This window comes from Nonomuraea sp. ZG12 (assembly GCF_052068115.1).
Taxonomy (GTDB): domain Bacteria; phylum Actinomycetota; class Actinomycetes; order Streptosporangiales; family Streptosporangiaceae; genus Nonomuraea.
Map to the genome: position 1 here is coordinate 390,287 of NZ_JBQHCW010000004.1, position 90,038 is coordinate 480,324.

Sequence of the window (90,038 nt, forward strand, 5' to 3'; positions counted from 1 at the left end):
CGCTCACCGCCCCGCTCCAGCTCACCGGCAGCGCGACGGCCAAGATCAGGGTGTACGGCAGCGGCGAGGTGACGTTGTTCGCCAAGCTCTTCGACGTCTCCGACTCCCTCCAGCCGCCCGTTCTGCCCGCCGGCCTGGTCTCCCCGCTGCGGGTGACCGTCCCCGACGGGGCGGAGTCCGTCGAGGTCGACGTCAAGCTGCCGGTCGTGGACCACCGCTTCGCCGTCGGGCACCGGCTCAGGCTGGTGGTGGCGACCACCGACATGGGGTTCGCCACGCCCGCCGAGCCCGCCTCCTACCGGATCGGCCTGGCCTCCCCCGCGCTGGCGGTCCCGACGGTGGCCACGCTGGCCGCGCCGGTGACCGGGATCGCGTGGTGGGTGTGGGCGATGCCGCTGGCCGCGATCGTGGTCGCCGCCGTCCTGCTGGCCACCGGCCGCAGGCGGACCGCCACGCCGTCCACCGCCACACCGTCCACCGCCATGCCGTCCGCCGCCGCACCGGACGAGCCGGTGGCTCCGCTGGAGATCAGCGGGCTCACCAAGGCCTACCGCAACGGCGAGCTGGCCGTCGACGGGCTGTCGTTCCGGGTCGAGCAGGGCGAGGTGCTGGGGCTGCTCGGGCCGAACGGCGCCGGTAAGACGACCACGATGCGGATGATGCTGGGCCTCATCCGCCCCGACGACGGCCAGATCCGGATATTTGGTGAAACGGTCACTCCGGGGGCGCCGGTGCTGTCCCGGCTCGGCGCGTTCGTCGAAGGGCCCGGGTTCCTGCCCCACCTGTCCGGCCGCGACAACCTCCATCTCTACTGGGCCGCCACCGGCCGCCCCGCCGCCGACGCCCGGTTCGACGAGGCGCTGGCGATCGCGGGGCTCGGCAAGGCCCTGGACCGGGCCGTACGCACCTACTCGCAGGGAATGCGCCAGCGCCTGGCGATCGCGCAGGCCATGCTCGGCATGCCGGACCTGCTCGTCCTGGACGAGCCCACCAACGGCCTCGACCCGCCCCAGATCAGGGAGATGCGCGAGGTGCTCAAGCGCTACGCGCGTGACGGCCGTACGGTGATCGTGTCCAGTCACCTGCTGGCCGAGGTCGAGCAGACCTGCACGCACGTGGTCGTCATGCACCGGGGCAAGCTGGTGTCGACCGGCACGGTGTCGGCTCTGCTCGGCTCCGCCACCGCCACCAACGGGCAGGGCGATGGGCAGGGCAACGGGCACGGCAACGGGCAGGGCTCGCGCCTCGAAGACGTGTTCCTGGACCTGATCGGAGACAAGGCATGACCGTCGCGACGGGCTACGCGCCCGGCCGCACCCTTCCGCTGAGGGTCGAGATCGTCCGGCAGTTCAAGCGGCGGCGCACCCTGGTCATGTTCGGGCTGCTGCTGGCGCTGCCGTGGATCCTCGTGGTGGCCTTCCAGTTCGGCCCGCAGGGCAGCGGCAACCAGCAGTCGGCGCTGCGCATCTCCGACCTGGCCACCGCCAGCGGCCTCAACTTCGCGGCGTTCGCCCTGTCGGTCTCCGCGAGCTTCCTGCTGGTCGTCGCCGTCGCCCTGTTCTGCGGTGACACCGTGGCCAGCGAGGCCGGCTGGTCCTCCCTCCGCTACCTTCTGGCGGCGCCGGTGCCACGCGACCGGCTGCTGCGGCAGAAGCTCATCGTGGCACTCGGCTACTCCGCCGCCGCCGTGATCTGCCTGCCGCTGATGGCGCTGCTCGCGGGCACGCTGGCGTTCGGCTGGGCCGACATCCAGGTGCCCGGTACGGGGGAGACCATCCCGGCGTTCGACGTCCTGCCCCGGTTCGGCATCGCCATCGGCTACGCCCTGGTCAGCCAGCTCGTCGTGGCGGCCCTGGCCTTCCTCATCTCCACCACCACCGACTCGCCGCTCGGCGCGGTGGGCGGGGCGGTGGGCCTGTGGATCATCTGCACCATCCTGCAGGCGGTGGAGGCGCTGGGCGCGCTGCGCGAGTTCCTGCCGACCTTCTGGAACAACGCCTGGCTCGACGCCCTCGCGCCGGAGCTCGACTGGAGCGGCATGGTCAGGGGCGCGTCACTGTCGATCACGTACTCGGCCCTCCTCATCGCCGTCGCCTTCGTCCGGTTTCGCCGTAAGGACGTGGTCAGCTAGATACTGGCGTCCATGCGGTTCGGCGTCCTGGGTCCTTTGGAGGTGCGCGGCCCCGGCGGGGAGTTGATCCCCGTCGGCGGGCCGCGGCCGCGCGCCCTGCTGGTGATGCTGCTGCTGAACGCCGGACGGGTGGTCGGCGTCGAGGCCCTGATCGACGGCCAGTACGGCGAGGACCCGCCGGCCGGCGCGGCCAACGCCGTGCAGGCCCAGGTGTCCCGGTTGCGGCGCGCTCTGGGGGCCGGGCTGATCGAGTTCCGGGGCGGCGGCTACCTGCTCGCCGTGGACCCCGACACGGTGGACGCGCACCGGTTCGAACGGCTGGCCGGGCAGGGGCGGCAGCTGCTGGCGGCGGGCCGGCACGACGCCGCCGCCGTGACGCTCCGCCAGGCGCTCGGGCTCTGGCACGGGCCCGCCCTCCCCGACCTGCCGTTCGGGCAGGCGCAGGCGGCACGGCTGGAAGAGCTGCGGCTGACCGTCAGGGAGGATCTCGCCGAGGCGGAGCTCGCCCTGCCCGCGGGCGCTTCGGTGGCGGAGCTGCGGCGGCTGGTGTCGGCCCATCCCTTACGCGAGCGGTTCAGGGCCCAGTTGATGCGCGCGCTGCACGCGGACGGGCGGCAGGCGGAGGCGCTCGCGGTGTTCGAGGAAGGCCGCCGCCTGCTTGCCGCCGAACTCGGCGCCGACCCCTCCCCCGAGCTCGCCGCCGCCCACCTCGCCGTCCTGCGTGCCTCCCCGCCCGCGCCGGCGCCCCGGAAGCTGCCGGCGCAGCTGACCAGCTTCGTGGGGCGCGAACACGACCTGGGCCTCCTCGCCTCGCACGGCTCCCGGCTACGCACGATCGTCGGGCCCGGCGGCATGGGGAAGACCCGGCTGGCCATCGAGGCCGCCACTCGGGCCGACCACGAGGCGTACTTCGTCGACCTGTCCTCCCTCCCCCCGGACCTCACACCGGCCCTGACAGACGGCCCGGCGACCACCCGGCACGCGCCGGACGCCTGCGGACATACACCCTCCGCCGCCGGAGCGAAGGACACCACGGCTGCCGGTCCTCCCGGGAAGAAGCAGGTAGAGCAGGTAGAGCAGGTGGCGCGGACGGTGCTGGAGGCGCTGGGGCTGCGGGACAGCGGGCTGCGGACGCCGCGGCTGCGTGACCCCGTCCGGCGCCTGGTGTCGGCGCTCGCGGAGCGGGACACACTGATCGTCCTGGACAACTGCGAACATCTCATCGCCCCCGCCGCCGAACTGGTCCGCACGCTGCTGACCGAGTGTCCCCGGCTGCACGTCCTGGCCACCAGCCGGGAGCCGCTGGGCCTCACCGGCGAAGCCCTCGTGACGCTGACACCGCTGGCCCTACCCCCCACCGACCCCACCGATCCCCCTGCCTCCACAGCCCCCAAGGACCACCCGGCGGCGGTGGAGGCGCTCCGGTATCCCGCCGTGCGGTTGTTCGCCGACCGGGCGGCGGCCGTGCGGCCGGCGTTCGAGGTGCGGCAGGACAACGTGGACGCGGTGGTGCGGATCTGCGCCGCGCTGGACGGGCTGCCGCTGGCCATCGAGCTGGCGGCGGCGCGGCTGCGGTCGTTCGACGTCGAGGAGATCGCCGCGCGGCTGACCGAGCATGGGCGGTTCAGGTTGCTGTCCCGGGGGGATCGGACCGGGGCGCCGAGGCATCGGGCGCTGCGGGCGGTGGTGGAGTGGAGCTGGGACCTGCTCAGCCCTGAGGAGCGGATCCTGGCCAGGCGGTTCTCGGTGTTCGCCGGAGGGGCGACGATCGCGGCCGTCGAGGCGGTGTGCGCACGGGCCACGGTCGGGCCGGCGGTGAGCGAACCCGCCGGGATCGGGGAGACGGCAGGCGGGTTGGGGGACGTTGCCGGGGTTTTGGCGGACTTGGTGGACAAGTCGTTGATCGGGGTCGATGGCGGTCGGTATCGGATGCTGAACACGATTCGGCTGTTCTGTGCCGAGCGGCTGGCGGAGGCCGGCGAGGAGGACGGCGTCCGCGGGCGGCATGCCCGATGGTGCGAGGAGCTGGGCCGGCGGGCCGATCCGCGGCTGCGGCGGGGGGATCAGCTCGAGTGGCTGGCTCTGCTGTCCGCTGAGCACGGGAACCTGATGGACGCGCTGCGCTGGGCCGTGCGGCACGACCGGGAGACGGCGCTGCGGATGGTGATGGCGCTGGCGACCTACTGGTGGCTGAGCGGGCGGCAGAGCCAGGCCGGGGAGGTCGCCGCCGAGCTGCTGAGGGCGACCGGCGGGCCGGTCCCAGGGCTGGAGGAGGCGTACGTCATGTGTGTGTTGCATGCCGTGCCCCGAGCAGCGCCCGAGCACTGGGCACGGGCGGAGGCGTTCATGAGCGGGCTGGATCAGCCCCTGCGCCATCCGTTCACCGCCGCGCTGTGGGGGATGACCGTGGGGCCGCCGGCCCTGCCGGTGGGGCCTGACCGGGACTGGGTGCTCGGCTCTGATCCGTGGGGCGTGGCGCTGGGGCGGTTGAGCCGGGCCCTGCTGAGGTTGCTCGACGGCGAGCCGGCCGTGGCCGAGGCGGAGCTGGCGGAGGTGCTGGCGCTGTTCCGGGCGCTGGGCGAGCGGTGGGGCATCGCGCAGGGGCTGGACTGGCTGGCGGTCATCGCGAGCTGGCGCGGGGAGTGGGACCGGTGCCGGGTGCTGTGGCGGGAGGCGCTGGAGCTGCTCGAAGAGCTGGGCGCGCTGGAGGAGACGGCGGACGTACTGGCTCGTCGCGGGGAGGCGCTGATGCGCGCGGGTGATCTCGCGGCCGCGAGCGCCGACTTCCGGCGTGCCGGGGAGGCCGCCGGGCGGGCGGGCCGGTCGGAGCCGCCTGTCATGGCCGGGCTGGGGCTGGGAGAGCTCGCCTGGGCCGCCGGTGATCCGGCCGAGGCCCGCCGGCGGCTGGAGGCGGCACTGGCAGCCACCCGGAGTGGCGCTTTCGGCGCTCGGCAGGTCCAGGCCCACGTCCTGGCGGCCCTCGCCCGGCTGTCCGACGGCACAGCCGACTCCACAGCCGACGGCGCAACCGACGAAGCCGGCAGCGAAGCAGGGGGCGGCCACGGCGCGTCGGCGCTCTACAGGCGGGCGGTCGCCGTGGCGCGCAGGTCTCCGCTGGCGTCGGACCTGGCCGACGCCGCCGAATGGCAGGCCGAGGCCGTCCTGGCGGCGCTCGCAGGGAACACGGCCCGCCGGGGCGCGGGCGGGGTCTCCCCGGCCGGTCCGGAGGAGCGGGCCGGGCGGCGGGTCGCCGCGCTGCTGGGGGTGGCGGTGGCCTTGCGCGGGTTCGCGGTGGCCGGTGACGCCCAGGTCGCCCGCAGCGCCGGGGAGGCCAGGCGGATGGCCGGGGCGGCGGGGTTCGCGGGCGAGTTCGCGCGGGGGGCTCGGATGGGCCGGGAGGAGGCGCTGACGGTGCTCGACCAGGCGGAGGCGTGGCTGTCAGCCGACGGGAGGTGAGCTGTCAGCGGGTCCCGGCACAGTCGTGACCATGCAGAACACGAAGGTCCTCATCTCGGGCGCGAGCATCGCCGGCCCCGCGCTCGCCTACTGGCTCGACCGTTACGGCTGCGACGTGACCGTGGTGGAGAAGGCGCCGGGCCTGCGCACAGGCGGGCAGGCGGTCGACTTCAAGGGGGCGACGCACCTCACGGTGCTGGAGCGCATGGGCATCCTGGAGGAGGTACGGCGACGTCAGACGGGAGGCACCGACCAGGTCATCGTCGACGCGGACGGCAGGCGGCTGGCGGTCATGCCGGGAGAATTCACCGGCGGGGACATCGAGATCCTGCGCGGCGATCTGTCGGCCCTGCTGTTCGAGCGGACCGCGGGCACGTGCGAGTACGTCTTCGGCGACTCCATCGCCTCGCTGACGGACACCGGCGACGGCGTGCGCGTCACCTTCGATCGGGCCGCGCCGCGCACCTTCGACCTGGTGGTGGGCGCGGACGGCATCCATTCGAACGTGCGGCGGCTGGCCTTCGGCCCCGAGGAGTCGTACGTGCGCTTCCTCGGCCATTACTACGCGCTGGCCCAGATCGACGCCGGAGACGGCAACCGGATGTACAACGAGCCCGGCCGGATGGTGACGCTGGGCGGGCCGAAGGCGCCGTCGTTCTTCGTCTTCGCCTCCGAGCCGCTGGACTTCGACCGCTACGACGTCGAGCAGCAGCGGCGGATCCTGATGGACGCCTACCGGGGCGGGGGCTGGCGGATCCCCGAGATCCTTGCCAGGCTGCCGGAGGCGCCGGACGTCCATCTCGACTCGATCAGCCGGGTGGAGCTGGACCGTTACGCCGAGGGCCGGGTGGTGTTGCTGGGGGACGCCGCCTACGGCAACACCCTGGGCGGATTCGGCACCGGGCTGGCCGTCGTGGGGGCGTACGTGCTGGCGGGAGAGCTGCTGGCCGCGCGCGGCGATCATCGGGCGGGGTTCGCGGGCTACGAGCGCGAGTTTCGCGGCTACGCCAAGGTGGCCAAGCAGGGCAGCGCCGGGCCGTTCCTCGCACCCCGCTCGCACGCCCGGATCACCATGCGCAACTGGATCTTCAAGCGCAGGCTGCTGCTCGGCGCGATGCTGAAGATGACCGACCGGTTCGCCACGGACATTCGGCTCAAGGACTATTGATCAGCCCCAGTGGGGTGGTTTGTTCTCCCGGTAGAAGTCGTCGGGGTCGGCCTCTCGCCATTCGCCCCAGCCCTTGTCGGTGTCATCGGAGGTCTGCTCCGGGAGAAATTCCGTCACGGCATACATACTACTCAGTGATACAAAGCCGACCCCGGCGGCTTTTCCCGTGCCGGGACAGGGGGCAAAGGCGGGGGTACGATGCGTACGCAGATTTGTCGCCTATCCCCCCGTGAGGCTACCCATGGCCACCCCGACAGGATGGCGGCGAGACGGCAATCTTCCGGCGGAGTTGACCAGCTTCGTGGGGCGGACGCGGCTGCTCGCCAACCTCAAGCGGCACCTCGCCGAGTCGCGCCTGGTGACCGTCACGGGGATCGGCGGGGTCGGCAAGTCGCGGACGGTGCTCCGGCTGGCGCACCAGATCCGGACGCAGTATCCCGACGGCGTCTGGTTCGCCGATTTGGCGCGGCTGCAGGACGCCGGGATGGTCAAGCACACGATCGCCTCCGCGCTCGGCATCGCCGACCAGTCCTCCCGCAACGAGACGGACTCGCTGGCGGAGTGGGTCGGCGACCGCGACATGCTGCTCATCATCGACACCTGCGAGCATCTGGTGCAGGGCTGCGCCGAGCTGATCCACGAGCTGCTGGAGGCCGCGCCCAACCTCAAGGTGCTGGCCACCAGCCGCCAGTCGTTGCAGCTGCCGTACGAGCACGTGGTGCCGGTGCCGCCGCTGCAGGTGCCCGGCGACGATCCGGTGGAGAGCCTGTTCACCAACGAGTCGGTGCAGTTGTTCTCGGCGCGGGCCGGGGCCGTGGTGCCCGACTTCGTGCTGGAGGAGCAGAACATCGCCGCGGTGGCCGAGCTGTGCCGCCGCCTCGACGGCATCCCGCTCGCGATCGAGCTGGCGGCCGTACGCCTGCGGGCGCTGTCCGTCGAGCAGATCCTCGGCCTGCTGGCCGACCGGTTCAGCCTGCTGGCGGGCGCGAGCCGGACGGCGCTGCCGCGGCACCAGACGCTGCGCGCGGCCATCGGGTGGAGCCACGAGCTGTGCGAGCCCGCCGAGCGGCTGCTGTGGGCGCGGCTGTCGGTGTTCTCCGGCGACTTCGAGCTCGACGCCGCCCGTTTCGTGTGCGCCGACGAGCGGCTGCCGGCCGAGGAGATCACCAACCTGGTCACCGGGCTGGTGGAGAAGTCGATCCTGATGATCAGGAGCAACCACGCCGGAGTCCGTTACAAGCTGATCGACACGCTCGCGGAGTACGGCGAGGAGTGGCTGGACAAGCTCGGCCAGACGCAGGATCTGCGGCACCGGCATCTGGCCTACTACCTCAATCTGGCGCAGCGCAGCGAGGACGCCTGGTCGGGGCCGAGGCAGGTCTACTGGTTCATCCGCATGCGCCAGGAGCACGACAACGTGCGGCTGGCGCTGGAGCACGCGCTGCGCACGCCCGGCGAGTCGGTGCTGGCGCTGAGGCTGCTGTCGTCGCTCTGGTTCATGTGGGTGTGCTGCGGCTTCCAGCGTGAGGGCCGGCTGTATCTGGAGCGGGCGCTGGAGGCCAACCGTGCCGTGAGCAAGGAGCGGTGCAAGGCTCTGTGGGTGCTGTCCTACGTGCGCAGCGCCCAGGGCGACAGCGTGGGCGCGCTGGACGCGGCCGAGCGCTGCAGCAAGGAAGCGGTCAGGGTGGGCGACTCCCGAGCCGTCATCCTCGCCTCCAAGATGCAGGGCACCGCCGCGGTCCTGCAGGGCGACCTGCAGAAGGCCAGCGCGCTGCTGGGGGTGGCGATCGAGTTCAACACCGACAACAAGGAGCTCAACCCGGGCCTGCTGCCCGCGATCGTCGAGCTGTCGCTGGTGCTGTCGGCGCAGGGTGAGTTCAACGAGGCCGAGTCCCTGCTGCAGGACTGCCTGCAGGTGTGCAAGGAGCGCGGTGAGCTGTGGGTGGGCTCCTACGCGCAGTGGGCCATGTCCCTCACCAAGCTGGCGACCGGCCGCGCCGGGGATGCGCTGCAGAGCGCCAGGGAGGCGCTACGCGTCAAGCGCCACTTCCACGACACGCTCGGCACGCTGCTGGTGCTGGAGACGACGGCGAGGATCTTCACCGCTCTGGGGCGGGAGCCACTGGCCGCCCGGCTGCTGGGAGCACTGCAGCAGAACTGGAAGACCGCCGGCCTGCCCATGCTCGGCGCCCCGTTCATGACCAGCGACCATGATCAGTGCGTCAAGGAGTGCCAGAAGGCGATGGGGGAGCGTCTTTACGCGCAGGCGTTGGGGGACGGCGCCAGGCTGGACCTCGACGAGGCGTCCGCGCTCGCGCTGGGCGAGCTGGACGCCTCGGAGAACGACCCGGCTGATCCGCCGGGAGCGGCTTCAGGGCCCGGGACCTGAAGAGCAGTGCGGGGGCCTGACGTCGCCGGAGGTCCTATCCGGCCTGCGGCCAGCGGGTGCCCGTCGGCCAGGCGTGCACGTAGCGGGCGCTGCCGAGCGAGAAGGCGATGTGGCCCCGTACCCAGTGTTCGAGACCCTGCACGTACCTGCGGACCGGCATGGAGGCCCAGCTGTCGAGTGCCGCGCGCCGCGCGATGAAGGCGGCGATGGCGGCGTTGTGCATGTTCGAGACTTCTTGGAGCGCCTCCTGGAGGGGCAGCGTCCGGTGGGTGGCCAGCACGGTGACGAGGTTGTGCCTGGCCTTGTCCTTGTCGCGCTCCTTGGCGTACGAGAGCAGGTCGTTGTCCCACCCGATGAGGTCGCACGCGAGGTCCGACAGGGTGCGCACATCGGGATGGTGCCACTCTTCGGCTTCGACCCGATAGCCGCCGGCGATGTCGATGAGCGCGAAGCAGGTGAAGGTCGCGCCGGTGATGCGGCGCATCAGCACGTAGTCCTCGGGGGTGGGGATCAGGTCGGCTTCGCGGTTGGCGGCCTCCCAGATCTGGGCGAACAGATACTCCTTGACCGTGGTGCGCCACCGGTCGACCTGGGCGGGGCTGCCTAACTCCGTGATCCGGTCGAGCAGTTCACGCAGGGTGAGACCGAACGGGTCGGTGCTGTCCGGCTCTCTGCGCCTGTCGAGGATCTCCAGGAGCGGCGGGAGGGCGCGGGCGAGCGAGGCGGCCCGGTGCCCTACCCGTTCGCCCTCGCAGATCGCGTCGTCGAAGGCGAAGAGCCAGTTGTACCAGTCGTTGATCAGCCTGAGATTCTCGCGTGGCACGGTCGGATTGGTGCGTGCGGCGAGCATGCCGATCTTGGAGCGCCGGAAGTGCTCGATCGTGTCGGCTCCGGCGAGCAGGTTGCGGGCGGCCAGCCAGGTGTGGCTCTCTGCGTCGACCTCCGTGGCGTTCCCGTTGATCTCATTGGGGAACGGACAGGGCAGCGGAGGGATGTGGAGTGGTCGCCTACTGAAGGGATGCGAAGGATTAGCCACTCATCCAGCATGACGAGGGACCGTTCGAAAGGCCACAGTTGGCTACTTCCAGCCCATTCCCCTTCATTTCATACTATGAGCCACTTTGGTCGAACCATTGAAGAAACTGCTCGTTCGCGAACATCCGGGCCGTGTCGATCGCCGAGGGAGTGCCGGCGCTCGGCTCGGCCCCTGCGTCGAGCAGCGCCCTGACCACGTCAGACTCCTTCTTGAACACCGCCCCCGCGAGCGGCGTCTGGCCCCGGTCGTTGGCCCGGTCCGGATCGGCGCCCAGCTCGGTCAGCATCCGGACCGTCGCCGCATGACCGTGGTATGCCGCCAGCATCAGCAAAGTGTCACCTTTGCCGTTGGTGAGATCGGCTGGAACCCCGGCTTCCACATAAGCCCGCAAGGCGTCCGTCTCACCCGCCCTGACCAGGCCGAACAGCCTCGTGGCGAACTCTTCGAGCTCCGGATCCCCGTCCATGCCTCCCATTGTGCCTCGATAGGGTGCCCTGCACGGAATCGTTCCGGCTCGCCGTAGGTTCTGGATGAGAGTACCTAGGGAAAGGCTGTCCAACCGTGTTCGACCCGACGGATCTATATGAGCTCGCCGATGACGTCCCCGAGCTGGCCGATCCGGTGTTGCTGTACCACTTCGACGGTTTTGTCGATGCCGGCTCCACTGGGCGCCTCGCGCTGGGGCACCTGCTGGCCGAGCTGGAGCACCGGGTTGTCGCGACGTTCGACGTGGACCGGTTGATCGACTATCGCTCGCGACGGCCGATCATGACCTTCGACACCGACAGATGGGTGGAGTGTGAGAGCCACGAGCTGATCGTCCACAGCGTCAAGGACGCCACGGGCACTCCGTTCCTGCTGTTCAGCGGCCCGGAGCCGGACGGGGAGTGGGAGCTGTTCACCCGGGCGGTCGGCACGCTGGTCAAGCGGCTGGGCGTGAGCAGGCTGGTGACTCTGCACGGCATCCCGATGGCCGTGCCGCACACCCGCCCGCTCGGCGTCACCGTGCACGCCAGCCGGCCCGAGCTGATCAACCCGCAGACCAGCGCGTTCGGCCGCGTCCAGGTGCCGGGCAGTGCCGCCGCGCTGCTGGAGTTCCGGCTCGGCGCCGCCGGGCACGACGTGGTCGGCTACGCGGTGCACGTTCCGCACTATCTCTCGCAGGCCGAATACCCGAGCGCGGCGGTCGCCGCGCTGGAGGCGATCACGCGCAACACCGGCCTGGTCTTCCCGATGGACGGACTGCGTGAGGCGGCTCAGCGCACCACGGCGGAGATCGAGGAGCAGATCCAGTCCTCCGCCGAGCTGTCCAGCGCGATCACCGGGCTGGAGCAGCAGTACGACGCCTTCGCGGGGGGCTCGGACCGTGAGAACCTCATGGCCGACAGCACGCCGATGCCCACGGGGGACGAGCTGGCCGCCCAGTTCGAGCGGTTCCTCGCCGAACGCGACGACGAATAGGCCTAGCCTGGGGCGATGGATGAGATCCGGGTGGGGTTGGTCGGCTATGGGACCGCTGGGTCCGTCTTCCACGCGCCGCTGATCGAGGCGGCCGACGGGCTGCGGCTGACGGCCGTGGTGACGCGCGATCCGGAGCGGCAGGCCGAGGTGCGCGCCCGTTACGGGGCGGCGGGCGTGGACGAGGTGGCGCGGTTGTGGGGGCTGTGCGACCTCGTCGTCGTCGCGTCCCCGAACCGCACCCACGTGGCCGTGGCCACCGAGGCGCTGGCGCACGGCAAGGCGGTGGTCGTGGACAAGCCCTTCGCGCGGACCGTCGAGGAGGCGCGCGGGGTGGTGGAGCTGGCCCGGGAGCGGGGGCTCATGCTGAGCGTCTTCCACAACCGGCGCTGGGACGGCGACTTCCTCACCGTGCGCCGGCTGCTCGACGAGGGGGCACTGGGCCGGGTGCTGCGGCTGGAGTCGCGGTTCGAGCGGTGGCGGCCGGCGCCCAAGGGCGGCTGGCGCGAGGCGGGCGGCGCCGAGGAGGTCGGGGGCCTGCTGTACGACCTCGGCAGCCATCTGGTCGACCAGGCGGTGCGGCTGCTGGGGCCGGCGCGGGAGGTCTACTGCGAGAGCGACGTACGGCGCGAGGGGGTGGCGGCCGACGACGACACCTTCATCGCGCTCAAGCACGACGGCGGCGCCCGCTCGCATCTGTGGGTGAGCGCCATGGCGGCCAGGCTCGGGCCGCGCTTCCGGGTGCTCGGCAGCGCCGGGGCGTACGTCAAGGAGGGCCTGGACGTCCAGGAGGAGCGGCTGCGCGCGGGCGCGTCGCCGCTGGCGGCGGGCTTCGGCGACGAGGGCGAGGAGCGGTGGGGCGTCGCCGGCACGGACGCCGACTCGCGCCGGGTGCCCACCGAGTCCGGCGCCTACCTCGACTTCTACCGCGGCGTCGCGACGGCGTTGCGGACCGGAGCGCCGCCGCCGGTGAGCGCGGACAGCGCACTGGAGACGCTGGCGGTGATCGAGGCGGCGAAGCTGTCGGCGACGCAGGAAATCGTGGTGCGGACGGGCTGAGCCGGCGGACCGGCTGGATCAGCGGATCTGCTGGATCAGCGGATCTGCTGGATCAGCGGATCTGCTGGGTCACTCGCGCAGGCGGGCGTGCATGGCGGCGGTGTCGTCGGCGGTCCAGCCGTTGCGCGCCAGCCATCCCTGCGGCCCGCCGAAGCGCTCGTCCAGCACGCTGAGGAACTGCTCGATGTAGCGCGGCCGCGGCATGTGGTCGTCGGCCGGGCGCGAGTCCAGGTCGTCACGGTAGGTGCGGCTGCCGCGCAGCCGCCGCAGGATCAGCTCCAGGCGCTCCCCGGTGGCCGCGTAGTCCTCGACGATCGCCTCCCGAGTGACGCCCGCCACGTCGAGCGCGAGCGCCGACAGCACGCCCGTACGGTCCTTGCCCGCCGCGCAGTGCACCACGGCCGCGCCGTCGTCCAGCGCCATCGCCCGCAGCGCCGCCACCACCGCGTCGGGCCGGTCACGCAAGTAGCCGTAGTAGAAGCCGGTGACGCGCAGCTCGGTGTCCTCCTGGCGCTCGTGCCAGGGCAGCACCCGGTCGCCGTCGATGCTGTCGGCCTCGACGTCGGTGTGCCTGCCCCTCTCGGCGAACAAGGTGAGGTGGTGGTGGGTCACCTCGGGCACCGTGGTCAGCGGGCCGGGGCCCTCCAGGGTGACCTCGGCCGTCGAGCGGAGGTCCACGACGTGGCGGAGTTTGAGGTCGCCGACCAGCCGCGACACGTCGGCTTCGGTGAGTCCCTGGAGATTGTCAGCGCGCATGATCCGGCCACTTCGGGTGACGCCGCCGTCACGGGTGGGCAGCCCGCCCAGGTCACGTACGTTGACGGCGCCTGCCAGATCGATCCATCTCGTGTTCGCGTTCACCAGGTTGACCCTATATGTCGGCCAAAATCTCAGCGGATTCGAGGTTCATAACGCAGCATGAACGTATGGATCCGCGAGCTCTGCCCCCTCGGCTGGTTGTCGATCCATCCCTGCCCCCGGATGTCGCGGTCGAGTTGCGGTCGAACCCTCATGTGCTCCGCATGGCACGCACGGGCCGGCGGATGGAGTCCCCGCACAACCCCACCTGGCTGTTCGTCTTACCCGGCTTCCTGCTGTTGATCTGGCTGGTGACCTACAGCCCGGCCGCAGTGGTCGTCGCGGGGACGGGCATGGGCATGATCGCCCTGATGCGCTGGGTGGTGACCGACAACTCCAACCGCACCGCCAAGCGGCGGCTCGGGCTCGCTTACGAGTACGCGGACCGGTACATCCTGCCCGAGGACCTCGACTACCCCTGCCAGGTGCTGCTGCGCCGCGCGCAGGACGCCTGCGCCGCCGTCCTGAGCTCCCAGGTGCACCAGGCCGGGCTGATCGACACGGTCGGCAACCGGGTGTCGCTGCCGGAGGAGGTGTGGCAGATCGCGCAGCGGCTGGCGAAGCTGTCGGCCATGCACGCCGAGCACGGCAAGCTGGTCCCCCGCGACCTGCCGTCGGGCCTGGAGGACGCGTTCAAGCCTTACAGCACGGCCCTCGACGCGGCCTGGACATCGCTGTCGAAGCGGGTGCGCCACCTGGAGCGCTACGCCAAGCAGGTGGTGAAGGCCGACAAGGTCTTCCACGCCCACCGCCGGCTGGAGGCGCTGGCCGAACGCACCCCCGACTATCAGCGGCTGATCGCCGACACCGTCCGCGACGACCTGGCCCACGCCCACATCAAGGAGCTGGCCGACCAGGCCACGCACGTGCGCATGCTGTTCGAGCGGAGCATCCACGAGGCCAGGCAGGCTGCGGGCGAGCTGCTCAGGTCCCCGCTCGTCTGAGCAGCTCCAGCGTCCTGCGCATGCCGGCCTCGTTGCCCAGGCTCCGGTAGATGTCCCTGGCCTGCGTGAGCGGGGGCACGGCCGCGCCGCGTCCGCCGTTGTCGAGGTACGTCTCGCCCAGGTAGAGCAGGCTGCGCGCCATCCACCAGCGGTCGCCCAGCTCCTCGAAGGCGCGCACGGCCCCGCGCAGCTCCTGCTCCGACTCCGCCATCCGGCCGAGCCGGCCGAGCACCCTGCCGAGGGAGACGGCGCTGCGGGCCACTCCCCAGGAGTCGCCGAGCGCCTCCAGCATCTCCTCGGCCCGCCGCGCCATGTCCAGCTCGCGCAGGCCGTTGGACGGGTCGCCGACCTCACCGGCGGCGCGCAGGCAGCGGGCCTCCTCCCACAGCTCCCCGCGCTGCTTGAACATCTCGCCGGCCCGGTCCAGGCTGAAGCTCGCTTTGATGAAGTCGTCCCTGGCCGACCGCTGCTCGCCCGCGCGGTGCAGGCCGCGGGCCTGGGCGGCGAGCACCTCCCCGTAGACGCGCAGCGTCTGCGCCTCGGAGTAGCGGTTGCCCATCCGCTCGAACACCTCCAGCGAGTCCTCCAGCAACTGCCTGGCCTCCTCGGGGCGCCGCTCCGCCAGCCGCATCTCGGCCAGGTTGCGCTGGGTGCGGGCCATCCACCAGAAGTCCTCCTCCCCCTTGAACGCGGTGATCGCGCCGATGAGGTACTCCTGCGCGCGGTCCAGGTGGCCGTCGCTGAACAGCGTCATGCCGACCGCGCGCATCGCCCTGGCCGCCCACCACGTCTCGCCCAGCTCGGTGAACACCTCCAGCGCCCACTCGGCGTCCGCGCGCCCCCGCTCCTGCCCGCCCTGCCCACCCTGTACGGCGGCGCGGTCGAGCATCGAGATGGCCTGGGCGCGCCGGTCCCCCGCCTGGGCCGCGGCCTCGCAGCCGAGGTCGGCGACCGCGTGCCAGTCGGCCCAGTAGGCGCGCAGCGAGTGGCACAGCGAGCAGAACGCCCTGGCCAGCCCCCAGGTCAGCTCCCACATCTCCAGCTGCCTGGCCAGATGGACCATGGACATCAGGGTGAGCCGCTCGGCGTTCAGCCAGTCGCCGGCGTGGGTCTGGCCCTCGGTGTCGGAGCGGCGGCCGGCCTTGCTCCAGTCCTGTGGCCAGCGGTTCTGGGCGGCGGCCTCGGCGCGGCGGCGGTAGCCGTGCAGCACGCGTTCGATGGCGTCGCGGCGCCGGTCCTGGTCGTCGCCGACGGCCAGCTCGGCGGCGAACAGGGAGACCAGGTCGTGCAGCCGGTAGCGCAGCGTGCCGGTGCCGTCGGTGCCCGAGCACTCGGCCAGCTGCGCGTCGATGAGCGCCTCCAGCTGGTCGGCGCCGTCGAGCCCGGAGATGTCGAGCAGCTCGCCCGCCACCCAGCCGGGCACGTCGGGGGCCGAGCTGAGCGCGCTGAGCTGGCGCAGCAGGCGGCGCTGCATGCCGGTGCAGTCGTCGTAGCTGAGCTGCACCGAGGCCCGCACGCTCTTGTCCACCGTGGGGGCCAGCTCCAACTGGTCGAGGCGGCGGCGCACGTCGGCCAGCCGGTCGGCCATCTGGCGCAGCGTCCACTGGGCCCGGGTGGCCAGCCGGCCGCCGCAGATGTTGATCGCCAGCGGCAGGTGGTCGCACTGCCGGACGATGCGCTTGGCCGAGTCGAGGTCGTCCACCACCCTGGCGCCGCCGGCGAGCCGGGCCAGCAGCTCGACGCCGTGCGCCTCGCTGAACACGCCGAGTTGGGTGTCGTAGGTGCCGTTCAGGAACAGCGGCTGGCGGGAGGTGACCAGCACCGCGCAGCCGCGCTCGGCCGGGATCAGCGCCTTGACCTGCTCGGCGCTGTGGGCGTTGTCCAGCCCGATGAGGATCCTGCGGCCCTTGGTCCAGGTCAGCCAGAGCTTGCGCAGCTCCTCCAGTCCGCCCGGGTCGGTCGTCAGCCGGACGCCCAGCGCCCGCAGGAACCCGATCAGCACCTCGTCAGGGCGCACCGGGGCGTCGACGCCGCCGCGCAGATCGGCGTAGAGGCGGCCGTCGGGGAACCGGTCGGCGACCTCCTCCCCGAACCGGGTGATGAGGGCCGACTTGCCGACGCCGCCCCTGCCGTACACCGAGACCACCAGCGGCGGCGAGCCGACGGTGGCGGACTTGCGGCGGGCGGCGAAGACCTCGCGCAGCTCGGCGAGCGCCTCGACGCGCCCGGTGAAGTGCTCGGGCACGGGCGGCCACTGGTCGGGCGGGCGGGAGGACGGCTCGGCGGGGGTGACGGGCTTGGGGCGCGTCGTGGTGGTGGCCCAGGTGGCGACGCCCACCAGGAGCGCCGCCGCCGCCGTCACGCCCACCTTGGCCATCGGCGGGATCTCCCATTCGAGTGACGCGGCGAGGATGCTGGCCGCGGCCGCCGCGATCCCCGCGGCGGCGGGTGCGGCCACCCCTAACTTGCCGCGCCGTGGCCTCCCGCGCCGTGGCCTGTCCACCTCGTCTGACACCTACCGCGTCCCCCTTCCTGGGGGTGATTCAAGCCGATGGGGCACGGCCCGCGCCGACCGTACCCCATCGTTCACCTACAAGCCGATCACGTGACAGGTGGCCGTCACCGTCTTGTCGGGATCGCTCTCCGAGGTCGCGGTCAGCTTGACCCGGCCGAGCCGGGCGCCGCCCGCGTCGCGCACGGCGTTGACGGTCACCGTCGCGCGCTCGCCGAAGTCGACGGCGGCCAGGGCGTTGGGCGTCTGGGCGGTCCAGCCCTTGCCGGAGACCTCCGCCTTGAGCCGGTAGACGTCGGAGTTGAGGTGGGCGCTGACGTCCTCCGGGTGCTGCCCCTGCGCGGGGGCCGCCCTGCCGGTGTTGAACAGCGGGAACTTGCAGGTGGAGGTGTTCTTGCCGGACGGGACGCCGGCGGCGGGCAGCAGCCTGACGCCGCGCCGCTGCGGTCCCGCGCCGTCCAGGGAGCGGATGGCGACCGTGTAGGAGAGCACGCCCTCGCGGTCGCGCTTCACGTCGGTGACGTAGAAGTGCAGCCGGTTGGCCTCGTCCACGTACTCGTACTCGCTGCCGGAGTCGGTGCCGGCGTGGAAGAGGGCGTCAGACAGCTGGCGGTAGTCGCCGACCGTGATCGGCACCTTGGTCCCGTCGGGCATCACGTAGTCGGTCATGCCGATGTCCTGCGGGTTGGCGTCGATCACCCACTCGAAGGGGGCCCGGTCGGCGTTCTTGGTCTTGGCCAGCAGCACGCCGGAGTCGGGGGTGAAGGAGTCGGTGCCCATCCGGTCCACGACCTCGACCGTGTAGTTGTCGTACCCGCCGCCGTCACAGAGCGGGTCGGTCCGCGTGTCGCAGGACGGGGCCTTGTCGCCGGTGTCGAAGGCGATGTTGACGCCGGTCAGCCCGTTCCTGCCCGGCTGCACGGCGCGGGCCGTGACCCTGGCGGTGACCAGACCGGACTCGTCCAGCGCCTCGCGCGACAGGCGCAGGACGTGCTGCTCGTCGACCATCTCCAGCTTGATCTTGTTGCGCAGCATGTGCTGGGCGCCCATGGACGCGCCGGAGGTGGGCGGGATCAGCCAGCGGGAGTGCGGGCCGCCGGGGCCGTTGAAGCTGCCCCGGCTGAGCATCTCCCAGATGCCGGTGTACGCCCGTCGCGGCGGCACGCCGTACGGATTGTTGTAGTTGTCGGCGATGCCCATGATGTGGCTCAGCTCGTGGGCGTAGACGCCCATACCCGAGCTCTCGGCCTGGACGGAGTCGACGCCGAAGCGGGCGTTGGGCCAGAAGGTGGATCCGGCCTGCCAGGAGGTCCACTCGACGTAGCGGGTCCTGGACCAGTTGGGCAGGCTGGCGTCGCCTTCGGGGCCCCACTCGTCCGGCACGTCCTCCTTCGTGGGGAACTTCATCATGCCGAACTCCTGCCAGGTGGACGACTCGTCCTGGCCGGCGCTCAGGTAGAAGACGAAGTCGAACTGCCCGGCGACCTCCTCGCCGACGTCGGCGAGCCAGGCGGCGTTGCCGTCCGCGCGCAGGTTCTTGTCGCAGGCGTCGCCTGACGGGCAGCCTTCGCCGGCCTGGAACTCCATGGCGTACTCATGGTCCTTGCCCGGCATCGTGTAGGGCCCGAACCCGGTCAGCTCGACGCCGTAGCGCCCGCCGGAGTCCTCCATCCAGTACTCGTGGATGGTGTGGCCCTTGTTGATCTCGTTGGGCGTGTTGAGGAAGTCCTGGTAGAACTTCGCCACCTGGTCACGGGGCACGTCGTGGGCCTGGGCGCTCGGGTTGGCGAAGATCGTCGAGCCCTGCGGCTGGGTGACCACGAACGGCTGGTTGGGGTAGTCGAGCAGGACCAGCGCGCCCTTGAAGGTGCGCTTGGAGCCCTTGGCGCTCGGGTCGTTCCAGTTGGCGCCGGGGATCTTCTTGTAGTCCGCCCACGTCATGTGGTCGGGGTTCTCCCAGTTCTGCGGGTCGATCGGCGCGATGCCGCCCTTGGGACGGCCCTGCCTGAGCTGGGCGTCCCCCTCGGGCGCGTCCTGCTGCCAGGGCTGGGTCCGCGGCCAGTGCTCGTGCCGCCAGGGGTGCTCGGGATCGTCACCGGGGGGTGCTGCGGAAGCGGGGGTCGCCATCAGGCTCAGCGGGATCACCACGAGGGCCGCCAGCAACCCTTTTAACAGCTTCTTCGGGGCTATCACGGATTGACGGTATAGAGCTTATTGACCGAGATCACCGGACAACTGTAGGGAAGACGTGTAGTCCTGGTTCCGACACTTGTCGAAACACCCATATGGGGGCATCTGTGGCAGACCTTCAGCGGATCGTCGACGAGCTCGCCGCTCGGCTCGACCGCCCGCTGCTGCTCGAGGACCGAATGCAGCGCGTCGTCGCCTACAGCGAGCAGGACGGCGCCATGGACGACGCCCGCCGCGACTCCATCCTGCGCAGGCACACCGCACCCGAGGTGCGGCAGTGGCTGCGCGCGGCGGGCGCGCACGACTCCCCCGTCCCGCTGCGCACCCCGGGCGCGCCCCACCTCGGCCTGCTGCCGCGCGTCTGCGTTCCCGTACGCCATGAGGAGGGCCCTCTCGGATTCCTCTGGTTCATCGACGCCGGGCCGGCCATGTCCGCCGCACAGATCGACGAGGCCGCCGCCGCGGCGCCCGCGCTGGCCCTGGCCCTGCTGCACGAGAGCCTGGCCAGCGGGCTGGCCTCCCATCGGGAGCTGGAGGCCGTCACCGGGCTGCTGCTCGGCGAGCGCGACGCCGCCCGCCGGCTCATCGAGGCGGGTGCCTTCCCGCAGGCGCGGGCGGTGACCGTGCTGGTGGCCAAGCCCCTGTCGGGCGAGGCGGACGAGGCGCTGCGGCTGGCGCTGGAGCAGGGGCTGCTCGCGCTGCGCCGGCGGCTGAGCGGCCACCATCCGCTCCACCTGGTCCGCTACGACCACGCGGCGCTGCTCGTCGCGGGTCCCCCGGTCTCCCCCGACGACCTGCACGCGGCCCTGTCCGTGTCGCTGTCCGTCCCGGTGGTCGTCGGCGTCGGGCGGCCCAGGCCGGCGCTGGCCGAGGCGGCCGGTTCCTACGCGGAGGCGCGGCACGCCGCCGAGGTGGCGGCACGGGTGCCCGAACTGGGCCGTTCGGTGCCGTGGGAGCGGCTGGGCGTCTACCGGATGCTCAGCCAGTGGCCCGACCACGAGATGCACCCCGGCCTGGCGCCGCTGCTGGGGCAGGAGCAGCACCTTCCGCTACTGGAGACGCTGGAGACGTACCTGGACCTGGCGGGCAGCGCGGTCGCCACCGCCCGCGTGCTGCGCCTGCACCGCACCTCGCTCTACTACCGCCTGCAGCGGGTGGAGGAGCTGGCCCGGACCGACCTGAAGGACGGCGGCGAGCGCCTGGCGCTGCACCTCAGCCTCAAGCTCGCCCGCCTGGCCGGCAGCTACAAACCCCGCAGCGCCCCTTAAACCTCCTTATATGGTGATTTAGTTCACTTTCCGGGCAAATCGGAAATTCGGTCCTGTGAGCAGCGTGTTCAGAGACTCGTCCGCACCTTCAAGCACAGGACAAGTCTTGTCACTCGGTTCCTCAACCTTCCGCGCGTTGCGTCATCACAACTACCGCCTCTGGGCAGGTGCGGACCTCGTCTCCATCACCGGCACCTGGATGCAGGTGCTCGGCGTCAACTGGCTCGTCCTGACCCTGACGGGCTCGGCGGCGAGTGTCGGGCTCAGCCTCGTGATGCAGGCGCTGCCCACGCTGCTGCTGGGCATGTGGGGCGGAGCGCTGGCGGACCGGCTGCCGAGCCGCCCGTTGGTGATCGTCTCCCAGCTCGCGCACGCCGCGCTCGCGGCCGCGCTGGCGGCCATCGCGTTCTCCGGTACGGAATCCGTCCTGCCCATCTACGCCGTGGCCCTGGCCGGCGGGGTGGTCTCGGCGCTCGGCGGGCCCGCGCTCGGCCGGTTCGGCGCCGAGGTGGTGCCACCGGCCGACCTGCCGAACGCCATGGCCCTGGGCTCGATCATCAACTCCGGGGGCCGCATCCTCGGCATGTCGCTGGCGGGCATGCTGCTGCCGTTCACCGGCCAGGGCGGCCTCTTCCTGGTCAACGCCGTCACCTTCTTCGCGGTCATCGCCGGGATCGCGGCCATGCGCCCGGCGGAGTTCCACCGGCTGGCCGCCGCCGAACGGCAGCCCGGCGCGATCAAGGAGGGCCTGCGGTACGTGCTGCGCACGCCCTGGCTGCTCGCGGTGCTCGCCCTGTCCCTCGTGCTCGGCAGCCTGGGCCGCAACTACCAGGTGACCATGGCCGCGATGAGCGCGGGCCCCCTGGCGGCGGGCGCGGGCGGCTATGGCCTGCTGTCGACGGTCTTCGCCGTCGGCACCGTGGTCGGCGGGTTCATCACCGCCTCCCGGCCGCGGCTGTCGATCCGGCTGCTGCTGATCGCCGCGTTCGCCATCAGCGCGCTGCAGGCGCTCAGCGGGCTGATGCCGTCCCTGGCCACGTTCGCCGGAGCCATGCTGCCGATCGCGGCGGGCGCCATCCTGGTCGACACCGCGGTCTCGGCACGGGCCCAGCTCGACAGCCCCGACGCCATGCGCGGCCGGGTCATCGCGGCGGTCGGCATGGTCGGCGCCGCCTCCGGCGCGCTCGGCGGGCCCGCGCTCGGCTGGCTCAGCGACGCTTTCGGGCCCAGGGCGGCACTGCAGGCCGGCGGCATCGCGTGCGTGGCCGCGACCCTGCTCGCGGCCGTCACGCTGGCCAGACTCGCCCGCCGTCCGGTCAGCCGGCCGATCCCCCTGAGCCCGGTGCTGGAGAACGCCTGATCTTCGCGATCGGGGGTAGCGACGGACCTCATGGCTACCGACGTCATCACTTTGATCACCCGTGACCACCGCAAGGTCGAGGAGCTCTTCGCGCGCCTCAAGTCCGGAAAGGGCGACCAGAGCGCCACCGTGGCCGAGCTCCACGCGCTCCTCACCGCCCACGCCCGCGCCGAGGAGGACCGGGTCTACCCCGGCATCGACGCCCACCACGGACTGGAGGAGCACAAGGAGGCCGAGGTGCTGCTCGACGCCCTCGTGCGGGCGCGGCCCGGCACCCAGGAGTTCCGCGAGACGCTGGAGAAGCTCGCCGACTCCGTCAGCCACCACGTCGAGGAGGAGGAGAGCGAGCTCCTGCCCAAGCTGGCCCGGCAGTCCGGCGCCAAGCGGCTGGAAGAGCTCGGCGAGGCCTTCGCCCAGCGCCGCGACGAGGAACTGCGGGCCCTGGACGGCCCGTTGAGCGGGGCCACCAAGGCCGAGCTGTACGAGCAGGCGCAGAAGGCCGACATCCCCGGCAGGTCGCAGATGGACAAGGAAGAGCTGGAGCAGGCGCTACGCCAGTCCGCGTCCTAGGGTTTCGGCCCGTCCCCTGGGTAGGGGGCGGGTATGAGCGAACTTCCTCCGGACCGATTCGGATACAGCGACGAGCAGGACATCGAGGTCTCGGAATGGACCGACGACCAGGGCTTGAACCACGAGATACGCGAGGACGACCCGCAACACGTGGACACGCTGGACGAGCGGCTGAGGCGGGAGGCGCCTGACAGGCAGCGGGTACGACGGCCCGGGTACCGGCTCACCCAGCCGGACGAGGGCCTGGAACCCGACTCCGAAGGCCGGGAGCTCGGCCAGGACTGGGGCGCGGACGGCGGCGACCTGTCATCGGAGGAGCGGGCGATCCACATCGAACGCGACGACGAGATGGGATAGTCCGCGCGGCCCGTCGGTTGTCTCAGGCCATCCCCCTCAGCACCGGGAGCAGGCTGTGCAGGTCGTCGACGATGACGTCGGCGACCTGCGCCGCCTTCGGCCGCTCCGCGTGCAGGAACCCCCACGGCCCCCGGCGCAGCAGAGCCGTCCGCATCCCGGCCGCCGAGGCGGGCAGCACGTCGTTGTCCAGCCGGTCCCCCACGTACAGGACCTCGCCCGGCTCCCTGCCCGCGACCGCCGCCACCTTCGCGAAGAACTCGGGCGCCGGCTTCGACACCCCCCACCCGTCGGAGGTGTGCACCGAGTCCACCGGCAGCTCCATCTCCACCAGCGCGTCATAGGCCCTGGTCGGCTGGTTCCCGGCCACGATCACCTGGTATCCGGCCGCCCGCAGCCCCGCCAGCGCCTCCCGCACATCCCCGTAGAGGTCGTCGGCGTCGAAGTGGTTGCGCAGATCGTCCGGCTCGTCCCGCTCCCACGCCGCCAGCTCCTCGCCGATGTCGAGACCCGGCCGCACCAGCTCGAACGCCTCCCGATGCGAACGGTCCAGCGCCGCCATCCCCCCGAGCGCCCCCATCAGCACGAACGGGCTCACCCCCAGCCGGCGCGCCCACCGCGTCCAGATCCGCGTCTCATCGATGAGCGTCTCGCCGACGTCGAACACCACTGCCTTGATCATCAATATCTCCCTTGATACAGACAACCCCTCAACTGTACGGACCCGCCTCCGACACTGGACCAGCCCCTGGCGAACCTGGCCGCCCAGCCCGCCGCGGACAGGTGTGCTCGGCGGCAGGGCGTGGAATACTGAGCGTGCCCGTTCGAATACGAAGGGACAGATTCATGGTGGCCATGATGACCCGGCATGACGAGCACACCAAGTTCGCGCCGACCAGCACGAAGCGGATGCCGGAGACCGCTCGCGAGCTGTTCGACGCACTTCCCGAGCTGCCCGGTTTCCGGGCCGACGTCATCGAAGGGAACCTGATCGTGAGCCCTGTCGGCACCCCCGAGCATGGTCGTCACGCGATGCGCCTCAACCGCGCGCTCCATGCGATCATGGATGAGAAGGGCTGGGAGGCATGGGCCGGCAATGTCGATGTGTGCATCGAAGGGCCCCGTGAGCCGGTCGAACCCGACTTCGTGCTGGCCCCCCTCGACTGCCCGCTCTGGGGAACCCGCGAACTGCGTTCCGCAGCGTTGATCATGGTCGCCGAAGTGGTCTCGCACGGCAGCGCCCGCAGGGACCGCACGGAGAAGCCACTGCTCTATGCGACCGGCGGCATTCCGATCTACCTGCTGATCGACCCGATCGCCAAGTCCCCCTCGGTCACCGTCTACAGCGACATCGACGACGGTGTCTATCGCGCGGTCAACCAGGTGGCACTCGGCACCCCCATCCAGTTGCCCCAACCGATCGGTGTCGAGCTCGACACTTCCATCTTCAAGACAGTGGCGTAGGCCCGAGGCGTCCACACCGTGGGCCGAGCGCCGCCCGGCCCCGTACGGTGGATCCCGTCAAGGCATGAGGCGTTCCATCGCCTTGCCGATGCGCTTCTCCGACACGGGGGTCGACGTGCCCAGCGTCTGGGCGAAGAAGCTGACCCGTAGTTCCTCGATCATCCAGCGGATCTCCCGCACGTCCGGATCGGCGCGCCGCGCCGGGTGCAGCCGGTCCAGCAGGTCCTGATAGTCGTCCTCGACCTTGTGGACCCGGTCCATCCACTCCTCGTCGCGCCAGGGCTCCTCGGGCAGCTTGGTGAGGCGGCGCTCGATGGCCCTGAGATAGCGCAGCACGTCCGACAGGCGGCCGTGGCCGGTCGCGGTGACGAAGCCCGGGTAGACGAGCTTGCCGAGCTGCTCGCGTACGTCATCGGTGGAGGCGCCGGCGCGCAGGCCGTCGAGGCGCGCGCCGATCGCGTGCCAGACGCTGAGGATCTGCTCCACCCTGGCCAGCACCTCGGCCGCCGTCTCGTGCAGGCCGGCGCGGACGTGCTGATAGAGGCGGTCGTAGCCGACCGGGTCCCAGGCGGGGCCGCCGACGTCGCGCATGAGCTTGTCCACGGCCGCGTTGACGACGTCGTCGAAGAGGGCGACGGCGCCGCCGTGCGGGCTGCGGGACAGGGCCAGCTTCGCCTGGTTGGACAGGCCGCCCAGGAGGGACCTGGCGGGGTTGGTGACGTTGAGCAGGAGCAGGCGGCGGGTGCCCGGCCAGTGGGCGCGGCGCTGCTCCGCCTCCGTCTCGAAGATCTTGATGGAGACGGACTCGCCGGCGTCGACCAGCGCCGGGTAGCCCTTCATCCGGCCCTGCTCGAACACCTTGGGCAGGGTGCCGAAGCTCCACGAGTGGAGGCCCGTCCGTTCCAGGTCGTCGGCCGCCGCCGAGAGGGTCTTGCGCAGGCGGGGGGCCAGGCGGCGCTTGAGCGCGTCGAGGTCCTTGTCCTCGGCGACGGTGCGCTTGCGCTCGTCGATCACCCGGTAGGTGATCCGCAGGTGGTCGGGGACCTGGTCGAGCTGCCAGGCGTCGTGCGGCACGCGTACGCCGGTCAGCCGCAGCAGCTCCCGCTCGACGGCCTCCAGCAGCGGCTCGGCGCCCTGCTTGACGGCGGCGAGCACCTGCTTGGCGTAGTTGGGGGCGGGCACGAAGTTGCGCCGCAGCTGCTTGGGCAGGGATCTGATCAGCGCGGTGATGAGCTCCTCGCGCAGGCCGGGGATCTGCCAGTCGAAGCCGTCGGAGTTGACCTGGTTGAGCACCTGCAGCGGCACGTGCACGGTCACGCCGTCGGCGTCGGCGCCCGGCTCGAACTGGTAGGTGAGCTTCATCCGCTGGCCGAGCTGCCGCCAGTTGTCGGGGTAGTCGCGGACGCTGACGTCCGCGCCCTCGTTGACAAGCATCTCGGGCGAGTACGTGAGCAGCTCGGGCTGCTCGACCCGGGTCTTCTTCCACCAGGAGTCGAAGTGGCGGGCCGACACCACGTCGGCGGGCAGCCGCTGGTCGTAGAAGTCGAACAGGGCCTCGTCGTCGACCATGATGTCGCGGCGGCGCGCCCGGTTCTCGAGCTCCTCGACCTCTTCGAGGAGCTTGCGGTTGGCCTTCAGGAAGGTGTGGTGGCTGTCCCAGTCGCCCTCGACCAGGGCGTGCCTGATGAACAGCTCGCGGGACAGGTCCGGATCGATCCGCCCGTAGTTGACCTTGCGCCCGACCACGAGCGGCACGCCGTACAGCGTGACCTTCTCCAGCGCGATCACCGCGCCCTGGTTCTTCTCCCAGTGCGGCTCCGAGTAGGAGCGCTTGACCAGGTGCTGGGCCAGCGGCTCCACCCAGTCGGGCTCGATCTTGGCGTTGACCCGCGCCCACAGCCGCGAGGTCTCCACCAGCTCGGCGGACATCACCCACTGCGGTTGCTTCCTGGCCAGGGCCGAGCCGGGGAAGATGGCGAACCGGGCGTTGCGGGCGCCGATGTACTCCTGGATGGGCCTGCGGCCCTCGGACGGCCGCTGCTTGTCCATGACGTCCTTGACGCCGATGTTCGACAGGAGCCCGACGAGCAGCGCGGCGTGCACCTGACGGGGGTCGGCCGTCTCGGTGCCCGGGTGGGCGCCGAGCGCCTGGCGGAGCTGGCTGTAGATGTCCTGCCACTCGCGCACGCGCAGGTAGTTGAGGAACTCGGCCCTGCACAGGCGGCGGAAGGCGCTGGAGGACAGCTCTTTCTGCTTGTCGCGCAGGTGGTTCCACAGGTTCACGTACGACAGGAAGTCGGACTCGGGGTCGGCGAAGCGGCGGTGTTTCTCGTCGGCCTGCTGCTGTTTGTCCGAGGGGCGCTCGCGCGGGTCCTGGATGGACAGCGCGGAGGCGATCACCATGACCTCGCGCAGGCAGCCGTTCTTCTCCGCCTCCAGCACCATGCGGCCCAGGCGCGGGTCGACCGGCAGGTTGGCGAGCTTGCGGCCGGTGGCGGTGATGGCGCCCTGGGCGTCGAAGGCGCCGAGCTCGTGCAGCAGGCTCACGCCGTCCTTGACCTGGCGGCGGTCCGGCGGCTCGACGAACGGGAACCCCTCGATGTCGCCCAGCCCGATCGCGGTCATCTGGAGGATGACGGAGGCGAGGTTGGTGCGCAGGATCTCCGGGTCGGTGAACTCCGGCCTGGCGAGGAAGTCGTCCTCCTCGTACAGGCGGACGCAGATGCCGTCGGAGGTGCGGCCCGAGCGGCCCTTGCGCTGGTTGGCGCTGGCCTGGGAGATGGCCTCGATGGGCAGGCGCTGCACCTTGGTGCGGTGGCTGTAGCGGGAGATGCGGGCATAACCGGGGTCGACGACGTATTTGATGCCGGGGACGGTCAGCGACGTCTCGGCCACGTTGGTGGCCAGCACGACGCGGCGGCCGGTGTGGCGCTGGAAGACGCGGTGCTGCTCGGCGGCGCTCAGCCGGGCGTAGAGCGGCAGGATCTCGGTGTTGCGGAACTCTGCCTTGGCCAGCGCGTCGGCGGCGTCACGGATCTCCCGCTCGCCGCTGAGGAAGACCAGGATGTCGCCCGGGCCCTCGCTGATGAGCTCACGGCAGGCGTCGACGATGCCCTGGGTCTGGTCGTCCTCGTCGTCGAGCGGGCGGTAGCGGACCTCGACGGGGTAGGTGCGGCCGGAGACCTCGATGATCGGGGCGTCGTCGAAGTGGCGGGAGAACCGCTCGGGGTCGATGGTGGCGCTGGTGATGATGACCTTGAGGTCGGGGCGCTTGGGCAGGAGCTGCTTGACGTAGCCGAGGATGAAGTCGATGTTGAGGCTGCGCTCGTGAGCCTCGTCGATGATCAGGGTGTCGTACTGCTCCAGCAGCCGGTCGGTCTGCAGCTCGGCCAGCAGGATGCCGTCGGTCATCAGCTTGACCAGGGTGCGATCGCTCGCCTGGTCGTTGAAGCGGACCTTGTAGCCGACGGCCTGGCCGAGCTCGGTGCCGAGCTCCTCGGCGATGCGCTCGGCGACGGTGCGGGCGGCGATGCGGCGCGGCTGGGTGTGGCCGATCAGGCCGCGGACGCCGCGGCCGAGCTCCAGGCAGATCTTGGGGATCTGGGTGGTCTTGCCGGACCCGGTCTCACCGGCGATGATCACGACCTGGTTGTCGCGGATCGCCGCGAGGATGTCGTCGCGGCGCTGGGAGACCGGCAGATTCTCCGGATAGGTCACCACGGGCATGCCGTCACGGCGGCGGGCCAGCCGCCGCTCGGCCCGCTCGACGTCGGCGAGGATCTCCGCGGTGATCTTCTCCCGCGCCTCGCGGGAGCGCACCCGGCGCACGCCGTCGAGCCTGCGCCGCAGTCGCCGCTGGTCGCGCGGCATCAGGTCGGGCAGGCGGGAATGGAGGTCGGAGAGCGGAGAGGACAACGCAGGAGTTCCCATACTGCTTTCAGGATAATCAAGCCCCGCGTGCCGGGAGCCAACGGCCTATCGTGCCCCAGCGCCGCCACAGGCCGCATCCCAATATCTGACCGTGATCGCTCACGACCGGCCCACTCTCCCCAGAGTGTGTCCTGAGCGACCACGGTCACCTAATGAGACACCAGGAAATGCCTTCTGGTTGTCTCCGCGCAGCGCTTTTTTGATCACCTTTTGGCATGGCCGTACTGCCGTGTTCACGCATCGTGCACGGTGACCACGTAACCCTCGGGGTCGGCGAAGGAGAACGTGCGGCCGAACGGCCCGTCCACCGGCGCCGACGTGATCGGCACACCGGCGCCGGCCAGCTCGTCGTGGAGGCGCTGCGCGTCGTCGGCCTTGAGCCAGAGCGCGACGCCGGCGCCCGGGCGCTCGGGCAGGTGCACGCCGGGCAGCGGCTCCCGGACGGCGAACGGGATCGGCGCGGTGTCGAACACCACCGCGTGCGGCGGGCCCGCCGGGGTGCGCTTCAGGCCGAGGCGCTGCTCGTAGAACGAGGCCGCGGCCTCCAGGTCACGCACCTGCAGGGCGACGAAGTCGACTCCGGTGACGGTCATGGCGCACTCCTCTTGCATGTCAGGACTTTGACAAGGAGAGCCTATGTCAAAATACTGACATGAAGCAAGAAGACCTCGGCCGCCTCGTCGGCTACCAGCTCAAGAGGGTCCAGGCGGCGCTGCGCTCGGCCATGGACGCCACGCTGCGCGAGCACGACCTCACCACACCCCAGTACGTCTGCCTGGAGCTGCTCGACCAGCGCCCCGGCCTGTCGAACGCCGAGCTGGCCAGAGACGCCTTCGTCACCAGGCAGTCGATGAACGTGGTGCTGCGCAATCTGCAGGGCGCGGGCCTGGTGACCCGGCCCGCGACCGCCTCTCAGGGCAGGGCCCTGCCGCTCCGGCTCACCGAGCAGGGCACGGCCAGGCTGAAGGCGGCCAGGGCGGGCGTCCTGGCCATCGAGCGCCGCCTGACGGCGCGCCTGGACGTCCGTGAGACCGAAGTGCTGCTGGCCCAGCTCTCCGACATGGCGGAGTCGCTGCCCGGCTGACTCAGGCGCGGGCGGCGGCGTGGGCGACGCCGATGATGCCCGCCTGGTTCTCCAGCTCGGCGGGGATCACCCGGGTGTCCAGCCGGAGGTGCGGCAGGAACTTGTCAGCCTTCTTGCTGACCCCGCCCCCGATGATGATCAGCGACGGGGAGAACAGCATCTCGACATGCTGGAGATACTGCTGCACCCGCTCGGCCCACTCGTGCCAGCCGAGGTCGTGCTCCTCGCGGGCCCGGTCGGAGGCGCGATGCTCGGCGTCCTTGCCATGCAGCTCCAGGTGCCCCAGCTCGGTGTTGGGCACCAGCGTGCCGTCGACGAACAGCGCGCTGCCGATGCCGGTGCCGAACGTCAGCATGAGCACCGTGCCGCGCTCGCCGCGCCCCTTGCCGAACGTCATCTCCGCCATGCCCGCCGCGTCGGCGTCGTTGAGCACGGTCGCGCCGCCGAACAGCTCGGAGGCGTTCACCCCCACCCAGGCCGGGTGCAGGTTGACGGCGGTCCTCACCACGCCGTCCAGCACCACGCCGGGGAACGTCACGCCGACGGGGCCCGTCCAGGTGAAGTGGTCGACGATCTCGGCCACCACCTCCGCGACCGGACCGGGCTCGGCGGGCCTCGGCGTGGGAATGCGCAGCCGCTCCTGGGCGAACTCACCCGCCTCGACGTCCACCGGAGCGCCCTTGACCCCGGACCCGCCGATGTCGATGCCCAGAACCTCCATACGTACCCACTCCCCCAGCCTCGGCAGAAAAACACTTTACTGAACCCCGGCCACGGCTCTCGCGTATCTCGCGTCACAAGCGCTAACAAGGAGGTACAGATGCGGTTACGCATCATCACACTCTGCGCTGTCGCGGTGGCCATGGGAGCTCCTCTCACTGCCCCCGCACAGGCCACCACCAACACCAGGACGAAGTTCGACGTCGTCAACCTCGTGTCGGACGTCAGCGGAAAGGCAGCGGCCACCGATCCGAAACTGGTCAATCCCTGGGGTCTGGCCATGGGCAAGACGCTGTGGGTCTCCAACGCGGGCACCGGCAGCGCCACGGTCTACTCAGGCGAAGGCAGGAAGCAGCAGACGGAGGTCTGGATCCCGGGTGGCGCCCCGACCGGCCAGGTGGTCAACCCCGGCGAGGGCTTCACCGTCAAGGGCAAGCCCGCCACGTTCCTGTTCGCCAGCCCCAGCGGCGCGATCACCGGCTGGAACGCCGAGGTCGACCCGAAGAACGCGATCATCGGCGCGTTCACCCGCGGCGCCGACTACAAGGGCCTGGCGCTCGCGGAGACCGACGACGGCGACTTCCTGCTCGCCGCCGACTTCGCCGGCGGCCGGATTCACGCCTTCGACGAGGACTTCGAGAGGGTACGCCTGTCACGCTCGGCGTTCAGGGACCGGAGCGTCCCCCGCACCTACGCACCCTTCAACGTGGAGGTCATCAACGACAACGTCTGGGTCGCCTACGCCCTGCGCGACCCCGAGACCGGCAAATCCGTGGCCGGCGCCGGCAAGGGCTTCGTCAGCCGCTTCGACCTGCAGGGGCGCCTGACCGGCCGCATCTCCCGCGTCGGGCTCAACGCGCCGTGGGCGATCGTCAAGGCCCCGCGCGGGCTCGGCCAGTACGCGGACTCGCTCCTGGTCGGCAACTTCGGTGACGGCACCATCCAGGCCTATCGCAACAACCGTCACCTGGGCGCGCTGCGCGACAACAACGGCAGGAAGATCGCGCTGCCCGGCCTGTGGGACCTGGAGCCCGGCACCGCCACCAACGGCGGCGCGAACTCCCTGTGGTTCTCCGCCGGCGTCGACGGCGGCAAGCACGGCCTGCTGGGCGTGATCCGACCTGCGGGTTCGCGAGGCTCGTCGCCGTCGGCGACCACGTCGCCCACCCACAGGCCCTCCCACAATCCCACCAAGTCCAGCCAGTCGCCTTACGGCGGTTACTAGGAAGGGGGCCGGGGTTTCCGGCACGGTCGCGCGAGCCGTGCCGGGACCGGGGCCCTACAGTCGTGGCCGTGAGCGAGCAGAGATTCAGCGATTGGCTGCGCGAGCAGTGTGAGCCCGGGTGGACGGCGGTGGTGACGCACCCGTTCGCGATGGCGATCACCACGGGCGAGGCCGCCGACGACGACATGCGGCGCTATCTGGAGCAGGACTTCCAGTTCGTCGACTCCTTCACGGCCCTGCTCGGCGCCGCCGTGGCGAGCGCCGACAGCTTCGAGGTACGGGTCCCGTACGGGAAGTTCCTCGGGCAGGTGGCGACCACGGAGGAGAAAACGTACTTCCACCGGGCGCTGGCGGCGCTCGGCGGCCGGACGGAGGTGACGCCCGAGCCGGTGACCGTGGCGTTCAGGCGGCTCATGGACGAGGCCCGCGCCTCCCAGGACTACCCGCTGATCGTCGCGGTGCTGTGCGTGGCCGAGTGGACCTATCTGGGCTGGGCGTCCAGGGCGGTCGAGCCGCCGCCGGAGAGCTTCGTGCACCGGGAGTGGATCGAGCTGCACGAGGGCCCCGAGTTCCGGGAATGGGTCGGCTTCCTGCGCGGGGAGCTGGACCGGCTGGGCGCGGCGATGGACGAGGACGGCAGGCGGCGGGTGCTGGAGGTGTTCGGCCAGGCTGTGGAGCTGGAACGGCGCTTCTTCGACATGGCGCTCGGCTAGGCGAGCGCGCCCAGGTCGTGCTCGGTCAGGCCAGCGCCGCCGCCAGGTCGGCGACGCCGCGGAAGTGCACGCCGGTCATGCCGAGCCCGATGGCGGCCGTGACGTTCTCTAGGCGGTCGTCGACGAACAGGCAGCGCTCGGGCGCGACCCCGGCCAGCTCGGCGGCGATCTCGTAGATGCGCCTGTCGGGCTTGGCCACGCCCACCCGGGCGCTGCTGACCACGGCGTCGGCGAAGTAGGTCAGCCCGAGCTGGTCGAGGTGGCCTTCGAGGGTGTCCATGGCGTTGGTGACCAGCACCACCGGCACCCGCTCCTGGGCCCGGGCCAGCAGCGCCCGGACCTCCTCGTCCACCCGGAACGGCACCGCGGCGAACTCCGCGGCGGCGGCCCTGGCGCGCTCGTCGCCGCCCAGGGCCGTCGCGATGGACGCCACCCACTGCGCCTCGGTGACGTGGCCGAGGGTGGCCGGCAGGATCAGGGCCGGGTCGAAGGCCGTCTTCCTGAGAGGCAGGCCGTAGCGGGCCTCGATGTCCGCCTGGACCGCGTGGTCGAACTGCCGCAGCACGCCGTCGAGGTCACACAGGATCGCGTCGAAGGTGGTCACAGCCACCCATTGTGCCGGGCGAGCCGGCCCGCCTCGATCCGGTTGCGGGTGTGGGTCTTGCCGATGGCCGACGACAGGTGGTTGCGTACGGTGCTCTCCGACAGGTGCAGCCGGGCGGCGACGTCGGCGATCGTGGCGCCGTCCAGCGCGGCGGTCAGCACGTCGCGCTCCCGTTCGGTCAGCGGGCTCGGCCCCGCGTGCAGCGCGGCGGCGGCCAGCGCCGGGTCGATGATCCGCTCGCCGGTGACGGCCCGGCGGACGGCCGCCGCCAGCTCCTCCACGGGCCCGTCCTTGACCAGGAACCCGGCCGCCCCGGCCTCCATGGCCCGGCGCAGGTAGCCGGGCCTGGCGAAGGTGGTCAGGATCAGCACCGCGCACTCCGGCAGCGCCGCGCGCAGCTCGGGCAGCACGTCAAGCCCGCTGCGGCCGGGCAGCTCGATGTCGAGCAGCGCCACGTCGGGGCGGTGCGCCGCGGCGGCGGCCACGATCTCGTCCCCGGCGGCCACCTGGGCGACGATCTGCAGGTCGTCCTCCAGGTCGAGGAGGAGCGCCAGGGCGTCGCGCATCATGCCCTGGTCTTCGGCGATCATGATCCTGATCACGGCCGTCTCCGTCTTCCCGCAACCGTCTTTTCCGTAACCCGTTACTTCCAGAAGCCCAGTCGGTGCCTGGCAGCGTAGTCGACGATCCGGACGGCGCCGGGCTCCAGGGACAGCGTGCCGGACGACAGGCGCGGCCAGGAGGGCAGGCCGGGACCGTTCGGGTCGCCGCCGCGGGCGAAGTTCGTCCAGTAGCCGATCATCTGCCCGGACAGCTTCCGCTGTCCCGCCGACAGCGCGGCCTTCTCGTCCTCGAAGAGGTACGGCAGGTCGGCGGCGTGGTAGGCGCCCCACGCGAAGTCGGTCTCCAGCGGCAGGAACATCGGCGCCTTCCGGTCGGCGAACTCGTAGCCGTACACGGGTACGTGGCGAGCCAGGAGCGTGTTCTGCTCGTGGGTGGCACGGGCCCACATCCGGTCGGTCAGGACGGCGGCCCACGCCATGCTGGGGGACTTATACCGATTTATCGGATATTTCCGGAGAATGTGCGGTGCCTTCTTGCCGAACGCTTCCCGTACCAGAGCCGAATAATCCGGAGTTTTGCCCTGCATGTCGTAGTTCATCGCGACGAACAGCCGGTGCTCGTCCCGCGTCGCCCCCGCCAGCACCGGCACCCGGTGGAAGCGTCCCTCCCGGACGGCCGTGGCCGGCGAGTCCGGCAGCACGCCGTTGCCGTAGGCGTAGCTCTGGAAGGCGTTCATGATCTGCGGCACGTCGAGGATCTTCTTCACCGGCAGCCGCCGCAGGCACTCCAGGTCGGAGCAGCCGAGCTGCCCGGCGAAGTGCTCACCCATGGCGATCGTCTCCGCCTCGCTCCGCCAGGCGAACGACGGCTGGGCGGGCAGGCCGGGCACCATGCTGCCGGCGGGCATGTCCATCATGGTCTCACCGCTCTGCATGATCGCCCGGTCGAACAGCCCCTTCGCGGCCGGCGCGGTGAGCAGCCCGCCGATCGCCAGCGCGCCGTAGGAGACGCCGAAGACCGTCACGTTGCGCGGGTCGCCGCCGAAGGCCGCCGCGTTGCGCCGTACCCAGCGCAGCGCCTCCATCTGGTCCTGCAGCCCGTAGGTGCCGGAGTCGCGCAGTCCCGGATGGCCGAAACCGCTGAAGACGCCCAGCCGGTAGTTGATCGTCACGACCACCACGCCCCGCTCGGCCAGCTTGCGCGCGTCGGAGAAGTGCCCGGCGCCCAGCGCGCCGTCGCCGTGCACCCAGACCATCACCGGCCGCCGGGTGCCCGGCTCGGCGGGCGTGGTCACGTTCAGGAACAGGCAGTCCTCCGTCTCGCTGCGGATCGGCGCGTAGGCGGAGCCCACCTGCGGGCACATGGCTCCCGGCTCGGTGGCGTCCTTGACGCCCCGCCACGCGGGCGCCGGCTGCGGCGCGGCCCAGCGCGCCGCCGTGGCATAGCGGATGCCCTGGAACAGCCGGTGCTGTCCGCCGAGGGCGCCGCGGACGGCGCCGGCGTCCGTCGTCACGACCGCGGGATCGGGCCGGGATCCGGTCCCGGCGTCGGTGGTGGCGCACGCTGTGAGCAGTACGGCCATCGCCAGCAGAATTCTCATGCCCTCACCGTCGCCGACCCCGGCGGTGGCCCGGAAGATTCGTGGATACGGGATCGGCTAGGACAAAAGTCCTGAAGCCAGTGGCGGCATTACCATCTCCGAGACAGGATTCGGTATCGGAACGGTAGGGCATGAACGATCATCAGCTCCCGCGCGAGCTGTGCCGGCTGTTCGCCGACGGTGGCAGGGGGCGTTCCCTGTCGATCGGCCTGCCCGAGGGGGACGTGGTCTGGCCCGACCCCGGCTACACGGAGCAGGGGCAGTCGCCGCGGCCCGCGTTCTGGATGAGCGACGAGCCCGTCAGCGCGGACGAGTGGCGCCGCTTCCGTGCCGAGCACCGCCGCAGCGGGCTCTGGCCGATCCTGCTGGACGAGTCCGCCCAGCCCTGGTCGGTGGGGCAGGTGGTGCCCGACGAGCCGATGCTGATCGAGCACTTCACCGCCGAGGGGTTCATGACCGAGGTGTGGCAGGAGTGGGTGTCGAAGATGCCGCAGGACGCCCTGGACGAGCTGTATCCCTACGGCGCGCTCTGCCCGGGGCCCGCGCCGCCCGGCGTGCCGGTGGCCGATCCGGACGCCGTCGCCGACTGGTACGCCGGGGAGCTCGCGGACCGGGGCATGCCGCTCGGCCTGGTCGCCGCTTCCCGCAGCGCCGACGCGCTGGCGGTGATGGGCTGGCAGGGGGCGCTGCACCACAACGAGTGGATGGTGCCGCTGGCGGCGGTGGTGCGCAGCTGGGAGGACCGGTTCGGTGTCCGGGTGGTGTGCGTGGGCTTCAACACCCTGGAGCTGAGCGTGGCGGCGCCACCGGTCGAGCCGGAGCACGCGCTGCACGTCGCGGCCGAACACTGGGCGTTCTGCCCGGACAACGTGGTGCAGGGGCCGGGAGATCTTCAGGGGTACGCCGAGCAGATCATCGGCGGGCACACCTGGTCTTTCTGGTGGGACTGACGTCTTCCGGTGGGACTGACGTCTCTAGGGGGAGAATGACGTCTTTCTGGTGGGGCTGACGCCCGCGCCGCTCAGGGCAGGCGGGCGACCGCCGCGTAGTTGCCCGAGGCGGCCGGCTGGTCGGCGCAGTCGGTGGTGTCCCGGTCGGGCCGCCACTGCGGGACCCACACCAGTCCGGGCTCCAGCAGGCCGAGGCCGTCGAGCAACGCCTCCACCTCCGCACGGGTGCGGACGGCGTGCCCGGGCAGCGTCATCGCCAGCAGGTCGTTGATCGCCGGCAGCAACTCGGCGGGGATGCCGTCGAAGGTCGTCTGCAACAGGGCCAGATAGCTCCCCACGGGCACGGACTGACGCAGCCGCTTGATGATGTAGCGGGCCTGCTCGTCGTCGCTGAGGCTGTGCGTGGAGACCAATAACCAGGCCATGGGCCGGTTCCAGTCCACGAAGGTGCGCACGATGCGGTCGTCGAGGATCTCGTCGAACTCCCGCACGTCGCCTTCGACCACGCGCACCAGATCGGTGATCGGCTCGATGGTGGCCTGCGCGTTCGCCAGCACCATCGGATCACTCTCGACGTACACGACCCGCGCGCAGGACTCGCTCGGCCTCTCGCGGGCGATGTCGTGCAGCTGACGGCCCTGCGGCAGGCCGCTCGGCACCCCACTGCCGACGACCAGGAACTGGTCGATGCCCACCAGCGCCAGATGACGCACGACTCGCGACAGATAGCCCTGGATCGCCCGCGCTGCCGCCGTGGTCACGGCGGCGGAGACGTCGTAACGGTGCACCGCGTCTCTGTCCGCCCGGAAATTGTTCTTGCCGCCGGTGGCGGCGTCGAGTATCCGCGTGACCCTCGCATGCGCGGTGTCCAGATTGGCCAGATTACGGATGGCACGTTGACGCATTCAGTCTCGCCCCTTTCCCCTCGCCACTTTCATGGGAAAGATACTTCCGGTCTCTGACCCCACTTCGGACAGCCAAGTCAATAATGATCCCTAAAAGCCCCTATAAAACAACACATGCCGAAGTTGTTTCAGGAAATATGGCTTTTCACTATCAGCGGTCGCGAATGATCTCATTCGCCGGGGCGTGGGATAGCCGCTCCCGATGGGAGTAGAGCAGGTCAAGCGTCTCGTCGCGGGTCGTCGTGGTGACCGAGAGCTTGGCGAACGCCTGGTGGTAGCCCTCGACGATCACCGCGTCGGTGATCAGCTCGTCCGCTTCGAGCGCGTGCGAGCAGGCGATGTCCGGCTCGAACGCCTCGGGGAAGCGCCACAGGGTGAACGGGCCGGTGCGGGGCACGTAGGCCGGATCCTCCATCGGCACGATGTGCAGCGAGATGTTCGGCCGCTTGGTGTACTCGATCAACTGGTCGAGTTGGTCGAGCATCACCTGCGGGGTGGCGATCGAGCGGAGCAGGACGCCCTCGTCCATGACCGCCCACACGACCGGGCCGCCCGGGCTGCCGATCAGCTTCTGGCGGGCCACCAGGATGTCCACCGCCGCGTCGGCCGTGGTCTGCCGGAACGAGCCCATGTCCATCGCCGCGATGGCCGCCAAGGCGTAGGTCTCCGTCTGCAGCAGCGGCGGGACGAAGTGGGTGTGGTAGGTGCGGATGACCGAGGCCCTCGCGTCGATGGCGCAGGTCGTGGCCAGCCAGACGGGAACCCAGTCGGAGTCGTACCACTCCAGCTCGCGCTCGCCCCGGGCCAGCGACAGAACGTACTCACGGGCCGGCATCGCGGTGACCCCGTAGAGGGTGAGCAGGCGCTCGACGGTGGCCGGGGCGGGGGCGAGCCTGCCCTCCTCGATCGCCTCGACCGCCACGGCACCCCGGCCGAGCGCGGTCTCCACCTTCTCCGGTGACAGCTGCGTGGCCAGGCGGAGGGAGCGGAGCCGCTCGCCGAGCGCCTGACGCATCGGCTCCTCCAGCGGCGCGGCCGCGTCGGGGATCTCCATGGCGGGCTCCGGGTGCTCGGGCAGGCCCTCGGCCTTGCGCGCGAGCTCGATCACCCCCCGCAGCACAGCCATCGACTCCTCGGAGAGCCCGGAGGCGGTCAGGCCGATCCCGCCCGCCCGCAGTTGCAGATCGTCAACCGTGCCGGACTCCACATAATCCTCACCCACCAGCCACCCCACGCTCACCTGGAGGGAAGCGGCCAGCGCCCGGAGCACCTGGAGTGTCGGGTTGGTCTGCTTGCCGGTGCGCAACTGGCTGACGTACGCGCGGGTGATGGGGATGCCGGCCTCGGTGAGGGCGGCAGCGACTTGAGCACCTGTGAAGCTCCGCTTGTTCAGCGCGAGATCCAGCCGCTCAGCGAACTTCGCCACGCGATCCTCCTGCTACCCGTGAACGCTCTTCCGGCGTTGGCCTGGTCGGGCACGCAGCTGCCTGCCCGCTTCAGGTCATTGTCCCCGCATTCAGAGCCTCACGTTATCCGAAAACTGAGAGTTGACACCACATCGTGCCTTTGGCCAGTATCGTACGACACGTGGAAACTGAGACCTGACAGCCGGAGCCTCTTCTTGAGGCCCGACAGGGAGGTGGCAGGACGTGACCGTTGATCACCAGGTCAGTCCCTGGTTCACCAGAAATACGGCTCCACCGGCACACGAGCGGGTGGTCGAGCGCATCTGCGCCCGGGCCGCGCCCGAAGGCACGCCGATTCACGTCACGGATCTGCCCCTGGGCGGCGTCCAGATCTGGATCGACGGCGACGGTGACAGGTGGAGCCTCTACCACCGGATGGCGCACCAGCTCCGGCTCGCCGGCTGGCACACCGAGACGGGCACCGACCGCCTGCTCGTGCTGGGCTGGAGCGCCGACTGCCTGGCACACCGCGTCCGGGTGCTGCACGCCGCCCTGGCGGGGCGGCTGGCGGACTTCGACCTGACGTCCTTCACGGCGGTCTCCATCGCCACCCGGCTGTGCCAGGAAGGGCTGCCGGCCGAGCGGATCGTCCCCGAGGTGGAAGCCCGCATCCGTGAGGAGCTGCGCTGGCCCGGTCGGCTGGCCGACCTCGACGGCCTGCAGCGCACCGCCTCGCTCGAACCGCTGCGGCTCCGGCTGGCGCAGGTCGCCGGACTGGAGGCCACGGTACGGCAGCGCTGCGGCGAGCACCTGTCGCTGGCGGGCCGCGTCGCCACCACGGTCACCGGCGGCCAGGCGCCGCCGAGGATCGGCCTCGCCCGCCTGACCACGGGCCTGTCGGAGCGCATGGTCGCGGCCAGCGTGCCCAACCGCCCGCCCGGCTTCCTCCTGGATTCCCTCCCCGCCATCCCAGCGGACAGCTACGCCGCCACGGCGTGATGATCCGCCCGCTCACCCCGGCCTCCCCACAGCCGGGGCGAACCGGCACCGACAGGAGTGATGATGCGCACTGACGAGGTTCGCGGCCCCTACCGGCCGCCTCACGGCGTCCCGGCAGGCGGGACCCGAGCGGCCGCACGCGAACGGCCGGCGTCGTCGGCGGCCACCGTCAGGTCCGTGCACCGGCTCCGGCCGCACGAACGGCCGCACGTCCGGCCACACGTCCGGCCACACGTCCGGACGCACGAACGGCCGCACGAACGCCGACGCGGGAGGCCGGAATGAGCCGGGGCAGGGTGGGCGTGATGGTGCCGCCCGGCAACCCGTCGGCGGAGCCCGAGCTGACCCGCCTGCTCGGCTCCCGGGCCGACATGCACGTCAGCCGCTTCCCCGTACGGCCCGGCCGGGCGCTGGCCGAGCGGCTGGAGAGCTACAACGAGGCGCTGCCCGCGATGGCCTACTCCTTCGGCGAGCTGCCGCTCGACGCGCTCATCATGGCCTGCGACAGCCCTCGCTACCTGCTCGACCCCGACGAGGACCGCGAAGGCTGCCTGCGGCTGACGGAGGAGTGCGGGGTGCCGTTCGCCTCGGCCACGGTGGCCGTGCTGGAGGCGATCGAGCATCTCGGGCTGGACGAGATCCACCTGATCTCGCCGTACCAGCCGTGGCTCACCGAGCTGGCGGAGCGGTTCTGGAAGGCGGCGGGGCTGCGGATCGCGGGCGTGCTGCCGGTGCGCGCGCAGGGCGGCTACGCGCCGTACGCCATGACTCCCAGCGAGCTCGTCGAGCAGGTCAAGCAGGCCGACCTGCCGGCGGACGCGGTGCTGCTGTTCACCGGCAGCGGCATGGCGACGCTGCCCGCACTCGGCACGCTGGGCGCCGGCAACGACCGGGTCCTGCTCACGTCCAACCTGTGCAGCGCCTGGTGGGCGCTGTCGCGGGCGACGGGCAAGCCGGTCACGCTGAACCGGACGCCGCACCACGCGGCCGCTCACGGGAGAGCCTCATGAACGATCCCCGCACACCCCACCCCCGCACACCCCACCCCCGCACGCCCCACCCCGGCTCGCACCTTGCCGGCTCGCACCACCCCGGCTCGCACGCCGCCGTGGAGTCCGTCTAGCGGGCCTCTCCCTGAGCAGGCCGGGGCGAGGCCGAGCGCGGTTCCCGCGCTGACGTGAGGAGATGTCGATCAGATGTGGCGGACGCTGTCGAACGAGGCGCGCGAGACCATCGGTGAGCTGTGCGACGAGCACGGACGCCACCTCTACGACTACTGCCGCACGGCCCTGGCCGGTTCCGACGCCGAGGCGGCGGTCGCCGACGCGCTGCTGTCGGCGCACGCGCACGCGGACCGGCTGGCGGAGCCACGGCTGACGCGGCCCTGGCTGTACGCGCTCGCCCGCGCCCACCGCGCCGCCATCGCGGCGACCAGGCCGGCCAGCACCGGCTCGTGGTCGCGGCCCGGCGTGGCCCCGGACCTGGTGCCCGAGGGCCTGATGGCCCTCGACGGCCCGCACCGGGAACTACTCGACCTGTCGGTACGGCACGGCCTCACGAACGCGGACATCGCCGTGATCTTCGACGCGGAGACGTTCGAGGTGGCGGCCATCGTCGCCGAGGCGGCTGACACCCTGGAGGAGTGGTTCGCCGCCGTCCGCGCGGCCAGGACCCGTGACGGGTGCCCGCGGCTGTCCACCCGCGTCACGGACTGGACCAAGGCCCCGGGCAGGCGGAACCGCACCCGGATCGCCCGGCACATCCTGTCCTGCTCGGCCTGCCGGGCGGCCCCGAGAACCGTGCGCGCCACCACCCTGCTGCACCGCCTGCCCCTGGCGGCCGTACCCAGCACCCTGCGCGAACAGCCCGCCTGGGGCCGGCCGCTGCCCGGCGACGATCCCCTGTGGCGACCGGACGGATTCCCCCGACAGGCCCGCGGCCTGGTGGAACCCCCTCCGGCGATGATCTCCCTGGTCCCCGGCCCCACGACGGAGACCAGGGAACCCTCCTGGCCGGTGGCGGGCGCGGCCGCCACCGGCCAGGAACCCCCCAGAACCAGCGCCCCCCGCCCCACCGGCACCCACTCGACGGGCACCCGCTCCACGGGAACCGCGTCAGGCGCCACCGCGTCCATCGGCCCCCGTCCCACCGGGACCACACCCAGCGCCACCGCGTCCGGCGGCGGGGGGTCCAGCGGTGGCGGGTTCGGCGGCGGGCCCGCGCAGCCGGTGCCCGCCGGTGCCCCTTCAGGCGCCGCGCCGTCACGGGTGTCGTCCGGCAGCGCCGCGCCGGGGGCGTCGCCCAGCGGCGGTCCGCTGGCCGCCCCCATCGGCAAGGCACCCTTCGGAACGGCGCCCGGCACTCCCCTGAGGCCCGCGACCGGCGACGCCCCTTCAGAGGCACCCGCCAACGGCGTTCACCCAAGAGCAACGATCACCAACGCCTCGCCGACAGCGACGACCACCGCCACCGCCGTTCCTTCAGGCACCAACGGCGGTACGCCGCGCGGCCGGGATCCCGCAACCCTGGCTCAACGCGGCATGGAACCCTTCTCCCCCTCCGGTACGGCCCTCCTGGACGCGACACACCTACCAGCCGAGCGCCACACCCCCGGCCCCACGGTCCCGGATCAGCAGACCCAACGACCCACCGATCGCACGGTCCCAGGCCAGCAGACCCCACGACCCACCGACCTTGTGGAGCCGGACGAAAGGCGCGATCCGCCCACCGCGGGGCTGGGCCGGCTGGTCGCCACGGGTCCGGCTCGTGCCCTTCCGGAGATCCCCTCGCAGCGGCGTACCCCCACCCGGCAGACGGCCGAAGGCCGCTCACCACAGGAGCCGCCCGACCTCGGCCGCAGGCTCCCCAAGGCAGCCGCCTCCAGGGCCGAGGCCCCGGACAGCACCCCGCGCCGAAGCGCCGAGCCAGGAGACAAACTCGTCTTCTCCGGCGAACGCCCTTCCCGCGAGCGTCCCGTACAGGAGTCTGAACGGCCCCAACAGCAGCACCAGGCGAATGCCCGGCCGCCCGAGCCCGTGCGGGACCCCCAGGCGAAGCGCGGGCAGGTGTGGGCCCTCCAACCCCCACGGCTGACCCAAGGTCCCGACCGCCAGAACGTACGAAACCCCGACCAGCCACGTGTACGGCCCGAGCAACTGCGCGTACGGGAACCCGACACCCCGCGCGTCCAAGAGCCCGAACCACCCCACGTACAGAGACCCGACACCCCGCACACGCGAGAACCCGAACAACCGCAGGCCCGGCAACCCCAACGCCTGCGGGCGCGGGAACCCGAGCGGCTCGTCGTCCGGGAGCCCGAACGGCTGCAGGTGCGGGAGCCCCGCAGGTTGCGGGTGCGGGAGCAGGGGGACGAGCAGTGGGAGGAGTTCTGGGAGGGGCGGCCAGACGAGGACGACCCCGAGGCGCGTATCTCCCTGCGCTGGCTGGTCCGGATGGCGCTGGTGATCGGTCTGGTGATGGTGGCCGGAGGTCTCACCTGGTCCGTCTTCCGGAACCAGACGTCGGGGACGGCCGCCTCGGCGACCGGACCGACGGCGCTGGCGCCCGCCCCCTCGGCGTCGGCTCCCCCGGCCCAAGCCACCGACCCCGCCGCCGCCGACCCCACCGCCGACCCCACCGCCGGCTCAGCCACCGAGGCGCCCGCGCCGACCATGCAGCCGACCACCCCTGCCGCCGAGGCGACCGGCCAGGGGTCGCCCACCGGCACGGCCACGGCTGAGGCCACCGATCAGAATTCACCCACGGACACGGCCACGGCTCCCCCACCTCAGGACGAGCAGGCCGAGGCCGGTAAGAAGGCGCTGCCCGCACCACCCGCCCCGGTGGCGCGGCTGTCGCCGGAGTCCGTACAGCTCGGGACGGAACGCACGGGGACGTTCAAGCTGTCGTGCACCGGCGACTGCGAGGTCACCTCGTTCACCGGCTCGAACGGGATCGTGATCTCCGGCAACACCTTCACCGTCCGGGCCCCGGCCGAGCGGCCGGGCTGTTCGGGGCCGCCCATGACGGAATCGGGTGTCGTCACGATCGGCTGGTCCGGCACGGCCACCGGCGACGGCCGCAGCACCGAGGGCGCCACGGCCGGCGACGGCACCCTCACGATGCTCGTCTCCTGGACTGTCACGAGCAACAAAGGCGCCTTCATCCCCGACACGAACGGAGGAGGCTACTGGAGCAACTGCCCTAAGAACGAATGAAACACCCAGGCACCATGCACCAGCCACACGTGAAGGCCTTGGCCGCGATCCGCAGCCAAGGCCTTCACACATCACCTCAGAAGAACGAGAACTCCGGCTTCGGCTCCGGCAGGGTCAGCTCCCGCGGCCCGAGGAACCTGGCCCGGTCCGTCGGCACGTCCGCCAGCGGTGTCCCCAGCACGAACGGCAGGACCACGCTGCTCCTGGACAGGTCCACCGTGACGTTCGCCCCGGTACCGGTCTCGGAGCTGTAGGTCGCGTCGGTGCCCGCGATCACCAGCCCGATCCGGTGGCCCTTCTTGAAGGTGTAGTCGTGCGGCAGCGTCTGCCACTTGACCTGGCCGTACCGTCCCACGGGCAGCGGCGAAGGCTCGCTCAGCGAGTCGCGGTTCTGTACGTCGATCCAGCCACGGGCGACGATCTCCAGCGGCCGGTCCACCACGTTGGTGACGACCTTGCGGTAGCAGGCGTCGTCGGCCGTGGTGCTCTCGCCGTGGCAGTCCTCCTCGGTGAGCGTGGTGATGCCCTGGCCGCGCCGCCAGTCGAGGCGGGTGTCGTCGCCGAAGTCGACGAGCAGGGCGGTGAGGTTGGAGGTGGGTTTGTCGAGTTTGACCCGCAGGTCGGCGATGGGGGTGCCGGACATGCGCAGGCTCAGCGGGAGCTCGCCGGTGGTGAACGCGACCCGGCCGGGCTTGGCCGTGCCCACGTCGGTCACCATGTCGGACTCCGTCAGGGCCACGTCGGCGAACGTCGCGGTGGCGTTCCTGTCCCGCCGCAGGGCGAGCGTGCCGTCCTCGGCGGGCCGCAACGCCACCTTGAACGCGCGCGGGGCCGGCCAGTCGCGCTGCGTCATCCACTGCGTGGGTCCGACCTGCACGTCGGCGCGCGGCTCGCGGTCGACGCCGTTGCGTACGCCGTGCAGCCAGCGGTCGAACCAGCGGTGCAGCGTGTCCACCCACAGGTCCCTGCGGCCCTCGAAGTCGAACGGGTCGACGTGCTGATACTGGCCGACCCAGATCTTGCGGGGGACGTTCCGCTCGGCCAGCGCCTGCCACCAGGTGGAGAAGTTGTCCGGCTTGACGTTCAGGTCGTTGGTGGTGTGGACGACGAAGACGCTCGCCCTGACCTTGGAGACGTCGCCGAGCAGTCCGTCGATGTAGTCGCGCTCGTCCCAGAAGGCGTTGTGGTCGCCGGTGTCGTCGCCGTCCTCGGCGTCCATCCGGTCGCGGACCGCCTGGCACTTGGCCTCGGGGTCGGTGTCGACGTAGTTGGCCAGGAAGGAGGCGTAGTCGTAGTTGTAGATCACGCCGTTCGAGCGCTGGTACTTGTACCAGGAGCTGATCGCCGAGATCGGCACGATGGTCTCCAGGCCGCGCACGCCGGTGGCCGCCACCGCGTTGGCGAGGGTGCCGTCGTACGACTTGCCGATCATCGCGGACTTGCCCGTGGTCCAGTCGGCCACGGCCGGGCTGCCGTCCGCCCGGTACGCCTTGGCCCGGCCGTTCAGCCAGTCGATGACGGCCTTCCCGCCGAGCACGTCGGCCTTGCCGCCGACGTCGGGGCAGCCGTCGGAGCGGGTGGTGCCGAGCATGTCCACATTCAGTACGGCATAGCCGCGCGGTACGAAGAAGTTGTCGTAGAAGAGGGGAAATCTCGTGACATTGTCGGCGGCGTCGTAAACCTTCCGCTCGCTCTCGTTCCCCCGCCCCGAGTTGTCGTAGTAGGGGCTCTCGTCGATGACCACCGGCACCCTGAGGCCCGGACCGGACTCCTTGGGCCTGATGATGTCGACCCGCACCCGGTCGAGCCTGCCGTCGGCGTCACTGTCGACGCTCGACTCGACGTACACATGCTCGCGGACGGCGTCGGCGTAGGAGAAGACCGGCTGCGTACGGCCGTTCTCGATGGTGATCGCGGGTCCGGCGCCCGCATGAACCGGGGTTGCCGTGCCCAGGATCAGGGCGACGGCGATGAGGGCCGGGCGTAATTGTGGCACGCGTGACCTCCGTGACAGTGGCGAAGTACGTGAAACTTCTCAGACATCCGCCACCCTGACAAGATCTGTTCGCGAGTGTCCGAAAGCCGGTCCGGCAGGCCACAGGCCGAACCGGCGTCCTAAGGTGGACATGCTGATCAAAGGAGGCACATGCGGAACGTGGCGCGGACCTCCCTCGTGGACGCCGCCATCCAGCAGCTTCGCGACCAGATCACCAGCGGGGCGTGGCCGGTGGGCACCAAGCTGCCCTCGGAGATCCGGCTGGCGCAGACGCTCGGGATGAGCAGGCTGTCCGTCCGGGAGGCTCTGCGGGTGCTGGTGCACGCCGGGCTGCTGAGCACCCGGCAGGGCGACGGCACTTACGTGACGGCCACCGACGAGTCGCAGGTCGCGCTGCGGCGGCGGCTCGACACGGCGGCGGCCATGGACATCATCGACGTGCGGCGCGGGCTCGACCTGGTCGCCGCCCGACTGGCCGCCGCCAAGCGCGAGGACGACGACCTGGCCGGGATGCGGGCGACCCTGGAGATCAGGGACGCCGCCGCGCGGGCGGGCGACCTGGACGGCTTCGCGGACGCCGACGTCGCCTTCCACCTGAGGGTGGCCGACGCCGCCCACAACCCGCTGCTCAGCGACCTCTACCGGAGCATGAGCGAGGCACTGCGCGACAGCGTGCGGAGCATGGAGCAAGCCGCCCTCGAACCGGACAGCTCCCACCACGACCTGCTCCGCGCCATCGAGGACCACGACGCCGCCGGCGCGGTGACGGTCGCGGTGAGCATCCTGGACAAGCACGAACGCGACCTGTGAGAGCCGCCTCACCCCTTGAAGACGATCGTGTCACCCTGACCTTCCGAGGGCGCGTCCGATGACCTTTCCGTGGGCTCGGACGGGTCAGCCTCACGGCCGCGACGCGCCGACCGTACGGCGAGCAGGGTGAGCAGCGCGCCGCCGACGGCGGCGAGCAGGAGCGCGTACGGCGAGGGTCCCTCACGGTCCGCGACAGGCTCCTGCGCGGCACCGGCCTGAGAGGCGACGACCCGGGGGGAGGCGACCGGCGCAGCGGCGGTGGGCGCGGCGGAGGCCCCGACGAGTGCCTCAGGCTCCCCCTCCCCCTCGGGGAAGCCCGGCGGCCGGACCGCACCCCAGGGGTTCTTCTCCCCGGCCCCGACATTCCGCACCATCTCTGGCGGCACCGGCCTGATCTCGACGCCGCCCGGCACCGTGAGCGTGCCGATCTCGTACGGCGGGAAGATCCCTTGAACACCCTCGATCCGGTACGTCCCTTTCGGCAGGTTCACGGCGGTGGCGTAGTGCCCGGCCTCGGGCAGCGGCGTGCCCTCGAAGGTCATCGGCCGCCCCTTGGCGTCGGTCAGCTTGAGCCCCGTCGTGCCCAGATCGCCCTCGAACGGACGGACCCCGTGCTGGAGCACCCAGAACCCGATCGTGTACGAGGTCCGGGGGGCGAACGCGCCGGGCACCGGGTCCAGGTAGGTCACCGCCCACCCACCGGCCGCCGAAGCAGGCAGCCCGCCGGCGAAGAGCGCGGCGACGGCGGCCAGGATGACCATGAATTTCCTCATGTCGCACCTCCGGCATGGATACACCGGCCAAGCCGCGAAGGTTCCATCCCCCATTGCGTTCCCGGACGATGCACAATCGGGGGGTAGACGGGGATTCGGCGGAGTAGCGAGGAGGGCTCGCGCGGTGTTCGCCACCGGCCGCGAATATCTCACGGGGATGCTCGACGTGCTCGTGTACGAGGGGATGCTGCTCGGGTGGCGGCGTGCCCCGCTGGACGGGTACGTGATCGTCTCGCATGAGGAGGAAGAGGTCACGCTCACCACGGCGCAGGCGCAGCTGTGGATTCAGGGCGCTTTCGGCGCCTACCTGTCATTGGTGGACCAGGGCCGCATCTCCCCCCGCATGCCCAACGGCACCTGACCCCCCGCCCCACCCCGGACGGGCCCTTCAGGACACCGACGTCAAGCGACGTTGCGGGCGCTTCCCAGGATGTGGGTGAGCTTGGGGCTGCCGGCCAGGGGCTGGTGGATGAAGCGTTCCTGCTCCTCGATCACCAGGCCGCCGGCGCTGATCGCCCGAGCCGTCTCGCGGTTGGGGCGGCAGCCGCCGGCGAGCAGCCGCCACAGGGGCGTGATCAGATCCTGCAGGATCCCGCGCACGGGACCGGGCGAGCGTACGTGCTCGAAGAAGCGCAGCTCGCCGCCGGGCCTGAGCACCCGCCGCGCCTCCACGAGCGTCACCCGCTGGTCCGGCACCGAGCAGAGGACGAGGGACATCACCACCGCGTCGAACGAGTCCTCGTCGTACGGCAGCGCGTCGGCATGCCCTGGCACGACCACCACGCGGACCGGCGCGGTGGCGGCGGCCCGCTCGGCGGCGGCGCGCAGCAGATCGTCCGGTTCGACCGCGACGACCTCGGTCACCGTGGCGGGGTAGTGCGGGAAGTTGAGCCCGTTGCCCGCGCCGACCTCCACGACCCGGCCGCTCAAGCCGGCGAGCAGACGTCTCCGCAACTCCGCCGTGGACCTGTCGGCCTCCACGCTCATCCGCTCGTACATGCGGGCGAAGCGCGGATGCTGGTACTTCGACAGGTCCGGCATGAGGCACACCCTAGGTCACACGCCCGGCCCCCGCGCCCGGCGGACGGACGCGGGGGCCAGGCGTGGCGGCCAGACGTGGCGGCCAGGCGTGGCGGCCAGGCGTGGCGGCCAGACGGAGGCCGAGCGCGGGAGACGGGGTGTCAGGAGGCGCTGTTGCTCATGTAGCGGGCGATCTTCCAGCCGCCGTTCGCCTTGCTGAGCACGAAGAACGCCCGCGTCTCGTCGGCGCCCTCACCGCTGGTCGCACGGACGAAGGCCCAGTTGCCCGCGACCGTCGACTCCTCGATGGTGGGCGACCCGCCGCGATCCTCCTGCCCCTCGATGAGGCTGCGCAGCCCTTCGGCGCCCTCGGCGGTCGCCTCGCCGTCCACCGCCGCCACCGCGTCGGGGGTGAAGAGCTTCACGGCCTCGTCGGCGTTCCCGGCGGCCATCGCGCTGTAGAACTCCTCGACGACGGCGCGCGGCTCGGCCATGCCGGCGCCGCCCGTGGGCGACGTGGTGTCGGTGGGCGACGGGGTCATGGTTTCGGTGGGTGTCGGGGTCATGTCGGTGATCGTCGGCGTACCGGTGTCCGTGGACGTGTCGGGCGGTGAGGTCGGCGGGCTGGCCGCGCCCTTCATCGCTTGTCCGGTGCCGCCCGCAGCGCAGCCGGCGGTGAGTAGGGCCGGGACGATCGCGGCCAGCAGGATGCCCCTGCGCAGGAAAGTCATGCTCATGGCCGCTTTGATTCCCGCCCTGATCAAGGGCGAATGCGCACTTTATCCACTTCGCACAGGCCCTTTACCAGCTCTGGCAACGCGCGCGGACTGTACCCACTGGCCCTCTTCACTGTTTTTGGAGAGATCGTTCAGAGCCACGATCGTTGCCCGTTAGAGACCTGATTTCCGGTGCGCCGCCGATACCGTCGTGCCAGTGCCGCAAAATAAGGCGAATCTAAGCATTCCCCCCGAGCCGCTACCGCAGCGTGACGACGCGGAGCGTTGCGACAGCGCCGACGCCGGACGGCGATGCGTTCTTCCAGCGGCCCATCCAGGCGCTCACGTCTACCCGCCTGTGGAGTTGGACCGCCGCTCCTAGCGGCCGTTTCTCCCGCGCCGTAAGGGGCAGCTGGGACGGATGCAGCACGACAGGGATGAGCCGGTCACGGTGACGCCTTACGAGGACGGCCCGCTGCTCCTGCGAGGGCCGTTCGAGCTCCGCACCCCGGACGGGAAGCGGATCGACTGCGGCCGGTCCACCGTGGCGCTGTGCCGGTGTGGCCACTCGTCGGTCAAGCCGTTCTGCGACGGCTCGCACAAGCTGACCGGGTTCCGCGCCACATGCGGGACCGATGGCGGGCCCGAGGGTGAGCCCGGTGGTGAGACGGCGGAGGACGCCTGACGGCGCAGCCTGCGGGTGGAGTGGGCGGCCCGCCGCACCCGGCGGCCCGCGTACGGCACGCCGCCGGTGAGAGCGGCGCCCAGGGCCAGCCAGCTGCACGCGGCGCGCTCCAGGACCCAGACGGGCGCGAACAGTGACCCGGTGGCGGGGAAGACCGCGCGCCCTCCGGCTCTGCGCCGCCCCGCCTCGGCCGTGACCACGGCCAGCCCCGCGCCCGCCGCCACCGCGCCGTAGCGGCGGCGCCGCAGCGCGACGGCCAGCGCGGGCAGCACCGACAGGAACAGCGCCATCCTGGCGGGCTGTGCCAGGTCGTCGTAGGCCTGGCGGACCCGCTGGGACCAGAAGCGCCGGACTTCGCACGGCAGCCGGCGCACGTACAGGTCCGGCGCGGTGACGACGCGACCGCCGTGGGCCCGCACGGTGCGGACCAGCTCCAGGTTCTCGAACAGCACGTCGCCGTCGTAGCCGCCCATCCGCAGGTAGAAGGGCCTGCGGATGCCGAGAGTGCCGGGATGGTCGGCGCCGAGGGCCCGGTTGAGCAGGGTGCGGGCGGTGTCCCAGCGGGCATGCCAGGGCAGCGGGTCGAAGAAGTTCTGGGGGCGCACCAGGTCGGCGCCGGCCAGCAGCCGGTGCATGCCGGTCAGGCCGCGCTCGTCGTAGCGGACGTCGTCGTCGGCGATCACCACCCGGTCGGCGCGGGCCAGGCGCAGGCCGGTGGTGACGCCGATGACCTTGCCGTTGGCGAAGCGCAGGTCGCCGTCGGGACGGGCGTGCGTGACCAGGCCGTGCCAGCGGCGGGCGTGCCGGTCGTAGAGCTCCTCGGGGCTCCCGTCGACGACGATCACGTGGGCGTGCCGGGACAGCCTGCGCAGATAGCCGGTCAGCTCCTCCAGCCCGGCGTCGTCGGACCAGCGCAGCGGCAGCACGTAGTCGAGGTCCATCACTGTCTCGCGACGAGGTCCGCCAGGTCGGGTTCGAGCAGTGAGCTCGCGCCGCACTGCCAACGGTCCATGACATGCTCGGCCCAGAGCCGTTCGAGGGTCAGCGCGCAGGCCGCGCCGTACAAGATGTCGCCGGTGAGTGACGGGAAGGCGGTCGCGAAGCCGCCGCACAGGTCGTTGGCCGCGACCTGCTCGTGCACGGCGTCGGCCTGCACGTGCTCGTCGTAGAAGCGGGCGGTGGCGTCGTCGCCGCCGAGCCGGCGCAGGCCGGCGGCGTAGCGCCGGTTGGGCAGCGAGGAGGTCATCTCCAGCGCGGCCAGGTGGCCGACCAGGGCGCCGCGCAGCCGCCGGTGCAGGCCGAACAGCGACATGGCGTTGGAGATCGCCAGCGTGATGCCGGGCACGTGCCCGAGGTAGGCGCCGTAGGCGTCGTCGAGGCCGAGGCCGCGCATGGTGGTGCGGAACAGCTCGGAGTGCATCCGCTCGCGGCGGCCGCCGCCGTACTCGTCGGCCTGGATCTCCACCAGCGCGGCCTTGGGGCCGCCGTGCAGGCGGGGGATCGCCCACGTGTGCGGGTCGCCCTCCTTGAGCTGGTAGATGGAGCGGTGCACGGCGAACTCGCGGAACTGCTCCAGGTCGGCCGTGCGCTGCAGGAACTGCGCCATCGGCGGCCCCTCGTCGGCGACGGTCAGCGCGGTGAGCGCCCGGCGGACATGCTGGGGCGCCACCGGCTGGGGCCGGGGCACGGCTCGGGCGAGCGCGTCCTCGAAGCCGCGCTCCAGCACGGCGCGGGCCCGCAGCAGCGACGGCTCCCACTCCCAGCGGTCGTCGACCTCCTCGAAGCCCTGATAGTGCAGCTCGTAGCAGGTGAACAGGGCGAGCTGAAGGTCGTCGTCCAGGACCGCGCCCGGCGGGCAGTCGGGCAGCGGGCCGAGCGTGCCCGGCGGGCCGCCGAGGTGGCGGAAGAGCTCGGCGGTGATCGGGCCACGGGCGGCGGGCAGGCGCATCAGGCACTCCAGAGGTAGACCGACACGTGCGCGCGGCTGTCGTCACCGAACGGGCTTCCCGCCCAGTCCGACCAGCGGTGCTCGCGTCGCATCCCGGCCAGCCTGGCCATCAGGTCGAGCTCGGCGGGCCAGGCGTAGCGGTGGTTCGCGGGCAGCATGCGCACCCCTTCGGCGCTCAGCCGCACCCTGGTCGTGCGCATGAGCTGCTCGGCGGGCGACAGCCGGGCCGCCTCGGCGACGACGACCTCCTCGCTCATGGACAGCAGCCGCAGCGCGCTGCCGCCGGCGAAGGCGGTCAGGTCGGGCACCCACGCCTCGACCACGAACCGCCCGCCGGGACGCAGGTGGGCGGCGGCGTTGCGGAAGCAGGCCACCTGGGCGTCCTGCGACGGCAGCGCGTAGACGGTGTTGGTGGAGAGCACCACGAGGGCGAACTCGCCGTCGACCGTGGCCGTGGAGAAGTCGCCGATGGTCACCGGGATCCGCTCCCCGCCCGGCTTGGCGCGCAGCACCTCGACCATGTCGGCCGAGCCGTCGATGCCCGCCACCGTGAGGCCCCGCGCCGCCAGGGGCAGGGCCAGGCGGCCGGTGCCGATGCCGAACTCCAGCACCGGGCCGCCCTCGGCGAGGTCGTACAGCCGTGAGACGGCGTGCTCGGTCGGCAGGTCCCGGACGGTCGCGTCGTAGATGTCCGCGATGCCGCGCCCGTAGGCGGAGGCGTCGAAAGCCGGCACCGTGCACCTCCCCCATCCCCCAGGTTTCAGCAGGTGGATGCCCGGGGGCGGGTCGGCTAAACGCTCAGCGCGACCTGCACGAGCTCGCCGTCCACGCGGACCTGGTAGACCGGCACAGCCACCTCCGGCTCGTCCAGGCAGTGCCCGGTGACCAGGGAGAACACCTGCTTGTGCAGGGGCGAGGCGACGGTCGGCTCGCCCTTCCTGGTGCCGACGATGCCGCGCGAGAGCACGTACGCGCCGCTGAACGGGTCGAGGTTGCCCAGCGCGTGCACGACGCCGTCGTAGGTACGGAACAGGGCCACCTGCCGGCCGTCGACGAGAGCGCACACGCCCCGCTCCGGCTGCAGATTCTGATAGCCGCAGACGCTCACCCAGCTGCTCATGACAGCACCACCGGCTTGATCTGGCCCCGCTCGGTGGCGAAGACGATCGACGGGTCCGGGACGCCCGGCGCGTTGACGAAGCTGACGAACCTGCTGAGCTTGTCCGGATCTTCCAACGTTGCCCTCCATTCATCCACGTAAGTGGCGACGTGCTGGCTCATGTGCGCGTCCAGGTCGGCGCAGATGCCCAGTGAGTCGTCGATGATCACTGAGCGCAGGTAGTCGAGGCCGCCGTCGAGCGACTCCACCCAGGCGGCGGTGCGCTGCAGCCGGTCGGCCGTGCGGATGTAGAACATCAGGAAGCGGTCGATGGTCCTGATCAGCTCCTCGGTGCTCAGGTCACCGGCCAGCAGGTCGGCGTGGCGGGGCTTGAAGCCGCCGTTGCCGCCCACGTACAGGTTCCAGCCCTGCTCGGTGGCGATGATGCCGAAGTCCTTCGACCTGGCTTCGGCGCACTCGCGGGCGCAGCCGGACACGGCCGACTTGAGCTTGTGCGGCGAGCGCAGCCCCCGGTAGCGCAGCTCCAGCTCGATGGCCAGGCCCACGGAGTCCTGCACGCCGTAGCGGCACCAGGTGGATCCGACGCACGACTTCACCGTGCGCAGCGCCTTGCCGTAGGCGTGGCCGGACTCGAACCCGGCGTCCACCAGCCGGCGCCAGATCTCCGGGAGCTGGTCGACGCTGGCGCCGAACAGGTCGATCCGCTGCCCTCCGGTGATCTTGGTGTAGAGACCGAAGTCGCGGGCCACCTCGCCGATGACGATGAGCTTGTCCGGGGTGATCTCGCCGCCGGGGATGCGCGGGACGACGGAGTAGGTGCCGTTCTTCTGGATGTTGGCCAGGAAGCGGTCGTTGGTGTCCTGCAGTGTCGCCATCTCGCCGTCGAGCACGTGCCCGTTGTGCAGGGAGGCGAGGATGGAGGCGACGGCGGGCTTGCAGATGTCGCAGCCCCGGCCGTGCCCGTGCGCGGCGATGAGCTCGGAGAACGTGGTGATGCCGCGCACCCGGACGATGTCGAACAGCTCGGCCCTGGAGTAGGCGAAGTGCTCGCACAGGTTCTTGCTGACCTCGACGCCCGACTTCTCCAGCAGTTGCTTGAGCATCGGCACACAGCTCCCGCAGGTGCTGCCGGCCCGCGTACAGGCCTTGATGCCCGGCACGTCGGTGCAGCCCTGGTCGGCGATGGCCGAGCGGACCGCGCCCGCGCTGACGTTGTTGCAGGAGCAGACCTGCGCGTCGTCCGGCAGGTCGAGCTGCGCGCCGCCGCCGGTGAACAGCAGGTCGGACGGGGCCGCGGGCAGCGGCTTGCCGACGAAGGAGCGCAGTGAGGTGTACGGCGAGGCGTCGCCGACGCAGATGCCGCCGAGCAGCGTCTGGGCGTCGTCGCTGATGAACAGCTTCTTGTAGACGCCGGCCACCGGGTCCATGTAGGTGACGTCGAGCGCCCCCGTCATGGCGCCGAACTGGGCCACCTCGACGCCGAGCAGCTTGAGCTTGGTGGACATGTCGGCGCCCTCGAAGCCGGCCTGGCCGCCCAGGATCCGGTCGGCGGCCACCTCCGCCATCGTGAAGCACGGCCCGACCAGCCCGTAGATCATGCCGCCGGCCAGCGCGCACTCGCCGATGGCGTAGATGTCGGGGTCGGAGGTGCGCATCGCGGAGTCCACCACGATGCCGCCGCGCTCGCCCACCTCCAGCCCGCTCGCCCTGGCCAGCTCGTCGCGCGGCCTGATGCCGGCGGAGAAGACGACCACCTGGGCGTCGATGAGCGTGCCGTCGGGCTTGCGCAGCCCGGCGACCTGCCCCTTGTCGTCGGTGACGATCTCCTGGACGCCCGCGCCCGCATGCACGCTCAGGCCGAGCTCCTCGATGTGCGCCTTCAGCACCGAGCCGCCGCCCTCGTCCACCTGGCGGGGCATCAGCCACGGGCTCATCTCGACGATGTGGGTGCGCAGCCCGAGCGAGCGCAGCGCGTCGGCCGCCTCCAGGCCGAGCAGCCCGCCGCCGACGACGACGCCGTCGGCGGCCTCCTTGGCCGCCATCCTGATCGCGTCGAGGTCGTCGATGGTGCGGTAGACGAAGGCGTGCTCGGCGCCGGGCACCGGCGGCACGAACGGCGCCGACCCGGTGGCCAGCACCAGCACGTCGTACGGCTCCTGCGCGCCGCCTTCGACGGTGACCAGGCGGGCCTGCCGGTCGATGCCGGTGACGCGGCTGTCGAGCCTGACCACCGCTTGCTCCGGCACCGGGTAGGAGAGGTCCTCGACGCTGACGCCGGACAGGTAGGAGGTCAGCGCCACCCGGTCATAGGCCGGGCGGGGCTCCTCCCCGATCACCGTGATACGGCCGTCGAAGCCGCGCTGGAGCAGGGCTTCCACGAGCCGGTGAGCGGCGGGGCCGTACCCGACCACGACGATCTTCTTCATGCGGAGATCCCTTCTTGTTCGCACAACCAGCCGACGATCCCCTCCACGGCGTCACGGCAGGTGCCGCAGCCGGTCGTGGCCCTGGTGGCGGCCGCCACCCCGGCCACGTTCCTGGCGCCCGCTTCCCAGCACGCCCGGATCTGGCCCTTGGTCACGTTGTTGCACTGGCAGACCTTGGCCGCGTCCGGCATCAGCACCGGGCTCTCCGCGACCGGCGCCGCCGCCAGCCCCGGGAACAGCAGCCCAGCGCGGTCCCCCGGCACCGGCCCGCCACGGTCGAAGAGCTGGGTGAGCGTGCCGACGGCGTCGCTGTCGCCCAGCAGGATCGCGCCGACCAACCGGCCGTCGCGGATGACGAGCTTGCGGTAGGTCCCCTTCGCCCGGTGGCTGAAGCGCACCACCTCGGCGTGCTCGTCGGTGAGCTGCGTCTCGCCCATCGCGGCGAGCTCGACGCTGCTCGCCTTGAGCCTGGTCACCAGCCGCGAGCCCCGGTAGCGGGACTTGCCGCCGGTGATCACGTCGGCGGCCACGGCGGCCTGCTCCCAGGCGGGCGCGACCAGCCCGTAGACGGTGCCGTCGTGCTCGGCGCACTCGCCGATGGCGAAGATCGACGGGTCGTCGGTGCGCAGCTCGTCGTCGACGACGACGCCGCGCCGCACCTCCAGGCCCGCGTCGGCGGCCAGGCCGGTCAGCGGGCGGACGCCGCAGGCGAGCACGACCAGGTCGCCGTCGACCAGCTCGCCCCCGGCCAGCCGGACGCCCTCCTCCTCGACGGCCTCGGCCACCACGCCGGTGCGGATGTCCACGCCGAGCCCGGTGAGCGTCTCGCCGAGCACCACCCCGGCCTCGGGGTCGAGCTGGCGCTCCATCAGGTGGCCGGCGAGGTGCAGCAGCGTCACCGGCAGGCCGCGCCCGGCCAGGCCGCGGGCCGCCTCGATGCCGAGCAGGCCGCCGCCGACGACCACCGCGCGGCGGCTGTGCGCGGCGGCCTTGAGGATGCGGTCGCAGTCGTCGAGCGTGCGGAACGGGACGGCCCGTTCGACCCCGGGGATGCGGGGCACGATCGCCTCGCTGCCGGTGGCCAGGACGAGCAGGTCGTACGGCTCACGCCGCCCGTCGGTGGTGTGGACGGCGCGGGACTCCCGGTCGATCCAGGCGACCGCGCTGCCCGGCACCGCCTCCACCCGGTTGGCGCCGTACCAGGACAGCTCGTGCAGCCGGAGCTGCTCGGGCCTGGCCTTGCCGGCGAGCACGTTCGACAGCAGCACCCGGTTGTACGGGTGGCCTTCCTCGGCGCCGAACACGGTGATCGAGATGTGCGGGTCGCGCGCCCGCACCTCGCTGACCAGCCGTGATCCGGCCATGCCGTTTCCTACGACGACGAGCCTCATATGTCCCGCTCCACTCTGACGGCGCAGACCTTGAACTCGGGCATCCGGGAGACGGGGTCGAGCGCCGGGTTGGTGAGGCGGTTCGCCCCCTCCCAGTGGAAGGGCATGAACACGGTGTCGCTCCTGATCGCGTCGCTGATCCTGGCCACGCCCCGGCCCTCGCCGCGCCTGCTCGTCACCAGCACCTGGTCCCCGGCCTCGATCTTCAGCCGCTCGGCCAGATCGGGGTGGAGCTCCACGTACGGTTCCGGCGCGGCCTTGGTGAGGGAGGCGATCCTCCGGGTCTGCGCGCCGCTCTGGTACTGCGCCAGCACGCGACCCGTCGTCAGGTAGACGGGGTAGTCCTCGTCGATCTCCTCCGCCGGGGGCCGGTGCTCGACGGGCACGAAGACGGCGCGGCCGTCGGGGGTGGCGAAGGAGTCGAGGAACGGCCGCGGCGTGCCGGGGTGCTCGGGCTCCGGGCAGGGCCAGAACACGCCGGTCTCGTCGGCGATCCGCTCGTAGGTGATGCCGGAGTAGTCGGCGGCGCCGCCCGCGCTGGCCCGGCGCAGCTCCTCGAAGACCTTGCCGGGCTCGTCGGCGAAGTCGTGGCCGAGCCGGCGCGCCAGTCCGGCGATGACCTCCAGGTCGCTCCGGACGCCCGCCGGCGGCTCGACGGCCTGCCTGCGCAGCAGGACGCGGCCTTCGAGGTTGGTCATCGTGCCGGTCTCCTCCGCCCACTGGGTGACCGGGAACACCACGTCGGCCAGCGCCGCCGTCTCCGACATCACCACGTCGCAGACCACCAGCAGGTCCAGCGCCCTGATCCGGTCGGCCACGTGGGCGGAAGCGGGCGCCGAGACGACCGGGTTGGAGCCGAACACCAGCATGGCGCGCGACCCCTCCGGCGTGCCGAGGGCGTCCAGCAGCTCGTAGGCCGAGCGGCCCGGCCCCGGCAGGTCCTCCGGCGGCACGCCCCACACGGCCGCGACGTGCTCGCGCGCCGCCGGGTCGTCGATCTTGCGGTAGCCGGGGAGCTGGTCGGCCTTCTGCCCGTGCTCCCTGCCGCCCTGGCCGTTGCCCTGCCCGGTGAGGCAGCCGTACCCGGAGCCCTGTCTGCCGGGCAGGCCCAGCGCCAGGGCGAGGTTGACGAACGCGGTCACCGTGTCGGTGCCCTTGGCGTGCTGCTCGGCTCCCCTGCCGGTCAGGACGTACGCGCTGCTCGCCGCCGCGAGGGCGCGCACGGCCTCGCGCATGCGCGGCACCGGCACGCCGGTGATCCGCTCCACCCGCTCGGGCCACCAGGCGGCCAGCGAGGTGCGCACCGCGTCGAAGCCCGAGGTCCGCTCCTCGATGTACGCCTCGTCGACGAGCTCTTCGGCGATGACCAGGTGCAGCAGGCCGAGCGCGAGCGCCAGGTCGGTGCCCGGCGTGGGCTGCAGGTGCAGCCAGGCGAGCTTGGCCGTCGGGGTGCGGCGCGGGTCGATGACGATCAGCCGGGCGCCGTCCAGGTGGCGGACGAACGGCGGCATCGTCTCGGCCGGGTTGCCGCCCGCCAGCAGGATGACGTCGGCCCCGGCCAGGTCGGTGATCGGGAACGGCATGCCGCGGTCCATGCCGAACGCCCGGATCGAGGCGGCCGCGGCCGACGACATGCAGAAGCGGCCGTTGTAGTCGATCTGGCTGGTGCGCAGCGCGACCCTGGCGAACTTGCCGAGCAGGTACGCCTTCTCGTTGGTGAGCCCGCCCCCGCCGAACACGGCCACGGCGTCGGGGCCGTGCTCGGCGGTGATGCCGCTGAGCCGTGCCGCCACGTAGTCGAGCGCCACCTCCCAGGACACCGGCTCGCCGTGCAGGAGCGGGCTGGTCAGTCGCTCGCCGTTGGTCAGCAGCTCGGCCGCCGTCCAGCCCTTCTGGCAGAGCGCCCCGGCCGCGTTGGCCGGGATGTCGGTCCGCGGGGTGATGGTGATCTCGGTGCCCTGGCGGCCGATCGTCATCCCGCACTGCAGGGCGCAGTACGGGCAGTGCGTCTTCACCGGTGCGTTCATCAGACCCTCGCGTAGGCCAGGCTGGGGGCCCGCGAGACGCCGACCGTGCGGGTGTAGCACCACCAGGTCACCCCCACGCAGGCCACGTAGAAGGCGCCGAAGGCGGCGAAGGCGAGAGACGGGCTGCCCGTCGCCGCGAACGACATGCCGAACGCCCGGTTGATCAGGAACCCGCCGAGGGCGCCGACGGCGGAGATGATGCCGATGGCCGCGGACGCCTGCCGCTTGCCGTACAGCAGCGCCGCCTCGTCGCTGCCGCGCTCGGCCACCGCCTTGGCCTGGAAGATCGCCGGGATCATGCGGTAGGTGGACCCGTTGCCGATGCCGGCGGTCAGGAAGAGCAGCTGGAAGGCCAGGAAGAACAGCCAGAAGTTACCCGAGACCGAGCCGAGCCAGACCAGCAGCACCCCGCCGCCCATGGCCGCGAAGTTCCACAGGGTGACCGGCGCGCCGCCGAGCCGGTCGGCCAGCCAGCCGCCGACCGGCCTGATCAGCGATCCGATGAGCGGCCCCGCGAAGGCCACCGCCGCCCACGGCGAGCCGGGGAACAGGCTCTTGCTCAGCAGCGGGAAGGCCGTGGAGTAGCCGATGAACGAGCCGAACGTGCCCACGTACAGGAACGACATGATCCATGTCTGCGCCTTGCCCGCCACCGCCATCTGCTCGCGCGGGCTGGCCTTGGCGCTGGTCAGGTTGTCCATGAAGAACCAGGCGCAGGCGGCGGCCACCACGATGAACGGGATCCAGAACCAGCCGGCCGCGGCCAGCCCGAACGCCCCGATCACCAGCGGGATGACGAACTGCACCGAGCTGACGCCGATGTTGCCGCCCGCGGCGTTCAGCCCGAGCGCCACCCCCTGCTTCTCGCGGGGGTAGAAGTAGGTGATGTTGGCCATGCTGGAGGCGAAGTTGCCGCCGCCGAACCCGGCCAGGGCGGCGATCACCAGGAACATCCAGTACGGCGTCGCGGGGTTGCTCACCGCCACCCCGAGCAGCACCGACGGGATGATCAGCAGCAGCGCGCTGACGACGGTGAAGTTGCGCCCGCCGAACCTGGCGGGGCCGAAGGTGTAGGGCACCCGCAGCACCGAGCCGATCAGGTTCGGCAGCGCGATCAGCCAGAAGAGCTGGTCGGTGGAGAAGGCGTAGGCACCCATCTGGGCGGCCACGATGCTCCACAGCGTCCAGACGGTGAAGCCGAGGTGCTCGGCCAGGATCGAGAAGATCAGGTTCCGACGGGCGACCTTCCGGCCGGTGTGCTGCCAGAAAGCCGCGTCGTCGGGATGCCACTCGGCGATCCAGCGCGCCATCGTTCCTCCTACGCTCGGGTGGCCAGGACTCGAACGTTAGGAAGCCGGAGTTACGCACACCGACGATCCGTGGCTGTGCGGGCGTTACATGTAACTCACCCGCGCAACACGCAATACATATGCGTCACGGCGGAAACATGTTGTTAATCCAGCGCTCTGAAAAAGGCCTGGACGTCGGCGACCAGTGCCTCGGGCTGCTCCATGGCCGGGAAGTGGCCGCCCGTGGCGAACTCCGTCCAGTGCACGACGTGGTCGGTGCGCTCGGCCAGGCTCCGCACCGGCCGCACGTAGTCGTGGGCGAAGACGGCCACGCCCACCGGGATGGGCGACGGCTCCGGCATGGTCCACGCGTGCGCGAACTCCCAGTAGAGCTGCGCGGCGGAGTCAGACGTGTTCGTCAGCCAGTAGAGCGAGACGTTGGTGAGCAGCCGATCCCGGTCGACGCCCTTCTCGGTCCAGTCGTCGAACTTCTCCGCGATCCAGGCGAGCTGCCCGGCCGGCGAGTCCGCCAGCCCGAACGCCAGTGTGTGCGGCCGGGTCGACTGGATGGCCATGTATCCGCCCAGCTCGCCGGTGAACCGCTCCAGCCCTTCGAGCCTGGCCTGGTCGGACTCGCTCAGCCCGTCGAGCTCGCCCGGCTGCCCCGAGGGAAAGGTCATCAGGTAGTTCACGTGCACGCCGATCAGGTGCTCGGGGTCGGCGAAGCGCAGCTCCCTGGCCACACCCGAGCCCCAGTCGCCGCCCTGCGCGCCATAGCGCTCGTAGCCGAGCCGGGCCATCAGCGTGGCCCAGGTCCGGGCGATGCGCGCGAGCGTCCACCCGGTGCCGGCCAGCGGCGCGGAGAACCCGTAACCCGGCAGCGACGGAATGACCAGGTGGAAGGCGTCGGCCGGATCGCCGCCGTGCGCCCGCGGGTCGGTGAGCGGGCCGATCACGTCCAGGAACTCCACGACGGAGCTGGGCCAGCCGTGCGTGAGGATCAGCGGGGTCGCGTCGGGCTCGGGTGAGCGTACGTGCAGGAAATGGATGTCCTGGTGGTCGATGGTGGTGACGTACTGGGGGTGGGCGTTGAGCCGCGCCTCGTGCTCGCGCCAGTCGTAGCCGGTGGCCCAGTGGTCGGCGAGCTCGCGCAGCCGCGCGGCGGTCAGGCCGCGCTCGCCGCCCGCTCCCGGCGTCTGGACGGGCAGCCGGGTACGGCTCAGCCGCTCGCGCAGGTCATCGAGGTCGGCCTGGGAGATGTCGATGCGGAAGGTCCTCATGGACGGAACGTTCGCAGCGATAGCGGCAAGCTTCTTGCCGGGATGGCCGTGAGAATGGAGGAATGCTGGAGACCTCCGCACGGCTGCTGCGCCTGCTGACGCTGCTGCAGACCCGGCGCGACTGGACGGGCGCCGAGCTGGCGGCGCGGCTGCGGGTCAGCCCGCGCACCATCCGTTACGACATCGGCAAGCTGCGCGACCTCGGCTATCCGGTGCACGCCGCGCCGGGGGTGGCGGGCGGCTACCGGCTGGGCGCGGGGGCCGAGCTGCCGCCGCTCCTGCTCGACGACGACGAGGCCGTGGCCGTCGCCGTGGGGCTGCGCACCGCCGCCGGAGGCACGGTCGACGGCATCGAGGAGGCCTCGCTGCGCGCCCTGGCAAAGCTCGAACAGGTGCTGCCGTCCCGGCTGCGCCCGCGGGTGCGGGACCTGCACGGCCACACCGTCTCCCTCGCCACCGGCGGGCCCGCCGTCTCGGCCGACACCCTCACCGCCATCGCCGCCGCCTGCCGCGACCACCACCGGCTGCGCTTCGACTACCGCGCCCACGACGGCACCGACCGGGCCCGTGACGCCGAGCCGTACCGGCTGGTCCACACCGGGCGGCGCTGGTACCTCATCGCGTGGGATGTCGAGCGCGCCGCCTGGCGCACCTTCCGGGTCGACCGGATCACGCCGCGCGTGCCGTCAGGTCCCCGCTTCACGCCCCGCCCGTCGCCGCCGGCCGACGTGGTGCCCAAGGGCGTGGACACCGCCCTGTCCCGCTACCGCGCCACCGTGACCGTACGCGCCCCTGCCGACGTCATCACCGCCCGGGTCCCCGCCTCCGTCGTCGTCGAGCCGGTCGACGACACCAGCTGTCTGGTGCGCGCGGGCGCCGACACGCCGATGCGGCTGGCCCTCCACGTCCTCATGCTGGACGCGGACTTCCACGTCGAAGGCCCGCCGGAGCTGCTGGACGCGCTGCGCACCCTGTCGGTCCGGGCCGGGGGTTATCGGCTCCAACCTGGGGTAACAGCAACTCAGCAAGGGGGGAATCATGATCAAACAGCTCCACAAGATGGGCATTAAGTCAAATCACATGTACCTCGCTGGGATCGGGTCGATCGCCCTTTCCTTCGCCACGTGGTTCGCCTCGAAAGAGGGCGAACCAGCCGGGATCGACCGGGCCGACCGGTGGGGGATCTTCGTAGGCCAGTGGGCGCCGACCTTCTTCGCCATGGGGGTCGCGCTCCGCATCGAGGAGACCCACCAGGGCGAGGAGGACATGCCGGAAGGCATGCGCGGCGAGTCCACCCATCGCACCACCGACCGGATACGCGCCGGCACCGGCGTCTGACCACCACAAGCCCAGGCCGCAGGCCGCGTCAGGGGGACGCGTCCTGCGGCCTGTCATCTCGCCGGCCGTTGATACCGAGGATTTACTTCGGGCGGGTGACCGGGGCCACGGAGAGGAGGTGGTCCAAGCCTTTGAACTCCTTGGGATTGCAGGTATGGAGCGGGAGTTGGTTGGCGATGGCGACGCAGGCGATCATCAGGTCGGCGGTCCGAGGGCGCGGCTTCCTACCCGAGGCGATGACCGCGGTCCAGAGCTGGCCGTATTCACGGGCAGCCGTCTCATCGAAAGGCAGCGGATCGAACTCGGCTTCAGCGGCCTGAAGAATCTTCATTCGCTGTGCCAGTTCCTGGGGCCCTGAGGTCACTAGGACGCCGACCGACAACTCCGCGGTCGTGATGGCACTGATCATCAATTCATCAGGCATTTCGTCGGGTCGATACCAGCGCGCAGGATGAGGATGCGGTATCGAGCAGCCCCGCGACATGCGTCATCCTGCCCCTCCGCGAACTCGCCCCTGCCATAGGCGCGCTCGTAGGGATCATAGAACTCGTCGTTGACGTGCCGGTCCATGTCCCGCCGATAGTCGCGGTCATCCAAACGAGGCATACCGCGAGATACGGCCGCGAATTCGGCGCGAGAGACAGCGCGGCGTCGACGGTGAAGGGGAACGAGGTCACCGATATGGTGACCGTTTCTGGTGACGGCATACTGCTCGCCACGTTCCAGGCTGTCCATGATCTCAGCTGACCGATGACGCAGGTCACGCTGGGAGATCAGATGCGAAGGATCGTAGTCCGGAGTGCTCACACAGCGATTCTCACGCGTGCGTGCTACCCGGTGCCATGAGATAGCACCACTGCTCTCACCTCGAGTGCAACGCGGACAACCCGGCGCCGACGAGGCCGGCCCTCTCCCCCAGGACGGCCACCCGGATCAGGATGGCGCGCGACCCGGGAAGCGCCTCGGCGCGGAAGGTCCGGCGCATCGGGCCCAGCAGCAACGAGCCGAGTCCCGACACACCGCCGGCGATCACGATCACGTCCGGGTCCAGCAGGTTGGCCGCGCCCCCCAGCACACGCCCCAGGAGACCTCCGGCCGTCGTGATCGCGTGCAGGGCCTGCGACCGCCCCGACCGGGCCAGCGAGGCGATCTCTCTCAGTCCCGCCGCCTGCCCTGTCAACTCCCTGTACGAGCGCTCGATCGCCGGTCCTGACGCATGCGCCTCGACATGGTCGAACGCACCACAGGAGCACCTGCGCCCGGCGACGACCGGCGCCGGCACGTGACCGATGGCGCCTGCCGTCCCTGACCGGCCCGTCACCGTCACGCCGTCGGCCACCAGCGCGCCGCCGATGCCGGTGCCGACGGCGACCACGAGGCCGGTCCGCGCACCACGTGCGGCGCCGATGCGCGCCTCGGCCGTGCCCGCCGCGTGGCAGTCGTTGACCACCTCGGCGGGGATTCCCAGGCCGCGCTCGGCGATGCCCCGGACGTCGGTGCCCGCCCAGCCCCTCAACAGGTCGGTGGCCCCGGCGATGCGGCCGGCCGGGTCCACCACGCCCGCCGTCGCGATGCCGCACGCCACCACCCGGTCACCGCCGAGGTCGCGCAGCGGGCGGGCGCAGTCGAGCACGGCCGCCATGATCGCCTCGCCGCCTTCGGCCGCCGGGGTGGCCGTCCTGCGCCGCTCGTACAGCCGCCCCTCGGCGTCCACCAGCCCCGCCGCGATCTTGGTGCCACCGATGTCGACGGCCACCGCCAGCGGAGTCGTCATCGGGAGCCGGCCGGGGTCGCCGCCGTCAGCCGGGTGGTGATGGCGACCGGGTCGGTGATGGCGCCGCCTACCACGACGGCCCACGCGCCCGCCTCGAACGCCTGCCGTACCTGCTCCGCCGTGCGGTAACGGCCCTCGGCCACCACGCGGACGCCGCGCGCGGCCAGTGCTCCCACCAGGGCGATGTCCGGATCGTCGGGCGTGGGCAGCTGCCGGGCCGTGTATCCCGACAGGGTCGTCCCGATCACCTCGGCCCCCGCCTCCCACGCCGCCAGTCCCTCCTCCAGGGTGGAGACGTCGGCCATCACCCCGACGCCCAGCGACTCGTGGACGGCGGCGACCAGCGCTCCGGAGGCGGGCGACTCGTGGGTCAGGTCGATGGCGATCAGGTCGGCTCCGGCCGCCGCCAGGTCCTCGGCCAGGGCCAGCGTCGGCGTGATCAGGTGGCGGTGGGCGTACGGCATCTTGTGCAGGCCGATGATCGGCAGCGCGGTGCGCTGCCGGACGGCGCGGACGTCCTCGGCGGAGTTGATCCGCAGCGCGGAGGCGCCGCCGAGCTCGGCGCACCGCGCGAGCCGGGCGATGGTGGCCGCGTCCCTCAGCGGATGCCCCTCGGGCGCCTGACAGGAGACGACGAGCCCGCCGCCCATCCGTTCCAGCACGGAGACGGTCCCCATACATGCCCAATCTCAGAGACTTTGCCCGATTTCTCCAGAAATATGGAGAAATATGATGTGATTGGTATAGCCCAATTCCGATCGGCCGGTCAAGCGGGAGGCCCCATGACGGACGGTGACGTGGCGCGTGGCCCGGTCAAGTCCACCGAGCTCCGCCGGCACCTGCGCACGCTCCTGCGCGAACGACTCGCCCCGCACGACCGGCTGCCCACCGAGCGCAGCCTGGCCGAGGAGTTCTCGCTCAGCCGGCTCACCGTCAGGCGCGTGCTGGACGAGCTGGAGCTGGCGGGCCAGGTCTACCGCGTGCAGGGCTCGGGCACGTTCGTGAGCGAGCCGCGCATCGCCAAGTCCGTCGAGCTGACCTCCTTCAGCGAGGACATGCGCGCCCGGGGCCTGACCCCGGGCTCGCTCGCCGTCACCGTCGAACGGGTCCCCGCCGGGGCGGAGGTCGGCTACGCGCTGCGGATCAGCCCGTCGGAGGAGGTGCTGCGCGTCCGCCGGGTGCGCACCGCCGACGGCGAGCCGATCTGCCTGGAGGACGTCCGCCTGCCCACCGCCCTGGTGCCCGACGACCTGGGCGAGGCACTGCACGGCTCGCTGTACGAGGAGCTGAGCGGCCGGTACGGCCTCGTCCCCCACCGGGCGGAGCAGACGATCACGGCGACGGTGCTCGACCAGGACAGCGCGCGGGCCCTGAAGGCGCCGCCGTTCTCACCGGCGTTCCTGGTGCGGCGCACCACCTTCGACGCCCGTGGCCGGGCCTACGAGCAGGCCGGGTCGCTCTACCGAGGCGACCGCTACGCCTATGAGCTCACGATCTATCGGACCTGACCGCCGAACCGCCGCAACGGCTCCCCGGCCAGCCGGTAGCGGATCCAGTCGCCCTGCGGCTTCGCGCCGATGGACTCGTAGAAGTCGATCGCCGGGGTGTTCCAGTCGAGCACCGACCATTCCAGCCGCTCGTACCCTCGCTCGACGCTGATCCGGCCCAGCTCCGCCAGCAGCGCCTTGCCGTGCCCGCCGCCCCGGTGCTCGGGCCGCACGTAGAGGTCCTCCAGATAGAGGCCGCGCGTGCCGGTCCAGGTGGAGAAGGTGAGGAACCACAGCGCGAAGCCGACCACCTCGCCATCGCTCTCGGCGACGTGCGCGAAGACGGACGCCTGCTCCCCGAACAGGACCTCCCGCAGCTGCTCCTCGGTGACCTCCACCTCGTGCAGGGACTTCTCGTAGTCGGCCAGCTCGCGGATCAGCTTGTTGATCACGGACACGTCGTCAAGGGTGGCGTAGCGAATCATGCGCCACAGGTTAGATGACCCCTGAACCGGTTCCGGTCACAGCAGCAGGTTGACGACCAGCGTCAGCAGGATCGACAGCACGATGGACAGGATGATCATCGTCACGCAACCGGCCGCGCCGCCGAGCGGTCTGACGTCCCAGTTTCCGAAGCGCATGGCGTACGCCTACCCACGCCGGGCGAGGTCACCACCGGATACGCGAAACGCCCTCCGAGAGGATCCTCGGAGGGCGTTTCGTTTGGTAGCGGGGGAAGGATTTGAACCTACGACCTTCGGGTTATGAGCCCGACGAGCTACCGAACTGCTCTACCCCGCGTCGACTTCTCCTTAAATATAGCGCACTCCTGGACCGCACGAACCACGAAGCGACTAGACCTGCCGCAGGACGTGCAGCAGATACTCCTTGCGGCTGAGCGGGTCGTGGTCGGTCCGTGGCCGGGCGGGCACCTGGCCGCGAACCTCCTGGTAGTGGTCGAAGGCGCTTTCCAGGACGCCCTCGCCTCGGGTGAGCGACGGCAGCCGCTGCTCCAGCTCGTGCACCCTGGCCGCCGGGATGACCCCTTCCACCAGGTAGGACGCCCCCTGCGGCGTGGACGTCCCGGGGACGGCGCCGTGGCGGGCGAGCACGGGCAGCACCGTGCCGAACAGGTCCTCGGGCAGGTCCAGCCGGAAGCGGTGCATCGGCTCGTACACCCTGGTGCCGGCCCGCCTGAGCGCCTCCATCAGCACCAGCGGCGTCAGGTTGCGGAAGTCTCCCGCCGTGCTCGACATGCTCTTGTCGAACACCGCGTGCGCGTGGCTCTGCCGGGGCCAGTAGCCGGTGTGCGTGAGGATGACCGCGCAGTCGGTGACCCGCCACCCGTGCAGCCCCTGCAGCAGGGTCTCCCGGACGGTCTCCTCGACGGCCCTGATGAACGTGTACGGCATCGAGCCGAGCTCGACCTCCAGCCTGAAGTCCACGCCGGAGCCGGTCGGGGCCGGCTCGACGCGCAGCCCGACGGTGGCCAGGAACGGGTTGGGCGGCTTGGCGATGAACTCGGCCGCCGCGCCGGTGCCCGCGGGCCGTTCGACGTGGATGGTGGTCGTCTCGCGGAAGGTGACGTCGAGGCCGAACTCCTCGGCCAGCGTCGCCTGGATGACCTCCTTCTGCACCTCGCCGTACAGGGAGACGGACGTCTCCTGCCTGATGTCGTCCTGGCGCAGGTCGATCAGCGGGTCCTGCTCGGCGAGCTGGGAGAGCGCGACGTGCAGCGCGCCCTTGTCGGCGGGCCTGGCGGGAACGACGACGGTCTCCAGCGTCGGCGGGGCGAAGTGGCGGCCCCCGGCGGGCGCATCGGTGCGCGGCAGGCCGAGCTCGTCGCCGATCCTGATGTCGCCGAGTCCCCACAGCTTGCCGATCTGTCCCGCCTCGACCGAGGACGCCCGTACGGCCGCGCCCCGGTCGAAGACGCGGACGGCGGTGACCTTCCCTTCTTCGTCCCGGAACGGCACCTGGTCCCGCAGCCGGATCGTGCCGGCGAACATCCGCACGTAGGCGATCTTCTCTCCCGCGGGCCCGCGCTCGACCTTGAAGACGGTGCCCGAGGGCGGGCCGCCGGGGTCGCCCGCCACGCCGGGCAGCAGTTCCCTGATCCCCGCGATCAGCTCGGCGATCCCCGCCCCGGTGATCGCCGAGCCGAAGAGGATCGGGTGCACCAGCGCCCGCCGTGACTGCGCGGCGAGCTCGTTCCGGAGCTCGCGGGGCGAGATGGCCTCCGTGCCGTTCACGTACGCGGCCAGGAGGGCGTCGTCGTGGTCGGCGAGCACGCTCAGCAGGTCGTCGCCGGCGACGCCGCCGGGGAAGGGCAGGTAGCGGGCGTCGCGGGCGCCGAGGCCGGTGACCGACCCCATCGCGACGGCCGCCGGGGCCAGCCTGCCGCGGATGCTCCGCACGACGCGCTCGTCCTGGGCGCCACGGCGGTCGATCTTGTTCACGAAGATGAGCGTGGGGACGCGCAGCCGGCGCAGCGCGCGCATGAGCACACGGGTCTGCGCCTGTACGCCCTCCACGGCCGAGATGACGAGCACGGCGCCGTCGAGCACGTTCAGCACCCGCTCCACCTCGGCGATGAAGTCGGGGTGGCCGGGCGTGTCGATCAGGTTGACCGTCACGTCGTCGAGCGGGAAGGAGACGACGGCGGACTTGATGGTGATGCCGCGCCGGCGTTCGAGCTCCAGGGAGTCGGTCTGGGTGCTGCCCTCGTCGACGCTGCCGATCTCGTCGATGACCCCGGCGGCGTGCAGCAGCCGCTCGGTCAGACTTGTCTTACCGGCGTCGACATGCGCCAGGATTCCTAGGTTGAGCGATTTCACTAAGCGCCATGTCCTCTGAGTGGATGGTCATTCTCAGCTGGTCAGACATGAACGCTGCGCGCATCGCTGCTCCTCGGTCGATCGATGATGCTCCGGTAGTGCAACAGATGGACGTCCGCCGGGACAACGGGTTTTCGGCGGCCATGGGCGTCACCCCTGGCCGCCGGGCGCCTCAGTCGCCGTTGAGCACCGGCATGATCCAGTCCAGGGTGCCCGTACGCAGAGCCTCCTCGGCCAGGCGTTTACCCGTGGGGGTCCTGAGCGCGGCCAGGGAGCTGTCGATCCACGGCTGCACGTTCTGGTGCCCCTGCTCGCGATACTCGACCGCCTGGATCAGGCACTCCAGCTTGTCGGCGTCCCGCGCGCACACGGCCTCCAGGCTGGTCTTCTCCTCGTACTCGCCGACCGCGCCGCGCACCATCTCCGCCACCGGCGCGGGCAGGCCGCGCATCTGGTCCGCGGTGACCTCCTCGTTCGGGGCGGCCTTGAGATAGCGCTTGCCGATGTACGGGATGTCGGTGATGCGGGTCTCCTGGGTGTCGTGGAACAGGCTCATGAACGCCGCCCGTTCGGCGTTGGCGCCCTCCAGCTTGGCGATGACGCCGGCGATGACCGCCGTGCGGAAGGAGTGATCGGCGATGCTCTCCGGATCACGTACGCCCGCCACCAGCCACCCGGTGCGCTTGTACCGCTTGAGCAGCCCGAACTCGTACAGCACACCGGCCACTCCCGCCAGTTCGTCCGTCACGAAGATCCCCCCTTGGCCTCGTTACACCATTTCGCCAGCGTAGACGAGGTGTACCCACTGGACCGGGCACCGGACACCCATGTCCTGGGCTCACCTCGCCGCGCCGTCAACGTCCGCCGGCGGGCGCGAACCGCGCCTTCCACCGGCCGGTCAGCACGACCTCGTCCCAGTCCCGGGCGTAGCGCGGCAGCGGCAGGTCGGTGTAAACCATGACCAGCCGGTGCCCGCCCTCCGCCAGTTCCCGGACCCGGGTCGGCGTCCGGGAGGCGAACCCCTGGATGACGCCCTGCGACTCGCAGCCGAGCAGGTAGCCGATCTGCACGCCGGACTGGCCGTACACCAGGCAGGGCGGGCGCACCCCGAGCCGGCGCAGCTCCTCGGTGGCCCGCCCGATCGCCTGCCTGGTCTCCAGCGTGTTGCCCGCCATCTTGTACGCGTACGCGCCCTGGAGCGCGAGGTGGGCGAGAACTCCGGCGGCCATCACCCCCGCCACGGCCCCCCGCCACCGTCCGTCTCGTCCCAAGCCGTCTCGCCCCAGGCCGGTGGCGGCCACCGCGACGGGCAGCGCCAGCAGCGCGTAGGCCGGCATCAGGAAGCGCGGCGCCGCGTAGCCGACATAGAACAGGTACGGCAACGCCACCGCCAGGCCGGTCACCGCGGCCAGCACGACAGGTCCCGGCCGGTGCGCACGCCAGGCCACCCACACACCGAGGACGGCCGTCGCCGGGATGGCCAGCCACCACACCAGCGCGATGGGCGACACCTCCCCGCACCTCACCCCGAACCTGCACAGCGAGGGCCCGTCCAGCGCCTGGGCGTGCTCCAGCACGGAGACGGTCAGCCCGGTCAGGTTGGCCTCCTCCGCCGCCCGCAGCCGCTCGGCCACGCCGCCGAACCGCGTCAGCGCCTCCACCAGCCACTGCCCCCACCCCACGGCCAGCCCGGCGGCCATCGCCACCAGCCCGAGCAGGCGCCGCCGGTCGAAGGTGAGCAGCGCCGCCACGCCCAGCGGCACCGCGAGGAACAGCGAGTCCGACGGCCGCAGCAGCGACACCACGGCCAGCGACGCGCCCAGCCCGAACAGCGCCGCCCGGGAGCGGCCGAGCAGGGCGAGAAACCCGGTGGCCGCCACCGCGCCGAGCGCGACGTACAGGTTCGGCATGGCCTCGTTGCCGTAGAACAGGGACAGCCAGCACGCGCCGAACAGCAGCGCGGCCAGCGGCACCGAGCGGTCGGCGCGCACCCGCAGCCAGACGTAGTACGCGCCGAACAGGGCGAGCGAGGAGAGCAGCGTCAGGTACAGCCGCAGCGCGAACACCGAGTCCGTCACCGCCACCACCGGCGCGACCAGCAGCGGCACCCCGCGTGCCCGTGGCGCGCTGAAGACCGCGGGCGGCGCATGGCCGGCGTACTGGCTGGCGTAGACCGTCTCGTCCCAGCCGATGCCCATCCAGGGCGAGACGATCACCAGTTGCGCCACGCCGTACAGCACGCTGACCAGCGCGAGCAGGAGCACCGGGCCGGGCGCGGACCTCGGCCGGGCGACGGCGGCCGCGAGCACCCGTGGGCGGCGAGTGACGGTCATGATGGGCTCCGAAGATCGACGGAGCCGGGGTCATACCCTCGGCCTCCGCGCCTAAGACCTGGTCAAGCCCGGTTTTACGGCGTGCTGATCAAGACGCTGCCCGCTCGTTCCCTGGCATCGGTGTCTGGGACGCGACGATCCCGCGGAACGGCCGTCGAGCAGGCCCTGCCGAGCGGCGGCGTGGCTCATCCCCCGTCGCCACCTGATCGACATAATGAGAAGAACAGCCCGCTCAGCACAGGTGTCCCGGCCACGGCCGGCAGGAGGAAGAGATGCGTGCCCTCATGGGAATGGCACTCGTCGCCGCCCTCGCCATGGGTTCCGGTCCGGCGGCCGAGGCGCGCACGGAACCGGCGGCCACCGACGATCCGCCGCCGAAGGACTGGAAGAAGCTCACCTCCCTGCGGGTCCTGCCCGAGGCGCCGCGCCAGAACAACATCGTCCGCATCTTCGCGCACTGCCCCGTGACGGCCAACCACGCGATCATCGGCTCCACCGCCTTCGCCCTCAAGGGCTCTCGGCGGCTCTACCGGGAGGTGGGTCTGGGCCTCTCCGACCGGGGCCTGGGCCGGCGCGGCGCCGTCATCTCCTATTACGCGCTCCTGGGCCATCACGAGGTGCGGATGACGTGCGTGAAGGTCACCATCGACCCCAAGACCCGCTTCCGGAAGATCCGGGAGATCAGCCGGTGCACCGTTCCGCTTACCGTGCGCAGGTTCCGGCTCGGCCAGTTCACCTGAACCGCTCGGGCGGAGCCATCGGGATGATGCTGGTCAAGCCCGGTTTCACGGCGTGCTGATCAAGCGCTGCCCGCTCGTTCCCCTAGCATCGGTGTCTGATTCGCTCCCCGAGAAGAGAGAGGCCCGATGATCTTCATCACCGCGAAGTTCCGTGTCCGGCCGGAGTCCGCCGACCGGTTCGGCGAGATCACCGCCGAGTTCACCCGGGCGACCCGCGCCGAGCCCGGCTGCCTGTGGTTCGACTGGTCCCGCAGCCTCGACGACCCGGCCGAGTACGTCCTGGTCGAGGCCTTCCGTGACGCCGACGCCGGCGCGGCGCACGTACAGTCCGAGCACTTCCGCACCGCGCAGCGGACCCTGCCGGGCCACCTCGCCGAGACGCCGCGGATCGTCAACGCGACGATCCCGCAGGACGACTGGTCCCTGCTCGGCGAGATGGCGGTCGACTAGGCCCTATGAAGCGGCGGCGTCCAGGAGTCCCTGGACGCTGATCTTCTTCATGCCGAACATGGCCTTCATGACCCGCTCGGCCGCCGCCGGGTCCGACGTGCTCATCAGCTCGGGCAGGGCCTTCGGGATGATCTGCCACGACAGCCCGTACCTGTCCTTCAGCCAGCCGCAGGGCCCCTCCTCGCCGCCGTCGGCGAGCTTGGCCCACAGCTCGTCGACCTCCTCCTGCGTCTCGCAGTCCACGTACAGCGAGATCGCCTCGTTGAAGGTGAACTGGGGGCCGCCGTTGAGCGCGATGTGCTCCTGCCCGGCCAGCGTGAACGTCACGGTCATCGCCGCCTCGCCGGCGCGCTGCACGTGCACGATCTCGGAGTTCGGGAAGAGGGAGGTGTAGAAGGTCGCGGCCTCCTCGGCCTGGTTCTCGAACCACAGGTAGGTCTTGATCTTCTGCATGGTGATGTCCTTCACGCTCGCTGTCCGTTCTTTCACAGACGCGTCGTACGGCCTCCCACTGGATCGACACACGACCCAGAAGTTTTTTCAGGAGCCACGTTGCAGTAAATACTGCAATTACCGTAATAATAGGACCATGGACGATCTCGGCGAGAGCACGTACGTCCCCCAACCCGAAGGGAACCTGCACGTCATCACCCGCGGCGAGGCGGGCACACCGGTGGTCCTGCTCAGCGGCGCGGGCGTCGACAACGCCGTGCTCAGCTGGCGGCGCGCCATCCCCGCCCTGGCCGCCGAGCACCGCGTGTTCGCCCTCGACTGGCCCAAGCAGGGCGGCAGCAAGCCCTGGGCCGGCACCGCCGGCCACGAGCGGATGCTCGGCTGCGTCACGGCCGTGCTCGACCACTTCGGCCTCGACCAGGCCGCGCTCGTCGGTCTGTCCCAGGGCGGCGCGATCACCCTCGGCTACGCCGTCGAGCATCCGGAGCGCGTCTCACGCATCGTCGCCCTGGCTCCGGCGGGCGTCATCTCCTTCCCGCCCGTCGTCCATCAGCTGCTCTGGGTCACGGCCCAGTGGTCCCTGCTCAACCGGACGCTCCCGTCGCTCGTCTTCCGCAGCCGCGCCGCCTGCGCGTGGTTCGCCCGGCGCGCCCTCTTCGCCGGCGGCCACGTCGACGACTTCGACCAGATCGTGGACGAGTACCACGCCGACGTCCTGCGCAACGGCGCCGGCTCCTCCGACTGGCAGAACGGCTCGATCGGCTTGCGCCGGATGCGCGTCGACCTCCGCCCGGACCTGCCCAGGATCGCCTGCCCGGCGCTGTTCATCCAGGGCAGCGGCGATGTGGGCGTCAACCCGGAACACACCCGTGCCGCGGCGGAGGCCGTACCAGGAGCGAGGTTCGAGCTGATCGAGGGCGCGGGACACTGGGCGAACCGGCAGGCCCCAGAACGGATCAACACCCTCATCGCGGACTTTCTCCGGCAATCACCCGGCTCTCCGGCAACAATGGGATCATGACCGAGCCAACGAACGCCGAGCTCGACTTCGTCGACGACGTAGCGGCCTTCTTCACCGAGGAGGGCCTGCCGCACATCGCGGGACGGGTCGTCGGTTGGCTGCTCATCTGCGACCCGCCGGAGCAGAGCGCCGCCCAGCTCGCGGACGCCCTGCAGATCAGCCGCAGCTCCATCAGCTCCACGATGCGCCTGCTCACCCCGAGCGGCCTGGTGGAGGGCTTCCGCAAGCGCGGCGAGCGGCAGGAGTACTTCCGCATCGCCGCGGACGGCTGGAGCCGGATGCTCGCCTCCCGCTACGCCAAGACCTCGGCGTTCCGCGAAGTGACCGAACGCGGCCTCGCCGTCCTCGCCGACGCCGCCCCCGAACGCACCGCGCGCCTGGCCGGCGTCGCCGAGCTGTACCGCTTCCTCGAAGCCGAACTCCCCGCCCTCTGGCTCCGCTGGGAGCAGCACCGGGCGACCCTGACTCAGGACGAGCGCCCCGCGTAGTAGCGGCGCGACTTGTCGCGGCTGCCGCAGGTGGTCATGCTGCACCACCGGCGGCGACGGTTCTTGCTGACGTCCAGGAACACCCAGCAGCACGACGGGCACGAGCCGAGCCGATCCAGCGGCCCGTGCGTGAGCAGCTCGACCGCCGAGGCCGCGACCTCCCACAGCAGCACCCGCACCGTACGCGGCGCCCCCCAGGCCAGCCGGAAGACCCCGTCGGCCTCCTCCAGCCCGCCGTGGGCGACGCCGTCGCCGTACAGCGCGAGCACGGCGGAGAGATCCGGCCGCGGCGCCCTGTCCCCGTGCGCCAGCGCCTCGAACACCCGGAACACCGCCTCCCGCAGCCGCCGGGCCTCCGGCAGGGCCGCCGCGAGCCCGTCCAGGTCCTCGATCGGGCGCCCGGCCGCCGCGCTCCAGGTCATCGCCCCCTCCGGCGTGCCCAGCCAGTCGCGCCGGGCGACCGGACGGGCGTTGACCGTGTTGGCGAAGTCCAGGCAGAGCGCGTTCCCCACCAGCTCGATGTCTGTCATGCCTCCACTATCTCACCGATCAAAGACGGTTGACAGGTCAGACGATCCGGGCAAGGCTATTACCGATCAAACACGGTTGAAAGGTAAGAACATGTACCCGAGCTCGTTGGGCCGGCCGTTCAACGCGCTGTGGTTCGGCACCGGCGCCGCGAACCTCGGTGACGGCATGGCACTGTTCGTCCTCCCCCTGCTCGCCATCGCGGCGGACGCGTCGCCGGGCGGGGTGGCCGCCGTGACGGCGGCGCTCACCCTGGCCTGGCCGGTCTTCGGCCTGCACGCCGGCTGGATCGTGGACCGCGTGGACCGCCGGCTGCTCCTGACCGGCGTCAACCTGGTCCGCGCCCTGATCCTGACCGCCCTCACCGCCGGCCACCTCACCGGCGCCCTGTCCCTGCCGCTGATCCTCGCCGCCGCGGTGCTCCTCGGCGTGGCCGAGACCCTGGTGGACACCGCGCTGACCTCCACCATCCCGATGGTCGTCCAGCCCACCGGCCGGAGCAGCGCCAACGCCCGCATCGAGGGGACGGTCAACGTCACCAACCAGCTCGCCGGGCCGCCGCTCGCGGGCCTGCTGGCGGGCATCACGCTCGCCCTGGCCACCGGCGCGAGCGCCGCCCTCTACGCCCTGGCCGTCGCCGGGCTCGCGCTGATGACGCTGCGCCGCCGCGCCCCGGCCACGCACGCGACCTCCGGGAACGTGGTCGCCGGCTTCCGGTACCTGTGGCGGCAGCCGGTGGTCCGCACCCTCACCCTCTTCACCGCCGTGATGAACATCCCCTGGGCGGTCGCGACCGCCCTGCTCGTCGTGTACGCCGTCACCCCCGGCCCGCTCGGCCTCAGCACCGCCCAGTACGGCCTGGTGCTGACCGCGATGGCCGTCGGCGGCCTGCTCGCCTCGGCGGTGGTCGAGCCGTTGCGACGCCGCTTCGGCGTGACCAGACTGCTGATCGCCGACGCCGCCGGGACGGTCCTGCTGGTCGCGCCCGTGGCCTTCGGCGGACCGGCGTGGACCGTGGCCGCGGGCGCGGTGATCGCCGGGGCCGGGTCCAGCGTCTGGCGCATCCTGGTGGCCACGATCCGCCAGAACCTGTCCCCACCCGACCTGCTGGGCCGCGTCTACTCCGCGTCCCGCGTGCTCAGCTGGGGCGTGATCCCCGCCAGTGCGGCGATGGCCGGCCTCGGCGCGGAGCTCTGGGGTGTGCGGGCGGTCTTCGCCCTCGCCACCGCCCTCGCCGTCGCCATCCTGGCCGCCTTCATCCCGTACGCCCTCCGTACCGACCTCTCCACGGCCATCTCCCCGGTCATCCCACCAGCCGTCCCACCGGACGTCTCACCGGACGAGAATCGTCAGACCCGGACGCTACGCTCGCCGACGTGCTGACAGAGAGCGACATCGAGCTGGCCGACGGCCACATCCTGCACACCTACGACACGGCCCCGGGCGACACCACACGCCTGGCCGTCTTCTGGCACCACGGCACCCCCAACCTCGGCAGCCCGCCGGCGCCCCTGTTCCCGGCCGCCGACCGCCTCGGCATCCGCTGGATCTCCTACGACCGCCCCGGATACGGCGGATCCACCCCACATCCGGGCCGGGACGTGGCCTCGGCGGCCACCCACGTCGCCGCCGTCGCCGACGCCCTGGGCATCGACCGGTTCGCCGTCATCGGCCATTCCGGCGGCGGCCCCCACGCGCTCGCCTGCGGCGCCCTGCTCCCCCACCGCGTCCTGAGCGTGGTCAGCGTGTCCGGGATGGCGCCGTACGACGCGGAGGGGCTCGACTGGTTCGCCGGCATGACGCCCTCCGGCGCGGCCTCCCTGCGCGCGGCCGCCGAGGGCCGCGCCGCGAGGGAGGCGCACCAGGCGAGGGCCGAGTACGACCCGGAGATGTTCACCCCGGCCGACCACGCCGCCCTCGCCGGCGAGTGGTCCTGGCTGAACAGCGTCGTCGGCCCCGCCGTGGCGGCGGGCCCCGCCGCCCAGATCGACGACGACCTCGCCTACGTCGCCCCCTGGGGATTCGACCCCGCCCAGGTGACCGCCCCCGTCCTGTTCCTGCACGGCAACCAGGACCGCGTCATCCCGTGCGCGCACGGCCAGTGGCTCGCCCGCCGCTGCCCGGCGGCGCAACTCCGCCTCACCCCGGGCGACGGCCACATCTCGGTCCTCAACTCGGCCGCCTCAGCTTTGGACTGGCTCCACGCCCAGACCTGAACGCTCTATAAAGTAGCCCGTCATGTCCACAGGAGCCGAAAAGCCGGGCCGAACCGCTCGGCCTGGCCAACGCGTCGGAATCGGCCTCCTTATTTTCGCCGTCCTGAGCGCGGGCTTCCTCTTCCTGAATCGTGACGACAATCCCCGGGCGGCACCCGAATGGAAACCCGGGCCATTCGATCCGCCGGTGCAGTACGCGTTCATCCCCGAGAATTCGGACTGCCATGACCGGCTCCCGCCCACCTCGACCACATGCGGCGAATGGCAACTGCACGTGAACTACAGAACAGGCGAGGGAAGGCAGGAGCTGGATATCCTCTACGGCGTCAGCCTGTGGTGGGCGCGATGGCGGCTGTTCAACCGATGTCCCCCTCCCTGACGCGGTCAGCCAAGCCCAGGTGAACGACGCCGGCCGCCGCAACGGCATCCCACTCCGCATCACCGCCGACGGCCATCACCTGGCGTACTTCAGCAAGCAGCGGATGCGATTCGTCGGCTGGGATCTGCCCGCCGCGCAGCTCAAGGCCATCTCACCGCCCCTGGACTTAAGGCACTCGGAGATCTCCGCAATCTGCGTATATCGACCGACGGCCGATTCTTCGCCGTCGCATTCGCCGGCGCCCGGCCCCGGCTGCTGCTCACCGAGTTCGCCACCGGGAGGACGTCCGCCTTTCCCGGGTTCTGCGACGTGCTCGGGCTGAGCGAGAACGCCGCTGTCATCGCCGCCGCACGCAACTGCCCGGAGCGGGGCGAAGGCTCCGCGACCGGTACGGTGACCATGCTCGACCGCCGAGGCCAGGTGACCGGAGAATGGAGCGGAGACGGCTTCGACGGCGACCTGTCCCCGGGCGGGGACGTACTGGTGACGACGCACGCCACCATCGGCGAGGACGGCGACGAACATCTCTTCACCTATGACACCGGCACAGGCAAGACCATGAGGAAACTGAAGCTGCGACTGCTGTCCGAGCCGAGCGACGCGCGGGGACACGGCTGGCTCGACGCGGATGAGTACATCGTGGAGGCAGAGCCTCCCGAGCCCGGCGGCTCCTTCGGTTATTACCAGGTCAACGTCCGGACCGGGAAGTCCCAGTGGATCAGGGACCTCGGACTCGATCTGGGCGACCGGATCTCCCTGGGCGACGTGCGTATCGGCAGCTGAACGAGGGTGGGCATGGAGATCGAGGGGTCGTTCTGGCGGGCGATCGCGGTCTACCGCATCGCCTCCCTCGGCTACGCCGCGCTGTTGCTGGCCGGTGCCGGCGGTTACCAGCGTCCGGTCGCGGGCTGGCTCGTCTTCGGGGTGATGACGGTCTGGACCGTGGCCACCACTGTCGCCTACTCCACCAAGAGGACCCGCCCCCTGCTCATGATGGACGTGCTCGTCACGCTCGGCTGCATGCTGACCTCGCCGTACGTTCAGGGGGACGCGGCGGGACCGGGGCTGATGCCGGTGACGGCGACCTGGGTCGGCGGGCCGGTGCTGGCCTGGGCCGTGTACGGCGGGCGGCGGGCGGGCGCGGTCGCGGCGGTCGTGCTCTCGCTCGCCGACCTGTGGCTGCGCGGGCTGCGCGCGTTCGACCTCTCCGTCCCGGTCAACGGGGCCGTCCTGCTGATTCTCGCCGGAACCGTCGTCGGTCACGTGGCCCGGCTCACCAAGCAGGCGGAGGAACGGCTGCAGCGGGCCGTCGAGATAGAGGCGGCGGGCCGCGAACGCGAACGGCTCGCTCGTGGCATCCATGAATCCGTCCTCCAGGTCCTGGCGCTGGTGCAGCGCCGTGGGCTGGAGATCGGCGGGGAGGCCGCCCAGCTGGGACGGCTCGCCGGGGAGCAGGAGGCCGCCCTGCGCGAGATGATCCGTAACGGACCGGTCATGCCGGACTCGGGAGTCGTCGACGTGGGCGCCCGCTTACACCGGTACGCCACGGCGACGGTCACCGTGTCCACCCCCGCGACCCCGCTGCCCCTCCCCGCCGGCCAGGCGTACGAGGTCGTCGCGGCCGTGGGCGCGGCGCTCGACAACGTACGGCGGCACTGCGGCGAGGACGCGAGGGCCTGGATCTTCGCCGAGAACGACGACGCCTCGATGACCATCACGGTGCGTGACGAGGGGCCCGGCATCCCCGCGGGCCGCCTCTCGGCGGCGGAGGCGGAGGGCAGGCTCGGCATCGCGCAGTCCATCCGGGGCCGGATCGCGGGCATGGGCGGCACCGTCGGCGTCACGTCCGTGCCCGGCCAGGGCACCGAGGTCGAGCTGATCGTTCCCGCCGGTTTAAGGTGACGGCATGACCAGCGCTCTGCGGATGATGGTGGTGGACGACCATCCGATGTGGCGGGATGCGGTCGCCCGTGATCTGGGTGACGCCGGCTACGAGGTGGTGGCGACCATCGGCGAGGGCCGCCAGGCGCTCCGCGTCGCCGCCACCGTGCGTCCCGACGTGGTCATCCTCGATCTGCGCCTGCCCGACCTGCCCGGGGTGGAGGTGGCCCGGGGCCTGGCCGCGTCCGACCATCCGCCCCGCGTGCTGGTGCTGTCGGCGAGCGGTGAGCACGAGGACGTGCTGGAGGCGGTCAAGGCCGGGGCCTCCGGTTACCTGGTCAAGTCGGCGAGCCGGGAGGAGTTCCTCGACGCGGTCCGGCGCACGGCCGACGGGGAGCCGGTCTTCACCCCCGGGCTGGCCGGGCTGGTGCTGGGCGAGTATCGCCGCCTGGCCACGCAGCGGCCCGTCAGCGACGGGCCGAGCCTCACCGACCGGGAGACCGAGGTGCTGCGCCTCGTCGCCAAGGGCCTGTCGTACAAGCAGATCGCCGAACGGCTGGTGCTCAGCCACCGGACCGTGCAGAACCACGTACAGAACACCCTGAACAAGCTCCATCTGCACAACCGGGTCGAGCTCGTCCGGTACGCGATCGAACGGGGCCTCGACGAGGCGTAGGCCGGGTCAGAGCGTGTCGACCTTGTACGGGTCGTGCTCGCTGATGAGCTTGTCGAGGCGCGCCTGGTCGACCCGGCTGGCCATGCTGACGATCTCCTGCCGGTCGCGCAGGCACTTGGCCAGGCCGAAGGCCGTCGTCACGGTGTACAGCACGGAGACCGCGAGGAACGCGCGAAGCCAGGGGTCGATCGGCAGGAAGATGACGCCGAGAGCCACGCTGCCGAGCGCCGCGCCGAAGGAGATCACGCACTGTGCGTATTAGGCGCCGGTCATGGTGGGTTGGACTGGTTTGCTCATGCCTGCCATGGTCTGACACCGGCCGGCGCGACGCCTGAGTACGCGTACCTACTCGGACTAGGTACGCGCACCGGTCCTCCGGAATGGCAGCGGCCCCCCGGACTTACCCAAGCCGGGGGGCCTTGAATGAACTGCCGTGTACGGGTGCCAGCGGCGTTTAAGAGTGCCGGTCATCATTACGATATCGCGCTCTACCATTAAGCCACGGACGCATGAGAGAGCGTCCAGCGGGAATCGAACCCGCATCTCGACTATCACAGCCTGCACTCGGTTGATCTGGCACTCGACGGTGAATACTGAGCTTAGAGCGAGAATCTGATTCTTAGCGGCTGCCTCTACCATTGGGCCACCGGGGCGCGTGTGCCCCGGGAAGGACTCGAACCTTCATGTCACCGCGTATCAACTTCAGCCTGAGCTTCAGCTTCGCGCTTTCGCGCACCCCGCGCTCAACGGGGAGTCTTCATCTTAGGCGAGCAGATAGCGGAACAGGCGCTCGCCGATCTCCTGATCGGTCACCGCCCACGTGTTCGCCTCCTCGCGCGCGTACTTCACCGCGTCCTGCACCTTCTGGATGCGGGTCAGCAGCTCGTTCACGCGCCGGTTCGGCAGCGCGCCGGAGAAGGCGACCTTCGTCCAGTAGCCGACCACGACGTCCTCGGTGAACACCTGCACCTGCGCCGGGTGCTTGTCCGTCGCCTCCGACAGGACGTGGTTGCGCGGCACCTTCTTGGTCCGGGTCGTCTTGACCGGCTCGGTGCGCCACGTCTCGGCGTTGTCGTCGTACGACCACGTGTCGGCGGGGTCGAGGGTCGGCAGCTTCGCCACGAACGTGTGCAGGTCGACGAGCTGCTTCTCCAGGAAGAGCAGGTAGGTGACGGGGGCGTCCTCGATGAGGGTCTCGCCGTCGACGACCACGCTGGCCCTGGCCTGCGTGTTCGCCCAGTCCTTCGTCGCGGTCACGTCGAAGAGCCGGGTCAGCGCCGTGGCGACGTCCTTCAGGACACTTTCGGCCTGCACCTGCACGCGGGTGGACTCGGGCGGCAGCATCTCGCCCTCGTCGTCGATCGGCTGGTAGGTGCGGGAGATGCCCGACAGCAGCGGTGTCTTCTGGATCCGGTGGTAGGCGTCGGTCACCTTGCGCTGGGCGTCGGACTTGACGCCCTTCTCCACGGCGAGGATCTGGTTCAGCTTCGCCACGACACGAATCCGTTCATCAGGGGATTTTCCCGTACAGCGCATGATCGTACAGCGACGTGACCGTGGGTCGCATGTCATATACCGGCAGCCCTGACCCCGTCGAGCAGCTCGACGAGCTCGGCGCGCTCCTTGGCGTCGAGGCCGGCGTAGGGCGCGGCGGACAGATCGTCCGTGAGCCGCTCGGCCCGCCGCAGGGCATCCCCGGCGGAGGGCGGCATGGCCGGCCAAGGCTCGGTCCAGCCGTCTCCGCCCGGTGGGCTCAAGCGGGCAGGGAGGCCAGCCAGCCGGTCAGGATCTCGTTGACCTCCGCGCGGCGCTCCTGCTGGATCCAGTGGCCGCATCCGTCGAGAAGGTGCGAGGAGACCAGGCCGGGCAGAGTGGTGGGATAGGCCCGGATCGCGTCGGACAGCCAGGTGGTCGAGGCGTCCAGGGCGCCGCCCACGAACAGGGATGGCTGCGTGATGGGCGCGCCGTGGAAGGCGGCGAGGTCCGCCCAGTCCCGGTCCATGTTCCGGTAGCGGTTGAGCGCCCCGGTCATGCCCGTCCGCTCGAACTCCCCCGCGTACACGTCGAGGTCGTCCGCACTGAGCCAGGCGGGCAACCGCCCGGCGGGGAACCGGTCGCGCAGCTTCCCGCCCCGGCTCACGAAGTGCGGGTCCGGGGCGGCGGGCATGGTGTCGGCGGAGAAGGCCGCGTAGAAGCCCGCGAGCCAGCCCCGCACGTCCGGCTCGATCTCGGCCTCGGCCCGCTCGGGCTCCTGGAAGTACGAGACGTAGAACTCCTCGTCCCCGCCCATGTGCGCGAAGACCTCACTGGGCCGCGGCCCGCCAGGCGGCGCGTAGGGCACGCTGAGCAGGCCGACCGCGCGGAAGACCTCCGGCCTGACGAGCGCGGAACTCGCGGCGATGGTCGCCCCCCAGTCGTGCCCGACGATCACCGCCGTCTCCTCTCCGAGCGCACGCACCACGGCGACGTTGTCCTCGACCAGGTCGAGCATCCGGTACGCGGCCACGTTCGCGGGCTTGGACGAACGCCCGTAGCCGCGAACGTCCATGGCGACCGCCCGGTAACCGGCCGCGGCCAGCACCGGCAGCTGATGACGCCACGAGTACCAGGACTCCGGGAACCCGTGCACCAGCAGCACCAGCGGCCCGGCCCCCTGCTCCACCAGGTGAATCCTGCCGGCAGGCGACGAGACGGAACGATGCGTCACATCGGTGGGCTGGGACATGAATCCTCCAGGACAGTTCGCCGTGGGCAACGCGAGCCATCATCCGCCCGAGGCGGCGACCGTAACGAATCCTGTTGCCACTTCGGCAAACGCCGGCCACGCGACTCCCTCACAGATTCCGGAGCGGCCTGGCGAAGGGATCCCAGGCGATGACGACGAGTCCGCCGTACCGCTCGGCCAGTCTGCGGCGCAGCTCCTGGTCGAAGGTGTTCGTTGTGACGACGATTCGGTTGAGCTCCGGATCGATCCCCATGCCGAGTGCTTCCGGTTCGTCGATCGGTCGACCGCCCTCCCTGTCCTCCGTCACCGCGACCAGCTCGGCTTGACTGTTCTCCGCCGGTCTCACCTGGGGCACGATCGCGTACGGGATCCACGCCCCGTCCGACAGGTTCACGCCAGAGATCCGCGGAGCTGCCAGCTCGCGTCCGCGCGCGGTGACATAGGGAGCGATCAGCCGGTACGGCCCGTGCAGGATGTACGGCGGCGCGAGATCGTACGGATGGGTCCTGGCCCGCCTCTCGGCCGTCTCCAGAGCGCGCAGGAACGGCCCGATGCCCTCGTATGACCTGAGGTGCACCGTGGAGACCGGCTGGTAGTAGACCTCGGCCCGGTCATCCGTCGCGGGCTGCAGGATCACCCGCCACTCGCCCGGGAGGAACGCGGGCGCCGCCGTGACGGCGTAGACGGCGAACAGCACGAAGATCACCTTCAGCCGCAAGGGTGCTCGCCTCCTCGTGGTCATCGGGACGGACTCCTCATGGCGGACGGATCATCCTCGACAGGCTACGACCCCGGCCCCGGCGAGCAACCGGTATCGACGCAAGGGGTTGAGTCTCGACCGGCTTGAGACCCCATAGTGGACGCCGTGGACGACAACGAGCTGTACCCGATCGGAGATGTGGCGCGGCGCACCGGCCTGAGCGTCAGTGCCATCAGGTTCTACGCCGACGCCGAGGTCATCGCGCCCACCGACGTCACGGACGCCGGTTACCGGCTGTACGACGTCCAGGCCATCGCCCGGCTCGAACTCGTCCGCACCCTCCGCGAACTGGGCGCCGGCCTGGAGGACATCCGCCGGTTACTGGCGGACGAGACGACGCTCCGCGATCTGGCCACGGCGCATCTGGCGCTGGTCGAGCGCCAGACACGTCGCCTCCAGGCCAGGCGGGCCGTCCTGCGGACCATCGTGAAACAGCACACCGCGACCGAACAGGTGAGTCTCATGCACAAGCTCGTCTCCATGTCCGACGACGACCGTAACCGGCTGATCGACGACTTCTGGGACGAGGTCACGACCGGCCTCAACGTCCACCCGGCCTTCGCCGAGCAGCTCCACCGGATGCGGCCGAACCTGCCGGAGGAGCCCGCCACCGAACAGCTCGAAGCCTGGATCGAGCTGGCCGACCTGGTCCAGGACGGCGACTTCCGCCAGGCGGTCCGCCAGTTCTTCCACGACAGCTTCGCCGCCACCTCCGCCACTCGGGCACTCGAGGTGACCTCACCGGAGATGATGGAACACATCGAGAGACGACGGCTGGTCGAAGTCGAGGTCTCGACGGCCCGGCAGTCCGGGATGGCCCCGGACTCGCCCGAGGCACGGGAGCTCGCCGACCGCCTCGTGGCCGTGACCGCGGAGTTCGTCGCTTACGCCGGCGGCGAGTACGACGTCGACGAGGTGCGCCGCCACATGGCCGCCCCCGACCGCACCAGCGAGGCACACCGGCACGCCGAGGAGGCCGTGTCCCGGTTCGGCAGCGTGCTCGACAGGTATCTGTCACTCATCGCCACCATCGACGGGACACCGCAGCCGGACCCGGACGAAGCCGTGGCGACCGAGGAATGGGTCGCCGCCGCTCTCACAGCGGACCACAAGCTCTGAGGGACCGCGGTGGTGCTCAGCCGCGCCGGGTCGTGAGCGGTGGTCAGCCGGCGTCCGGAACGTAGGTCAGGTTGAGCACGCCGGTCTGGAAGGTCTCGGACTTGACCAGCTTCAGCGGGTGGGTCGGGGTGTCCTCGAAGAGCCGTTGACCATGACCGACCGCGATCGGGTGGACGAGCAACTTCAGCTCGTCGAGCAACCCGTTGGCGAGCAGCCACCGCACGGTCGTCGCGGAGCCGGACATCTGGATGTCGCCGTCGATCCGCTCCTTGAGCTCGCTCAGCCTGGCCGCGACGTCACCGGAGATGACGGTGGTGTTGTCCCAGTCCGCCGTCTCCAAGGTGTTGGACACGACGTACTTGGGAGTGCCGCTCAGGGCCTTGGCGACATCCTGGTCGGTGTCCGTCGTCGTCCAGTACGTGGACCATTCGTCGTACAGCTTGCGGCCCATCAGCATCGCCGCCGCACTCTGCATGCCGGCCTCGACCACCGCGCCCATCTCGTCGTTCCAGTACGGGAAGTGCCACTGGTCGGGCGATTCGACCACACCGTCCAACGAGATGAAGAAACTCGAAACGATCTTTGCCACTGTTCTCCTCCTTGTCCTCCGGAAGGTTAGACGAGGAGGAGAACTCAGGTCTTGTACAGAAGCGACAGCGGCTCCGGCTGGTCCCGATCGCCCAGCTGCGTGGCGGTCCGCCCGATGTAGCGGGTCAGCGACCGCGCCAGGTGGGGCTGGTCGAAGTATCCGAGCCGGTGGATCACGTCCTGGGCCGGCACCCCCTCCTGAATCAGGACCGCCGCCTGCCGGGCCCGATCGATCTGCCGGATGGCGCCGCGGGTGAGCCCGGTCGCCGCCACGAAACGCCGCTGCAGGGTGCGCTCGGACAGATCCGGCGACGCGCCGCGCAGCACCTCGGCGACGATCGGGTCACGGTCCAGCACCCCCTCACGCACCAGCCGCCGTACGAACTCCTCCGCATTGTCGTAGTCCGGCAGCCGCCAGGCAGACCCCTTCAACCAGAACGATCTACGCGTGGCGTCGGGAATCTCCGCGGAACCGTCGACGAGCCGGCCGACCGGAAGATGCGGCATCGAGGTGCCGGACGAGAAACTGATCCCGAAGAACGTGGCGTCCTCGGGCACGGGGGCCGCGCTCGCCCTGGACCACGGCCCTTGGACGGCCGCGCTCACCTGGCCTCGGTGCTCCCAGAAGACCAGGTCCCAATGCGCTGCCGCGATCGACGTCATCCGGTCGACGTCATGGCTGCGGCTCCGCCACACCCGCTCGACGTACGGCGAATCGGACGATCGACTCTCGACCTCCAAGCCCATCCCGGCCATTCCCTTTCGCCCCGGTCCGCCACTGCTCGCGCTGCGAGAATCGTACGCGCCCGCATTATCGCCTGGCTCTGGAGACGGCCTGGATGACACCATCATGCGTCGGGACCTCCCGCCCGCCGCGAACCCCCGACCAAGGACCATCTCGATGTTCTCGCTGCGAACCGCTGACCTGCGCAAGCTCAACTCACTCACGAAATACCCGTCGATCCCGACGCACCACGCTCTGGATCCGAAGAACGGCGGCCTGCTCGAAGAGGCCACCCAGTTCACCGGGACCGTGATCGGCACGGAGAAGGTCGACGGCACCAACGGCCGGATCGTCCTGCTCCCGGACGGCGAATGGCTGATCGGCTCCCGCGAGGACCTCCTCACCGCCTCCGGCGACATCGTGCACAACCCGGCGCTCGGCATCGTCGACGCCCTGAGAGGCGTGGCCGGGCGAGCCACCTCGGCCGAGCTGGGCGGCACCGACGAGATCATCGTGCTCTACCTGGAGGTCTACGGCTCCACGAAGCTTCCCGCGTGGAAGCAGTACGGCGACGGCGCGGCGGCGGTACGGCTGTTCGACGTGGCCTCGATCGGCAGCGACCTGCCGGCCTGGGACCTCGACCGGATCTCCGCCTGGCGGCAGCGAGGCGGGCAGGAGTTCGCGGACGAGACCACCCTGGGCAAGGTCGCCGAGACGTGCGGCACGCAGGTGACGCCGCGCCTTTTCGAGGTCGACGCCGACGAGTTGCCGTCGGCGATCGAGCCGATGCGCGCGTTCATGGAGCCGTACCGGCACACGCTGGTGGCCACGTCGGGCGACCCCGGCCTGAACGAGGGCATCGTTCTCCGTGCCCCGGATCGCAGCGTCATCAGCAAGGCCCGCTTCCAGGACTACGACCGGACCCTCAAGCGGCGCGCCAAGCATGCCGGACGAGCAGTCACCGGCGTCACGCCCCAAGCCGGCCGCTGAGTGGCGCGGTGGGCGGAGTCGGAGTCGATGCCACGACGCCTTTCATGAGCTCTTCCGACTCAGTCATGATCGCGAGCATTCCATATCGGCGTTCGGGGTGGACGGCGGCTCTACACGGTTCGCGCTCTTCACCCGATCGTCCCGTCCGCCTCGTCCCATGGGGGCAGCCTGAAACCTCCTGCCACGGGCGATGCCTGGGGTTCGCCACGGCCTGGCGAGCCGCGACGAACCAGGCCGTCCGACTGTCCCGATCAGCGCGTCAGCATGCGCGGACGTACCAGGCCGGCTCGAAGTCGTACGCGGGGTGCGAATCCCCGGGGTCGGTGTCGTAGATGGAGATGCGGCTGCTGTTGAGGATCTGGGCCCGCGCGCCACCGGTGTTGTTGTTGTACCAGGACCCGTAGCCGTTCCAGCGGCTCAAGGCGTACTCCTGGCAATAGAACAGCCGGAAGACCCGCCCACTCCATTCGGGGCCGGTGTAGAGGCAGAAGTTGCCGGCGGGGCAGCCCTCGCTCGCGGGACGGGGTGTCACCCCGGACACGCGGGCGTTGGCGTTCAGCGGATCCTCGTCGGCGTACGCCGCCGTCGGCACGGCGAAGGCCGCGGCGGCGCATACGGCCGTCACCGTGATCAGTCGTTTCAGTTGCTTCAGTCGCCTCATGCGAATCCTCCTTGGGTGGCCACCACCGGCCTGACTGCGCGGTTCGTACTCCTTCGGCCGAAGCATTGTTCTTCTGCCGCGCGGGAGAAAGATTCGTCGAATGACTTGTCAGAAAACTTGGGATTTCCGTCCGACGAGCGGGAACCATTGTTCGAGATCGGAGGCGAGGTCTTTTCGCAGATGAACGGTGTGCGTCTCTGACCAGTGCCCCTCGACTCGAAAGCGAGAGCGTCACACCGAACGCAACGAAGAACAGCAACCGGCCACGCGACGCCGGACGTGCGGCGACGCCACCGCGGCAGGCTACGGCCCTTCACGCGAGGCCGCGACGCGGAGTACGCCTGGTACCAGGATCGCGACGGAGGCGGCATCGTCTGCGAACGCTGAGCACCACCGGGAGACGGCAGGGGCCGGGCGTCCCTGATGTCACTCGGCGTTCTCCGCCGCGCCACCACCCTCCACGACCTCGTCGCGGTTCGCGTCTCTCTGCCGGGACGCACTGCGTTTACGGACGGTATTGCTGAGCATACTTCAAGTGAGCATGCCGTTTTCTATCCCAGTGTTGATGTCGATGGCATCCGCACGTTCTATCGGGACGTGGAAGACCAAGTCTCACCGCCGCCACAAGACTCCAAGACGGCTCGGAATGCGACGAGGAGCCGTGCCAGCGCCGACCGCCTTACCTGCCCGCCTAGGGGGACACCATGACCGATGCCTTCGCGACTGTCTGGCGCCCGGGCGACGGCACACAATGGGTCCACTGGGGCATGACGGAAGACGACTTCAAGGCCAAGGACTCCACCTACTTCCCCCAAGGACTCCGCATCACCTCCCTCATCATCAAAGACGGAACATTCGCAGCCGTCTGGCACCCCGGCAACGGCACACAATGGGTCCACTGGAACATGACAGAGGACGACTTCAAGGCCAAGGACTCCACCTACTTCCCCCAAGGACTCCGCATCACCTCCCTCATCATCAAAGACGGAACATTCGCAGCCGTCTGGCACCCCGGCAACGGCACACAATGGGTCCACTGGAACATGACAGAGGACGACTTCAAGGCCAAGGACTCCACCTACTTCCCCCAAGGACTCCGCATCACCTCCCTCATCATCAAAGACGGAACATTCGCAGCCGTCTGGCACCCCGGCAACGGCACACAATGGGTCCACTGGAACATGACAGGCGACGACTTCGCTGCCCGGGATCGGACCTACTTCGCCCAAGGGCTGCGCCTCAGCGTCCTGACGACCGACAACGGGCGACTCGCCGCAGTGTGGCGTCCCGGGAACGGTACCCAGTGGTGCAGTTGGCGGCGGCACGTTGTCGACTTCAAGACCGAGGATGGCGCGTACTTCCAGCAGGGGCTCAGGATTGCGTGCCTCGACCTCGAAGAAGCTCCGGTCGGCGCCTACCGGTATCCGTGGAAGGGCGGGGTCACTCACACAGTTGGACAAGGAAACAACAACCCCGCCGGCTCCCACAATGGCAGCCAATCTTGGGCCTTCGACTTCGGCCTGCCCGAGGGCACCGAGATCCGCGCCGCCCGCGAAGGCACCGTCGAGTGGCTCCAGGAGAACCTGACAGCGACCTACAACCCCAACCAGCCGACCACTCCGACCAACACCCCGTTCCCGGACGGGAGCCTGCAGAATTGGGGCAACGCCGTGCGGCTCCGCCACGCCGGTGGATTCACGAGCTGGTACTTCCACATCCAGGCCAACGGCGTGCTCGTGAACGTAGGCGACCAGGTGGCGCGGGGACAGGCGATCGCGCTCTCAGGCAACACGGGCCGATCGTCCGCACCACACCTGCACTTCCAGGTGCAGGCCGACTCCACGGACTGGGGCCAGTCCGTGGCGCACACCTTCGGCGCGGGCTGCGAGCAGCCGGCGAGCGGGGCGTCCGTGACGTCGGACAACGCCACCTGACCGCCGCCGAGCGCGCGATGGTCCTCGCCGCTGATCGTCACTGAGAAACCTCGATGGGTACACTCGGCCTCCTCTACGGGGCGTCCGAGGAGCGTGACCGCATGAGGCATTACCGACATGGCCGTGTCGCGGCAGTTCTCGCCAGTGTGTACGCCAGCCTCGTGATGCTCCTCGGCGTTGTCTCGGTGGTGACCTTGCTGACCGTGCCGGACCCGATCCTGCTGTCCGGCGTCGCCCTCATGTTCGTTACGATCCCGCTTGGGCCGCTTATCTGGTGGGGATGGGATGCTCTCCCGCCTCAGACGGCGAACCCCGTACTCCTCGTAGTGATCCTCACCGGCGCGGGCTTGCTGCAGTCGTATCTGATCTGGCGGGCCGTGCGTGGCCCGTCGGTTCCCGACGGCAGGGCCGCCTGATCCCTTCGAACGAGTGCTCTGGACTGAGCATGAGGCCGGCCGCCATCGGCTGGCTCGCACCAGTTCCGAACGCCGCAGGAGCGTCGTCATCGGGTACGGCCCCCGGACGTTCTCGCCACGTCAGGGCGTAGCCCACCGGTGGCATTCCGCTCACCCACCATCGTCGAACCGCGTTCATGTGGGTACGGTCCCCGGCATGGCCAAGAGCGACGAGCCGCCGATCTGCGACACCTGCCTCGGCGCGGGTGGCGAGTGGATCGAGAAGAACGGGAAGCAGGAGAGCCACAACGAGTGGGGCTCCTGTGGCGCGTGCAGCGGCACCGGGCGGCGCGGATGAGCGACCCCATCACCTGCCCGGAGTGCGAAGGCCGCCGAGGGCAGCGGCTCGGCCGGATGTTCCTCACCTGCCGGTTCTGCCAGGGCCGCGGCTGGGTCGGCGGCGCGCATGAGCCCGCCGAACGCGACCAGAACCCGCCGCCGGTACAGCCACCGGCGTGGGAGCACAAGGCGTGGGCCGACCCGGTCGTGGCCGCCGCACTGCCGTGCCGCTACTGCCTGGGCGCCCGTTCTGTGGCGCATGTGGACGAGGACTCCGGGACGCTGTTGATGGCGGCGTTCCCAGGATGTGCTGACGTCGTCTGACGATCCGGGACACGCGCTCGCCCGGGGCGCGGTGAGTCCTGTCCTTATACGTGGTCGAGTCGCGTTCTTTCGACCGGTTGACCATCGGTGCCCGCCCAGCGCGACGAAGTAAACAAGCGAAAGCTGGCAGTACAACGATGGGCATCGCCATGCCGATCTGCGATCATCGAATTCGGGAAACCTCAATGAGGTGATCTCAGGGAAATAATTCGGGACGATGAGGGATGTTTGGGACGCCTATGGGGGCGTTTCGGGCCTTTCGG

87 protein-coding genes and 1 tRNA gene (1 of these 88 cut by a window edge) are annotated in these 90,038 nt (G+C 70.8%); 43 read left to right on the forward strand and 45 right to left on the reverse strand.

Features of this window, described 5'->3' with window-relative positions; all coding sequences use genetic code 11:
* The 5 genes from ACTMTF_RS16250 to ACTMTF_RS16270 all read left to right on the forward strand — a co-directional run.
* A protein-coding gene (locus ACTMTF_RS16250; RefSeq protein ID WP_441111377.1) for an alpha/beta fold hydrolase crosses the window boundary here: on the forward strand, positions 1-1,286 show its final stretch. It extends 1,303 nt beyond the left edge of the window; only the last 1,286 of its 2,589 coding nucleotides appear in the window; its start codon lies off the left edge, out of view; the stop codon is at positions 1,284-1,286.
* Positions 1,283-2,131 carry an ABC transporter permease gene (locus ACTMTF_RS16255; RefSeq protein WP_441111378.1) on the forward strand — a complete coding sequence of 283 codons (849 nt, stop codon included), beginning with the start codon at positions 1,283-1,285 and terminating at the stop codon, positions 2,129-2,131. The genes ACTMTF_RS16250 and ACTMTF_RS16255 overlap by 4 nt, the downstream gene beginning before the upstream one ends.
* Positions 2,132-2,143: 12 nt before the next feature.
* On the forward strand, positions 2,144-5,587 hold the full coding sequence (locus tag ACTMTF_RS16260; RefSeq protein ID WP_441111379.1) for a BTAD domain-containing putative transcriptional regulator: 3,444 nt from the start codon (positions 2,144-2,146) through the stop codon (positions 5,585-5,587).
* 31 nt (positions 5,588-5,618) lie between these two features.
* Complete coding sequence (locus ACTMTF_RS16265) at positions 5,619-6,755, forward strand: FAD-dependent monooxygenase (protein ID WP_441111380.1); 1,137 nt, start codon at positions 5,619-5,621, stop codon at positions 6,753-6,755.
* A gap of 241 nt (positions 6,756-6,996) precedes the next feature.
* Complete coding sequence (locus ACTMTF_RS16270; RefSeq protein ID WP_441111381.1) at positions 6,997-9,144, forward strand: ATP-binding protein; 2,148 nt, start codon at positions 6,997-6,999, stop codon at positions 9,142-9,144.
* Positions 9,145-9,178: 34 nt separating this feature from the next.
* On the opposite strand, the gene ACTMTF_RS16275 is transcribed toward ACTMTF_RS16270, so the two are convergent.
* Complete coding sequence (locus tag ACTMTF_RS16275) at positions 9,179-10,180, reverse strand: terpene synthase family protein (RefSeq protein WP_441111382.1); 1,002 nt, start codon at positions 10,178-10,180, stop codon at positions 9,179-9,181.
* Between the two features lie 73 nt (positions 10,181-10,253).
* Positions 10,254-10,655, reverse strand: a complete 402-nt coding sequence (locus ACTMTF_RS16280) for an ankyrin repeat domain-containing protein (protein ID WP_441111383.1) — start codon at positions 10,653-10,655, stop codon at positions 10,254-10,256.
* Between the two features lie 86 nt (positions 10,656-10,741).
* On the opposite strand from ACTMTF_RS16280, the gene ACTMTF_RS16285 reads away from it, so the two are divergent.
* Together ACTMTF_RS16285 and ACTMTF_RS16290 are read left to right on the forward strand one after the other, a co-directional pair.
* Positions 10,742-11,641, forward strand: coding sequence for a proteasome assembly chaperone family protein (locus ACTMTF_RS16285; RefSeq protein ID WP_397002860.1), 900 nt, complete (start codon positions 10,742-10,744; stop codon positions 11,639-11,641).
* Between the two features lie 15 nt (positions 11,642-11,656).
* The gene (locus tag ACTMTF_RS16290; RefSeq protein WP_441111384.1) at positions 11,657-12,697 is read left to right on the forward strand and encodes a Gfo/Idh/MocA family oxidoreductase; all 1,041 of its coding nucleotides are present in this window, start codon (positions 11,657-11,659) and stop codon (positions 12,695-12,697) included.
* 69 nt (positions 12,698-12,766) lie between these two features.
* Here ACTMTF_RS16290 and ACTMTF_RS16295 read toward each other — a convergent pair whose 3' ends face one another.
* Positions 12,767-13,558 (reverse strand): tyrosine-protein phosphatase, encoded by a 792-nt coding sequence (locus tag ACTMTF_RS16295; RefSeq protein ID WP_441111385.1) that lies wholly within the window; start codon positions 13,556-13,558, stop codon positions 12,767-12,769.
* Positions 13,559-13,719: 161 nt separating this feature from the next.
* Between ACTMTF_RS16295 and ACTMTF_RS16300 the strand changes: the two genes are divergently transcribed.
* Positions 13,720-14,499, forward strand: coding sequence for a hypothetical protein (locus ACTMTF_RS16300; protein WP_441111386.1), 780 nt, complete (start codon positions 13,720-13,722; stop codon positions 14,497-14,499).
* Here the strand turns inward: ACTMTF_RS16300 and ACTMTF_RS16305 are convergent.
* Entirely contained in the window at positions 14,480-17,014 is a 2,535-nt protein-coding gene (locus ACTMTF_RS16305) for an ATP-binding protein (RefSeq protein ID WP_441111387.1), read from the reverse strand. The genes ACTMTF_RS16300 and ACTMTF_RS16305 overlap by 20 nt on opposite strands.
* A gap of 75 nt (positions 17,015-17,089) precedes the next feature.
* Positions 17,090-19,204 (reverse strand): M6 family metalloprotease domain-containing protein, encoded by a 2,115-nt coding sequence (locus ACTMTF_RS16310; RefSeq protein ID WP_441111388.1) that lies wholly within the window; start codon positions 19,202-19,204, stop codon positions 17,090-17,092.
* 104 nt (positions 19,205-19,308) lie between these two features.
* Here ACTMTF_RS16310 and ACTMTF_RS16315 point away from each other — a divergent pair, with 104 nt between their 5' ends.
* The 4 genes from ACTMTF_RS16315 to ACTMTF_RS16330 all read left to right on the forward strand — a co-directional run bounded on the left by ACTMTF_RS16315 (position 19,309) and on the right by ACTMTF_RS16330 (position 22,756).
* Complete coding sequence (locus ACTMTF_RS16315; RefSeq protein WP_441111389.1) at positions 19,309-20,469, forward strand: PucR family transcriptional regulator; 1,161 nt, start codon at positions 19,309-19,311, stop codon at positions 20,467-20,469.
* A gap of 64 nt (positions 20,470-20,533) precedes the next feature.
* Positions 20,534-21,829: an MFS transporter gene (locus tag ACTMTF_RS16320; RefSeq protein ID WP_441111468.1), complete on the forward strand. Its 1,296-nt coding sequence runs from the start codon at positions 20,534-20,536 to the stop codon at positions 21,827-21,829.
* Between the two features lie 30 nt (positions 21,830-21,859).
* Positions 21,860-22,399 carry a hemerythrin domain-containing protein gene (locus ACTMTF_RS16325; RefSeq protein WP_441111390.1) on the forward strand — a complete coding sequence of 180 codons (540 nt, stop codon included), beginning with the start codon at positions 21,860-21,862 and terminating at the stop codon, positions 22,397-22,399.
* Between the two features lie 33 nt (positions 22,400-22,432).
* Positions 22,433-22,756, forward strand: a complete 324-nt coding sequence (locus ACTMTF_RS16330) for a DUF5709 domain-containing protein (RefSeq protein ID WP_441111391.1) — start codon at positions 22,433-22,435, stop codon at positions 22,754-22,756.
* Between the two features lie 22 nt (positions 22,757-22,778).
* On the opposite strand, the gene ACTMTF_RS16335 is transcribed toward ACTMTF_RS16330, so the two are convergent.
* On the reverse strand, positions 22,779-23,435 hold the full coding sequence (locus tag ACTMTF_RS16335) for an HAD family hydrolase (RefSeq protein ID WP_441111392.1): 657 nt from the start codon (positions 23,433-23,435) through the stop codon (positions 22,779-22,781).
* Between the two features lie 164 nt (positions 23,436-23,599).
* On the opposite strand from ACTMTF_RS16335, the gene ACTMTF_RS16340 reads away from it, so the two are divergent.
* Positions 23,600-24,217, forward strand: coding sequence for a Uma2 family endonuclease (locus tag ACTMTF_RS16340; protein ID WP_441111393.1), 618 nt, complete (start codon positions 23,600-23,602; stop codon positions 24,215-24,217).
* 57 nt (positions 24,218-24,274) lie between these two features.
* Here the strand turns inward: ACTMTF_RS16340 and hrpA are convergent, their stop codons facing one another.
* The gene (gene hrpA / locus ACTMTF_RS16345; RefSeq protein WP_441111394.1) at positions 24,275-28,147 is read right to left on the reverse strand and encodes an ATP-dependent RNA helicase HrpA; all 3,873 of its coding nucleotides are present in this window, start codon (positions 28,145-28,147) and stop codon (positions 24,275-24,277) included.
* A 233-nt stretch (positions 28,148-28,380) separates the two neighbouring features.
* Entirely contained in the window at positions 28,381-28,740 is a 360-nt protein-coding gene (locus ACTMTF_RS16350) for a VOC family protein (protein WP_441111395.1), read from the reverse strand.
* A 59-nt stretch (positions 28,741-28,799) separates the two neighbouring features.
* On the opposite strand from ACTMTF_RS16350, the gene ACTMTF_RS16355 reads away from it, so the two are divergent.
* Positions 28,800-29,231: a MarR family winged helix-turn-helix transcriptional regulator gene (locus ACTMTF_RS16355; RefSeq protein ID WP_441111396.1), complete on the forward strand. Its 432-nt coding sequence runs from the start codon at positions 28,800-28,802 to the stop codon at positions 29,229-29,231.
* Between the two features lies 1 nt (position 29,232).
* Here ACTMTF_RS16355 and ppgK read toward each other — a convergent pair whose 3' ends face one another.
* Positions 29,233-29,952, reverse strand: coding sequence for a polyphosphate--glucose phosphotransferase (ppgK, locus tag ACTMTF_RS16360; RefSeq protein ID WP_397002884.1), 720 nt, complete (start codon positions 29,950-29,952; stop codon positions 29,233-29,235).
* A 99-nt stretch (positions 29,953-30,051) separates the two neighbouring features.
* Here ppgK and ACTMTF_RS16365 point away from each other — a divergent pair, with 99 nt between their 5' ends.
* A complete protein-coding gene (locus tag ACTMTF_RS16365; RefSeq protein WP_441111397.1) occupies positions 30,052-31,176 on the forward strand; it encodes a TIGR03118 family protein in 1,125 nt (374 codons plus the stop codon).
* 68 nt (positions 31,177-31,244) lie between these two features.
* A complete protein-coding gene (locus tag ACTMTF_RS16370; RefSeq protein WP_441111398.1) occupies positions 31,245-31,889 on the forward strand; it encodes a TenA family protein in 645 nt (214 codons plus the stop codon).
* Positions 31,890-31,914: 25 nt separating this feature from the next.
* Here the strand turns inward: ACTMTF_RS16370 and ACTMTF_RS16375 are convergent, their stop codons facing one another.
* The 3 genes from ACTMTF_RS16375 to ACTMTF_RS16385 are packed head-to-tail and all read right to left on the reverse strand — an operon-like array spanning position 31,915 to position 34,657.
* The gene (locus tag ACTMTF_RS16375; RefSeq protein WP_441111399.1) at positions 31,915-32,493 is read right to left on the reverse strand and encodes an HAD family hydrolase; all 579 of its coding nucleotides are present in this window, start codon (positions 32,491-32,493) and stop codon (positions 31,915-31,917) included.
* Positions 32,490-33,095: a response regulator gene (locus tag ACTMTF_RS16380; RefSeq protein WP_441111400.1), complete on the reverse strand. Its 606-nt coding sequence runs from the start codon at positions 33,093-33,095 to the stop codon at positions 32,490-32,492. The genes ACTMTF_RS16375 and ACTMTF_RS16380 overlap by 4 nt, the downstream gene beginning before the upstream one ends.
* Before the next feature lie 41 nt (positions 33,096-33,136).
* Positions 33,137-34,657 (reverse strand): carboxylesterase/lipase family protein, encoded by a 1,521-nt coding sequence (locus tag ACTMTF_RS16385; RefSeq protein WP_441111401.1) that lies wholly within the window; start codon positions 34,655-34,657, stop codon positions 33,137-33,139.
* A 131-nt stretch (positions 34,658-34,788) separates the two neighbouring features.
* On the opposite strand from ACTMTF_RS16385, the gene ACTMTF_RS16390 reads away from it, so the two are divergent.
* The gene (locus tag ACTMTF_RS16390) at positions 34,789-35,607 is read left to right on the forward strand and encodes a DUF4253 domain-containing protein (RefSeq protein ID WP_441111402.1); all 819 of its coding nucleotides are present in this window, start codon (positions 34,789-34,791) and stop codon (positions 35,605-35,607) included.
* Between the two features lie 71 nt (positions 35,608-35,678).
* Here ACTMTF_RS16390 and ACTMTF_RS16395 read toward each other — a convergent pair whose 3' ends face one another.
* Together ACTMTF_RS16395 and ACTMTF_RS16400 are read right to left on the reverse strand one after the other, a co-directional pair.
* Positions 35,679-36,512 (reverse strand): SAM-dependent methyltransferase, encoded by an 834-nt coding sequence (locus tag ACTMTF_RS16395; protein ID WP_441111403.1) that lies wholly within the window; start codon positions 36,510-36,512, stop codon positions 35,679-35,681.
* A gap of 151 nt (positions 36,513-36,663) precedes the next feature.
* Complete coding sequence (locus tag ACTMTF_RS16400) at positions 36,664-37,938, reverse strand: Scr1 family TA system antitoxin-like transcriptional regulator (protein ID WP_441111404.1); 1,275 nt, start codon at positions 37,936-37,938, stop codon at positions 36,664-36,666.
* Positions 37,939-38,161: 223 nt separating this feature from the next.
* Between ACTMTF_RS16400 and ACTMTF_RS16405 the strand changes: the two genes are divergently transcribed.
* The 3 genes from ACTMTF_RS16405 to ACTMTF_RS16415 all read left to right on the forward strand — a co-directional run bounded on the left by ACTMTF_RS16405 (position 38,162) and on the right by ACTMTF_RS16415 (position 43,134).
* Positions 38,162-38,917, forward strand: coding sequence for a hypothetical protein (locus tag ACTMTF_RS16405; protein WP_441111405.1), 756 nt, complete (start codon positions 38,162-38,164; stop codon positions 38,915-38,917).
* Between the two features lie 281 nt (positions 38,918-39,198).
* Positions 39,199-39,927 (forward strand): hypothetical protein, encoded by a 729-nt coding sequence (locus ACTMTF_RS16410; protein WP_397002904.1) that lies wholly within the window; start codon positions 39,199-39,201, stop codon positions 39,925-39,927.
* A gap of 186 nt (positions 39,928-40,113) precedes the next feature.
* Complete coding sequence (locus tag ACTMTF_RS16415; protein WP_441111406.1) at positions 40,114-43,134, forward strand: hypothetical protein; 3,021 nt, start codon at positions 40,114-40,116, stop codon at positions 43,132-43,134.
* Positions 43,135-43,210: 76 nt separating this feature from the next.
* Here ACTMTF_RS16415 and ACTMTF_RS16420 read toward each other — a convergent pair whose 3' ends face one another.
* Positions 43,211-45,130: a Xaa-Pro dipeptidyl-peptidase gene (locus tag ACTMTF_RS16420; protein WP_441111407.1), complete on the reverse strand. Its 1,920-nt coding sequence runs from the start codon at positions 45,128-45,130 to the stop codon at positions 43,211-43,213.
* 150 nt (positions 45,131-45,280) lie between these two features.
* Here ACTMTF_RS16420 and ACTMTF_RS16425 point away from each other — a divergent pair, with 150 nt between their 5' ends.
* On the forward strand, positions 45,281-45,940 hold the full coding sequence (locus ACTMTF_RS16425; protein ID WP_441111408.1) for a FadR/GntR family transcriptional regulator: 660 nt from the start codon (positions 45,281-45,283) through the stop codon (positions 45,938-45,940).
* An 8-nt stretch (positions 45,941-45,948) separates the two neighbouring features.
* Here ACTMTF_RS16425 and ACTMTF_RS16430 read toward each other — a convergent pair whose 3' ends face one another.
* Positions 45,949-46,713, reverse strand: coding sequence for a hypothetical protein (locus ACTMTF_RS16430; RefSeq protein ID WP_441111409.1), 765 nt, complete (start codon positions 46,711-46,713; stop codon positions 45,949-45,951).
* A gap of 124 nt (positions 46,714-46,837) precedes the next feature.
* Here ACTMTF_RS16430 and ACTMTF_RS16435 point away from each other — a divergent pair, with 124 nt between their 5' ends.
* Entirely contained in the window at positions 46,838-47,074 is a 237-nt protein-coding gene (locus ACTMTF_RS16435; RefSeq protein ID WP_397002913.1) for a hypothetical protein, read from the forward strand.
* A gap of 41 nt (positions 47,075-47,115) precedes the next feature.
* Here ACTMTF_RS16435 and ACTMTF_RS16440 read toward each other — a convergent pair whose 3' ends face one another.
* Together ACTMTF_RS16440 and ACTMTF_RS16445 are read right to left on the reverse strand one after the other, a co-directional pair.
* The gene (locus tag ACTMTF_RS16440; protein WP_441111410.1) at positions 47,116-47,754 is read right to left on the reverse strand and encodes a class I SAM-dependent methyltransferase; all 639 of its coding nucleotides are present in this window, start codon (positions 47,752-47,754) and stop codon (positions 47,116-47,118) included.
* Between the two features lie 140 nt (positions 47,755-47,894).
* The gene (locus ACTMTF_RS16445; protein ID WP_441111411.1) at positions 47,895-48,470 is read right to left on the reverse strand and encodes a YybH family protein; all 576 of its coding nucleotides are present in this window, start codon (positions 48,468-48,470) and stop codon (positions 47,895-47,897) included.
* A gap of 400 nt (positions 48,471-48,870) precedes the next feature.
* On the opposite strand from ACTMTF_RS16445, the gene ACTMTF_RS16450 reads away from it, so the two are divergent.
* Positions 48,871-49,134: a CDGSH iron-sulfur domain-containing protein gene (locus ACTMTF_RS16450; protein ID WP_441111412.1), complete on the forward strand. Its 264-nt coding sequence runs from the start codon at positions 48,871-48,873 to the stop codon at positions 49,132-49,134.
* A 940-nt stretch (positions 49,135-50,074) separates the two neighbouring features.
* On the opposite strand, the gene ACTMTF_RS16455 is transcribed toward ACTMTF_RS16450, so the two are convergent.
* The 8 genes from ACTMTF_RS16455 to ACTMTF_RS16490 form a co-directional block, all read right to left on the reverse strand.
* Positions 50,075-51,082, reverse strand: coding sequence for an iron-containing redox enzyme family protein (locus ACTMTF_RS16455; RefSeq protein WP_441111413.1), 1,008 nt, complete (start codon positions 51,080-51,082; stop codon positions 50,075-50,077).
* On the reverse strand, positions 51,082-51,816 hold the full coding sequence (locus tag ACTMTF_RS16460) for a class I SAM-dependent methyltransferase (protein ID WP_441111414.1): 735 nt from the start codon (positions 51,814-51,816) through the stop codon (positions 51,082-51,084). The genes ACTMTF_RS16455 and ACTMTF_RS16460 overlap by 1 nt, the downstream gene beginning before the upstream one ends.
* Before the next feature lie 56 nt (positions 51,817-51,872).
* Positions 51,873-52,202, reverse strand: a complete 330-nt coding sequence (gene nirD / locus ACTMTF_RS16465; protein WP_441111415.1) for a nitrite reductase small subunit NirD — start codon at positions 52,200-52,202, stop codon at positions 51,873-51,875.
* Positions 52,199-54,628 carry a nitrite reductase large subunit NirB gene (gene nirB, locus ACTMTF_RS16470; protein WP_441111416.1) on the reverse strand — a complete coding sequence of 810 codons (2,430 nt, stop codon included), beginning with the start codon at positions 54,626-54,628 and terminating at the stop codon, positions 52,199-52,201. Before nirB ends, nirD begins: the two co-directional genes overlap by 4 nt.
* Positions 54,625-56,019, reverse strand: coding sequence for an FAD-dependent oxidoreductase (locus ACTMTF_RS16475; RefSeq protein ID WP_441111417.1), 1,395 nt, complete (start codon positions 56,017-56,019; stop codon positions 54,625-54,627). The genes nirB and ACTMTF_RS16475 overlap by 4 nt, the downstream gene beginning before the upstream one ends.
* Complete coding sequence (locus ACTMTF_RS16480; RefSeq protein ID WP_441111418.1) at positions 56,016-58,046, reverse strand: molybdopterin oxidoreductase family protein; 2,031 nt, start codon at positions 58,044-58,046, stop codon at positions 56,016-56,018. The genes ACTMTF_RS16475 and ACTMTF_RS16480 overlap by 4 nt, the downstream gene beginning before the upstream one ends.
* On the reverse strand, positions 58,046-59,356 hold the full coding sequence (locus ACTMTF_RS16485; RefSeq protein WP_441111419.1) for an MFS transporter: 1,311 nt from the start codon (positions 59,354-59,356) through the stop codon (positions 58,046-58,048). Before ACTMTF_RS16485 ends, ACTMTF_RS16480 begins: the two co-directional genes overlap by 1 nt.
* 143 nt (positions 59,357-59,499) lie before the next feature.
* Positions 59,500-60,615, reverse strand: a complete 1,116-nt coding sequence (locus tag ACTMTF_RS16490) for an epoxide hydrolase family protein (RefSeq protein ID WP_441111420.1) — start codon at positions 60,613-60,615, stop codon at positions 59,500-59,502.
* Positions 60,616-60,677: 62 nt separating this feature from the next.
* Between ACTMTF_RS16490 and ACTMTF_RS16495 the strand changes: the two genes are divergently transcribed.
* On the forward strand, positions 60,678-61,685 hold the full coding sequence (locus ACTMTF_RS16495; RefSeq protein WP_441111421.1) for a helix-turn-helix transcriptional regulator: 1,008 nt from the start codon (positions 60,678-60,680) through the stop codon (positions 61,683-61,685).
* A 10-nt stretch (positions 61,686-61,695) separates the two neighbouring features.
* On the forward strand, positions 61,696-61,953 hold the full coding sequence (locus ACTMTF_RS16500; protein WP_397002939.1) for a hypothetical protein: 258 nt from the start codon (positions 61,696-61,698) through the stop codon (positions 61,951-61,953).
* An 82-nt stretch (positions 61,954-62,035) separates the two neighbouring features.
* Here ACTMTF_RS16500 and ACTMTF_RS16505 read toward each other — a convergent pair whose 3' ends face one another.
* The 4 genes from ACTMTF_RS16505 to ACTMTF_RS16520 are packed head-to-tail and all read right to left on the reverse strand — an operon-like array spanning position 62,036 to position 64,404.
* Entirely contained in the window at positions 62,036-62,362 is a 327-nt protein-coding gene (locus tag ACTMTF_RS16505; RefSeq protein ID WP_441111422.1) for a type II toxin-antitoxin system VapC family toxin, read from the reverse strand.
* Positions 62,362-62,760: a type II toxin-antitoxin system Phd/YefM family antitoxin gene (locus tag ACTMTF_RS16510; RefSeq protein ID WP_441111423.1), complete on the reverse strand. Its 399-nt coding sequence runs from the start codon at positions 62,758-62,760 to the stop codon at positions 62,362-62,364. The genes ACTMTF_RS16505 and ACTMTF_RS16510 overlap by 1 nt, the downstream gene beginning before the upstream one ends.
* Before the next feature lie 55 nt (positions 62,761-62,815).
* Entirely contained in the window at positions 62,816-63,727 is a 912-nt protein-coding gene (locus ACTMTF_RS16515; protein WP_441111424.1) for an ROK family protein, read from the reverse strand.
* A complete protein-coding gene (locus ACTMTF_RS16520; RefSeq protein ID WP_441111425.1) occupies positions 63,724-64,404 on the reverse strand; it encodes an N-acetylmannosamine-6-phosphate 2-epimerase in 681 nt (226 codons plus the stop codon). The genes ACTMTF_RS16515 and ACTMTF_RS16520 overlap by 4 nt, the downstream gene beginning before the upstream one ends.
* 105 nt (positions 64,405-64,509) lie before the next feature.
* Between ACTMTF_RS16520 and ACTMTF_RS16525 the strand changes: the two genes are divergently transcribed.
* Complete coding sequence (locus ACTMTF_RS16525) at positions 64,510-65,235, forward strand: GntR family transcriptional regulator (protein WP_441111426.1); 726 nt, start codon at positions 64,510-64,512, stop codon at positions 65,233-65,235.
* Here the strand turns inward: ACTMTF_RS16525 and ACTMTF_RS16530 are convergent.
* The 5 genes from ACTMTF_RS16530 to ACTMTF_RS16550 all read right to left on the reverse strand — a co-directional run bounded on the left by ACTMTF_RS16530 (position 65,223) and on the right by ACTMTF_RS16550 (position 70,384).
* Entirely contained in the window at positions 65,223-65,699 is a 477-nt protein-coding gene (locus ACTMTF_RS16530) for an N-acetyltransferase family protein (RefSeq protein WP_441111427.1), read from the reverse strand. The genes ACTMTF_RS16525 and ACTMTF_RS16530 overlap by 13 nt on opposite strands.
* A gap of 239 nt (positions 65,700-65,938) precedes the next feature.
* A tRNA-Met gene (locus tag ACTMTF_RS16535) sits at positions 65,939-66,015 on the reverse strand.
* A 53-nt stretch (positions 66,016-66,068) separates the two neighbouring features.
* Positions 66,069-68,051, reverse strand: coding sequence for a GTP-binding protein (locus ACTMTF_RS16540; protein WP_441111428.1), 1,983 nt, complete (start codon positions 68,049-68,051; stop codon positions 66,069-66,071).
* 172 nt (positions 68,052-68,223) lie between these two features.
* Positions 68,224-68,799: an HD domain-containing protein gene (locus ACTMTF_RS16545; protein ID WP_441111429.1), complete on the reverse strand. Its 576-nt coding sequence runs from the start codon at positions 68,797-68,799 to the stop codon at positions 68,224-68,226.
* A 106-nt stretch (positions 68,800-68,905) separates the two neighbouring features.
* Positions 68,906-70,384 (reverse strand): hypothetical protein, encoded by a 1,479-nt coding sequence (locus ACTMTF_RS16550; protein ID WP_441111430.1) that lies wholly within the window; start codon positions 70,382-70,384, stop codon positions 68,906-68,908.
* Positions 70,385-70,656: 272 nt separating this feature from the next.
* On the opposite strand from ACTMTF_RS16550, the gene ACTMTF_RS16555 reads away from it, so the two are divergent.
* Together ACTMTF_RS16555 and ACTMTF_RS16560 are read left to right on the forward strand one after the other, a co-directional pair.
* The gene (locus ACTMTF_RS16555) at positions 70,657-71,124 is read left to right on the forward strand and encodes a hypothetical protein (RefSeq protein WP_441111431.1); all 468 of its coding nucleotides are present in this window, start codon (positions 70,657-70,659) and stop codon (positions 71,122-71,124) included.
* A 126-nt stretch (positions 71,125-71,250) separates the two neighbouring features.
* Positions 71,251-71,574 carry a putative quinol monooxygenase gene (locus ACTMTF_RS16560; RefSeq protein WP_397002960.1) on the forward strand — a complete coding sequence of 108 codons (324 nt, stop codon included), beginning with the start codon at positions 71,251-71,253 and terminating at the stop codon, positions 71,572-71,574.
* Positions 71,575-71,577: 3 nt separating this feature from the next.
* On the opposite strand, the gene ACTMTF_RS16565 is transcribed toward ACTMTF_RS16560, so the two are convergent.
* Entirely contained in the window at positions 71,578-72,063 is a 486-nt protein-coding gene (locus ACTMTF_RS16565; RefSeq protein ID WP_441111432.1) for a VOC family protein, read from the reverse strand.
* 100 nt (positions 72,064-72,163) lie between these two features.
* Between ACTMTF_RS16565 and ACTMTF_RS16570 the strand changes: the two genes are divergently transcribed.
* Both ACTMTF_RS16570 and ACTMTF_RS16575 read left to right on the forward strand, forming a co-directional pair.
* Positions 72,164-73,048, forward strand: a complete 885-nt coding sequence (locus tag ACTMTF_RS16570; RefSeq protein WP_441111433.1) for an alpha/beta fold hydrolase — start codon at positions 72,164-72,166, stop codon at positions 73,046-73,048.
* The gene (locus ACTMTF_RS16575; protein WP_441111434.1) at positions 73,045-73,536 is read left to right on the forward strand and encodes a GbsR/MarR family transcriptional regulator; all 492 of its coding nucleotides are present in this window, start codon (positions 73,045-73,047) and stop codon (positions 73,534-73,536) included. The genes ACTMTF_RS16570 and ACTMTF_RS16575 overlap by 4 nt, the downstream gene beginning before the upstream one ends.
* Here ACTMTF_RS16575 and ACTMTF_RS16580 read toward each other — a convergent pair.
* Positions 73,515-74,066, reverse strand: coding sequence for a CGNR zinc finger domain-containing protein (locus ACTMTF_RS16580; RefSeq protein WP_441111435.1), 552 nt, complete (start codon positions 74,064-74,066; stop codon positions 73,515-73,517). The two genes, ACTMTF_RS16575 and ACTMTF_RS16580, sit on opposite strands and share 22 nt — an antisense overlap.
* Positions 74,067-74,157: 91 nt before the next feature.
* Between ACTMTF_RS16580 and ACTMTF_RS16585 the strand changes: the two genes are divergently transcribed.
* From ACTMTF_RS16585 to ACTMTF_RS16610, 6 genes are all read left to right on the forward strand, one after another.
* Entirely contained in the window at positions 74,158-75,447 is a 1,290-nt protein-coding gene (locus ACTMTF_RS16585; protein WP_441111436.1) for an MFS transporter, read from the forward strand.
* A complete protein-coding gene (locus ACTMTF_RS16590) occupies positions 75,441-76,280 on the forward strand; it encodes an alpha/beta fold hydrolase (RefSeq protein ID WP_441111437.1) in 840 nt (279 codons plus the stop codon). Before ACTMTF_RS16585 ends, ACTMTF_RS16590 begins: the two co-directional genes overlap by 7 nt.
* A 22-nt stretch (positions 76,281-76,302) precedes the next feature.
* Entirely contained in the window at positions 76,303-76,659 is a 357-nt protein-coding gene (locus ACTMTF_RS16595; RefSeq protein WP_441111438.1) for a hypothetical protein, read from the forward strand.
* 309 nt (positions 76,660-76,968) lie between these two features.
* A complete protein-coding gene (locus ACTMTF_RS16600; RefSeq protein ID WP_441111439.1) occupies positions 76,969-77,442 on the forward strand; it encodes a hypothetical protein in 474 nt (157 codons plus the stop codon).
* Between the two features lie 12 nt (positions 77,443-77,454).
* Complete coding sequence (macS, locus tag ACTMTF_RS16605; RefSeq protein ID WP_441111440.1) at positions 77,455-78,561, forward strand: MacS family sensor histidine kinase; 1,107 nt, start codon at positions 77,455-77,457, stop codon at positions 78,559-78,561.
* A gap of 4 nt (positions 78,562-78,565) precedes the next feature.
* Complete coding sequence (locus ACTMTF_RS16610) at positions 78,566-79,216, forward strand: response regulator (protein WP_441111441.1); 651 nt, start codon at positions 78,566-78,568, stop codon at positions 79,214-79,216.
* 6 nt (positions 79,217-79,222) lie between these two features.
* Here ACTMTF_RS16610 and ACTMTF_RS16615 read toward each other — a convergent pair whose 3' ends face one another.
* From ACTMTF_RS16615 to ACTMTF_RS16635, 5 genes are all read right to left on the reverse strand, one after another.
* Positions 79,223-79,462, reverse strand: coding sequence for a YiaA/YiaB family inner membrane protein (locus ACTMTF_RS16615; RefSeq protein ID WP_441111442.1), 240 nt, complete (start codon positions 79,460-79,462; stop codon positions 79,223-79,225).
* Positions 79,463-79,978: 516 nt separating this feature from the next.
* Positions 79,979-80,710 carry a DUF7873 family protein gene (locus ACTMTF_RS16620; RefSeq protein ID WP_441111443.1) on the reverse strand — a complete coding sequence of 244 codons (732 nt, stop codon included), beginning with the start codon at positions 80,708-80,710 and terminating at the stop codon, positions 79,979-79,981.
* 74 nt (positions 80,711-80,784) lie between these two features.
* Positions 80,785-80,928 carry a hypothetical protein gene (locus ACTMTF_RS16625; RefSeq protein ID WP_441111444.1) on the reverse strand — a complete coding sequence of 48 codons (144 nt, stop codon included), beginning with the start codon at positions 80,926-80,928 and terminating at the stop codon, positions 80,785-80,787.
* A 41-nt stretch (positions 80,929-80,969) separates the two neighbouring features.
* Entirely contained in the window at positions 80,970-81,941 is a 972-nt protein-coding gene (locus tag ACTMTF_RS16630) for an alpha/beta fold hydrolase (protein ID WP_441111445.1), read from the reverse strand.
* Positions 81,942-82,050: 109 nt separating this feature from the next.
* On the reverse strand, positions 82,051-82,683 hold the full coding sequence (locus ACTMTF_RS16635) for a hypothetical protein (RefSeq protein ID WP_441111446.1): 633 nt from the start codon (positions 82,681-82,683) through the stop codon (positions 82,051-82,053).
* A gap of 123 nt (positions 82,684-82,806) precedes the next feature.
* Here ACTMTF_RS16635 and ACTMTF_RS16640 point away from each other — a divergent pair, with 123 nt between their 5' ends.
* Positions 82,807-83,820, forward strand: a complete 1,014-nt coding sequence (locus ACTMTF_RS16640; protein WP_441111447.1) for a helix-turn-helix domain-containing protein — start codon at positions 82,807-82,809, stop codon at positions 83,818-83,820.
* A gap of 43 nt (positions 83,821-83,863) precedes the next feature.
* On the opposite strand, the gene ACTMTF_RS16645 is transcribed toward ACTMTF_RS16640, so the two are convergent.
* The gene (locus ACTMTF_RS16645) at positions 83,864-84,409 is read right to left on the reverse strand and encodes a dihydrofolate reductase family protein (RefSeq protein WP_441111448.1); all 546 of its coding nucleotides are present in this window, start codon (positions 84,407-84,409) and stop codon (positions 83,864-83,866) included.
* Positions 84,410-84,453: 44 nt separating this feature from the next.
* Positions 84,454-85,155, reverse strand: a complete 702-nt coding sequence (locus tag ACTMTF_RS16650) for a helix-turn-helix domain-containing protein (RefSeq protein WP_441111449.1) — start codon at positions 85,153-85,155, stop codon at positions 84,454-84,456.
* A 154-nt stretch (positions 85,156-85,309) separates the two neighbouring features.
* On the opposite strand from ACTMTF_RS16650, the gene ACTMTF_RS16655 reads away from it, so the two are divergent.
* Positions 85,310-86,122 (forward strand): RNA ligase family protein, encoded by an 813-nt coding sequence (locus tag ACTMTF_RS16655; protein WP_441111450.1) that lies wholly within the window; start codon positions 85,310-85,312, stop codon positions 86,120-86,122.
* Between the two features lie 259 nt (positions 86,123-86,381).
* Here the strand turns inward: ACTMTF_RS16655 and ACTMTF_RS16660 are convergent, their stop codons facing one another.
* On the reverse strand, positions 86,382-86,783 hold the full coding sequence (locus tag ACTMTF_RS16660) for a peptidase inhibitor family I36 protein (protein ID WP_441111451.1): 402 nt from the start codon (positions 86,781-86,783) through the stop codon (positions 86,382-86,384).
* Positions 86,784-87,062: 279 nt separating this feature from the next.
* Here ACTMTF_RS16660 and ACTMTF_RS16665 point away from each other — a divergent pair, with 279 nt between their 5' ends.
* The 5 genes from ACTMTF_RS16665 (at position 87,063) to ACTMTF_RS16685 (ending at position 89,775) form a co-directional block, all read left to right on the forward strand.
* Entirely contained in the window at positions 87,063-87,170 is a 108-nt protein-coding gene (locus ACTMTF_RS16665) for an excalibur calcium-binding domain-containing protein (RefSeq protein WP_441111452.1), read from the forward strand.
* A gap of 317 nt (positions 87,171-87,487) precedes the next feature.
* Positions 87,488-88,717, forward strand: coding sequence for a M23 family metallopeptidase (locus ACTMTF_RS16670; protein ID WP_441111453.1), 1,230 nt, complete (start codon positions 87,488-87,490; stop codon positions 88,715-88,717).
* Between the two features lie 53 nt (positions 88,718-88,770).
* Complete coding sequence (locus tag ACTMTF_RS16675; RefSeq protein ID WP_441111454.1) at positions 88,771-89,133, forward strand: SCO4225 family membrane protein; 363 nt, start codon at positions 88,771-88,773, stop codon at positions 89,131-89,133.
* 196 nt (positions 89,134-89,329) lie between these two features.
* Positions 89,330-89,470 carry a hypothetical protein gene (locus tag ACTMTF_RS16680; RefSeq protein ID WP_441111455.1) on the forward strand — a complete coding sequence of 47 codons (141 nt, stop codon included), beginning with the start codon at positions 89,330-89,332 and terminating at the stop codon, positions 89,468-89,470.
* Complete coding sequence (locus ACTMTF_RS16685) at positions 89,467-89,775, forward strand: hypothetical protein (RefSeq protein WP_441111456.1); 309 nt, start codon at positions 89,467-89,469, stop codon at positions 89,773-89,775. Before ACTMTF_RS16680 ends, ACTMTF_RS16685 begins: the two co-directional genes overlap by 4 nt.
* Positions 89,776-90,038: the final 263 nt, after the last annotated feature.

Bases quoted from the DNA above. Each gene is read 5' to 3' on its own strand.
- ACTMTF_RS16365 (WP_441111397.1), top strand. From the start codon at position 30,052: ATGCGGTTACGCATCATCACACTCTGCGCTGTCGCGGTGGCCATGGGA.
- ACTMTF_RS16445 (WP_441111411.1), bottom strand. From the start codon at position 48,470: ATGAGCATGACTTTCCTGCGCAGGGGCATCCTGCTGGCCGCGATCGTC.
- ACTMTF_RS16355 (WP_441111396.1), top strand. From the start codon at position 28,800: ATGAAGCAAGAAGACCTCGGCCGCCTCGTCGGCTACCAGCTCAAGAGG.
- ACTMTF_RS16680 (WP_441111455.1), top strand. From the start codon at position 89,330: ATGGCCAAGAGCGACGAGCCGCCGATCTGCGACACCTGCCTCGGCGCG.
- ACTMTF_RS16585 (WP_441111436.1), top strand. From the start codon at position 74,158: ATGTACCCGAGCTCGTTGGGCCGGCCGTTCAACGCGCTGTGGTTCGGC.
- ACTMTF_RS16425 (WP_441111408.1), top strand. From the start codon at position 45,281: ATGCGGAACGTGGCGCGGACCTCCCTCGTGGACGCCGCCATCCAGCAG.
- ACTMTF_RS16455 (WP_441111413.1), bottom strand. From the start codon at position 51,082: ATGCGCCTGCCCGCCGCCCGTGGCCCGATCACCGCCGAGCTCTTCCGC.
- ACTMTF_RS16340 (WP_441111393.1), top strand. From the start codon at position 23,600: ATGGTGGCCATGATGACCCGGCATGACGAGCACACCAAGTTCGCGCCG.
- ACTMTF_RS16650 (WP_441111449.1), bottom strand. From the start codon at position 85,155: ATGGGCTTGGAGGTCGAGAGTCGATCGTCCGATTCGCCGTACGTCGAG.
- ACTMTF_RS16635 (WP_441111446.1), bottom strand. From the start codon at position 82,683: ATGACCACGAGGAGGCGAGCACCCTTGCGGCTGAAGGTGATCTTCGTG.
- ACTMTF_RS16350 (WP_441111395.1), bottom strand. From the start codon at position 28,740: ATGACCGTCACCGGAGTCGACTTCGTCGCCCTGCAGGTGCGTGACCTG.
- ACTMTF_RS16300 (WP_441111386.1), top strand. From the start codon at position 13,720: ATGGCACGCACGGGCCGGCGGATGGAGTCCCCGCACAACCCCACCTGG.
- ACTMTF_RS16270 (WP_441111381.1), top strand. From the start codon at position 6,997: ATGGCCACCCCGACAGGATGGCGGCGAGACGGCAATCTTCCGGCGGAG.
- ACTMTF_RS16515 (WP_441111424.1), bottom strand. From the start codon at position 63,727: ATGACGACTCCGCTGGCGGTGGCCGTCGACATCGGTGGCACCAAGATC.
- ACTMTF_RS16595 (WP_441111438.1), top strand. From the start codon at position 76,303: ATGTCCACAGGAGCCGAAAAGCCGGGCCGAACCGCTCGGCCTGGCCAA.
- hrpA (WP_441111394.1), bottom strand. From the start codon at position 28,147: ATGGGAACTCCTGCGTTGTCCTCTCCGCTCTCCGACCTCCATTCCCGC.
- ACTMTF_RS16675 (WP_441111454.1), top strand. From the start codon at position 88,771: ATGGGTACACTCGGCCTCCTCTACGGGGCGTCCGAGGAGCGTGACCGC.
- ACTMTF_RS16475 (WP_441111417.1), bottom strand. From the start codon at position 56,019: ATGAGGCTCGTCGTCGTAGGAAACGGCATGGCCGGATCACGGCTGGTC.
- ACTMTF_RS16280 (WP_441111383.1), bottom strand. From the start codon at position 10,655: ATGGGAGGCATGGACGGGGATCCGGAGCTCGAAGAGTTCGCCACGAGG.
- ACTMTF_RS16520 (WP_441111425.1), bottom strand. From the start codon at position 64,404: ATGGGGACCGTCTCCGTGCTGGAACGGATGGGCGGCGGGCTCGTCGTC.
- nirD (WP_441111415.1), bottom strand. From the start codon at position 52,202: ATGAGCAGCTGGGTGAGCGTCTGCGGCTATCAGAATCTGCAGCCGGAG.
- ACTMTF_RS16325 (WP_441111390.1), top strand. From the start codon at position 21,860: ATGGCTACCGACGTCATCACTTTGATCACCCGTGACCACCGCAAGGTC.
- ACTMTF_RS16660 (WP_441111451.1), bottom strand. From the start codon at position 86,783: ATGAGGCGACTGAAGCAACTGAAACGACTGATCACGGTGACGGCCGTA.
- ACTMTF_RS16385 (WP_441111401.1), bottom strand. From the start codon at position 34,657: ATGAGAATTCTGCTGGCGATGGCCGTACTGCTCACAGCGTGCGCCACC.
- ACTMTF_RS16525 (WP_441111426.1), top strand. From the start codon at position 64,510: ATGACGGACGGTGACGTGGCGCGTGGCCCGGTCAAGTCCACCGAGCTC.
- ACTMTF_RS16440 (WP_441111410.1), bottom strand. From the start codon at position 47,754: ATGCCGGACCTGTCGAAGTACCAGCATCCGCGCTTCGCCCGCATGTAC.
- ACTMTF_RS16550 (WP_441111430.1), bottom strand. From the start codon at position 70,384: ATGACCGTCACTCGCCGCCCACGGGTGCTCGCGGCCGCCGTCGCCCGG.
- ACTMTF_RS16410 (WP_397002904.1), top strand. From the start codon at position 39,199: ATGAGCCGGGGCAGGGTGGGCGTGATGGTGCCGCCCGGCAACCCGTCG.
- ACTMTF_RS16490 (WP_441111420.1), bottom strand. From the start codon at position 60,615: ATGAGGACCTTCCGCATCGACATCTCCCAGGCCGACCTCGATGACCTG.
- ACTMTF_RS16395 (WP_441111403.1), bottom strand. From the start codon at position 36,512: ATGCGTCAACGTGCCATCCGTAATCTGGCCAATCTGGACACCGCGCAT.
- ACTMTF_RS16500 (WP_397002939.1), top strand. From the start codon at position 61,696: ATGTACCTCGCTGGGATCGGGTCGATCGCCCTTTCCTTCGCCACGTGG.
- ACTMTF_RS16265 (WP_441111380.1), top strand. From the start codon at position 5,619: ATGCAGAACACGAAGGTCCTCATCTCGGGCGCGAGCATCGCCGGCCCC.
- ACTMTF_RS16485 (WP_441111419.1), bottom strand. From the start codon at position 59,356: ATGGCGCGCTGGATCGCCGAGTGGCATCCCGACGACGCGGCTTTCTGG.
- ACTMTF_RS16335 (WP_441111392.1), bottom strand. From the start codon at position 23,435: ATGATCAAGGCAGTGGTGTTCGACGTCGGCGAGACGCTCATCGATGAG.
- ACTMTF_RS16610 (WP_441111441.1), top strand. From the start codon at position 78,566: ATGACCAGCGCTCTGCGGATGATGGTGGTGGACGACCATCCGATGTGG.
- ACTMTF_RS16570 (WP_441111433.1), top strand. From the start codon at position 72,164: ATGGACGATCTCGGCGAGAGCACGTACGTCCCCCAACCCGAAGGGAAC.
- macS (WP_441111440.1), top strand. From the start codon at position 77,455: ATGGAGATCGAGGGGTCGTTCTGGCGGGCGATCGCGGTCTACCGCATC.
- ACTMTF_RS16630 (WP_441111445.1), bottom strand. From the start codon at position 81,941: ATGTCCCAGCCCACCGATGTGACGCATCGTTCCGTCTCGTCGCCTGCC.
- ACTMTF_RS16255 (WP_441111378.1), top strand. From the start codon at position 1,283: ATGACCGTCGCGACGGGCTACGCGCCCGGCCGCACCCTTCCGCTGAGG.
- ACTMTF_RS16580 (WP_441111435.1), bottom strand. From the start codon at position 74,066: ATGACAGACATCGAGCTGGTGGGGAACGCGCTCTGCCTGGACTTCGCC.
- ACTMTF_RS16560 (WP_397002960.1), top strand. From the start codon at position 71,251: ATGATCTTCATCACCGCGAAGTTCCGTGTCCGGCCGGAGTCCGCCGAC.
- ACTMTF_RS16260 (WP_441111379.1), top strand. From the start codon at position 2,144: ATGCGGTTCGGCGTCCTGGGTCCTTTGGAGGTGCGCGGCCCCGGCGGG.
- ACTMTF_RS16575 (WP_441111434.1), top strand. From the start codon at position 73,045: ATGACCGAGCCAACGAACGCCGAGCTCGACTTCGTCGACGACGTAGCG.
- ACTMTF_RS16330 (WP_441111391.1), top strand. From the start codon at position 22,433: ATGAGCGAACTTCCTCCGGACCGATTCGGATACAGCGACGAGCAGGAC.
- ACTMTF_RS16480 (WP_441111418.1), bottom strand. From the start codon at position 58,046: ATGAACGCACCGGTGAAGACGCACTGCCCGTACTGCGCCCTGCAGTGC.
- ACTMTF_RS16505 (WP_441111422.1), bottom strand. From the start codon at position 62,362: ATGATCAGTGCCATCACGACCGCGGAGTTGTCGGTCGGCGTCCTAGTG.
- ACTMTF_RS16450 (WP_441111412.1), top strand. From the start codon at position 48,871: ATGCAGCACGACAGGGATGAGCCGGTCACGGTGACGCCTTACGAGGAC.
- ACTMTF_RS16290 (WP_441111384.1), top strand. From the start codon at position 11,657: ATGGATGAGATCCGGGTGGGGTTGGTCGGCTATGGGACCGCTGGGTCC.
- ACTMTF_RS16655 (WP_441111450.1), top strand. From the start codon at position 85,310: ATGTTCTCGCTGCGAACCGCTGACCTGCGCAAGCTCAACTCACTCACG.
- ACTMTF_RS16390 (WP_441111402.1), top strand. From the start codon at position 34,789: ATGAACGATCATCAGCTCCCGCGCGAGCTGTGCCGGCTGTTCGCCGAC.
- ACTMTF_RS16415 (WP_441111406.1), top strand. From the start codon at position 40,114: ATGTGGCGGACGCTGTCGAACGAGGCGCGCGAGACCATCGGTGAGCTG.
- ACTMTF_RS16495 (WP_441111421.1), top strand. From the start codon at position 60,678: ATGCTGGAGACCTCCGCACGGCTGCTGCGCCTGCTGACGCTGCTGCAG.
- nirB (WP_441111416.1), bottom strand. From the start codon at position 54,628: ATGAAGAAGATCGTCGTGGTCGGGTACGGCCCCGCCGCTCACCGGCTC.
- ACTMTF_RS16430 (WP_441111409.1), bottom strand. From the start codon at position 46,713: ATGAGGAAATTCATGGTCATCCTGGCCGCCGTCGCCGCGCTCTTCGCC.
- ACTMTF_RS16530 (WP_441111427.1), bottom strand. From the start codon at position 65,699: ATGATTCGCTACGCCACCCTTGACGACGTGTCCGTGATCAACAAGCTG.
- ACTMTF_RS16685 (WP_441111456.1), top strand. From the start codon at position 89,467: ATGAGCGACCCCATCACCTGCCCGGAGTGCGAAGGCCGCCGAGGGCAG.
- ACTMTF_RS16555 (WP_441111431.1), top strand. From the start codon at position 70,657: ATGCGTGCCCTCATGGGAATGGCACTCGTCGCCGCCCTCGCCATGGGT.
- ACTMTF_RS16625 (WP_441111444.1), bottom strand. From the start codon at position 80,928: ATGCCGCCCTCCGCCGGGGATGCCCTGCGGCGGGCCGAGCGGCTCACG.
- ppgK (WP_397002884.1), bottom strand. From the start codon at position 29,952: ATGGAGGTTCTGGGCATCGACATCGGCGGGTCCGGGGTCAAGGGCGCT.
- ACTMTF_RS16670 (WP_441111453.1), top strand. From the start codon at position 87,488: ATGACCGATGCCTTCGCGACTGTCTGGCGCCCGGGCGACGGCACACAA.